This is a genomic window from Desulfovibrio sp., from assembly GCF_019422935.1.
Taxonomy (GTDB): Bacteria; Desulfobacterota; Desulfovibrionia; order Desulfovibrionales; family Desulfovibrionaceae; genus Desulfovibrio.
In genome coordinates, this window is sequence record NZ_JAHZCJ010000002.1 from 1 (window position 1) to 114,407 (window position 114,407).

At 58.6% G+C, this 114,407-nt stretch carries 103 protein-coding genes and 3 tRNA genes; 34 read left to right on the top strand and 72 right to left on the bottom strand.

Annotation, left to right across the window (positions count from 1 at the left end):
* Nucleotides 1-206: 206 nt before the first annotated feature.
* Nucleotides 207-344 carry a hypothetical protein gene (locus QZ383_RS03075; protein ID WP_291442936.1) on the bottom strand — a complete coding sequence of 46 codons (138 nt, stop codon included), beginning with the start codon at nucleotides 342-344 and terminating at the stop codon, nucleotides 207-209.
* Nucleotides 345-804: 460 nt separating this feature from the next.
* Between QZ383_RS03075 and QZ383_RS03080 the strand changes: the two genes are divergently transcribed.
* Complete coding sequence (locus QZ383_RS03080) at nucleotides 805-2,247, top strand: AAA family ATPase (RefSeq protein ID WP_291442938.1); 1,443 nt, start codon at nucleotides 805-807, stop codon at nucleotides 2,245-2,247.
* A gap of 134 nt (nucleotides 2,248-2,381) precedes the next feature.
* On the opposite strand, the gene QZ383_RS03085 is transcribed toward QZ383_RS03080, so the two are convergent.
* The 12 genes from QZ383_RS03085 to QZ383_RS03140 form a co-directional block, all read right to left on the bottom strand.
* Entirely contained in the window at nucleotides 2,382-2,603 is a 222-nt protein-coding gene (locus QZ383_RS03085) for an excisionase family DNA-binding protein (protein WP_291442940.1), read from the bottom strand.
* A gap of 2 nt (nucleotides 2,604-2,605) precedes the next feature.
* Nucleotides 2,606-4,627, bottom strand: a complete 2,022-nt coding sequence (locus QZ383_RS03090; RefSeq protein ID WP_291442942.1) for a terminase gpA endonuclease subunit — start codon at nucleotides 4,625-4,627, stop codon at nucleotides 2,606-2,608.
* 29 nt (nucleotides 4,628-4,656) lie between these two features.
* Nucleotides 4,657-5,400: a hypothetical protein gene (locus tag QZ383_RS03095; protein WP_291442944.1), complete on the bottom strand. Its 744-nt coding sequence runs from the start codon at nucleotides 5,398-5,400 to the stop codon at nucleotides 4,657-4,659.
* A gap of 163 nt (nucleotides 5,401-5,563) precedes the next feature.
* Nucleotides 5,564-5,926: a DUF488 family protein gene (locus QZ383_RS03100; RefSeq protein WP_291442946.1), complete on the bottom strand. Its 363-nt coding sequence runs from the start codon at nucleotides 5,924-5,926 to the stop codon at nucleotides 5,564-5,566.
* A gap of 9 nt (nucleotides 5,927-5,935) precedes the next feature.
* Nucleotides 5,936-6,322, bottom strand: a complete 387-nt coding sequence (locus tag QZ383_RS03105) for an iron receptor (RefSeq protein WP_291442948.1) — start codon at nucleotides 6,320-6,322, stop codon at nucleotides 5,936-5,938.
* 105 nt (nucleotides 6,323-6,427) lie between these two features.
* A complete protein-coding gene (locus tag QZ383_RS03110; protein ID WP_291442950.1) occupies nucleotides 6,428-6,682 on the bottom strand; it encodes an alanyl-tRNA synthetase in 255 nt (84 codons plus the stop codon).
* Between the two features lie 85 nt (nucleotides 6,683-6,767).
* Entirely contained in the window at nucleotides 6,768-8,123 is a 1,356-nt protein-coding gene (locus QZ383_RS03115) for a hypothetical protein (protein ID WP_291442952.1), read from the bottom strand.
* On the bottom strand, nucleotides 8,120-8,869 hold the full coding sequence (locus QZ383_RS03120) for a ParB N-terminal domain-containing protein (protein ID WP_291442954.1): 750 nt from the start codon (nucleotides 8,867-8,869) through the stop codon (nucleotides 8,120-8,122). The genes QZ383_RS03115 and QZ383_RS03120 overlap by 4 nt, the downstream gene beginning before the upstream one ends.
* Nucleotides 8,869-10,596, bottom strand: coding sequence for a hypothetical protein (locus tag QZ383_RS03125; protein ID WP_291442956.1), 1,728 nt, complete (start codon nucleotides 10,594-10,596; stop codon nucleotides 8,869-8,871). Before QZ383_RS03125 ends, QZ383_RS03120 begins: the two co-directional genes overlap by 1 nt.
* 227 nt (nucleotides 10,597-10,823) lie before the next feature.
* Entirely contained in the window at nucleotides 10,824-12,485 is a 1,662-nt protein-coding gene (locus QZ383_RS03130) for a phage/plasmid primase, P4 family (protein ID WP_291442958.1), read from the bottom strand.
* Between the two features lie 373 nt (nucleotides 12,486-12,858).
* A tRNA-Pro gene (locus tag QZ383_RS03135) sits at nucleotides 12,859-12,935 on the bottom strand.
* Nucleotides 12,936-12,971: 36 nt separating this feature from the next.
* Nucleotides 12,972-13,047, bottom strand: a tRNA-His gene (locus tag QZ383_RS03140).
* A gap of 226 nt (nucleotides 13,048-13,273) precedes the next feature.
* Here QZ383_RS03140 and murA point away from each other — a divergent pair.
* Complete coding sequence (gene murA, locus QZ383_RS03145; protein ID WP_291442959.1) at nucleotides 13,274-14,524, top strand: UDP-N-acetylglucosamine 1-carboxyvinyltransferase; 1,251 nt, start codon at nucleotides 13,274-13,276, stop codon at nucleotides 14,522-14,524.
* Nucleotides 14,525-14,630: 106 nt separating this feature from the next.
* Nucleotides 14,631-15,323: a BON domain-containing protein gene (locus tag QZ383_RS03150; RefSeq protein WP_291442961.1), complete on the top strand. Its 693-nt coding sequence runs from the start codon at nucleotides 14,631-14,633 to the stop codon at nucleotides 15,321-15,323.
* A 145-nt stretch (nucleotides 15,324-15,468) separates the two neighbouring features.
* Here the strand turns inward: QZ383_RS03150 and QZ383_RS03155 are convergent, their stop codons facing one another.
* Together QZ383_RS03155 and QZ383_RS03160 are read right to left on the bottom strand one after the other, a co-directional pair.
* The gene (locus QZ383_RS03155; protein WP_291442962.1) at nucleotides 15,469-16,707 is read right to left on the bottom strand and encodes an HD domain-containing phosphohydrolase; all 1,239 of its coding nucleotides are present in this window, start codon (nucleotides 16,705-16,707) and stop codon (nucleotides 15,469-15,471) included.
* Between the two features lie 263 nt (nucleotides 16,708-16,970).
* Complete coding sequence (locus QZ383_RS03160) at nucleotides 16,971-18,779, bottom strand: methyl-accepting chemotaxis protein (RefSeq protein ID WP_291442964.1); 1,809 nt, start codon at nucleotides 18,777-18,779, stop codon at nucleotides 16,971-16,973.
* Between the two features lie 440 nt (nucleotides 18,780-19,219).
* On the opposite strand from QZ383_RS03160, the gene QZ383_RS03165 reads away from it, so the two are divergent.
* Complete coding sequence (locus QZ383_RS03165; protein WP_291442965.1) at nucleotides 19,220-20,116, top strand: LysR family transcriptional regulator; 897 nt, start codon at nucleotides 19,220-19,222, stop codon at nucleotides 20,114-20,116.
* Between the two features lie 129 nt (nucleotides 20,117-20,245).
* Complete coding sequence (locus QZ383_RS03170) at nucleotides 20,246-20,674, top strand: GNAT family N-acetyltransferase (protein WP_291442967.1); 429 nt, start codon at nucleotides 20,246-20,248, stop codon at nucleotides 20,672-20,674.
* Here QZ383_RS03170 and QZ383_RS03175 read toward each other — a convergent pair.
* From QZ383_RS03175 to QZ383_RS03190, 4 genes are read right to left on the bottom strand one after another with little or no spacing between them, the layout of a single operon-like run.
* The gene (locus QZ383_RS03175; RefSeq protein ID WP_291442968.1) at nucleotides 20,671-21,201 is read right to left on the bottom strand and encodes a translation initiation factor 2; all 531 of its coding nucleotides are present in this window, start codon (nucleotides 21,199-21,201) and stop codon (nucleotides 20,671-20,673) included. The genes QZ383_RS03170 and QZ383_RS03175 overlap by 4 nt on opposite strands.
* A 58-nt stretch (nucleotides 21,202-21,259) precedes the next feature.
* Nucleotides 21,260-21,763, bottom strand: a complete 504-nt coding sequence (locus tag QZ383_RS03180; protein ID WP_291442970.1) for a cob(I)yrinic acid a,c-diamide adenosyltransferase — start codon at nucleotides 21,761-21,763, stop codon at nucleotides 21,260-21,262.
* A complete protein-coding gene (gene amrS / locus QZ383_RS03185; protein WP_291442972.1) occupies nucleotides 21,763-22,767 on the bottom strand; it encodes an AmmeMemoRadiSam system radical SAM enzyme in 1,005 nt (334 codons plus the stop codon). Before amrS ends, QZ383_RS03180 begins: the two co-directional genes overlap by 1 nt.
* A gap of 2 nt (nucleotides 22,768-22,769) precedes the next feature.
* Nucleotides 22,770-23,909: a hypothetical protein gene (locus QZ383_RS03190; protein WP_291442973.1), complete on the bottom strand. Its 1,140-nt coding sequence runs from the start codon at nucleotides 23,907-23,909 to the stop codon at nucleotides 22,770-22,772.
* A gap of 143 nt (nucleotides 23,910-24,052) precedes the next feature.
* Between QZ383_RS03190 and purM the strand changes: the two genes are divergently transcribed.
* Both purM and QZ383_RS03200 read left to right on the top strand, forming a co-directional pair.
* The gene (gene purM, locus QZ383_RS03195) at nucleotides 24,053-25,111 is read left to right on the top strand and encodes a phosphoribosylformylglycinamidine cyclo-ligase (RefSeq protein WP_291442975.1); all 1,059 of its coding nucleotides are present in this window, start codon (nucleotides 24,053-24,055) and stop codon (nucleotides 25,109-25,111) included.
* 162 nt (nucleotides 25,112-25,273) lie between these two features.
* Nucleotides 25,274-25,738 (top strand): YccF domain-containing protein, encoded by a 465-nt coding sequence (locus QZ383_RS03200; RefSeq protein WP_291442977.1) that lies wholly within the window; start codon nucleotides 25,274-25,276, stop codon nucleotides 25,736-25,738.
* Nucleotides 25,739-25,794: 56 nt separating this feature from the next.
* Here the strand turns inward: QZ383_RS03200 and QZ383_RS03205 are convergent, their stop codons facing one another.
* Complete coding sequence (locus QZ383_RS03205; protein ID WP_291442979.1) at nucleotides 25,795-26,394, bottom strand: TetR/AcrR family transcriptional regulator; 600 nt, start codon at nucleotides 26,392-26,394, stop codon at nucleotides 25,795-25,797.
* Between the two features lie 120 nt (nucleotides 26,395-26,514).
* Here QZ383_RS03205 and QZ383_RS03210 point away from each other — a divergent pair, with 120 nt between their 5' ends.
* Nucleotides 26,515-27,291, top strand: a complete 777-nt coding sequence (locus QZ383_RS03210) for a MipA/OmpV family protein (protein WP_291442981.1) — start codon at nucleotides 26,515-26,517, stop codon at nucleotides 27,289-27,291.
* A gap of 108 nt (nucleotides 27,292-27,399) precedes the next feature.
* Here the strand turns inward: QZ383_RS03210 and QZ383_RS03215 are convergent, their stop codons facing one another.
* From QZ383_RS03215 to QZ383_RS03250, 8 genes are all read right to left on the bottom strand, one after another.
* Nucleotides 27,400-28,116 (bottom strand): DUF134 domain-containing protein, encoded by a 717-nt coding sequence (locus tag QZ383_RS03215; RefSeq protein ID WP_291442983.1) that lies wholly within the window; start codon nucleotides 28,114-28,116, stop codon nucleotides 27,400-27,402.
* Between the two features lie 271 nt (nucleotides 28,117-28,387).
* Nucleotides 28,388-28,753: a response regulator receiver protein gene (locus QZ383_RS03220; RefSeq protein WP_291442985.1), complete on the bottom strand. Its 366-nt coding sequence runs from the start codon at nucleotides 28,751-28,753 to the stop codon at nucleotides 28,388-28,390.
* Nucleotides 28,754-28,759: 6 nt separating this feature from the next.
* Entirely contained in the window at nucleotides 28,760-29,137 is a 378-nt protein-coding gene (locus tag QZ383_RS03225; protein ID WP_192112333.1) for a NifB/NifX family molybdenum-iron cluster-binding protein, read from the bottom strand.
* A 12-nt stretch (nucleotides 29,138-29,149) separates the two neighbouring features.
* Nucleotides 29,150-30,073, bottom strand: a complete 924-nt coding sequence (locus QZ383_RS03230; protein WP_291442990.1) for an ATP-binding protein — start codon at nucleotides 30,071-30,073, stop codon at nucleotides 29,150-29,152.
* On the bottom strand, nucleotides 30,066-30,971 hold the full coding sequence (locus QZ383_RS03235; protein ID WP_291442992.1) for an ATP-binding protein: 906 nt from the start codon (nucleotides 30,969-30,971) through the stop codon (nucleotides 30,066-30,068). The genes QZ383_RS03230 and QZ383_RS03235 overlap by 8 nt, the downstream gene beginning before the upstream one ends.
* A gap of 6 nt (nucleotides 30,972-30,977) precedes the next feature.
* Nucleotides 30,978-31,328 (bottom strand): NifB/NifX family molybdenum-iron cluster-binding protein, encoded by a 351-nt coding sequence (locus tag QZ383_RS03240; RefSeq protein WP_215647979.1) that lies wholly within the window; start codon nucleotides 31,326-31,328, stop codon nucleotides 30,978-30,980.
* A gap of 144 nt (nucleotides 31,329-31,472) precedes the next feature.
* Complete coding sequence (locus QZ383_RS03245; RefSeq protein WP_291442996.1) at nucleotides 31,473-32,549, bottom strand: dihydrodipicolinate reductase; 1,077 nt, start codon at nucleotides 32,547-32,549, stop codon at nucleotides 31,473-31,475.
* A 100-nt stretch (nucleotides 32,550-32,649) separates the two neighbouring features.
* Nucleotides 32,650-33,603, bottom strand: coding sequence for a DMT family transporter (locus QZ383_RS03250; protein WP_291442998.1), 954 nt, complete (start codon nucleotides 33,601-33,603; stop codon nucleotides 32,650-32,652).
* 123 nt (nucleotides 33,604-33,726) lie between these two features.
* Between QZ383_RS03250 and QZ383_RS03255 the strand changes: the two genes are divergently transcribed.
* Complete coding sequence (locus QZ383_RS03255; protein WP_291443000.1) at nucleotides 33,727-34,632, top strand: LysR family transcriptional regulator; 906 nt, start codon at nucleotides 33,727-33,729, stop codon at nucleotides 34,630-34,632.
* Nucleotides 34,633-34,857: 225 nt separating this feature from the next.
* Here QZ383_RS03255 and QZ383_RS03260 read toward each other — a convergent pair whose 3' ends face one another.
* From QZ383_RS03260 to QZ383_RS03325, 14 genes are all read right to left on the bottom strand, one after another.
* Nucleotides 34,858-36,027: a phosphoglycerate kinase gene (locus QZ383_RS03260; RefSeq protein ID WP_291443002.1), complete on the bottom strand. Its 1,170-nt coding sequence runs from the start codon at nucleotides 36,025-36,027 to the stop codon at nucleotides 34,858-34,860.
* Nucleotides 36,028-36,071: 44 nt separating this feature from the next.
* Nucleotides 36,072-38,078, bottom strand: a complete 2,007-nt coding sequence (gene tkt, locus QZ383_RS03265) for a transketolase (RefSeq protein ID WP_291443004.1) — start codon at nucleotides 38,076-38,078, stop codon at nucleotides 36,072-36,074.
* Between the two features lie 11 nt (nucleotides 38,079-38,089).
* Nucleotides 38,090-38,809 (bottom strand): ribulose-phosphate 3-epimerase, encoded by a 720-nt coding sequence (rpe, locus tag QZ383_RS03270; RefSeq protein ID WP_291443006.1) that lies wholly within the window; start codon nucleotides 38,807-38,809, stop codon nucleotides 38,090-38,092.
* Between the two features lie 106 nt (nucleotides 38,810-38,915).
* Nucleotides 38,916-39,269 (bottom strand): MerR family transcriptional regulator, encoded by a 354-nt coding sequence (locus QZ383_RS03275; protein WP_291443008.1) that lies wholly within the window; start codon nucleotides 39,267-39,269, stop codon nucleotides 38,916-38,918.
* 77 nt (nucleotides 39,270-39,346) lie between these two features.
* Complete coding sequence (pheT, locus tag QZ383_RS03280; protein ID WP_291443010.1) at nucleotides 39,347-41,755, bottom strand: phenylalanine--tRNA ligase subunit beta; 2,409 nt, start codon at nucleotides 41,753-41,755, stop codon at nucleotides 39,347-39,349.
* 30 nt (nucleotides 41,756-41,785) lie between these two features.
* Nucleotides 41,786-42,220 carry a translation initiation factor IF-2 gene (locus tag QZ383_RS03285; RefSeq protein ID WP_291443012.1) on the bottom strand — a complete coding sequence of 145 codons (435 nt, stop codon included), beginning with the start codon at nucleotides 42,218-42,220 and terminating at the stop codon, nucleotides 41,786-41,788.
* A 6-nt stretch (nucleotides 42,221-42,226) separates the two neighbouring features.
* Nucleotides 42,227-43,264 carry a phenylalanine--tRNA ligase subunit alpha gene (gene pheS, locus QZ383_RS03290; RefSeq protein WP_192112320.1) on the bottom strand — a complete coding sequence of 346 codons (1,038 nt, stop codon included), beginning with the start codon at nucleotides 43,262-43,264 and terminating at the stop codon, nucleotides 42,227-42,229.
* Nucleotides 43,265-43,592: 328 nt separating this feature from the next.
* Entirely contained in the window at nucleotides 43,593-43,946 is a 354-nt protein-coding gene (gene rplT, locus QZ383_RS03295) for a 50S ribosomal protein L20 (protein WP_240823742.1), read from the bottom strand.
* Between the two features lie 318 nt (nucleotides 43,947-44,264).
* On the bottom strand, nucleotides 44,265-44,462 hold the full coding sequence (gene rpmI / locus QZ383_RS03300) for a 50S ribosomal protein L35 (RefSeq protein ID WP_022657789.1): 198 nt from the start codon (nucleotides 44,460-44,462) through the stop codon (nucleotides 44,265-44,267).
* A gap of 121 nt (nucleotides 44,463-44,583) precedes the next feature.
* On the bottom strand, nucleotides 44,584-45,120 hold the full coding sequence (infC, locus tag QZ383_RS03305) for a translation initiation factor IF-3 (protein WP_022657788.1): 537 nt from the start codon (nucleotides 45,118-45,120) through the stop codon (nucleotides 44,584-44,586).
* A gap of 1 nt (nucleotide 45,121) precedes the next feature.
* Nucleotides 45,122-47,053 (bottom strand): threonine--tRNA ligase, encoded by a 1,932-nt coding sequence (gene thrS / locus QZ383_RS03310; protein ID WP_291443015.1) that lies wholly within the window; start codon nucleotides 47,051-47,053, stop codon nucleotides 45,122-45,124.
* 162 nt (nucleotides 47,054-47,215) lie between these two features.
* Nucleotides 47,216-47,292, bottom strand: a tRNA-Val gene (locus QZ383_RS03315).
* Nucleotides 47,293-47,477: 185 nt separating this feature from the next.
* Nucleotides 47,478-48,845, bottom strand: a complete 1,368-nt coding sequence (trmFO, locus tag QZ383_RS03320) for a methylenetetrahydrofolate--tRNA-(uracil(54)-C(5))-methyltransferase (FADH(2)-oxidizing) TrmFO (protein WP_291443017.1) — start codon at nucleotides 48,843-48,845, stop codon at nucleotides 47,478-47,480.
* Nucleotides 48,846-49,018: 173 nt separating this feature from the next.
* Nucleotides 49,019-49,285 (bottom strand): CD3324 family protein, encoded by a 267-nt coding sequence (locus QZ383_RS03325; protein ID WP_240823739.1) that lies wholly within the window; start codon nucleotides 49,283-49,285, stop codon nucleotides 49,019-49,021.
* Between the two features lie 296 nt (nucleotides 49,286-49,581).
* Here QZ383_RS03325 and dut point away from each other — a divergent pair, with 296 nt between their 5' ends.
* The 3 genes from dut (at nucleotide 49,582) to QZ383_RS03340 (ending at nucleotide 51,678) form a co-directional block, all read left to right on the top strand.
* Nucleotides 49,582-50,052 (top strand): dUTP diphosphatase, encoded by a 471-nt coding sequence (gene dut, locus QZ383_RS03330; RefSeq protein WP_291443675.1) that lies wholly within the window; start codon nucleotides 49,582-49,584, stop codon nucleotides 50,050-50,052.
* 74 nt (nucleotides 50,053-50,126) lie between these two features.
* Nucleotides 50,127-51,326: an aspartate aminotransferase family protein gene (locus QZ383_RS03335; RefSeq protein ID WP_291443020.1), complete on the top strand. Its 1,200-nt coding sequence runs from the start codon at nucleotides 50,127-50,129 to the stop codon at nucleotides 51,324-51,326.
* Nucleotides 51,327-51,456: 130 nt separating this feature from the next.
* A complete protein-coding gene (locus tag QZ383_RS03340) occupies nucleotides 51,457-51,678 on the top strand; it encodes a TraR/DksA family transcriptional regulator (RefSeq protein WP_291334032.1) in 222 nt (73 codons plus the stop codon).
* A 408-nt stretch (nucleotides 51,679-52,086) separates the two neighbouring features.
* Here QZ383_RS03340 and QZ383_RS03345 read toward each other — a convergent pair whose 3' ends face one another.
* From QZ383_RS03345 to QZ383_RS03400, 12 genes are all read right to left on the bottom strand, one after another.
* Nucleotides 52,087-53,091 (bottom strand): inorganic phosphate transporter, encoded by a 1,005-nt coding sequence (locus QZ383_RS03345; RefSeq protein WP_291443022.1) that lies wholly within the window; start codon nucleotides 53,089-53,091, stop codon nucleotides 52,087-52,089.
* Nucleotides 53,084-53,713, bottom strand: coding sequence for a DUF47 family protein (locus QZ383_RS03350; protein WP_291443023.1), 630 nt, complete (start codon nucleotides 53,711-53,713; stop codon nucleotides 53,084-53,086). The genes QZ383_RS03345 and QZ383_RS03350 overlap by 8 nt, the downstream gene beginning before the upstream one ends.
* 368 nt (nucleotides 53,714-54,081) lie before the next feature.
* Nucleotides 54,082-55,188: a pseudouridine synthase gene (locus tag QZ383_RS03355; protein WP_291443025.1), complete on the bottom strand. Its 1,107-nt coding sequence runs from the start codon at nucleotides 55,186-55,188 to the stop codon at nucleotides 54,082-54,084.
* Nucleotides 55,185-56,384 (bottom strand): GAK system CofD-like protein, encoded by a 1,200-nt coding sequence (locus tag QZ383_RS03360; RefSeq protein ID WP_291443026.1) that lies wholly within the window; start codon nucleotides 56,382-56,384, stop codon nucleotides 55,185-55,187. Before QZ383_RS03360 ends, QZ383_RS03355 begins: the two co-directional genes overlap by 4 nt.
* Entirely contained in the window at nucleotides 56,381-57,040 is a 660-nt protein-coding gene (locus QZ383_RS03365) for a 3'-5' exonuclease (RefSeq protein WP_291443029.1), read from the bottom strand. Before QZ383_RS03365 ends, QZ383_RS03360 begins: the two co-directional genes overlap by 4 nt.
* A 3-nt stretch (nucleotides 57,041-57,043) precedes the next feature.
* Nucleotides 57,044-58,468, bottom strand: a complete 1,425-nt coding sequence (gene mnmE, locus QZ383_RS03370; protein WP_291443031.1) for a tRNA uridine-5-carboxymethylaminomethyl(34) synthesis GTPase MnmE — start codon at nucleotides 58,466-58,468, stop codon at nucleotides 57,044-57,046.
* A 158-nt stretch (nucleotides 58,469-58,626) separates the two neighbouring features.
* Complete coding sequence (locus QZ383_RS03375; protein WP_291443033.1) at nucleotides 58,627-60,093, bottom strand: protein jag; 1,467 nt, start codon at nucleotides 60,091-60,093, stop codon at nucleotides 58,627-58,629.
* Between the two features lie 40 nt (nucleotides 60,094-60,133).
* Nucleotides 60,134-61,771 (bottom strand): membrane protein insertase YidC, encoded by a 1,638-nt coding sequence (yidC, locus tag QZ383_RS03380; RefSeq protein WP_291443035.1) that lies wholly within the window; start codon nucleotides 61,769-61,771, stop codon nucleotides 60,134-60,136.
* Nucleotides 61,772-61,779: 8 nt separating this feature from the next.
* Nucleotides 61,780-62,043 (bottom strand): membrane protein insertion efficiency factor YidD, encoded by a 264-nt coding sequence (yidD, locus tag QZ383_RS03385; protein ID WP_136400527.1) that lies wholly within the window; start codon nucleotides 62,041-62,043, stop codon nucleotides 61,780-61,782.
* Entirely contained in the window at nucleotides 62,040-62,432 is a 393-nt protein-coding gene (gene rnpA, locus QZ383_RS03390) for a ribonuclease P protein component (protein WP_022657772.1), read from the bottom strand. Before rnpA ends, yidD begins: the two co-directional genes overlap by 4 nt.
* Before the next feature lie 35 nt (nucleotides 62,433-62,467).
* Complete coding sequence (gene rpmH, locus QZ383_RS03395) at nucleotides 62,468-62,602, bottom strand: 50S ribosomal protein L34 (protein WP_022657771.1); 135 nt, start codon at nucleotides 62,600-62,602, stop codon at nucleotides 62,468-62,470.
* A 387-nt stretch (nucleotides 62,603-62,989) separates the two neighbouring features.
* A complete protein-coding gene (locus QZ383_RS03400) occupies nucleotides 62,990-63,634 on the bottom strand; it encodes a hypothetical protein (RefSeq protein WP_291443039.1) in 645 nt (214 codons plus the stop codon).
* Between the two features lie 251 nt (nucleotides 63,635-63,885).
* On the opposite strand from QZ383_RS03400, the gene thrB reads away from it, so the two are divergent.
* The gene (thrB, locus tag QZ383_RS03405) at nucleotides 63,886-64,449 is read left to right on the top strand and encodes a homoserine kinase (RefSeq protein ID WP_022657769.1); all 564 of its coding nucleotides are present in this window, start codon (nucleotides 63,886-63,888) and stop codon (nucleotides 64,447-64,449) included.
* A 288-nt stretch (nucleotides 64,450-64,737) separates the two neighbouring features.
* Here thrB and QZ383_RS03410 read toward each other — a convergent pair whose 3' ends face one another.
* Entirely contained in the window at nucleotides 64,738-65,319 is a 582-nt protein-coding gene (locus QZ383_RS03410) for a translation initiation factor 2 (protein WP_291443041.1), read from the bottom strand.
* 83 nt (nucleotides 65,320-65,402) lie between these two features.
* On the bottom strand, nucleotides 65,403-66,398 hold the full coding sequence (locus QZ383_RS03415) for an OmpA family protein (RefSeq protein ID WP_291443043.1): 996 nt from the start codon (nucleotides 66,396-66,398) through the stop codon (nucleotides 65,403-65,405).
* Nucleotides 66,399-66,713: 315 nt separating this feature from the next.
* On the opposite strand from QZ383_RS03415, the gene QZ383_RS03420 reads away from it, so the two are divergent.
* The 5 genes from QZ383_RS03420 to QZ383_RS03440 all read left to right on the top strand — a co-directional run bounded on the left by QZ383_RS03420 (nucleotide 66,714) and on the right by QZ383_RS03440 (nucleotide 73,457).
* Nucleotides 66,714-67,652 carry a hypothetical protein gene (locus tag QZ383_RS03420; RefSeq protein ID WP_291443045.1) on the top strand — a complete coding sequence of 313 codons (939 nt, stop codon included), beginning with the start codon at nucleotides 66,714-66,716 and terminating at the stop codon, nucleotides 67,650-67,652.
* 3 nt (nucleotides 67,653-67,655) lie between these two features.
* On the top strand, nucleotides 67,656-68,960 hold the full coding sequence (gene cbiD / locus QZ383_RS03425; protein ID WP_291443047.1) for a cobalt-precorrin-5B (C(1))-methyltransferase CbiD: 1,305 nt from the start codon (nucleotides 67,656-67,658) through the stop codon (nucleotides 68,958-68,960).
* Nucleotides 68,957-70,843 carry a precorrin-6y C5,15-methyltransferase (decarboxylating) subunit CbiE gene (gene cbiE, locus QZ383_RS03430; RefSeq protein ID WP_291443049.1) on the top strand — a complete coding sequence of 629 codons (1,887 nt, stop codon included), beginning with the start codon at nucleotides 68,957-68,959 and terminating at the stop codon, nucleotides 70,841-70,843. Before cbiD ends, cbiE begins: the two co-directional genes overlap by 4 nt.
* Nucleotides 70,844-70,847: 4 nt before the next feature.
* Nucleotides 70,848-71,636, top strand: coding sequence for a precorrin-4 C(11)-methyltransferase (gene cobM / locus QZ383_RS03435; protein WP_291443051.1), 789 nt, complete (start codon nucleotides 70,848-70,850; stop codon nucleotides 71,634-71,636).
* A 339-nt stretch (nucleotides 71,637-71,975) separates the two neighbouring features.
* Entirely contained in the window at nucleotides 71,976-73,457 is a 1,482-nt protein-coding gene (locus QZ383_RS03440) for an aldehyde dehydrogenase family protein (RefSeq protein WP_291443053.1), read from the top strand.
* A 356-nt stretch (nucleotides 73,458-73,813) separates the two neighbouring features.
* Here the strand turns inward: QZ383_RS03440 and QZ383_RS03445 are convergent, their stop codons facing one another.
* Nucleotides 73,814-74,098, bottom strand: a complete 285-nt coding sequence (locus QZ383_RS03445; protein ID WP_192112300.1) for a hypothetical protein — start codon at nucleotides 74,096-74,098, stop codon at nucleotides 73,814-73,816.
* A 298-nt stretch (nucleotides 74,099-74,396) separates the two neighbouring features.
* On the opposite strand from QZ383_RS03445, the gene QZ383_RS03450 reads away from it, so the two are divergent.
* From QZ383_RS03450 to QZ383_RS03465, 4 genes are all read left to right on the top strand, one after another.
* Complete coding sequence (locus QZ383_RS03450; protein WP_022657761.1) at nucleotides 74,397-75,239, top strand: sulfide/dihydroorotate dehydrogenase-like FAD/NAD-binding protein; 843 nt, start codon at nucleotides 74,397-74,399, stop codon at nucleotides 75,237-75,239.
* Nucleotides 75,229-76,647 carry an NADPH-dependent glutamate synthase gene (gltA, locus tag QZ383_RS03455; protein ID WP_291443056.1) on the top strand — a complete coding sequence of 473 codons (1,419 nt, stop codon included), beginning with the start codon at nucleotides 75,229-75,231 and terminating at the stop codon, nucleotides 76,645-76,647. Before QZ383_RS03450 ends, gltA begins: the two co-directional genes overlap by 11 nt.
* A 283-nt stretch (nucleotides 76,648-76,930) precedes the next feature.
* Nucleotides 76,931-77,758 carry a histidinol-phosphatase gene (locus QZ383_RS03460; protein ID WP_291443058.1) on the top strand — a complete coding sequence of 276 codons (828 nt, stop codon included), beginning with the start codon at nucleotides 76,931-76,933 and terminating at the stop codon, nucleotides 77,756-77,758.
* A 33-nt stretch (nucleotides 77,759-77,791) separates the two neighbouring features.
* Nucleotides 77,792-79,273: an ATP-binding cassette domain-containing protein gene (locus QZ383_RS03465; RefSeq protein WP_291443060.1), complete on the top strand. Its 1,482-nt coding sequence runs from the start codon at nucleotides 77,792-77,794 to the stop codon at nucleotides 79,271-79,273.
* A gap of 3 nt (nucleotides 79,274-79,276) precedes the next feature.
* Here the strand turns inward: QZ383_RS03465 and QZ383_RS03470 are convergent, their stop codons facing one another.
* Nucleotides 79,277-79,921, bottom strand: a complete 645-nt coding sequence (locus QZ383_RS03470) for a DedA family protein (protein ID WP_291443062.1) — start codon at nucleotides 79,919-79,921, stop codon at nucleotides 79,277-79,279.
* Nucleotides 79,922-80,005: 84 nt separating this feature from the next.
* Here QZ383_RS03470 and QZ383_RS03475 point away from each other — a divergent pair, with 84 nt between their 5' ends.
* From QZ383_RS03475 to QZ383_RS03485, 3 genes are all read left to right on the top strand, one after another.
* Nucleotides 80,006-81,130 carry a dienelactone hydrolase family protein gene (locus QZ383_RS03475; RefSeq protein WP_291443064.1) on the top strand — a complete coding sequence of 375 codons (1,125 nt, stop codon included), beginning with the start codon at nucleotides 80,006-80,008 and terminating at the stop codon, nucleotides 81,128-81,130.
* Nucleotides 81,131-81,259: 129 nt separating this feature from the next.
* Entirely contained in the window at nucleotides 81,260-81,826 is a 567-nt protein-coding gene (locus QZ383_RS03480) for a hypothetical protein (RefSeq protein WP_291443066.1), read from the top strand.
* A 239-nt stretch (nucleotides 81,827-82,065) separates the two neighbouring features.
* The gene (locus tag QZ383_RS03485; protein WP_291443069.1) at nucleotides 82,066-82,470 is read left to right on the top strand and encodes a hypothetical protein; all 405 of its coding nucleotides are present in this window, start codon (nucleotides 82,066-82,068) and stop codon (nucleotides 82,468-82,470) included.
* A gap of 126 nt (nucleotides 82,471-82,596) precedes the next feature.
* Here the strand turns inward: QZ383_RS03485 and QZ383_RS03490 are convergent, their stop codons facing one another.
* The 14 genes from QZ383_RS03490 to QZ383_RS03555 all read right to left on the bottom strand — a co-directional run bounded on the left by QZ383_RS03490 (nucleotide 82,597) and on the right by QZ383_RS03555 (nucleotide 102,132).
* The gene (locus tag QZ383_RS03490) at nucleotides 82,597-84,285 is read right to left on the bottom strand and encodes an L-lactate permease (protein ID WP_291443071.1); all 1,689 of its coding nucleotides are present in this window, start codon (nucleotides 84,283-84,285) and stop codon (nucleotides 82,597-82,599) included.
* A 267-nt stretch (nucleotides 84,286-84,552) separates the two neighbouring features.
* Nucleotides 84,553-86,703, bottom strand: coding sequence for an L-lactate dehydrogenase (quinone) large subunit LdhH (gene ldhH, locus QZ383_RS03495; protein ID WP_291443073.1), 2,151 nt, complete (start codon nucleotides 86,701-86,703; stop codon nucleotides 84,553-84,555).
* 3 nt (nucleotides 86,704-86,706) lie between these two features.
* Entirely contained in the window at nucleotides 86,707-87,333 is a 627-nt protein-coding gene (locus tag QZ383_RS03500; RefSeq protein ID WP_240823712.1) for a lactate utilization protein, read from the bottom strand.
* A 246-nt stretch (nucleotides 87,334-87,579) separates the two neighbouring features.
* Nucleotides 87,580-88,875, bottom strand: coding sequence for a (Fe-S)-binding protein (locus tag QZ383_RS03505; protein WP_291443076.1), 1,296 nt, complete (start codon nucleotides 88,873-88,875; stop codon nucleotides 87,580-87,582).
* 120 nt (nucleotides 88,876-88,995) lie between these two features.
* Nucleotides 88,996-90,381 carry an FAD-linked oxidase C-terminal domain-containing protein gene (locus tag QZ383_RS03510; RefSeq protein WP_215647951.1) on the bottom strand — a complete coding sequence of 462 codons (1,386 nt, stop codon included), beginning with the start codon at nucleotides 90,379-90,381 and terminating at the stop codon, nucleotides 88,996-88,998.
* A 594-nt stretch (nucleotides 90,382-90,975) separates the two neighbouring features.
* Nucleotides 90,976-91,536 carry a cytochrome b/b6 domain-containing protein gene (locus tag QZ383_RS03515; RefSeq protein WP_291443079.1) on the bottom strand — a complete coding sequence of 187 codons (561 nt, stop codon included), beginning with the start codon at nucleotides 91,534-91,536 and terminating at the stop codon, nucleotides 90,976-90,978.
* Between the two features lie 109 nt (nucleotides 91,537-91,645).
* Complete coding sequence (locus QZ383_RS03520) at nucleotides 91,646-92,860, bottom strand: bifunctional 3,4-dihydroxy-2-butanone-4-phosphate synthase/GTP cyclohydrolase II (RefSeq protein WP_291443081.1); 1,215 nt, start codon at nucleotides 92,858-92,860, stop codon at nucleotides 91,646-91,648.
* Between the two features lie 164 nt (nucleotides 92,861-93,024).
* Nucleotides 93,025-93,816 carry a hypothetical protein gene (locus QZ383_RS03525; protein ID WP_291443083.1) on the bottom strand — a complete coding sequence of 264 codons (792 nt, stop codon included), beginning with the start codon at nucleotides 93,814-93,816 and terminating at the stop codon, nucleotides 93,025-93,027.
* 18 nt (nucleotides 93,817-93,834) lie between these two features.
* Entirely contained in the window at nucleotides 93,835-96,993 is a 3,159-nt protein-coding gene (locus tag QZ383_RS03530) for an efflux RND transporter permease subunit (protein WP_291443085.1), read from the bottom strand.
* Nucleotides 96,994-97,119: 126 nt separating this feature from the next.
* Nucleotides 97,120-97,872 carry a sulfite exporter TauE/SafE family protein gene (locus QZ383_RS03535; protein ID WP_291443086.1) on the bottom strand — a complete coding sequence of 251 codons (753 nt, stop codon included), beginning with the start codon at nucleotides 97,870-97,872 and terminating at the stop codon, nucleotides 97,120-97,122.
* Nucleotides 97,873-97,879: 7 nt separating this feature from the next.
* A complete protein-coding gene (locus QZ383_RS03540; RefSeq protein WP_291443088.1) occupies nucleotides 97,880-98,950 on the bottom strand; it encodes a CobD/CbiB family cobalamin biosynthesis protein in 1,071 nt (356 codons plus the stop codon).
* Nucleotides 98,947-99,420, bottom strand: a complete 474-nt coding sequence (locus tag QZ383_RS03545; protein ID WP_291443090.1) for a tRNA (cytidine(34)-2'-O)-methyltransferase — start codon at nucleotides 99,418-99,420, stop codon at nucleotides 98,947-98,949. The genes QZ383_RS03540 and QZ383_RS03545 overlap by 4 nt, the downstream gene beginning before the upstream one ends.
* A 74-nt stretch (nucleotides 99,421-99,494) precedes the next feature.
* Nucleotides 99,495-100,025 carry a GNAT family N-acetyltransferase gene (locus tag QZ383_RS03550; protein ID WP_291443092.1) on the bottom strand — a complete coding sequence of 177 codons (531 nt, stop codon included), beginning with the start codon at nucleotides 100,023-100,025 and terminating at the stop codon, nucleotides 99,495-99,497.
* Between the two features lie 277 nt (nucleotides 100,026-100,302).
* Nucleotides 100,303-102,132: a hydantoinase/oxoprolinase family protein gene (locus QZ383_RS03555; RefSeq protein WP_291443094.1), complete on the bottom strand. Its 1,830-nt coding sequence runs from the start codon at nucleotides 102,130-102,132 to the stop codon at nucleotides 100,303-100,305.
* 300 nt (nucleotides 102,133-102,432) lie between these two features.
* On the opposite strand from QZ383_RS03555, the gene QZ383_RS03560 reads away from it, so the two are divergent.
* The 9 genes from QZ383_RS03560 (at nucleotide 102,433) to gatA (ending at nucleotide 114,223) form a co-directional block, all read left to right on the top strand.
* Nucleotides 102,433-103,353, top strand: a complete 921-nt coding sequence (locus tag QZ383_RS03560) for a branched-chain amino acid transaminase (RefSeq protein ID WP_291443096.1) — start codon at nucleotides 102,433-102,435, stop codon at nucleotides 103,351-103,353.
* Nucleotides 103,354-103,579: 226 nt separating this feature from the next.
* On the top strand, nucleotides 103,580-105,577 hold the full coding sequence (dnaX, locus tag QZ383_RS03565; RefSeq protein ID WP_291443098.1) for a DNA polymerase III subunit gamma/tau: 1,998 nt from the start codon (nucleotides 103,580-103,582) through the stop codon (nucleotides 105,575-105,577).
* 87 nt (nucleotides 105,578-105,664) lie between these two features.
* Nucleotides 105,665-105,976 (top strand): YbaB/EbfC family nucleoid-associated protein, encoded by a 312-nt coding sequence (locus tag QZ383_RS03570; RefSeq protein ID WP_291443100.1) that lies wholly within the window; start codon nucleotides 105,665-105,667, stop codon nucleotides 105,974-105,976.
* A gap of 4 nt (nucleotides 105,977-105,980) precedes the next feature.
* Nucleotides 105,981-106,592: a recombination mediator RecR gene (recR, locus tag QZ383_RS03575; protein WP_291443102.1), complete on the top strand. Its 612-nt coding sequence runs from the start codon at nucleotides 105,981-105,983 to the stop codon at nucleotides 106,590-106,592.
* A 353-nt stretch (nucleotides 106,593-106,945) separates the two neighbouring features.
* Nucleotides 106,946-108,538: a methyl-accepting chemotaxis protein gene (locus QZ383_RS03580; protein WP_291443104.1), complete on the top strand. Its 1,593-nt coding sequence runs from the start codon at nucleotides 106,946-106,948 to the stop codon at nucleotides 108,536-108,538.
* 308 nt (nucleotides 108,539-108,846) lie between these two features.
* On the top strand, nucleotides 108,847-110,763 hold the full coding sequence (gene dnaK, locus QZ383_RS03585; protein ID WP_192112274.1) for a molecular chaperone DnaK: 1,917 nt from the start codon (nucleotides 108,847-108,849) through the stop codon (nucleotides 110,761-110,763).
* Between the two features lie 141 nt (nucleotides 110,764-110,904).
* Nucleotides 110,905-112,299, top strand: coding sequence for a hypothetical protein (locus QZ383_RS03590; protein WP_291443107.1), 1,395 nt, complete (start codon nucleotides 110,905-110,907; stop codon nucleotides 112,297-112,299).
* 35 nt (nucleotides 112,300-112,334) lie between these two features.
* Complete coding sequence (gene gatC / locus QZ383_RS03595; RefSeq protein WP_291443109.1) at nucleotides 112,335-112,631, top strand: Asp-tRNA(Asn)/Glu-tRNA(Gln) amidotransferase subunit GatC; 297 nt, start codon at nucleotides 112,335-112,337, stop codon at nucleotides 112,629-112,631.
* A gap of 131 nt (nucleotides 112,632-112,762) precedes the next feature.
* A complete protein-coding gene (gene gatA / locus QZ383_RS03600; RefSeq protein ID WP_291443112.1) occupies nucleotides 112,763-114,223 on the top strand; it encodes an Asp-tRNA(Asn)/Glu-tRNA(Gln) amidotransferase subunit GatA in 1,461 nt (486 codons plus the stop codon).
* Nucleotides 114,224-114,407: the final 184 nt, after the last annotated feature.

Here is a 114,407-nt window from a genome sequence, read left to right on the forward strand (position 1 = left end):
CGGTTTTTCGGTTTTTCGGTTTTTCGGTTTTTCGGTTTTTCGGTTTTTCGGTTTTCTAACGTTTCACTAGCAAGCACTCCTTTCCCTGTAAAAAAATAATAGACCACTCAAAAAGGTTTGTCAATGGTCTACCGTTCAAAATTTTATACATACTTATAACATGCTTGTAATATTAAATTATTAAAATTTCACTAGCTGCAAAAAACCTAATCTACGCGAACTCCACCAGCAATCACATACCACAGACCGTCATGCCCAAGCAGAACATCCTCGCTGGCAATGCGGCCCACTTCCCTGCCCAGGGGTTCGCCCTTTTCCGTGTATGGGCCACAAGGCAGTGACACGGCCTGCCCCCTGTGCACCACGGGTTTGGGCGGCAATGCCGATGGGGGGGGGGCGGCTTTGGGCTAACTTCCCAACTGGGGATTGTATTTTGCTCTAACCCGAAAAAGGGCAGGGTAAGGCCCAGAATTTGATTCAAAAAAGCCAAGTTCTCGGGTTAGAGTGTCCGTCGACATGGCGCATTGAGCACCGTGGAATCACTTAAGCTCTGCCAACGGTACATGCCAGCGGCATGGCTTACATTACCCCGAGCCTTATTTATTTTTAGGACTAGTTTTGCTTATAAAAAAAGTTTATTTTCCTAGCCTATCAGCCCAGTCTTGAAAGCTGTGGGTCTGCGAAGTAGGCACTCATTAAGAACCTGAAGAGTGACAAAGAATTTCTGCTAGTCTGGTTCATAGCTGCAATACTAATCATCATTTTTAATTACATATTATAATCATTGTTTTCTGGAGGGTCGTAATGCTCCATCAAGAGGTATCCTTAATAAATGCTAAGATCCTTAGCAATCCATGGCCAAAATTTGTTCAATCAGTCGAGATTCAAGGTCTTCGTGGTTGGTCTGGGCAACAAGTAAGATTTCCATTTCCTGTCTGTGCAATCGCAGGAGAAAATGGAAGTGGAAAATCAACGGTTTTAAAGGCCGTGGCTTCAATTTATGACCATCCATCAGGGGACAAAACAAGGCGTTTTTTCCCTAGCGATTTTTTCCCGCAGACGGCTTGGGACAATGTTTCCGACGTCTCTCTTGTTTTTCAAATCGCTGAGGGAACCACAACAAAAACATATAAGATCGCAAAGCCATCCAAGAGGTGGCGCTTTCAGACACCAAGATTAAAAAGACATGTTGTTTGGCAAGACATTTCACGAACACTCCCCATCTCTGCGGAAGTGGGCTATGCAAAGATTGCCAATTCTGTTGCTCGTGAAATTGCATCAGACTCTCTAACTGAACCATTACGGACTTATTATTCAAACATTATGGGTAAAAGATATACCCATGCGAGTTGGGCACAATCCAATGTTGATGAAGAAAAAAAGATTGGCGTTGTTGAAATAAACGGCTCAAGATATTCACAATTCCACCAAGGTGCAGGTGAGGACACAACATTAGATCTGCTGACTCTGTTACAGGACATTCCAAATACATCTTTGGTGATTATTGATGAAATTGAAGCTTCGCTTCATCCTCGATCTCAGAGACGTTTAATGCACTTTTTGTTATGGATCGCCAGGACAAAACAAATACAAGTAATTTTAAGCACACACAGTCAGTATATTTTGTCAGAATTGCCAGACGCAGGGAGAATTTTTATTGAGAGGGGGCAAGATGGCCCAGTGATAAGCTATGGGATCACTCCAGAATATGCACTCAACAGAATGGACGATTACATTAATCCTAAAAAATTTATATTCACTGAAGATCGTGAGGCGATAGTTGCTGCAAAAGCAATTCTTTTAAAGAAAAATATCAACGTTGAGGAACTAAAATTTATTCCAGTTGGGGCATCAAACGATGTTTCATCAGCAGCGCATGCGGCATCGTGTAAGGATTTTCCAATAAATGCCGTTGGATTGCTTGATGCTGACATGCAACCAAAACACAATTGTTGCCTATTGCCTGGAACCCAGGCACCCGAAATAGAAATTTTTTCTTCACTGCTCCCCCATATTGATATTATTGCAGACAAGCTTGATAAACCAGTGCAAACCATATCTGAGGCGTTAACGCTTACGATGACTGTTGGAGACCACCATCTGTGGCCCAATTATTTTGCGGAACGCATTGGAGAATCAGCTAATTATGTGTGGGAAACTTTTTGTCGAATTTGGGCAACACACGTTCTCACAGAAATACAACGGGATGAGTTTGCCGAGCGTCTCTTGAGGGAGATTCAACCGTAAAATCGCTTATTTTTCTTTACTATTAAATGATCATACACTGATTTTATCTCATATTTCATGGGCAAAGTACCATTCTTTGGTCTATCTCCCTATAGTCATAGATTAATGTGAAGTGCTTCCGAACGCTATTTTGTTCACAATCTAGCTTCATCTTTAGGGCGCACTGGTGTTATACACTGCACCAGTCCCCGACACTCATTTTCATACACCCACAAACCGCGTTTGCCACCTGCAACCCTGTATGCTGGCAGCATCCCTTTGTGAATCAGTGCATAAAACCTTGTCTTTCCACAACCCAAAAGTTCACAAGCCTGCTGCCAGTTAAGCCGCCGACCCTTGTTTTTTGTGTCTTCCATCGTCAACTCCTGTAGTTTCCAATCATTCCAGATATGCCCTGCGCTCCACCGCGCACAGCGTCTACAGTTTTGCGTTTCTTCTCTGCCACCGGGGGCCGCGTATTGCGGACGTTGAGTATGTAGGCCAGCGCCTTGCACATAACCTCGCAGTCCCAATAGTGGTTTGCCCGCTGATGCTGATTCACCCACGCATGTTTTTGATCGTCATAGGCCTCGGCGCACATTTCGCGGGCGTATTCTTCCAGCTCACGTTTCTCGTTGCTGTGCAGGTGAAAGGCGCCTGGGTCATTGGGGTTGATGCTGAGCTTGCCGGACAGATCATCCTTGAAAAACGTGGTGTCGCAGCGCCACAGATTGATGCCGCCCGGTATGCGGAGTTTTTCGCCCTTCTGCCCTGGGTAATATTCCTGCGGCGTGGGGGTGTAGGGCTGTGTCATGGACTGCACACCCTGCCACGGATACACGCGGCCACGATGCCGCACAGCATAACGGTAAATCTCTGCCGTGCGCCCGCCCATGGCGTCCATCATGCAGGCTCGCACCATGTATTCGCGACCGTCCACATCCAGATAGCGGGTCCCCCACATGATTTCGTCTATGGCCGACAGGGTTTCTGCCACACCAGACTGCACGAGCCAGCTTTCCTCCTGATCTCCAAAGCCGAAAGCGCGAATCACATAACGGAAGTGGCTCTGCTGCGTGTCCACGCTGGATAGCAGCATTGACACGCGCGGCTTGCCGTCCACAAAGCCGGGGACCTTGCCTCGCGGGCGGTCATCGCAAAGGGTCAGAATTGCATCCTCGCTGCGGGCGGCGTGCTCCACCACCCAAGGCAAGGCCTTGTACTGGTTTTGCAGCTTTTTCAGTTCGTCCGTGTTGCCTGTCTGCGTGTATTTGAGCGCCTGACGTGCCACATCGGAGAGACTGACGAAAAAAGAGATCCACGCGGGGATGTGGAACCCGACCTTTGTGGGGCGGGCCGAGGCAAGGTAGGACGGCAGGTCAAGACCACTATCACGCTCGCGCCATTCGCCGCCACGCACGGCCCTATCCCTGTCGTTGTCGTCCCACACCGTGCCGCAATGTTCGCAGGGGTAGGTGGCAAGGCGCTGCGCAAGCACGGCTTCGGCATCCGGTTCAGCGTCCGTATCCTTGCCGGGCCATGTGATGCGCTCAAACTGCATGAGTTGGTACATGCCACAGTGCGGGCAGCGCACCCAATAATCCAGCCGCCCCTGTGCCTCCTCGGTAAAGGCGCGCCAGATTGCGCCCTCTGGCGTGGTGGGCGTGCTGACCTTCATGACGTGAGAGCGCCCGCGCCTGCGCCAAGTCGTGACGCGCATTTCTGCCAGCGCCTCGGATGTGGCCTCGTTCTTGGGGTCTTTGTACTTGTCCAGCTCGTCAAGAATGAGCACCCGGATGGGCTTGTTGCCCAGGCGCGAAACCGAACCAGACCAGCCAAGGTAAATGGGCATGTGCATGAGGTTGATGCGCAGGCTGCTTGCATCGTCACCGTAGCCGGTCATGTACTCGCGCAGGCGTGGAGAAGCCTGAATCATGGGGATAATACGGTCTTTGGCGTTCTCGCGCGCGGTGAGTTCGTCAGGGTAGACGTACATGACCGGGCCGGGGCTTCGGTCTATGCAGTAGCCCACGAAGTTGTGGCCTGCCTCTGAGCCACCAGTTTGCGGGCTTTTGCACACAATGGCAGTTTCCACGCCGGGGTGAGCCATTGTGTCCATGATGCCCACAAGGTAGGGCGTAAACAGGTTGTGCCAGCGACCGGGGATGGCCGACATTTCAACCATGCGGTATTTTTCGGCCCACTGGCTCACGGGTATGGGCCTGCGCCGCCGCATGACCTGCTGCTCGCCACGCGAAAAAGCAAAATTGATCTTGCCACCATTCTGCGTGAGGCCGTTGACAGCCTCGCGCAAGAATGGAGGAAACCATGCTGGAATGGCCGTGCTGATGTGCTTGCGGCTTTCAACTGGCGGCAAAGGCAGCAGGGTTGCTTGGCTCATTGATCTAAACTCCAGATGCAAAAGATTGGTTAGTGCTCTTGCCCCAATTCATCAATTGAAGTTGCACTTTCGGCGTCCGGCAGCACTTCCACACTTATTTCCATTTCGCGGCTGTATTCGCTCATGGCTTCATCAAGCACGGCCTCAAGCCGCGCCACAAAAGCAAGGCTTTTCTTTGGATTGCCTTCAACAGTTGCAATAAGATCAAGGGCATGGGCCTCAAAGGCCGTCTTGATGCTGGCGGCAAGGGTCAGCGCGCGGCCTGCCAGCTCGGCATGCACAGCCTCGCGGGAAATGAAGAGGCCTTTCTTAATGCTCAGGTTGAACTCTTCCTTACCCGCCTGAGCTTCTGCCCGCCGAATATCGGCCTCTTCTTTGCGCCGCAGACGGTCTGCCGCCTGTTCGGCCACCGTGTCTGACGTGCCCATTGTGGGCAGGGACGCCATGTAACGGTCAACCTTGCGGCGGCTGAATGTGCCGTCTGCCTGCTTTTGCAGGCGGCCCACCTGAATATCTTCATAGAGCTTTGTTTTCTTGAGCTTGCGCCCGTTTTCTTCAACATACGCAAGCACTTCACGGGCGTTTTTGAAACTTTTTGCTGCATCCATACGAGCCTCCAGCAGTTTGGAGGCACGTTCCATCGCAGCGAGATTTGCCGAAGAAGGGTCTGATAGTGTTGCCCGCTTGGCGCTTTCCTTGGCGCTCAAAAGCACCTGTATGTCGGTTTGCGCACTGCGTTGCAGCAGCTCGTCAAGATTCTTTTCGTCAGGCATAAAATCCTCGTCACGTTGAAGGCGTGGGCATCACGCCGGCCACCGAATGGCCCCTCCGTTGATTTTTCACACTGGAGGGGATAGGCTTCGCTCGCCAAGAGGGGGGCCTATCCCCTTCCTGTCAGGGAGTGATCGGGCGGCTACCCGATCGCTCCCGCCTCAATCAGCCCAGCAAACTGCCCTGTTTCGGGCTTGTATCCACCCACTCCGGCACAATTTCGCCAAGCTGTTCCTGTATGTAAGCCGCCAACACTCGCCTGTGGCATTCTTCCGGATTACTCTCGAAGCAGCACAGGATGGCGTCTGGCGTTTCGGCCTCAATCTGCCGCAGGTAATCTGCCAAAACTGATGCCGCAGAAAACCTCTGCACCAAGTCCGCCCGAAAAGAGCCTTGCCAGTCTTCCGCCCATGGGTTGGACGGCACAAAGAGCTTGGCCACAGGCCCGTGCCAGAACGGCGCCCGCTTGGCTATGCAGACGCGGCGGGATTTTGGCGATTTTCCTGAAAAATAAGACGTTGTAATCATTGCACTCCCCTAAAACGGGACTTCATCAACACTCGCGGGCCGCAGGGCGGCGAGGCGTTCTTCAAGCAATTGGTCGCAAAGCTGGCTCACCTTTGGGCCTCGCGGCGTGTAGGCCAGCAGGTAATCAATCAGGTCTGACGTGGTTTCAAAGCCGTAGCGCTCTGCTACAAGGTCGATGGGGCAGGCGGTGCCGCTGCGTACCAACAGGTTGGGCATGATACGGATAAGTTCCGTCACCACTTCCCTGCCGTGCTCCTCTACCGCAGGGCTGAGCCGGATGCGGCCATACCAGATTTCGTCATAGACGGCGTACTGTTGCTGCACCACGTCCCGCGCCAGTGCGCGGCATTCCCGCTCAATTTTTCGCAATTCCTTTGCACTCAATCCGTTTTGCATATTGGCTCCGCTTGACTTTGCGCAGGCGCGGAGCCAACCTGTATTACTCGGTTGGTCGGTCAGCTCCGGCCCTGATTACTGGCGGCTGGTGACACAGCCGCCTTTTTATTTTTCTATGCCGGGCAGGCAGAGCTGCCCGCGCGTGACCTTTTGCAGCATTTCCACCCCCGGCAGCACAAACTGGTTGCCGATGCCAGACCGCCAGCGGGTATGCACCCGCTGTTCTTCCAGCCAGACCAGATGCAGGGCCACGGGAAAATACAGAAATGCCGTGCCGCCGAACCGCTCTGCGCCCTGCCGCGCCAGAGTCCATGCGCCAACCATGATGCGGGAGAGCCGCGTGCGAAATATTTGCCTCATGCTGCACTCTTTTTTGTAAGTGTTTGACATGACTAAATATTAGCATTATACCCCCTAAATTCAATAGTTTTTGCAAGTTTTTCAGCTACTTATGATATTTTCTCTGCCACAGGGCGAACCTTTCTGCAAGGCTGCCCTCAAATTTTGCGTAATAATTCAGCGAGTATTGCTGGCTTTTTTTGTCCTGCTTGCGGCTGTAAAGCTCAAAAACACCACGGTATTTCATACTCGCAGGGCCGCGAGAAAAGGCGGTTGTGATTACCCAGCCCAAACGGAAATTGAGCTTGGCGTTGAGCCACTGGCGCACGTCATTGCTGGACAGGAGCATGAGCACCAGCTTGGCAAGGCGATTCTCGCAATCTGAGGGCACGGCCAGATCGCACATGAGGTACAGGGTATCTGCGCCGTCCGGGTTTTCGGGCAGCTTCCACTGTGAGAGGCTGGACTTCATGAAATCGGCCTTGCCGATGATCTTGCCGTCCAGTGTCAGAGCCAGGCAGGCATCCACGCCGCCGTCGTACCAGTCGATACGGCGGGCGAGATACAGCTCATTCAGGCGCAGGGATTGCGCGCGCTTGATAGGGGCGAAACCGGGCAGCTCCGTGCCAATAATGCGGTCAGCAGGCGACCAGATGGGGCCGACAGGCATGGTTTTGACGTGCGACCGCACAACAACCTTGTGCGCATGACGGGCCACGATGTAGGTGGTGCGGCCACGCCCACGCGGCAGTACGGCGCTGGGCTTGCCAAGGATGGCGTAGACTTCGGGCAAATCCTTTTCCAACACAACGTAATAAGCATCAAACCGCGCAATCTGCTCATACAGCTCAAGGCTTTTATCCGTCATTTCGCGGTAGGCAGGCGGCTGCCAGCTCACAGTTGCGCGGAGCAGAGCTTCAAGTCGCTCGTAGCCCGCCTTGTAGGTGGGAGGGAATGCGAAAACGGTCTGATTGCCGTTGTGCTCCTCAAGCAGGTCGAAACCGTCCCGCGCCTGATACTCCACCTCGCCAATGTGGGCTTTATAGCGCTCAAGGTTAGAGCAGGTTTTATCCATCAGGGAATCCCACGCGCGGCGATGCTGCTCTATGTTGCGCAACTGGAAGGCATTCTTGCCCTGCCAGACCTCGCGCAGATCCATGAGCAGGCTGATAGACGCGGCTTTCTCTATGCCGCTGCCAGTGCGCAGCAGCCCGCGCAGTTGCTCCGGGCAATCAGGTTGCTCGTGCAGTTCCAGATCCCAGCCTGAAAGATAAGCTCCGAGGGCCGAGGTATAGATGGTTACATCGCAAGCCTTGATGGGGCCGGTATAGCCGCCACTGCGCAAGACGGAGGGCACGGTAAAGTTGCCAGCCCCCACGATAAGCGGCGACAGCGTGACCGATTGGGCATATTCGGCCAGCACCTTGCGGACAGATGCGCTGACAGCGCCGATAAAGCTCATGCCTGTTCCCCGGCTTCGCTCGCGAGCTGGACTTCGCACAGCTCGACCATTTTGAGCAGAGCCAAGCTGCTGTTACGGATGTCAAACTTGAGCTTCACGCCTTCAAGGGCGCTGTAAAAGCGGTCAAACCCTGCCAGCGGGGCCAGCAGTACCTCATCATGCGCGAGGCCGGAAAGCTGCTCGACTACCTCGTGAAAGTGCTCAAGCTCCTCATCGACAAAGGCCAGAGCTATGGTGCGGGTATAAACCTGCGGGGTCGCGAAACCCACGAGGTCGATTTTGTCCAGCTTGCGGGTCTGTTCTTCGGACAAGCCCGCATAAAGCTTGGCTTCGATGTCGTCGATTTCGGCCCATAGCTGGGAGAGGATGGTCTGATCATCATGCCCGGCGAGGGCGTTGTGGGAAAGCTGGATTGCAATGCGCTTGGCCTTGCTCAACTCGCACTCAATGACCATCACCAAAATGTGCTGCACGCCCGCCTCGACAGCCGCCTGCACCCGGTGATTACCAGAGAGGACTTCCAGACTCCCATCAGGTTGCCGCCAGCACAGGGGTACGCTGGACAAACGGCCATCTTGCCGCACATTGGAGGTAAGCTGCTGAAACGTGCCCTTGTCCAACACGCGGGCGTTTTTTGTGAGCAGCTTGAGTTCGCCCGGAGCAACGGCCAGCAGCCGGAAGTCATCGCCGTACAACTGTGTGCTAAGGGTAGTGAGATTGGCGTTCATCGCTTGCAAATCGTTCATCATGCGTCCCCGTCTATGAAGAGAAAGTTGCGTGAGGAAATGACCTCTTCCGGGTGGTCACGCAGCCACATGGGAAGAAATTTTGACGCCCGTTCCAAGCCTCGCAGTTCAAGAAGCGCAGCATGCAAGGGGGCTGTGAGCTGGCAGCCACGCCTGAGGCCGAAGCCTTGACGCTGATCGCCATTTGAGAACCTGACGTACACAATCTGCGGATATGGCTGCCACGCCAGTGCAGCGCGGCCAACATTCACGGGGATTAACCCCAACGGCAAATACCCTTTGAGCATTGCGGAGAGGCTCTGCTGCGCCTGCTCGTCCAGAGCTTCCGCAGTGCCGCCCTCGGCGTCCCACGGATGCGGCGTATCTGCTGCGGACTCCGCCTCTTTTGCGCTGGCCGGTTCAGAAGTGGCAACTTCCTTATTTTCGGGGGTACAGGCTGTTGGGCTTGCCCCGCCCCCCCCACAGTCCAAACCAGACGAAAATGAGTCCATATGTCCACATTCTGCGGGCGCTTGGAGGTCAGACGCATGTTGTGCTATGCTGCCCCCGTGCTGGTCTGTGCACTGGACTGGCAGAGTGACCGAGGGTGGCAAGGCTGCGGCTATCCACTGGCGCAAGTCGGCCCCCTGGGCAAAAGCATCGCCCGGGTCTTTGCCAATGGGGGTGGGCCAGCGGCGCGCCGTGCTGGGGAAGGTTTTGGTCCACCACTCTAAAGCCTCAGCACCCGCTGCGTCATAATCCAGCGCCAGCAACAGGCGGCTGGCTGACAGCAACAGCGGATAGGCCACAGAATCCGGCTTGATGCGGTTTGAGCGCAGGGCAATGGCCCCCACCACACCGCCGCTCAGGGCATGGATGAGCATGGCGTCAAGCTCGGCCTCAACCACGAAATATACAGCCAGCTCTGGCGGAAGGCTGGATTTGAGGAGATACGGCCCACGGCAGGAACCCTCTAGCGCCAGATATTTGGCCTTGGTTGTAACTGTGCCATCGGGCAGCGTGTGGGTGTAATCAGGCTTGGGCCTACGGATGCGGGCGGCAATGACCCGGCCCGCTGCGTCAAACGTGGGGATGATGATGCCGCGCGGTATGAGCATGCGGGTTTTCGTCTTGCCGCTGTCGTCAATCTTTGGTTCCAGCCCGAGCACAGAGCGGAGCCGGATGCGACCGGGGATGCGGTCATTTTCAGCGGTGAGCAGGCCGAGCTTGAAGGCTTCAATTTCTTTCAGCCCGATACCGCGCGCGGAAAGCCATTTGCTGCCGCCTAACCCCATGAGATAGCTGTGCGCTTCTGTAACCAGCTTGCTTGCGTATTCCGTCCATTTGTCGCACGGAAGCTCCCACATGGTGGGCTTAAAGGTGCTGCGCACGGGTTCTTTGGGCGCTGATCGGCGCCATGTACGCTCGCTGGCCTTGACCTCTATGCCCAGCTCGGCGCAGGCATCCTTGAAGCCCATACCCTCACACTTGGTCAGGTAGGAAATGGAATCCCCACCCTCGCCGCAACGGCGGCACCACCAGATGCCGGGAATGTCATGCTCTATGCAAATCGGGCCGCGCTTGTGGCTACCTGATTCGCGGCGGTCAGGCCAGATCATGAAACGGTCAGACTTGCCAGCCTCGCCGCCGCAAAGGGGGCATGGGCCATTAAACCCACCGCCGCCCTGCCTGCGCACATCACGCTGGCCAGAGAAACGAGTGCGATAAAATTCAAGTATTCCGCTCATTGTGTCCGACACTCTTACTTTTTCTTTTTTATAATTATTTAAATTTATTTATATTTTTAAATATGGACATAAGGACAGAACATATACGGTTCTTTATACGTGCAGCGCATGAGCGCACATTGCGCATGGAAGACATAAAGTGTTGTGTCCTTGTGTCCATATTCACCCCATGCCTTTAAATATCAGCATGTTGTAGATAAACTTTGCACGGGCAAGCATGGACAAAACTAGTAATCCTTGCCGCCTGCATCACGCAGGGCATCAATTGCCTCAACCTTGAGGGATACGCCTAAACGCCAGCTTCCATTGCTGCGCTTCACTGGGATTTCTTTTTTATTCAGCAGTATGCCAAAAGTGCGCGCCTGAATGGCTTTTGCCCCCCTGTACAACTGATACCAGAGGCAAAAAGCCTTATGCAGTTCGCTGGCTTCTATTTTCGTTTTGTAGCGCGAAGTGTCTTCCTGCTTGTCTTCGATGATGCACCACTCGTTAAGGAATACGCCCACATCATCCCAAGACTCACGTTGCTCGTTTGTCCATTGCTTTATTTTCTCTGGCACGAGAAGACGGCCATCCTTGAGCACTTGCAGCCCACCTTTGACCATGCGGGCAAGCACCCCCTTGGCCTCAGCTTGCAGCTTTTCATCAAGATTTTTGTCGGCCTCTCGCTCGTAGCTCTCTTTGGGTTCATCAACGAACGATAGCGGCCACTTGAGAATCTGTGTACGGCACCAGAAAGCTGCGTCGTCTGCCTTGGCTGACGGCAACTCGTTTGTGGTCATGATTGGCGTGTGGGTCTGCTCCCAGGTGGTCATGGCTTTGTCTTGCAGCCCGCGCGCGGTGATGAAGCCGCCACCCGTTAGCTTCTTGAGTTTGGACAAGGCGAACTTTTGCCCGCCCTCAGCCTCATTGATCCACGCAATGCACATGCCCCTGAGCATGAGCACGTCTGGCGATGGCGCTGACGAATTGCGCACCTGAGAAGTTTGCAGGAACATTTCCACCGGAACGTCCCCTGATAATTCGCCGCCCAAGACATGGGTGATAAGCTTGATGAGCGTATCCTTGCCGTTGCGGCCATGCTCACCGTGGAAGATCACAAAGACATGATCTCGCCGCTTGGTAATCAGCGCGGAGCCGAGCAGCCGCCAGATGTACTCCACAAGCTCCTGATCGCCGTCCATCGAGGCCAGCAAATAGGCGTCCACGGCTGGACACGGCGAGGACTCTTGCCGGATCAGCTCCGGGTCATACTCCGTGGCGATAGAGTGCAGCAGAAAGTCTTCAGGGTTGCCGGGAAGCAGGTCGCCAGTACGCAGGTCAATCACGCCATTGGGGCAGGCCTTGAGGTAATGCTTCTTGTCCAGCAGTTTCGGCAGCACGGTCAGTGGGTTCTCTACCCGGCGCAGCATAAGCAGTATGTTGTCTTGTCCATTTTTATCGCGGAGCAAGGCAACACGCCTTTTTGCCATGTCTGCTACGGCTTCAATTGCGGAGCGTTCATCTTTGTCAGTCGCTTCTGCTGCTTCCGCCCGCTTATTCTTCTCAAGTCGGAGATACAGGGCGCAAACGTCTTCGACTTTGCTGAATGCCCGGTCATAGTGGTCTTCTGCCCAGTGATGACCAACCCAAACAAGAAACCGCTCCCAGTATTTTACGTACACCACGGTTCCACGGTGTAGGCGGCAATACAGCTTCGCATCGCCGATACGGTTCTCGTTGAGGTAGCCCAGCAGCTCGGAATCTGAAATTTCCAGTTGGCGCACGGCTACAGGTTTGCGGTTTTCTGCTGCTTCTTTTTGTGCAGCTTCCTGACGCAATTTTTCCTCTTCCTGCCGCACTCGTTCTGCGACCTGAGCGGCCACATCCTTGGCATCATTAACGGCCATAATGTAACCACCTGAAATTATAGCAAATTATTTTTTTATAGGGCGCGAGAAAAGTTTCCTCAGGTTTCCGTTTTTCCGCGACTTTTTTTCCGTGAATCGCGACCGAAAGCTGAGGGTGCGCCACCGTTGGGGCCTGTGGCTTGGGGGAGTACCTTAACGCTCTAGCGGCAGACTGACGGCTCAGGGGCGCGCATTGGGCATTCTTGGCGGGCCGTATAGCTAGGGGGGACAGGGGGGCGCACCCCGCCAGAGGAGGCAGGAGCGAGGGCAATAATGGAGGGGGAACTTGCGCGTTGCGCGATATCTGCGTCGCACCAGCGTCGCACGAAAAAAAGGCACCACCGTCAGAAAGACGGCAATGCCTTGATATATTTGGTCGGAGCGAAAGGATTCGAACCTTCGACCCCCTGCTCCCAAAGCAGGTGCGCTACCAGGCTGCGCCACGCTCCGAAAAAAAACCCGCGCCGTTGCGGCGCGGGAAAATTGTGGGGCGAAAGATGGGACTTGAACCCACGGCCACCTGGGCCACAACCAGGTGCTCTACCTACTGAGCTACTTCCGCCACGGGAAAATTCTTATAAGCAGGTTATTTTAGTTTGGCAAGCATTTTTTCCACGCAGCTCCATCTGGATTTTATCTAGAAAAGTAACTACACTTGCTTCCGCGACTTGGCTTTGTGCAAAAATCCGCCAGCCAAGCCGTTTGCCCGCCTCGCAAGCCTAGCTATTGCGCCTGTAATTCAGGCTCTAAGGGCACATCAGGCGTCAAACATTTTTTCGGGGACACTCATGGACAAACTGGTTATTGAAGGCGGTGTTCCGCTTACTGGCGGCATTGAGGTCAGCGGCTCCAAAAATGCGGCCCTGCCCATTCTTTTTGCCTGCATTCTTCTGTCAGAGCCGGTCACAATCACCAATGTGCCCAATCTGCGCGATATACATACCACAATCAAGCTCCTGAACATGTTGGGCTGCACCTGCGAATACAACGATCATCGGGTACAGGTGCAGCCCGGCAATTTACTGCCGGAAGCTCCATATGACCTGGTGCGCACCATGCGCGCCTCTGTTCTGTGCCTTGGCCCGCTGCTGGCCCGCATAGGTCAGGCGCGTGTGGCCCTGCCCGGCGGCTGCGCCATTGGGGCGCGCCCCGTAGACCAGCACCTCAAGGGTCTGGAGCAGATGGGCGCCAGCTTTCAGCTTGAAGAAGGCTATATCATTGGTCGTTGCCGCCAGCTCAAGGGCGCGCACATATCTTTTGACATGCCCACAGTGGGCGGCACGGAAAACCTGCTCATGGCCGCGGCTCTTGCAGATGGCGAGACCGTGCTTGAAAACGCCGCCCGTGAGCCAGAAATTGTTGACCTCGCAAACTTTTTGCGGGCATGCGGCGCAAAAATCGAAGGGCACGGCACGTCCGTTATCCGCATTCAGGGCGTTACCTCCCTGCACGATGGGGAATACCCCGTCATGCCCGACCGCATTGAGGCGGGAACCTTCCTCGTGGCCGCGGGCATTACCGGCGGCGAGCTGATGCTGCGCAACTGTCCTTTCAAGGATCTTGAAGCCGTCATTCTCAAACTGCGCAGCATGGGCATGGAGATCACCCACACCCCTGAGGGCGTGCTGGCGCGGTGTGCTGGCCCCCTGCGCGGCACGGATGTGAAAACCCAGCCCTACCCCGGCTTTCCCACAGACATGCAGGCCCAGCTCATGGCGCTCATGTGCCTTGCCGAAGGGGCCAGCGTTGTGGAAGAAAGCATTTTTGAAAACCGATTCATGCACGTGCTTGAGCTCATGCGCATGGGCGCGCAGATCAAGGTCTCCGGCCACACGGCCATGGTGCGCGGCGTGCAGAAGCTCACTGGCGCGCCAGTGATGGCCTCCGATCTCCGCGCCAGCGCTTCGCTGGTTTTGGCAGGCCTGGCGGCCAAGGGCGTTACCGAAGTGCGACGCATCTACCACCTCGACCGCGGCTATGAGAGCATCGAGCACAAGCTGAACGCCGTTGGGGCGCGCATCCGCCGCGAAAAAGAATAAAAAACTCCGCTCCTTTTGCAGGCAGCCTCCATGGCGCGCCCGCAAAGGCGAGTTGATCGACTACGTTATGACGCTTCGCCCGCAACGCGGGTTTCAGGAGGATTCCATGAAACGACTGGCGCTTCTACTGCTGCTGCTTTGCGTCACCCTGCTCAATGGCTGCGCATACACCGGCTATTCCATCTATGACGACCAGCGCCTGATGGGCACCATGTCGGACGACAAGGAACTCTCTGCCAAAATCAAGACGGCGCTGCTTGACGAAAGCTTCTCTGGCGGCTGGTCTGTTGCGGTATACAGTTTTTACGGGCATGTCTTCCTTGTGGGTGAAATACCCGACACCATGCAGGGCAAGGCTGTGACCATAGCCAACCGCTACAAACCCCGCTCGGTCACGACCCACTGGTTCACCCCCGCCACCAGTGACTCCAGCAACTTTGTGCTGGCCACCAAGCTGCGCAAAGACCTTATTGCCACCAAGGGGCTCTCTTCCACCCGCATAGATACGGAAGTGAACTCCGGGCGTGTGGTGCTGCTTGGCGTGGTAAGGGATGATGCGGAAAAGCAGCTCGCCATCCAGGCCGCACGCGGGGTTGGTGGCGTGACAGGCGTAACAAGCTACCTCATGTTTCCCCAAAAGGCGGGCCAGCTTGATAATATGCAGCCAGAACACGCCACCGGCGTGAGCCCCATGGACGGCAGCATGGAACCCTCCGGCAGCCCGAGCAGTACCCCGGTTTCCAGCGGCGCAAACAGCTCTGGCGGTTCAGGCGATGTGGAGTCACGCGAGCTGCCGTAGACCGCTGCAAAAAACTGATAATTCCAACACTCGTGGCTGACAGCCACGGCGCATATAGTTAGGACTTTTCCCTTTAATAAATGCTTACCGACGAACAGCTTTCGCCGGTAAGCATTTTACGTTCAGATTGCTGCACAAACCTGTCCTAGGCGCTAGTCCAGGCGCATAATTTGCGCATGGCAAGAAATTTTGCAGCAGCATCGCGCTGCGCTCTGGACCGCACCTGATTGATCTGCAAAGCATTTTTTACAACCAAGGCGACAATATCCGCATCAAGCTGCCTGTTTGCCGCCATATCCGACATACAGGCAACCACACTGGCCAGTTCCATGCCGCCCCGGTATGGGCGGCTCTCTGTCAAAGCGGTAAACACATCAGCTACAGCCATAACGCGCATTGGCAAGGTGAGCTTTGCTGCTCCCAGACCATACGGATATCCTTTTCCATCCAGCCTCTCGTGGTGCATTCCCGCCCAATCACAAACACAGTGAAAACCGGCGATTGAATCAAGAAGCTGTATCCCAATCTCGGCATGCTGCTTTATTTCATGCCGCTCTTGATCAGAAAGCGACCCCGGTTTCTCAAGAATATCCACAGGAATCGCCAACTTGCCAATGTCGTGCAGGAGCCCCGCAATGTAGATCGTCAGGTAATCATCGCCCAATGCAAGGCCAGTCAGCTTGAGTATTTCTTGCGCAGTGTGGGCAACGCCGTGTGAATGCGTTGCAGTAAACGGACTTTTTGAGTCAATAATCTGAGAAAACAGATCGCACAAAATCAAGAGATTTTTGGTTGAAAGAATGTCTTTGCAAAACTCGTTGCTCAAATACGCATCCATCGCCTCGGATGATTGATACGCAGCAACAATGGTTCTGTTTTCTGCTATGTGAGCAAAGGCATTACGCCAGATGTAAGAAAAATTACCCGATTCCTTTTCCATAGCCGTTGCCAGCTTGGGGAAGGTCGCATCCGGGTGGGCGTGCATTTCAGCATCAATTGCATCGGCAAAATAAATACAGTTTGCAGAGATGGCGCTGTCTTCTTGAGGGGTCAGTTCTTTCCACGGAGTCTTCCGAAGCAGAACCATGTTGCAAACATCTTCAGGAAGTTTGGCTGTTCGGCAAAAAACCCAGCCAGCCACGCAATAATCTTCTTTTTCAAAAACAAAATTGGTCAGGCCATCCTTCAGCGGGATTGTCCCGATCTCATGCAGCATGCTTGCAATGAGCAGGTATTTCCTTTCCTGATGATCCAGACCGCAGTGTTCTGCCAACACCTGTGCCAGATAGGCCACACGCAGATTGTGTTCTGTCAGTTCTTGCCAAACAAGCCCAAGCGCCCGCGAAAAACCAGACAGTAAACTGTAAAGGTGAACTGACTCCATTGGCACCACTCAAGGTAGAAGACAAAATTTCAGCAAAGCCTGACAGGCCAGGGAGCTGCGCTGCCTGCTTTTTCGCAAGCGGACAGGCAACGTGGCATCTTTGAGGATGATGGCAAAACCGGCCTGAAAAAGGCAAAAAATGCGGGATTCACTAGCGGGGTAATTTTCTGCATTCAGAGGCGGGAGCGCTCCATTTAACGGAGCGCTCCGCAACAAACAATGTTCAGCACTCTGGCAAATTGATTTCAATAATCCTCACAGGCCTAACCGGTACGCATTTCAGAGATAAGGCTTGCAAGCTTGCCCGCCTGCACTGCCAGATCACTCACAGCCTTTGCAGCTTCGGCCATTCCCTCGGCTGTCTGGCGCGACATTTCATTGACTTCGATAATTGTCTGATTGATTTCTTCGCTGGCGGCAGACTGCTGCTCACTGGCCGTGGCAATGGCATTGGCCTGATCGGCTGTAACATCGGCGGTGACAACAATTTCGCTCAGGGCCTGCCCGGAAAGGCTGGCGCTCTCTGTAGCAGTATTGACCTGCTCGACGGCGTTATCCATTGAAACAAGACTTTTCGTGGTACTTTCCTGAATGGAGCGGATAACCCGCCCAACATCCGTCGTTGAAGCCATGGTTTTTTCTGCAAGCTTGCGCACTTCGTCCGCCACCACGGCAAATCCGCGCCCTGCCTCGCCTGCCCGCGCCGCTTCTATGGCAGCATTGAGGGCCAGCAGATTTGTCTGGTCGGCGATGTCGGAAATGACCGTCATGATCTGTGAAATATCCTGCGCATGCCCATTCAGTTGCGCCATGTCATCTTTCAACTCCATCGAGAGGCGGTGCACAAGCTGGATACTCTCCAGCGAGTTGCCCACAATCGTGGCCCCGTGCTCGGCCTTCGCCTTGGTTTCTGCCGATGCGGATGAAGCAGCGCCAGCATTTTTTGCAACTTCCTGCACGGTGGCATTCATCTCGTTCATGGCTGTGGCTGCTTCACCCAGCCGCTGGGCAGTTTGCACTGCGCCCCTGTCGGCCTGTTCTATCTGGGCAGAAAGCTGCGTTGAGGCAGAGCTGACCGCATGGGCCACTTCTTCCAGTTGCGCTGCAGCCGCCAGCATTGCGCTGGATTTTGACTGGGCAATCTTGCCGGATTCCTCGGCATTGCGCATGGCCTCTGTCGCTTTTGCGGCCTGATTCTGGGCGTTCATCGACTCATTATGAGCCTTTTCCATGTTGGCTTTAAGCGACTCAACCATTGATACAATTGAATCATAGACGCCAATTCTGGCACTGCCGTCAGCAATCTCGTAATCCCCATCAACAACGCGGCGGGCCAGTGCATTCAACTGCCCAGGGTCTTTGCCCAACTGCCGCATAACGCTACGCGTCAGCAGATAGGTAATTATTATGCTGATGGCGACTGCAAGCAGGCTGAGCACCATTCCTGTATTTTTTGCCATTGCGCCAAGTGCCATGGCATCAAGCATATTTTCCTTGCTGCTCCGGATCGTCAGACTGACAAGCTCCGCGTAGACAGGAGCAAGTTTACGAAATTGGGGGCCGTATTCTGCAGAAAACAAGGCAGTTGCCTCGTCAAATTTTCCTTCAGCAACCAGCTTCGTTGAATTTCTTCTTATAACTCCCATCCCTTCGGAGATGTCATCTATCTGCCGGATCAGCTTTTTTGCCTGGGCAGCTATGTCGCCATCAAACAATGCTGTGTATTCAATATATTTTTTTTGATCCTCTGCAATTTTTTGCAAAGACTCTTTGATTATTGCGTCATACCGGGCAGCGGCGGAAACTTCGCGTGCAAGAAGCATTGTTGTAAGGTTTGCTCTCACTGTCCAAAAATTTAAATGCATGTCACCAACGGTTATCACAGCAGGAATATACGCTTTATCAACATCATCAATACTTTCATCTAGTTTTGAAGTACTGATCATTGATGATGTTGAAATCGCCAAAATCACAACAATCATGCCAGCAAATGACAAGATAAGTTTTGTGGACAACCGCATATTTTGATCTCCGCATCCTGTGCACGTTATTTTTACTGCCCAAAGGGGCATGACCTCACGTCAAAATCTCCAGTCTGCCATTTTTATTGATGATAATGCTGCATATACATAGACAATAAATGTATTTCAGCGATACCGCACCCAAACAGTATATAATTTGCATGCAGATTCTGCTTACGTCACACCTCTTTATAATACGCCGCTTGTCACCTATTTCTACTTTAGTGCAATAGATGACCAATACTGATAAGTAAAATATTATTTTTGCATGCTGCATGCACACCGCAAATATTTAAGTTTAACATTGATTCACACCCCATACTGACATATACTGATATGCAAAAATAACTATACGCTATAAAATACAATGTGAACAAATTCCTAATACAAAAAATAAAGGAGAAAACACTCTACATTCTAATTTGATGCTTACTTATTGATAGCCAGGCTCTCAACTACCAAGAAAAACGATTGATGCACCAGGTACGACCATGGAAATCAGACATCTTAAAACATTAATGATGGTTGCATCTGCGCGGAGCATTTCAAAAGCATCACACATGCTACACCTGTCTCAGCCATCTGTAACAAGAATAGTGCAAGAAATAGAGACCATTGTTGGATCTCCACTCTTTTCAAGAACAAGAGATGGCATGATTCTTACAAATGATGGCAAAAAGTTTTACAAGCTGGCTACAAAAATAATTTCATCGATTCATGAAGCAATATCTGAACTAAAAAACTCGCATAAAAAATGCATAGTTAACATCGGATTTTGCCCAAGCATCATGATTTTTGATCTCATTGAACAGTTGCGTTATGCTAATTTTAAAATGGATTGCATCAGATTTCATGAATTCAATGCTAAAAGACAGCTTATAGCGCTAAAGAACAATCATATTGATATTTCAATCACGCGGGGCGCAGACACAGCCAGCAGCGAAGGCCTTGAGCAGATAATACTGCACAAGGCTGAGCTCTTTGCGGTCATTCCGGCCGCGCACCGGCTTTCGGGAAAAAAGATGCTCAACCTGGACGAGCTGAAAGACGATCAGTTTGTGGTTTTGTCTGAAAAATTTTTCCCATTTTACAACAAAACAGTGACTGCCATGTGCAAAAATGCCGGATTCACTCCCCGCTTGGGGTTCTGTGCCAATGGATACGTTGCCGCACTGGCAACCATTGCAGCAGGATCATGCGTGGGGATTTTCCCACGCGGCATCGTCAATTCAATCATACCAGGATACGTATATATCCCCATACGTTCTGAAGACAACTTCATTGATATATCCTGCTATCTGCGTAAAGGAGAAGATAGAAAAGAAATTATTGACATTATATCGATAATTCGCAATCAACTTTGCAACTTCGGACTCTCAGATATATAGTAAAATTACTATTTTTATATTTCTGAATCATCCATGCCAGAAGGGCTGAATGAAGGATGCCGCCAGGCTCGTTCTCCTTCACGCTCCCACATTTCTGGCAATCTCCCCAATTTCCACTCAGGAGCAATGATGATCATCCGGCCAGCAACCACTGCTGACATCAACGAAATCATTGCCCTCCGCACCAGCGTGCGAGAAAATCACCTGTCGCTGGAACAGCTCAGGCACATGGGCATTACAACAGAAAGTATTGGCAGCATTCTTAACGAGGATGAATGCGCGTGGGTAGCCGAAGCGGAAGGTGCACCCGTGGGCTTTGCCATGGCGGATGCGGAAGATGGCAGCGTTTTTGCGCTTTTTGTGCGCCCGGAGTGGGAGAATAAAGGCGTGGGCAAGCTATTGCTGGAGAAGCTGGGGGCGTTTCTGTTTTCCCGGCATGAAATGCTTTGGCTCGAAACAGACGGGAGCAACCGTGCCGCAGGCTTCTACGCCCGTCAGGGATGGACGCGCGCGGCAGAGCTGGAAAACGGCGATGCCCGTTTTGAAAAAAGACGTTAACTCTCGGCTGAATTATTATATTTCTTATCGGCCTGCTCCCGCAGCTTCTCGCCCATGCGGCGCAAAACCGGGTTCGGCTCGGCCTCAAAATCCTTCCAGCTGGCATCGCCGTAGGCCAACAAGGCGGCCACAACGTCCAGCGCTTCTTCCACGCTGTCAACCCAGCCGCTGACAGCTCCGTGCAGCATCAGCCCCGGCCCTTCCAGCGGGCCGCGAATACCAAGCACAGGAACTCCAGCCCCGGCGGCCAGCCCCACTTCCACCCCGGCATCCTGGCCTGACGCACCGTAATAGATGACCATGTCCGCCGTCAGGCAGGCATTGTGACAAAAGGCGTAGACCTCGCCGCCGTCACGGTCAGTATCCATCCAGATGCGCCGCTCGGCGGGGGTCAGCCCTGGCGGCGGCACGGCTTTGTCTGTCCAGTCCAGCATGCGGCAGCCCATGCCCCGCAGTTCGCGCCCCAGAAGGCGCACTCCGTGCTTGTGCTTGAAAGACCCGGCCACATAGATGGTCAATACAGACATATACCCGAATTCCTTTTGCAAATACTGGCGAACATATCCAGAAAGGCAACTACAGAGGCTAAAATTCTATGCCTGGGGAGGCTTTGACGCCCGTGCGCCAGGGATGTTTGATTTCGGTCATGGAGGTCACAAGGTCTGCTGCATCCACGAGCCACTCGGGCGCACTGCGGCCAGACAGCACGAGGTGACAATCCCCGGCGCGGGCCTGCGCTATCAGTTCTTCCAGCTCCTGCTGCTCAAGTATCCCGGCGCTCAGGGCATACAGGGTTTCGTCCAGCACCAGCATGTCTGCCTGCTCAAGCTGCTCGCGCGCCCAACCGAGCACCCGAAGGGCGGCCTCACGGTGCGCGGGGCGCTCTGCATCGGTACGCAAAAAGCCCAACCCACCGGCAAAAAAACGCTCTCCAAGCAGTTTGGCAAGCATGGCCTGCTCGCCCGCCTGCCCATCGCGCTTCATAAACTGCCCAAAGGCCACAACTAGATTCTGCCCCATGGCGCGCACGGCCTGCCCCACGCAGGCGCTGGTTTTTCCTTTACCGTCACCAGTATACACAAGAATCATTATTTCCAGACTCCCGGGATCTGTACGCCGCACTTGGGGCACTTGCCTTCTGCGCCCCGCACCCGCGTGTCGTATCCGTTCCGTTCAATAACCAGCGCATTGCACTCCGGGCAAAACGTATTACTGCCCAAGGGGCTGCGCGTGTTTCCTATATAAACATAATTCAAACCGGCCTCGCGCCCGATGCGCCAACAGGCCTCAAGTGTTGCCAGCGGCGTGTCCGGATGGTCGATCATCAGGTGCGCGCCGTGAAAACCCGTCACATGCCACGGCGTATCCGGCCCCAGCTCGTCACGGATAAATGCTGCAAGCTCTGCCATTTCTGCCTGCCCATCATTGAGACCCGGAATAACCAGGGTTGTGACCTCAAGCCACCAACCAAGTTTTTTGATGGCTTTCAGATTCTCCAGCACAGGCTGAAGATGCCCGCCGCAATATTTGCGGTAAAAGGCTTCGCTGAATGACTTCAAATCCACATTGGCGGCGCAGATACATCGGCTCAGGGCCGCCAGGCAGTCCTTGGACATATAGCCGTTGGTCACAAGCACACTGCGTATGCCCTTTTTGGCCGCCATGCCTGCTGTCTCGTAAAGCAATTCAAAAAAGACTGTGGGCTCGTTGTAGGTAAAGGCCATGGTCTGGGCGCGGTTGGCCTGAGCCAGGGCCAGCAGATCTTCTGGCGCAGCGCGCTTGCCGGGCACTATGCCGCTTTCCGGCACGTGGGCTATGTTGTTGTTCTGGCAGAAATGGCAGGAAAAATTGCATCCGGCGCTGCCGACAGAGAAAATCTTGCTGCCGGGCAAAAAATGGTAAAGAGGCTTTTTTTCAATGGGATCCATTGCAGCAGCGGTAACGACCTTGCTGACTAGAGAAACCATTTCTCCCCGCATGTTGACGCGCACCCCGCAAATGCCCTTGGCCCCTTTGCGGAGGCGGCAACGGTGAGCGCACAGACGGCACACAACAGTGCCGTCAGGCTGAGAATCCCAAAGCGCGGCAAGCATGCTCAACGCCTCTCCCTTCCATCACGGCCCCTGTCGGCGCCGCGCGGGTCATACTGTGAATCGCCCTGACTGCCGGGGCGCGGGTTATACCTGTCATCTCCCCGCTGGTCATGGTTGTTGTCGCGGGGCCTGCTGGGGCCATTGTAGCCACCATCGCGCGAATCATGCTGATCGCGGCGCGGGCCATCGTAACGGCCATCGTGCGGCCTGTTATCATACCGACGATTATCATACTGCCGATCATCATAAGGTCTGTCGTCATGCCGCCTGTCATCATGGCGATGCCTGTTATGATCTGGCTGCGGCGCGGGCTGCCAGATAACCGAAGGCATGTTCTGCTGCCCCGGCCACGAAGGCCCACCGGGTCTGGGCATGGGGCCATACGGATTAGGCCCCCAGTGGTTGCCATCGGGATAAATCTGCGGAGCTACAAAAAAAGTGCCGTAATTTTGCTGGTCCGGGGGAGCGGGCGGCACCACAGAGGTAACGATGTCGCCAGTCTGCGGATCTCTATATTGGGTCGCGATGCCCCTGTCGTTGAAATTTTCCCCCTGGAGCTGCCCTGTGCCTGAGACAACACTGTCGCCCTGTCCTTGCCAGCCAGGTGCTGGCGCAGGATAAGGCGCATAGCCAGGCCCGTAACCTGGGGCATACTCGGGGGCAAAGCCCGGGGCAGGCGCAGGTGGTGGCACGGTGGCAGGATTTGGCACAGGGGCCGCAGAGGGAGCAGGGGCAGGGGCAGGGGCAGGAGCCTCCGCTGGCCCCGGCAGGGAACCAAAAGAGGAATAGGGAGCCATGCCCCCGGCGCTGGGCCAAGGGGTCGGCTGCCCCGAGGCGGCAGACTGTAAAGCAGGTGACTGCCCAGCCGCCTGTTGGCCCGCTTGTTGATTTGGCTGTTGGCCCGCCGATTGCCCCGGCTGCTGACCCGGCTGCTGGCCTGCGGGTTGCAGCGCAGCAGGCTTTTCTACAGATGGTTGACCTGGCGCAGCAGGCTGTTCAGGCTGAGCCGCCTGCACTGGGCCAAGCTTCACGCCCGTGACAGGCGCGCGGTATTCCGCAGCGCCATCCGCAGCAAGGGACGCGCTGGAACAAACGAACGTCAGTACGGCGCAGAAAATATACAATCCGGCATATCTACGCATGGCACGCTCCTTACCCCTCCGACTTTATTCTAACAGTGGCGAGCAAGCCGGTCTATGAAAAAACGCGCGGGCAGGGCCTCAAAAAGTCGCTTGGGGTTTGAAAGAACCTGTGGTATGTAGCGCAGATTCAAAGGAGGCAACGGATGTCCAGCGACCGCGCAAAAGCCTACACTCAGGCAGGCGTTGATATTGAGGCGGGAAACGATCTCGTTTCACGCATCAAAGGCATGGTTCAGAGCACGCAGACCAGAGGCGTCATTTCCGATATTGGCGGCTTCGGCGGCCTGTTCCGGCCTGACCTCAACGGCATGACCGAACCTGTGCTTGTTTCTTCCACCGATGGCGTGGGAACCAAGCTCAAACTGGCTTTTGCCTGCAACAAGCACGATACTGTGGGCATCGACCTTGTGGCCATGAGTGTCAACGACATTCTGGTTCAGGGTGCCAACCCTCTGTTTTTTCTTGACTACTTTGCCACCGGCAAGCTTGACGTAGAAACCGCCCAGACCGTCATTGGCGGCGTGGCCGAGGGCTGCCGTCAGTCCGGGTGCGCCCTGCTTGGCGGAGAAACCGCTGAAATGCCCGACATGTACGCGCCAGGCGAGTATGACCTTGCCGGTTTTTGCGTGGGCATAGTGGATAATGCCAAGCTCATTGACGGCTCCGGCATTCAGGTGGGCGACAAGATCATCGGCATCGCCTCCTCGGGCCTGCACTCCAACGGCTTTTCCCTGGCCCGCAAGGTGCTTGACCAGAGCGGCCTTTCCCTCACCGATCCCTTCCCCGGCGGGGATGGAGCCAGCGTTGGCGATGTGCTGCTGACGCCCACCACCATCTATGTGGAAGCGGTGCGATCCCTGCTGCGCGACATGAACGTCAAGGGCATGGCCCACATCACCGGCGGCGGCTTTTACGACAATATTCCCCGCGTACTGCCCGCCCAGGTGGAAGCGCGCATCCATTTTGGCAGCTGGCAGATGGCCCCCGTCTTCAACTGGCTTAAGGAAGCGGGCAACCTCAGCTGGCCGGAAATTCTGCAAATATTCAATGGCGGTATCGGCTATGTGCTGGTGGTGCCCGCCGATCAGGCCGAGGAAGCGATCAACCGCATTCAGGCCTTCAAGCTGCGGGCATGGTCCATAGGCGAAATAGCCCGCCGCTCCAAGGATGACGAACAGGAACAGGTCATCATCAACTTCTAGGGCATGGTCATTATTTATCTGCTCTAGCCCAGATTATAAAGGGCCGCCCAGCATCACCGGGCGGCCCTTTCGTTTCAAACTGCTTTTCTTTTTGGCTTTGCGTTGACATAATCAGCGTTCAATAGCCGCATGAAACCCGCACGGCCACTTCAGGAGGACATCATGAACAGCGCCATCAGTTGCCTTGGAAACGCCATCTGGTTTTTGTGCGGCGGCATTGTCATGGGCCTTGTTTGGTGGCTATACGGGGTGCTCTGCTTTATTTCCATCGTAGGCATTCCCTGGGGCAGGGCATGCTTTGTCATGGGCAATTTTGCCTTCTTCCCCTTTGGCAAAATGCCCGTTGCGCGCGATGTGCTCACCGGCAAGCCGGATGTAGGCACCGGCCCATGGGGCACGGTGGGCAACATCATATGGCTCGTGCTGGCTGGCGTGTGGATTGCCCTTGGGCATCTGGTCTCCGCCGTCATGTGCGCGGTGACCATCATCGGCATTCCTTTTGCGTGGCAGCACGTCAAACTCGCCGCGCTGGCCCTCTGCCCCATCGGCAAGACCATTGTACCCGCGCCCCTGGCCGATGCTGCCGAACGCGCAGCAGCAGAACGAGGTTTCCGCGACGGGCGCTAGTAAAGTTCGCTTTGCCGCATCACCACGTGATCAAAAATCGCGGAGCTGACGCAGCTTCAGTCAGCGGGTTGGCAGGCGAACAGTTCCGCCAATTGCTTTGCATAAAATTTATTCATGTACTCAATGTCAATCCTGGGCGAATCCGCTCCGCGCAGCAGATTAACCACCATTGAAGCCCCCATGATCTGCGCCAGTATCAGCTCTGCCCGCGTGGCCGCCTGCTCGCCGGGCAGCACCTCCATGATGTGCTGGCGGATATTGTCGTAGGTTTTTGCCATCACGTCCGAGACATTGGGGTCCAGCGCAGAAAGAGCAGTGATGCGAAAATCTGTGGCCCATGCGCTCTGCGCTCCGCCAGAGAGAATGCTGCCCATGGCCATGCTGGTTTTTTCCATAGGCGGCACATCAGGCAGGGCCTCAATGCCTTCTGAATTCAGAATGGACGCCACTTCAAGAAAAAGATTTCTTTTTGAGCCAAAATAGCGGCTGATGAGTGCCGGGTTTACCCCGGCCGCCGCGCCGATTTCCCGTATCCCGACGTTGCCGTAGTTGGCTTTGGCAAAGAGCCTTCGCGCCGCCTGCAAAAGACGGTTTCTGGTTTCTGCGGCATTGCGTTTGCGCTGCGGGCCTGTGGCTGGTTTACGTTCAGGAGCCATTGCTATCCCCTATGGTTACTGCGACTTGACACAGTTGGTTTCATGAGGCTACTTTTGAGTAATCAATTGATTACAGATTTTCCATAAAAAGTGCAATGCCTTTGTTGCACGGGAGGATTCATGAAAATACGGGGATTGTCGTGCTTGGCGGCATTAGCCATTCTTCTTTTAACGGCTTTTTCAGTCCGTGCGGAAGAAGGCAAGACCGACAGCAACCGATGGGGATTCAACCTCGGCATTGGCGGCACTGTTTCCACCTCGGAATATAAGGGAGTGGAAAGGCTGGGCACGGCCCTGCCCTTGCTGGGATATGAAGGCGAATATCTGTATTTGCGGGGATTGAGCGGCGGCGTGCACCTGTTCAAGAACGAATACCATGAGGTCAACGTGCAGCTTTCGTATCTGCCGCAGCATTTTTATGCCTCATGGAGCGACAACTCGGGCATGAAAAAACTTGATGACCGCTATGCTTCTGCCATGGCTGGCATCAACTACCGACTGCGCACCGAGCTTGGCGTGCTGGCCGCCACCCTTTCCACCGATGCGCTGGGCGTGAACAAGGGCGTGATGGCTGATGCCTCCTATTCCTACCCCATCCGCTTTGCCAATATGTCGCTTACCCCCACGGCAGGCGTGCAGTGGACTGACGTGAACTACAACGACTATTATTACGGTGTGAGCAAGAGCGAGGCCCGAGCCAGCGGTCTGAGCAACTACTCGCCGGAATCAGCCCTCTCGCCTTATGCTGAACTGACCTTGCGCGTCGGCCTTACAGAAAGCTGGAGCGCGTTTGTGAGTGGGAAAAGTCAGTTTTTGGGACAGGAAATAACCGACAGCCCCATGGTTGAACGCAACAACAAGTATTCGTTGAGCGGGGGCTTTCTTTACGCATTCTAGAGCAGTAGGACATTACCATTTTTCCCGGCGGCTTGCCGCCGGGTCATCACCAAGGGCGCTTTCTGAACGGGCAGAAATGTGCGGGCCTTTGCTGCGACCTGCACTGCCCTACCGTTCAGAAGCGCAACCGCCCTGGCAAAGATGTCCGGGGCCGAAGGGAACAAGCCTGCCCGCAGCAAAGGCGTTAAGACAGTCGGCCACTGTAGGCAGATTGGCATTGTAATACACGGCTATACCCGCCTCCTGCAAAGCCCGCAGGGGCCTCATGCCCATGCCGCCCGCGAGCAGAGCGCCAACACCAAGACGCAGCAAGGCCTGTACCGGCCCGGCGCAATCCCCGCCCTGATGCATGGGATTGGGCTGAATGCTGACCGCCCCGATATTGCCGTCTTCCACCCTGGCAAGGGTATAGAACTGACATCGGCCAAAATGCGCGTTGGGCGCGGCATCCGGCCCGCCAGGGGCAATGCTTGGCACGGCCACCACCAGCCCGCCCGGCATGGCAACCTCGCTTTCCGCCCCCTCGGCAGTCGCATCCACAGCGCACACCCCGCCCTCAATGCGCAGGGCCTGCCCCTGCACCAGAGCCTGAGCCACGCTGCGCCGCGCGCGCTTCAAAAGCCTGCCAAAGGTGTGCCGCGAAACACCCATGCGGGCTGCGGCGGCATCCATGTTAAGGTCTTCAAAGTCGGCCAGACGCAGGGCTTCCAGGCCATCCAGCGACAGCACGACCTCTTCAAGTTCGTGCAGGGGAATACCGTTGGGCTTGAAACATCTGTTTTTTGGCAAGGCGCTCACGCGCCTGCAATGGCAAGGTCTTGGCATAATTTCCCAGTAATATGGTTTTATTTGAGAATAAGCCAATGCCACGCCTCGCGCAAGTGGCGCAAGCCGTGGTCATGCACACCTGCCGCTCTGCGCATGACCGGGCCAAAACAGGGAGGGGTAAACCCGGTTCAGGCCCGGCCATGCTTCCCGAGGGCCGGAGGCTGCTTGCGCGCAGGCAGCGCGCGCCCAAGGCACCAGGCAAACCAAGGGTACGGGCAATGGTTTGCGGGAACAGTAAAACCTGCCGCGCGTGGCGGCTATCATTTTATCAGGCCTGAAGCTCCGTCAGCAGGCGCATCACGCGACGCGCATCGTCCGCTGTGGGCGTGGTCGGCAGCGAGGCAAGAATGCCCAGGCCTTCCATGACGTCATGAAAAACATCCTCGGGCATTTCGCTGACAACCGCCGTATGCACCAGCGCATTCACACGCATGATGCCGATGACATCCTGCTTCGCCTGCTCCTGCGAGGTGGCATCCAGCATCACCAGCGCAGGGGCCTGCTTTTGCACGCAGCGTTTGCAGGCATCGGCATCAGCAACCGTGGTTACGGCGCAGCCCTGGCTTTCAAGCTCCGCCACAAAGGCGGCAAAAACTGCGGGCCGCCCTGTCTGCAACAGAATGGAGCGCTTCATAACGGCTTAATGCCCGCCGCCGCAGGTGTGCTCGGGAGTGAATTCCGTCAGTTTGCCCTGGCAAAATGCCTGCACGGCCATGCCCACGGTGGGCTGGTTGCCTGCAAAGTACACGCTGATACCCATCTGGTTGAAACCCATGAGGGGGCGCATACCCATGCCGCCAGCCAGAAGCGCATTGACGCCGTGGGAGGCCAGATACTGCACCGGGGCCATGCACCCGCCCTGCTGATGCGGGATGGATTCAAGGGTGGACTGGGCGGCAACCTGCCCGTTTTCCAGTTCCACGATGGTGTAAATATCGCAATGTCCAAAATGCATACCCATGCCGGAATCCATGCCGCCGGGCATTTGCGAAGGAATCGCCAGAATCGTCTTGCTCATGATGCTTTCCTTTTACAGGTGGTTTATGCCGCCTTGCCGCCCCGGTTGCGCAGCCAAAGCGCACACGCACTCCCAGGCTGCAGCCAGTGTTTCGGCAAGGGGTTGGGTAAGGATTGAAATTTCTTCGGTCAGAGCCTGCCGCCGCACCATGGCCTGCGTGACCAGCGGGCTGAAAGGCAGTTCGCCCACCACATGGTGCCCGCCTTCTGCGGCCACGGCGTGTATGCGGGCGGCTTCCTCCGCGTTCAGGTCGGCCTTGTTGATAAGCACCGCCACGGGAATGCGAAAATGCGCGCACAGCTCCGCCACGCGGGCAAAGTCATGCCGCCCCGAAGGCGTTGGCTCTACCACGGCCACGGCCAGTGCCGCACCGGAAAGGGAGCTGATCACAGGGCAGCCCACACCCGGCGAGCCATCGCACAGCACAAGGTCTGCGCCCATTTGGGTTGCCTTGTCCCGGGCCTGACGTTTGAGCAGGGCCACAAGCCTGCCGGAATTTTCCTGCCCGGGATCGAGCTGCGCATGCACAAAAGGTCCAAAGCGGGTGTCGCTGACATACCACACGCCACAGCGCCGTTCAGGGAATTCCACCGCATGCACCGGACAAAGCTTGTGGCACACACCACAACCTTCGCACCCCAGTTCGTCTATGGTGTACACGCCATCTTCAAGCCGCACGGCATCAAAACGGCACAGATCGGCACAGCGCCCGCAGGCGGTGCACAGATCAGGATTGATGTGGGCCGTATTACCGGAAATAAAAACTTCCTTCTGCTGCACCTGCGGGTCCAGCAGAATGTGCATGTCCGGCACGTCCACATCCAGGTCGCAGAGTACGGCCTTTTGCCCCAGCGCATGGGCCAGCGCGGCAAATGCGGCGCAGACGGTGGTCTTTCCCGTACCGCCCTTGCCGCTGATAACAACTATCTCACGCATGGCTGGCCCCCTTGGCAAACTCCCGCAGTTTGACGGCAAGTTCTGCAAAGCGCTGCCGCCATTCCTGACCCGTCGCGCCCTGCGCTTCCGTGGGCGGCAAGCCGTGGGCATAGGCGTGGGCGGCCTCGCGCTGGAAGGGCAGTTCTGCCAGTATGGACAGTTTTGCGCCCGCGCACCATGCGCGCAGTTCATTCTCACAATCGGCATTGCCTTCCATGCCCACGCGGTTCATCACAACGGCAACGGGCCGCCCCAACTGCGCAAAGGCCGCATGCGCCAGCTTGAAATCATAAAAGCCAAAGGGGGTTGGTTCCGCCACCAGCAGTACGGCATCCGCGCCGCGAGCCGCCGTCATGGCCGGGCAGCTCACGCCGGGGGGAGCGTCCATGAGTACGTCAGAGGGATGCCCCGCAAGCAATTCTGCCAGCTTGCGCTCCTGAGCACGCAGGAGGGGCGGAGTCATGGCCTCGCCCACGCGGGTACGGCCCATCAGAAAGGGGAGTGTTTTGCTGCCAGCGGGCACAGAACCCTGCAGCAGGGCGCCAAGCTCCCGCTGCGCCACGCGTAGCGCCTGTTCCGGGCACACCTCAAAACAGCCGCCGCAGCCGTGGCACATATCCTGAAAATACATGGGCTTTGCACCCATCATGGCAATGGCCCCGTAGGAACACATGGGGCGGCATGCGCCGCAGCCCGTGCATTTTTCCTCCACCAGTTCCGGCACTTCAAGATAAACCGATTCGGGCTCCGCGAGACTTGGGTGCAGCAAAAGGTGCAGATTGGGCGCTTCCACGTCCGCGTCCACAAGCAACAAGTCGCGCTCCCACTGTCCTGCAAGGCAGGCGGTTACGGTGGTCTTTCCCGCGCCGCCTTTGCCGCTGGCAATCACAATGCGCATACGAGCCTACTTGTTGGGAGCCGTGGCTGGGCTGACCGAGCCATCGGCAAGACAGCGCACGGCTTCGCCCACGCTGCGGTTGTCCATGTCCTGATACACGTCGAGGCCAGCCGCCTTGAGGGCCGTAAAAGCCTTGGGCCCCACATAGCCGCTCATGACGGCCTGCACACCCAGACCAGCCAGCCGCTCAGCAGTCTGAATGCCAGCACCCTGCGCCGCCGCCTGCGATGCGCCGTTGTCCACATAATCTGCCTGCATGGTGTCCATATCCACGATCACAAATCCGCCAGCCCTGCCGAACCGTGGATCAACCTGCGATTCCAGCCCCGGCCCTTCGCTTGAAACGGCTACTTTCATGGCTACTCCCTTGCTCGTCATTTTTGCTCAAATGAGCATAATCCTGTACGCAAAAATGTCAACACAATAAAGAATCCGCCGCACCAACTTTTGCTGATACGGCGGACATGCCGCCCACAAGGCGGCCCGGGGGGGATGTAGAAACTACTTGTGCACGTAATGATCCAGAGGCTTTACCCTGTAGCTGTTGACCGGCATAAGGTCAGTGGTCACGTAGCCCGGCGCGGCGTTAATAAGGTCGGGTATGCGATTGACGATGGTGGCGCAGGTCAGTTCAACCGTGGCGGGACGGGTAATGACCACCTGCGTATCCGGCTCGCCCATGAGCGTCCAGTCGTTGCGGTCAACCTCGCCGGGGGCGTAAACCTTGCCCACGCATTCGCTCTCGATAACGATGCCCTCCGCCGTTTCTGTGGTCACCACGGCAGACATGCCTGTGGCATGCCCGGCAGGGATGGTCATACCCAGCGTTTCAGAGCGCAACTCGGCGCTGTGGGTCTGGGGCACGCACTTCTGCACCTGGCTTTTGACCGTAAGGCCCAGACGCTCAGCCAGCCAGCCGTTGACGTTCCACATATAGGAGGGCAAAAACTCGCCGCGCTCAATCAACTGCTGACGCTCTGCGGGCGAAATGGCGTCTGCTGAAGCTATTTCCTTTTCAAAAGCGGGCAGGTCAAGCCCCGCGCCGTGAACCTTGGCGAGGGCGATGCCGTAGTCTTCCACATTGTAGCTGGAGCTGCCCTTGATCTTGTTGATGGTATGCATGGCCCCGGCCAGGGTGGCAATCAGGTTGCCCCAGAACACGTCCTGATAACCGGAACCGCAAACCGTGCAGCCCGTTTTTTTCGCCATGGCATCCACCTCGCGGGTGATGGCGGGCGAAGAATTCATGGGGAAGATGGCTTCCTCATTGGTGGTGATGGCGTTGACGCCATTTCTGGCGCAGACCATGAGGGCATCCACAATGTCGCGCATGAGGCTCATGGTGGTGATGATGCAGGCATCGGGTTTGAGCGCGGCCAACACCTTGTCGGCCTCATCAGCGTGATGCACCACAACGCCCCGCTCCGGCCCGCCAATGATTGCACTGATATCCCGGCCGATCACTGCGGGATTCACGTCAAAGGCAGCTACGATTTCCGCGCCTTTTTCGTACACGTATCGCATGGAATACTTGGACATCTTTCCGCAACCATACTGGGCAATCCGCAATTTGCTCATGAGTTTCCTCCTGGTTTGGAATGCGCGCTACCTGAAATACGCTTTCAGTTCTACCATACGCGCCGCTTGTGAAAAAACAAGCATATCACGGATTGAAAAATCAGCGCTTTGGCAGCCTCACGCCCAGAGCCACTGCAAGGCCTGCCACAATGGCGGCAGCCCCCGCCACATCGGTGGGCAGGATGGGCACGCCCAGCAACAAAGCTGAAAGGGCCAGTCCGCTCAGGGGATTGAGCATGTTATACGCAGCCGCAGTGGATGCCCCTTGCGTACGGATGAGCAACAGCCACAGGGCCATGCCCAGCAGGCTCACCACAGCAAGCCAGCCCAGCGCCAGCAGGGCCGGAATGGAAACCGCAAGAGGCGTCACGCTGCTCTGCATAGCAGCTGGGGCAAAACAAAGCATGGCGCAGACTGACATCCAGAAATTGACCGGCAGCAGCGGCATGTTGCTGTATCTGCCGCGAAAGAGCACCGCACCTACGGAAAATGCCACAGTTGCCCCGGCAGCCAGCAGCAGCCCCTGAACGGCCCCGGCCTCAAGCTTGCTCACGCCCACCATGAGCACAATGCCAGCCAGCGACAGGCCAAAGCCCAGCAGCTTTGCCGCACTAAACGATTCCAGCCTGCGCGCAACGCCAAGCATAAGGGTGGCAAAGGGCGAGCAGGACACAATGACCACAACCCAGGGAGGCGAGACCAGTTGCAGGGCGGAGAAACTCAGCCCCAGATAGGCCACGTTGTTCAGCAGGCCGAGCACAAATCCAGCCCGCAGCGCCCTGCCCGCCTGCGGCCCCCACAGGCTTTTGCCGCACAAGAGGCCAAGCACAAAAACGGTGCCCACAAAACGGTAAAACAGGCTTACGAATGGCCCCATTTCCGTCACCACAATCTTGCCCGCCACAAAGGCTGAACTCCAGATAACGCTAAAGCACACGCCCACAGCCACGTGCCGCCAGTTTAGACGCTTTTGAGCCGAGTTTGTCGCGTATCCGTTCCCCAATCCAGGCCCGTGCGCTTCCAGCGGCCTTTCCACACTTGCTGGTTTTTCCATTTTTCACCCCTACCCCTTGCAGCAATATAATTGCGTCCACAGTAGGCGGGGGCTTGATAATTTGTAAAATTTATTTTTATCATGAACAAATCAGTTCATCTTATTTTAAGGAGGTCAGCAGCTATGGAAATCCCGGCAGACACGCGCAGTATCACCCTTGAACATATGCGGGCTTTTATTGCCGTGGCCCACAGCCGCAGCTTTCAAAAAGCCGGGGAGCAGCTTTGCCGCAGCCAGTCGGCGGTGACGCAGTCTGTCAAAAGGCTGGAGGCGCACCTCAACTGCACGTTGGTGGAGAGAGGCAACGGGCATACCTTTGGCCTCACCACAGCGGGGCAGCGCATCTTGCCGGAACTGGAGGATATTCTGCTGCGCTTTGACGCGGTGCTGCGCGCAGCCCGGCAACCTGAATTGCGGGGGCGCATCACGGTAGGGATTCCGCCAAGTTTCAGCACGGTAGAATTGCAGGCTGCCGTGGCCCGCCTGCTGGCCCTGAACCCTGACCTTCAGATCGGCGTCATTTCGGCCATGTCTGCGGATATTGACCGCATGCTGGCGGACGGCAGCCTGGACGTGGCCCTGATCAACCAATACCGCTTTGACAGCAGCCACGCGCCCGAGGGCATATTCGAGGTATTGGCGCAGCAGCCTCTGCACTGGGCAAGCGGCGGGTACATGGAGCTTGCGCCGACCGTGCCCGTGCCGCTGGCTACCTACAGCGAGGGCAGCCCCTGGCGCTCCGCCACGCTGGAAGCCCTCAATACCGCAGGCAGAAGCTATGATTTTGCCTATGTGAGCGCCTCGTACGAAAGCCTGTGCAGCTCGGTGCTGGCGGGTTTTGGCATAACCGCCCTGCCCGATTGGGATATGGACGGACGCTTTGTCATCCTTGACGGCACGTGCGGCCTGCCGCCTCTGCCGCAGGTGCGAACAGTGCTTAAAACAGCCGCGACCAGCCCGGTGCTGCGGCAGTTTTGCGACTTCATCATGCAACTGCCATTTTTTAAAAACCTGCGCCCTCAAGCCTGAGCACCGCACGCAAAAAGCCCCCGAATCCTGAGATCCGAGGGCCTGAATCAGCTATGAACGCCGCCGAGCGGCATGGACTAGGGTTTGTTAACTCTATGAGCAATTTTGTTCTCTGCCAAGGAAGGAAGCCTTTTTATGAAGGGAGTGTACTCCCTTCGGTACTCGACCGAAATAAAAAGGCTTCCTGACGCAGACAGAGGGCAAAAGAGCCATAGTGCACAGGCCCTAGCCTCTGTCTTCCAGCGCCGCCACAGAAGGCAACACCTTGCCTTCCAGCAGTTCCAGCGATGCGCCGCCGCCAGTGGAGATATAGCCCATTTTTTCGGACAGGCCGTACTTTTCCACCGCAGCCACGGAATCACCGCCGCCCACCACCACAAAGGCCTTGGAATCAGCAAGATAGTGCGCCAGTTCCTTGGTGCCTTCGCCAAAGGGATCAGTTTCAAACGCGCCCACAGGGCCGTTCCACACCACAGTGGCAACCTTGGACAGCAACTTTTTGTACTGCGCAATCGTGTCTCGGCCTACGTCCAGAATCATCTGGTCGGCGGGCACGTCGCCCACGGCGCGGGTGGTAGCCGCCTGACCGGGGGCCAGTTCCTCGGCGGTCACAACATCCACGGGCAGGGGCAGTTCTCTGTTAAGATTTTTGGCCTGCTCCATGATGCGCTTGGCGTCCGTCACCAGATCTTCCTCGTACAGAGACTTGCCGACCATATACCCGGCAGCCGCAAGAAAGGTATTGGCAATGCCGCCGCCCACGATAAGCACGTCCACTTTTTCCAGCAGATTTTCCAGCAGGGCCAGCTTGGTGGACACCTTGGAACCGCCGATAATGGCAGCAAGCGGACGGGCGGGATTGTTCAGCACCTTGGCAAAGGCATCCAGCTCCGCCTGGAGCAGCGGCCCGGCGCAGGCAACCTTGGCAACGCGCACCGCACCCTCGGTGGAGGCATGCGCGCGGTGGGCCGCCCCAAAGGCGTCCATCACATATACATCACCCAGGGCGGCAAGCTGCGCGGCCAGAGCGGGGTCGTTCTTTTTCTCGCCCTTGAGAAAACGCACGTTCTCAAGCAGGGTCACGGTGCCGGGAGCAGCCTTGGCTTCTTCCAGCGTGGCGGCGAGGGCAACAGGTTTGCCCAGCAGCTCGGAAAGGCGGGCGGCCACGGGCTTGAGGGAGAACTGCTCTTCATACTGCCCTTCTGTGGGGCGGCCCAGATGCGAAAGCAGCACCACGCCCGCGCCTTTTTCAAGGGCCGTGGTAATGGTGGGCACCGAAGCGCGGATGCGCTTGTCGTTGGATACCTGTCCGTCCTTCATGGGCACGTTCAGGTCTTCGCGAATCACAACGGTTTTGCCGGTCAGGTCCAGATCCTGCATTTTTTTGATGGGCATATGCGTTCTCCCTGTAAGAGGATTTGCTTCGTTCTGTCGGTCAGTTACTTCCCAAGCTGCCGGAAAAGGCCTTCCGCCACTTCCAGCACATGCGCCACGGTAAAGCCCAGACGCTCAAAAACGATCTTGGCAGGGGCGGAAGCGCCAAAACGCTCCATACCGACCACCGCGCCGTCCAGGCCCACATACTTGCGCCAGTAATCCGCAGCGGCGGCTTCAATGGCAATGCGGGCGCGCACGCCACGGGGCAATACGCTTTCCTTGTAGGCCGCGTCCTGCGCGTCAAAAATCTCTGCGCAGGGCATGGAGACTACGCGGGCCTTGCGGCCATCGGCGGTCAGCTGATCAGCGGCTTCAAGGGCAAGCGACACTTCGGAACCAGTGGCTATAAGGATGATCTCGGGCGTGCCTTCGCAGTCGCGCAGCACATAGCCGCCGCGTGCGATGGCTTCCACCTGGGCGGCATCGCGCTGGCAGAAAGGCAGATTCTGGCGCGAGAGCGAAAGCCCGGTGGGCGTGTGGACGCTTTCAAGGGCGCTACGCCAGGCCACGGCGGTTTCCACCGTGTCGCAGGGACGCCACAGATTGAAATTGGGCATAAGGCGCAGCATGCCGAGCTGTTCCACAGGCTGGTGGGTGGGGCCGTCTTCGCCCACGCCGATGGAGTCGTGCGTCAGCACCCACACGGCGCGGATGCCCATGATGGCAGCCAGCCGCAGGGCGTTCTTGGCCTGATCGGCAAAGGACATGAACGTGCCCGCGTAGGGGATGAACCCGCCGTGCAGGGCAAAGCCGTTCATGATGGCGCTCATACCGAATTCGCGCACGCCGTAGGAAACATAGTTGCCCTTGTGGGTCTGCACGTCCATATGCTCGGAGGCGCTGGTCAACGTACCCACGGAGCCGGTGAGGTCGGCTGAGCCGCCCACAAGTTCGGGCAGGCGGGGCACGAGGCATTCAAGGGTTTTCTTGGAGGCCACGCGCGTTGCCGTTGTTTCGGCCTTGCTCACGGCTTCTTCAATCATGCCACGCGCAATGGCGGCCCAGTCTTCGGGCAGTTCGCCGCGCATACGGCGGGTAAATTCTGCGGCAAGCTCGGGATTGGCCTTGGCGTAGGCGGCATAGGTATGCTCCCAGGCGGCCTCGGCAGCCTTGCCCTTTTCACGCGCGTCCCATGCGGAATACAGTTCCTGCGGCACGGTAAAGGGCTCTTCGGTCCAGCCCAGAGCCGCGCGGGTGGCTGCAATGCCATCGTCGCCAAGGGGCGAGCCGTGGCAGGATGCGGAATCGGCCTTGGGCGAACCAAAACCAATGTGGGTGCGGCAGATGATCAGGCTGGGACGGCTGTGGTCGGCCTTGGCTTCGGCAATGGCGGCGTCCAGAGCGGCGGCGTCGTGCCCGTTGATGGGGCCGATGACCTGCCAGTGGTAGGCGCGGAAGCGAGCCGCCACGTCTTCGTTGAACCAGCCGTCAATCTTGCCGTCAATGGAAATACCGTTGGAGTCATAAAGGGCTATGAGCTTGCCCAGGCCCCAGGTGCCAGCCAGAGAGCAGGCCTCGTGCGAAACGCCTTCCATGAGGCAGCCGTCGCCCGTGAACACATAGGTGTGGTGATCCACAACCGTGTGCTCGGGCGTGTTGTAGCGGGCGGCCAGCATGCTTTCGGCCAGCGCCATGCCCACGGCGGAAGAAATGCCCTGCCCCAACGGGCCGGTGGTCATTTCAATGCCCAGATCAGGCTCGTATTCAGGGTGCCCTGCGGTTTTGGCCCCCCACTGGCGGAAGTTGCGCAGTTCCTCCATGGGCAGATCATAGCCCGTGAGGTGCAGCAAGGCATAGAGCAGCATGGAGGCATGACCGTTGGAAAGCACAAAGCGGTCGCGGTCAAACCAGCGGGGATTGCTCGGATTGTGCTTGAAACCGTGACGCCACAGGGCTTCGGCCATGTCGGCCATGCCCAGAGGTGCGCCGGGGTGACCGGAGCGGGCTTTTTCAATGGCGTCCATGGCAAGGGCGCGGATGGCATTGGCGCACTGTCTGCGGGTGGGCATGACTCTTTCCTCTACTTTTGCGTGATATGGTTGGCGGCGCGGCGTCTCAGGGCATCCTCCGCATGGCGGGGCGTTTTGCCCGCAAGCGGAGCCTTAAAGGCGGCAAGCCGTTTTTCGTAAGGTTTGTGGCCAAAAAAGGCCGAGCCGGACACAAGCACTTCCGCCCCGGCGTCCACAAGCTCGGCCGTGTTTTCGGGGCATACGCCGCCGTCGATCTGGATGAGCGCCTCGGCCCCGCCGTTGGCGTCAAGCATCTGCCGGGCCGCGCGGATTTTGTCGAACGTGGAGGGGATGAATGCCTGACCCGAAAAACCGGGGTTCACACTCATGAGCAGCAGCATGTCCATATCCGCCGCCAGCCAGCGGGCCGCGCTCACATCCGTGCCGGGGTTGAGGGCAAGCCCCGCCTTGCAGCCCATGGCCCGGATGGCCGTGAGGGTACGTTGCGGGTGCTTGTCGGCCTCGGCATGGATGACCAGCATGTCTGCCCCTGCCTTGTGGAAGTCGGCAATGTAGCGGGCCGGATCATTCACCATGAGGTGCACGTCAAAAAAAAGCCCGCTGACAGACCGTAGAGCCTTTATCAGCGGGGGACCAAAGGTGATGTTGGGCACAAAAGCCCCGTCCATCACGTCCAGATGCAGCCAAGTGACTCCGGCGGCCTCAAGGGCGCCAAGCTCTTCGGCCAGACGGGCAAAATCGGCAGACAGCAATGAAGGCGATAAGATCATGATTATATCGGGGTGAGCCTGTTTGCGGGGGAGGGCCACCAACAGAAAGGGTCGCCTCCCCCGCGTCCCTTCCCTGAAATATTTAGTTGCGCCAGCAGGCCGCAGCCTATTTTTCGCTGAGCAGACGGCGCAGCGAGGTCAGCTCCCGCTGGAGCATGCGCATAAAATCCGGGTCCGGCACCGCCGCCACACGTTCGGGCAGGCTTTCATCCACCACGGCGCTGCCTGCAAGTACGCGGCGCGCGCCTTCAATGGTCATGCCCTGCTCATGCAGCAACTGCCGGATACGACGCAAGAGGGCCACGTTTTCTTCCGTGTACAGGCGCTGCCCCTTACCGGTGCGCAGCGGCGCCAACTGGGGAAACTCTGTTTCCCAGAAGCGCAACACATGGGTTTTGAGGTCGAGCAGTTCCGCGACCTCACCTATGCGGTAGGTATTGTCGGGCGTGTGGTCCGACATGTCATACCCCTCCTGACACTCTCTGAAAATGTGCCGGAATTGCGCAGGCCCGAAAAAACGGGCCTGCGCGCACTGTGTTAAATTTTCACGCCCAGAGCGCTTACAAGCGACTGTGCCACCTTCTCCCGCTCCTTGTCCACTTCCGTATCCTTGAGGGTACGCTCCGCATGGCGGAACGTGAGCCGGAAGGTCAGGTTGCGCACGGGTTCCCCGCCCTGTTCCGTCTTGGGTTCAAAGCAGTCCACCAGGGCCACTTCGTCCAGCAGGGGCAGCTTGAGCCCCTGCACGTGGGCAGTAATGTCGGCCACCTTGAGGCCCGGCCCGGCGGTCACGGTAATGTCGCGTCGCACGGGAGGATACACTGGCAGGGGCGCAAAGCGCACCGTGGCGGCATCGTGCAGTTCACGCAGGATGTCGAGGTTCATTTCAGCCAGCCACACGTCCTTGCGGGCGTGGTATTCGTCGGCCATGGCGGGTTTGACCCGTCCCATGAAGCCCACCGCGCGGCCATTCACAAAGACGTTCACGCAGGGCAGCAAAAAGGCGTGTTCCGGAGCCAGTTCATAGCTGGGCGCGCCAAGGTGCAGATAGTGCAGCAGGTTTTCCACCACGCCCTTGAGGTCGGCATAATCCATGTCGCCCTCAGCCTGGGGCCAGGCCGTGTCGTAGCGCGCGCCATACAGCAGCACGCCCAGCATGCCCGTTTCGCGGGCGGTGGTTTCAGAAGCGGCGTCAGCTTCAAAGATGTTGGCAAGTTCAAACAGCCGCAGACCCTGCGCGCCCTGGGCGAGGTTGTTGCGCAGATCGTACATGAGGCCCGGTGCCAGCGCGGTGCGCAGGGCGTCCTGCTCCGCCGAGAGCGGATTCATGATGGAAATGCGGCCCTCGCGCGGCATGGCAAGATGATCCATGTCCTTGTGGCCCACAAAGCTGTAGTTCACGGCTTCGTTGAGACCGAGGCCAGCGCCCCAGTGCTTGAGGCGCGACCAGAATCCATAGCGCGATTCAGGCTCGCCAGCGCGGTCGAGGTTGCGGGCAATGGCGGGCAGCACGGGGGCAATGGTATCCAGCCCGTGCACGCGGCCCACTTCTTCAATCAAATCAGCCTCGCGGGTGAGGTCGGGCCGCCAGGAGGGCTGGCTCACGCGCCACACGGGGCTGCTTTCGCCCTTGTCCACATTGCAGCCCATGCCGGTGAGCACCTTTTCGTCAAAGTCCGCGCCAAGCTGCACACCCAGCAGGGAATCGGCCCGCGCGGGGCGGAATTCAATGCTTGCCGCCTTGAAGGGGCGGGGTTCGTTGATGGAAAGGCCGCGCTGCACGCGCCCGCCGCTGACGGCGGCCATCATGGCGCAGGCGCGGTCAAGCGCCCACACGGTGCGCTGCTGGTCTATGCCGCGCTCAAAGCGATAGGATGCCTCGGACGAGAGGCCCAGACGGCGCGATGTTTTGCGGATGGTGGCGGGCTTGAAGACCGCGCTTTCCAGAAACACATTGGTGCTGGCATCGGAAATTTCGCTGTTCAGGCCGCCCATAACGCCAGCAAGGGCGACCGCACGCGCGCCGTCGCGGATGCAGAGGTCGGCAGAGGTGAGCGCGCGCTCCTGCCCGTCAAGCGTTGTGAAGATGTCGCCTTCCTGCGCGCGACGCACCACGATGCGGCCACCTTCCAGCTTGTCCATGTCAAAGGAGTGCAGGGGCTGACCATATTCAAACAGAATGTAGTTGGTCACGTCCACGATATTGGAAATGGGGCGCACACCCACGGCATGCAGGCGGTGGCGCAGGCGCATGGGCGAAGGCCCGATCTTGACGCCCGTGATGACGCGGCCGGAATACAGCCAGCAGTGCTCGGGGTCGTCAATATCAATGGGAACCAACACTTCCGCGCCAGAGTCCAGCTCCAACGGCAGCTCGGGTATGGAGAGAGGCAGGTTGCAGGCCAGGGCAGTTTCACGCGCAAGGCCAAGAACCGAAAGGCAGTCGGCGCGGTTGGGCGTGATGGAAATATCCAGCACTTCGCGGTCAAGCTCAAGCTGCTCCACAAGGGGTTTGCCCACCACAAAGCTTTCGGGCAGCACCATGATGCCGGTGTGGTCTTCGGTCAGGCCCAGTTCGCGCTCGGAGCAGATCATGCCAAAAGAGGGCGCGCCGCGCAGTTTGGCCTTTTTGATCATCATGCCGTCGGGCATCTTGGTGCCCACAAGGGCCACAGGCACTTTCTGGCCCGCAGCCACGTTGGGCGCGCCGCAAACGATATCAAGCAACTCGCCCTGTCCGGCGTCCACCTTGCAGACGTGCAGGTGGTCGGATTCCGGATGATTGTCGCACGAAACCACATGCCCCACCACAATGGAGCTTATGGCATCGTAGGGCCGACTGATATCTTCCAGCTCAAGGCCGAGCATGGTCAGGCGGTCGCCCAGCGCCTCAGCCGTTCCTTCATACGGAGTAAATTCACGCAGCCATGAAAGTGAGAGCAGCATAGTTCGTCCTGTTTCCGCGCCTTGGCGTGGTTATTTGAAACTCCAGGCAGGAGTCTGATTTTGCGGATCGGGCAGTGGGCGCTCGTAGCGCTCGCTCTGGCCCGCGCCCACACCGTAGGCCCCGGGTCTGGGACGCTTGGGAGCGGGTTTTTCTTCCGGCTGGCGGTCGTCAATGGTGTTGCCGTAAGCGTCCGTATACCCCATGCCGCCCTCTGCCGTGCGCCCTGCGTTCTTGCTGGGCAAGGATTCGATGCGTTTGGGTTCGCCCGGGGCGTCCATGCCCGAATGGCGCGGGGTGTAGGCTGAGGCGGCCTGAGCTTCATCCGCCGCCAGCCAGCACGGGCTGCCGGGCAACAGGGATGCCGCCAGCAGACACAGCAGCGCAAGGCATACGGGCAGCCCCGTGAGGCGACCTGCGCGCATGCGGGCATTGCTGCAATCTATGGGGCTCATAACGCTGGGCATAGTGTCCTACCGGGCAAACTGGCCAAGGAAGCGCACATCGTTTTCAAAAAACATCCGCAGATCGCCGATGCCGTACTTGAGCATGGTCACGCGTTCCACACCCATGCCAAAGGCAAAGCCGCTGACATCCGCAGGATAGCCCACGGCTTCAAACACGGCAGGGTCAACCATGCCACAACCAAGAATTTCAACCCAGCCCGTTGTTTTGCACACGCGGCAGGGCGCGTCGCCAATGTGCCCCTTGCCGCCGCACATGCAGCAGGAGATGTCCACTTCTGCCGAAGGTTCGGTAAAGGGGAAGAAGCTGGGGCGGAAGCGCACCTGGGTTTCCGCGCCAAAAACCGCGCGCACAAAGGCCGTGAGCGTGCCGCGCAGATGGGCCATGCTGATGCCCTCGCCCACCATGAGGCCTTCGATCTGATGGAACATGGGGGTGTGGGTGAGGTCGCTGTCGCGCCGGTACACCTTGCCGGGGGCAATGACGGCCAGTGGAGGCTTGCGCGCCAGCATGGTGCGGGCCTGCACGGGCGAGGTGTGCGTACGCATGAGCACCTTTTCGGTGACATACAGGGTATCCTGCATGTCGCGGGCGGGATGCTCGGGCGGCATGTTCAGGGCTTCAAAATTGTAGTAGTCGATTTCCACTTCCGGGCCGGAAGCCACGTCAAAGCCCAAACCCTGAAAAATCTGGCAGATTTCTTCCGTCACCAGGGTGGTGGGATGCAGGCTGCCGCGCCAGGGTGCGCGACCGGGAACGGAAGGATCGAAACGGCGCAGGGCTTCGGCCTCGCGCCCGGCCTCAAGAGCGGCCTTGCGGGCTTCGAACAGGGCGTTGCAGCGTTCTTTGACGCTGTTGGCGGTCTGGCCCACGGCGGGGCGCTCTGCCGGGGCCAGCGAGGGCAACTGGGCCATGATCTGGGCTATGCGGCCCTTGCGGCCCAGAACATCCACGCGCAAAGCCTCAAGGGCATCCAACGAAGAAGCCTGGCCCAGACCTTTTTCAAGTTCGGGAACCAGGCTTTCCAGTGCAGAAATCAGATCCATAGCGGATATCCCAATGCCGCGCGGCGCGGCTTTTTGTTAAGGGAGACGCAGAAAAACGGAAATGACGGCACCCGCTCGCGGCTTGGCCTGACGGCCCTGCCCTGCGGAACATCCTGCCATTTCTGCGATCTGCGCATCCTCACGGCATGAATTCGCCCTGCCCGCCGGGCAATCCCCGGCGATACAAAAAAATCAAGGCGCGGACGGCGCTTGTGCACCGCCCGCGCCTTATACCATGCAAGGCCCCGCTCCCGCAAGCCGCGCTGCGCTTTAAAAGCCGCAGGCGTCGCTGCCAGGAGGTCTCCCTCCGGCGCGGGGAGCACCGCTCTTAATTCAGAGCGGCCTTGGCCAGATCGACGATCTTGGCGAAGTCGTCCTTGTGATACACGGCAAGGTCAGCCAGAACCTTGCGGTTCAGCTCAATGCCAGCCTGCTTGAGACCGTGCATGAAGCGGCTGTAGGAAAGACCGCTCAGACGCGCGCCGGCGTTGATGCGGAGAATCCACAGAGTGCGGAAATCGCGTTTCCTCTGCTTGCGGCCCACATAGGAGTACTGCATCGAGCGTTCCACAGCCTCGCGCGCGGTGCGGTACAGACGGCTGCGACCACCACGAAAACCCTTGGCTGCGCTCAAATATTTTTTATGACGACGATGACTTGCAAGACCTCTCTTCACACGCATATGCGTTGCCTCCTTCTCCCAACTAGGCGGAGGAATGCCCGTTGGGGAGCGTAAAAAACTTCAGGCTCTCAAATGAGAGACGCGGATTGAACGTCAGTCGCGGCTCCGCATGCGCCGCCGATGCCGTAGCATCGCGCTGAATTACCTTTTCCCGTCAGAATCTGCTTTACACGCTCACAGCATCTACTGTGATTTGCGCAGGATTTTTACTTGCGGACAAGAAAGCCAAGCGGCGCGCCGAAGCGGAGCATAGCAGCCTATGTGACCGAGGCGCGCCCGCGTAGGCTGCCGCAGTCAGCAAGTAAAAAGACAAGCAAATTAGCCGTTGGGCAGCATCCGGCGCACAGCCTTCTCATTGGTCTGATCCACCAGGGTGGACTGACCCAGGCGCATTTTGCGGCTGGCGGCCTTCTTCGTCAGAATGTGGCGCAGGTTCTGGCGGCGACGCTTGAACTTGCCGCTGCCGGTCTGCGAAAAACGCTTGGCGGCGGAACGCCGGGTTTTGATCTTGGGCATGGCGTACTCCTTAAAAACGTATACACTCGGACGCCGTTTTACGGGCGCACCGAGGGAAGGGCATAATGCCCCAAAGCACCGAACCACGCAAGGGGAAATTCACATCCCCCGCACAGACGGTCTACGACTGCTTTTTGGGCACCAGCATCATCTGCAAGGTGCGGCCTTCGGCGCGGGCTTCCTGATCCACCTTGGCGATATCGGCAAGGTCTTGCACAACCCGTTCAAGAATGGCCATACCGCGATCTTTATGCACAATTTCGCGGCCCCTGAAAAACACCGTAATCTTACAGCGGTCACCCTCTTCAAGAAAACGGCGGATGTGGCGGACCTTGGTTTCGTAATCATGGTCGTCGGTTTTGGGACGAACCTTGATTTCCTTAATCTGCACCACGGCCTGCCGCTTTTTGGCTTCCTGCTTCTTTTTCTGCTGTTCGTACTTGAACTTGCCGTAGTCCATTATGCGACAAACGGGCGGTTCAGAAGTGGAAGCCACTTCCACAAGATCCATGCCGGCTTCTTTGGCCCGGTCAATAGCATCGTTGCGTTGCAGAATTCCAAGCTGCTCGCCATCGGCGGCGATCACGCGCACTTCACGGGCGCGGATCATCTCGTTGCGACGCACGCCGTCCTGCGGCATGTCGCGACGGAATCTCATATTAGGCGAAGCTATAGCGCATCCCTCCTTGTTTGAAAGGCTCTTCGGCGTCCGTCCGGATCAGCGCGGCGATTTCCGCTACGGATTTGAGCCCCATATTGTCCCCATTGCGCAGGCGCACATTGGCGCCGCCCGCCTGCACTTCTTTTTCCCCCACCACCAGAATATACGGAACCTTGGCCAGTTGCGCCTCGCGCACCTTGAAGCCCAGTTTCTCGTTGCGGGTATCGGCGGTGGCGCGAATGCCCATCGCCTTGAGTTCTTCACACATTTTGAGAGTGGCTTCGTCGCCCGCTTCCGTCACGGTAAGCAGGCGGGCCTGCTCGGGCGCAAGCCATGTGGGCAGCGCACCGGCAAAGTTCTCAACGAGAATGCCGATGAACCGCTCAAGCGACCCCATGATGGCCCGGTGCACCATGACCGGGCGGTGCTTTTCGCCGTCCTGCCCCACATAGGTGAGGTCAAAACGTTCCGGCAGGGTAAAATCAACCTGTATCGTTGAGCATTGCCATTCACGGCCAATGCAGTCAAGCAGTCTCACGTCAATTTTGGGGCCGTAAAACGCGCCATCGCCCTCATTGATCTCGTAGGGCAGTCCGGCCTTTTCCACAGCCTTGGTGAGCGCGTTGGTGGCAAGCTCCCACGCTTCGTCCGTGCCGATGCTGCTCTCGGGCCGGGTGGAAACGGCAACCTTGTACTGGAAGCCGAAGAGATTCATGAGGTCGCGGATAAGGTGGATGACCTCAAGAATTTCGCCCTCAAGCTGCTCGGGCGCGCACAGAATATGCGCATCGTCCTGCGTGAACTGGCGCACGCGCAACAGCCCGTGCAGCACGCCGCTCTTTTCGTGGCGGTGCACCACGCCCAGTTCAAAATAGCGCTGGGGCAGATCGCGGTAGCTGTGCAGCTCGTTGCCGTAAATGAGCATATGCGAGATGCAGTTCATGGGCTTGACGCCGTAGGTGTCTTCCTCGATCTGCGTAAAATACATATTTTCGCGGTAGTGGTCGTAGTGGCCGGATTTCTGCCACGTTTCCACGCGCAGCAACTGCGGCCCCTGCACGATTTCGTACCCGCGCTTGAGATGTTCGCGCCGCCAGAAGTCTTCAAGAATGGTACGCACCATCATGCCTCTGGGCAACCAGAAGACCATGCCAGGGGCCACATCTTCCTTGAAGGTGAAGAGTTTCAGATCGCGCCCAAGCTTGCGGTGGTCGCGGCGTTTGGCTTCTTCAAGCTGCTTCAGGTAGGCGTCCAGAGCTTTCTGGTCGGCAAAGGCAGTGCCGTAAATACGCGAAAGCATGCGGTTCTTTTCATCACCGCGCCAATAGGCCCCGGCCACGCTCATGAGTTTTGCCGCTTTGGCAAAACCCGTGTGCGGCACGTGAGGGCCACGGCACAGATCCGTAAAATCTCCGCAGGTATAGAGCGACACCGTGTCGGCATCGATGCTTTCGATCAGCTCAACCTTGTAGGCTTCGCCCATATTGTGGAATACTTCAATGGCTTCCGCCTTGGGCAGCACCTTGCAGGTGAAGGGTTCGCGCGCATCGGCGATACGCTGCATCTCCGCTTCAATAGCGGGGAAATCTTCACTGGAAAAGGGCTTTTCCACGTCAAAGTCGTAGTAAAAGCCAGTATCAATGGAAGGGCCAATAGTGACCTTGGCAGTGGGGAAGAGACGCTTGACCGCCGCCGCCATGACGTGGGCGGTAGAATGGCGGATCATCTGCAGCCCCTCGGGCGAGTCGGCGTACACGGGCGCAAGCTCGGCGCAGCCAGCAGGCAGGGGTGCGGAAAGATCCAGCAGAGCGCCGTTATCGGCGCGCGCGGCCACAGCCGCCTTGAACTTTTTGCCGCTCAAGGCTTTTTGCAGGACAGAAGCTACGGAGTCACCGGCTTCCACCATCTGCCCTTCCACACGGACTTCCATGAAAAGCTCCTTACAAAAATACCCGGAGGCACATAAAACAAAGTGGGGAGGTAAACCTCCCCACTGCGCCGAATCCGGTCTTCGGGTCGCATCAAGCGACCTGTGCTATGGGCGGGGCCAAGGCCTTCCGCCGTTTAGGGGAACTATCCCCGAAGAGTCATTTGGTAGGAACGAACAGACTTGAACTGTTGACCCCTTCCGTGTCAAGGAAGTGCTCTAGCCACCTGAGCTACGCTCCTACATGAGGCAAGCGGTTATATAGCTACTCCCCATGCCGCCGTCAACACTTTTTTGACACATTGCCGCAATTTATCTCTGAAACCCTGATAGATGCGCCATGTGCCTGCGTGTGGGCAGCCGGAGAAACCATTGCAACCACGTGCATCAAATACCATTACAAAAAACGCGGGCCTCTGCAAGCATCTTAAATAATGCCAGCCTCACGTTGCGCCACGAGCCATTCGCTGAATGTTTCCTGCGCGCGGGCGGAATACAGGGCTTTGCGGTCTTTTTTACGCGCCCTTTCGCCCAGTTCCGGCACAAGGCCGAAGTGCGCGTTGGAGGGCTGAAAATGCTTTACCGGAGTGCGCAGATGATTGAGCAGCCCGCCGAGGGCGCTCTCAACCGGCGGATGCGGCAATTCAAGGCCACGTGCGCGGGCATTGAGCAGCAGGGCGAGCCACAGGCCGCTGGCGGCTGATTCCACATATCCCTCCACCCCTGTGATCTGCCCCGCCAGATACACGCCGGGGCGCGCCCGCAACGACAAATCCGGGGCCAGCACGTCTGGCGCGTTCACATAGGTATTGCGGTGCATGCTGCCAAAGCGCGCAAACTCCGCATTCTCCATGCCCGGCACCAGCCGGAACACGCGCGCCTGCTCGCCCTGGGTCAGCTTGGTCTGGCAGCCCACAAGGTTGCAGGTTTCGCTGTTGGCCTTTTCTGCCCGCAGTTGCAGAATGGCCCAGGGCCTGCGGCCTGTGCGCGGGTCCACAAACCCCACGGGTTTGAGGGGGCCAAAGGTCAGGGTGCGCGGGCCGCGCTCGGCCAGTGCCTCTATGGGCATGCAGCCTTCAAAATGTTTTTCCTGCTCAAACTCGTGGGCGGAGACTTTTTGCGCTTCCAGCAGGGCCGCATAAAAAACATCGTATTCATCGCGGCTCATGGGGCAGTTGAGATAGTCCCCCTCGCCGTCGGCCTCGCCGTTTTCCTGCCCATAGCGGGAGGCGCGGAACACCACGTCCATATTAAGGGAGTGCGTCCACACAATGGGGGCGATGGCGTCATAAAAATAGCAGTGTTTTGCGCCCACGGCGTCTGCGAGCGAGGCGGAAAGCCCCTCCGAGGCCATGGGCCCGGCAGCCAGAACCACTGCCCTGCCCTCGCCCGTAAAGGGCGCGAGCACCGGGTCGTCCAGCGATCCCACCTGATGTTCCACAAGCGTGATATTGGCCTGCGCCGCCACGCGCTCTGTCATGGCGCGGGCAAAAGCCTCGCGGTCAACGGCCAGAGCCTTGCCAGCGGGCACGCGGTGGGCATCGGCCAGTTCCATAAAATCGCTGCCAAGGGCGCGCATTTCAGCCTTGAGCAGGCCCACACCGGATGTGAGTTCATCTGACCGCAGGGAGTTGGAGCATACAAGTTCAGCCAGATGCTCGCTGATATGGGCAGCCGACCTGTGGCCCGGCTTTTGTTCAAACAGGGTTACGGAGTGACCGGCGCGGGCCAGATGCAGGGCGCATTCGCACCCGGCAAGGCCGCCGCCCACCACGGCTATGGACATAATCTGCATATAGTCTCCTTGCCGCGCAGCTTGAAAGAAATCCCGCCTGATGGCAAGCCCGCCCGTTTGTTCATAACAAAAAGCGCCCCGACACGTCAGGGCGCTGAAGACAAACAATACCATTCCTGCGAGATGACCATAGCAGCCGGCACAATCCCGGCCAGCCGCAGGCTCTGTTAGCCTCAGTTCAAGGCCGCAAGAATTTTGTAAACCGCTTTTTCGGAAAGAAAATACCGTTCCGCCAGTTGCGCAACAGACCAGCCCGCCTTGCGCCGGGCAGCCATCTCGTTATTTCGGGCAACACGCAAGGCACGGTTGGGGGCGGTTTCTCCCCAGTGTTTTCTGTTTTCTTCCTTGCGGGGAATGTACAGATATTCCCCGTCAACATATTCCTGTATGGCCCGCAACAAGTGTTGCGGCAGAACTTTAGTCGCTTTTTTATAGCCCATGATGCTTCCTCCCGATGAAATGTCAGGACGGAGCAAGGGCTATTGCCTAAACAATCAAGCTGTTATGCAATAGCCCCTGCTATGCATAACGGGCAGAATCCTGATAAGTATACATCCAATAATCCTGTTGAGTGTTGATAATGCTTTTTCTGTATACACAGCAAAATGCCAAGTCAACAGGGTTGCGCCCCAATCCGGCTCTTGCCCCCAACGAAAAGCTGCGCTAGTAACAACCAATGCACAACGACCAAGCACAGCAGCACGCCGCCGAAAAGGCAAACGACCTCCACGAGGGCATGGCCCCCGTGGACATTGCGTTTGTGCGCCCCGGCGCGCGTGAGCTCTACGCTCAGGGGCAGGATGATTTTCTTGCTCCTGCCACCAGCCAGTCGGCAGGTATGGATCTGCGCGCCTGCCTTGATACGCCCGAAGCGCTTATTCCCGCCGGGGGCAGGCTCAAGGTTTGCACGGGCATCAGCGTACAGCCCCGCGCGGCTGGCATTGCCGGTTTTGTTTACTCGCGCAGCGGCCTTGGCGCGCGCGACGGCATCACCGTCGCCCAGGGCGTCGGCATCATCGACCCGGACTATACCGGGGAAATTCTGGTGTTCCTTCTGAACACCTCCGGTCAGGAGCGCCGCATCCAGAACGGCGAGCGCGTGGCCCAGCTCATCTTTCAGCCCTTTGTGCGACCGCGATGGCGTGAAGTAACGGAACTGTCTGCCACAGAGCGCGGTTCCGGCGGTTTCGGTCACACCGGGCGCTGATACTCTGCGCTGGCAACCGCCAGCGACTTTCATCCATTCCACCATTCATACGTTCACCGAGAAGGAGTTTGTCCATGTCACAAGCCTTTGCCGCCGTGAAAGCCGGGGAAGAGAGCCTGCTCTGCCGTTCCTACAGCCGTTACCCGCTGGCTATCGTGCGAGGCAAGGGCGCGCGACTCTGGGACGTGGACGGCAAGGAATATGTCGATCTGCTGGCGGGCATTGCCGTAACAGCCCTTGGTCACTGCAATGATGAAATCTGCGCCGCCCTTGAGGCCCAGTCGCACAAGCTCTGGCACGTGAGCAACCTGTTTTATCAGGAAGAACAGCTTGAACTGGCTCGGCTGCTGCTCTCTACAAGCCACCACAGCAAGGCCTTTTTCTGCAATTCCGGCGCGGAAGCCAACGAGGCCTGCATAAAACTGGCTCGCCGCTACATGCGCAGCGTGAAAAAGCGTGATGCCTACGAAATCATCACCCTTGAGGGCTGCTTTCATGGCCGCACGCTGGGATCACTGGCAGCCACGGGGCGCGAGAGCCTGAGCAATGGCTTTACGCCCCTGCCCGAAGGCTTCAAGCAGGTTCCGGCCAACGACCTTGCAGCAATGGAAGCCGCCATCACCCCCGCCACCGCCGCAGTGCTGGTTGAAGTTGTGCAGGGCGAGGGCGGCATTGTGCCCCTGCCCGCAGACTATCTGCACGGTGTTGAGGCGCTGTGCCGCAAGCACGACATCCTCTTTATGTGCGATGAAGTGCAGGCGGGCCTGTGCCGTACCGGCAAGTTCTGGGCCTTCCAGACCTGCGGCCTCACGCCCGACATCATCAGCATGGCCAAATCGCTCGCCAACGGCCTGCCCATGGGCGCCATGCTGGCTACGGACGAAGTTGCGCAGGGCTTTGAGGCGGGCAGCCACGCCACCACCTTTGGCGGCGGCGCGCTTGTTTCCGCTGTGGCGACCAAGACGATTGAAATCATGCTGCGCGACAAGCTGGCAGACCGCGCCAGCACGTTGGGCGAGCACATGAAGGCTCAGCTGGCAGCGCTGCAACAGCGCGTTCCCGGCAAAATCCGCGAAGTGCGCGGCATTGGCCTCATGCTGGGCATTGAGCTGACCGTTCCCGGCAAGGATGTGTGGGAAGAACTGCTGCGCCGGGGCTTCATATGCAACCTGAGCCACGGCGTCACCCTGCGCCTCCTGCCGCCCCTGAACATTGAGCAGGCGGATCTGGACAGCTTTGTGACCACGCTTGAAGACATTTTGAAGACTTTTTAAAAAAATCGACCTGTCCGGGTCTTTACAGAAGCACGATTGTACACTACATAGGGCTTCCTGAAAATATTCTGCAAAAATTACGGCAACCCCGCTCTGCGGGGTTGCCGCTTGCTTTACACAAGGAGTAATCATGGACGTTTTTGACCAGGCTACCGAGCTGGAGCGCCTTGACCGCGAATCAGCCCTCATGCGGGCCCGTGCCGCGGTGGATCGCGGCGGCCCGGAATGGATCAATGGCGTTGCCTGCTGCCGTGAATGCGGCGACCCCATCCCCGCCAAGCGCCTTGAAGCGCTGCCCGGCGTTGGTCTGTGTCGCGCCTGCCAGGAAGAACGCGAAGGCAGCCGCGACTAATCTGCCCAAGCTGCCCTTGCGGCCCAGCCGCTGGCGTGTGCAGTCAGGCCTTGCGGCTTCCACACCCACCCGGCGATACATGCATCTGCAGCGCGCCCGCAACCAGGCGAGCGCGTATTGTTTGCGCTCGGCTTCTGCCCCTGCCAGCGTGACTGCACCATTTGCGCGCAATTTTCTCCCCCTCTGCAAGCCCCTCCATCTCCGCATCATTGCGACATGCCCCGTCACTCCTGTTCTGATCAGGACTTGATGCTCACTGGCTGTATCTTGCAAACAAATGGATACCCACGGCACTACGCATCCCCCCTGAAACAAAAAAACCTGTCCCGGCAAATCGCGGGGACAGGTTTTTTGAATGGTCTCTCTTGCAAGGTGGGCCGCCAGGCCCGCGCACTGCGCGAATGTCTGTCAATTCCAGATAAAATGCAGCAGCCAGTAGGAAACAAACCCTACGCCCGCCGCAGCGGGCAAGGTGAGCACCCATGCGGTCACCAGATTTGCGGCCACATTCCAGCGCACTGCTGAAAGCCTTTTGGAAGACCCCACACCAAAAATGCAGGCAGATATGGTGTGCGTGGTGCTGACCGGGGCACCCATGAGGGATGCGCCGGTGATGACCAGAGCGGCGGAGCTTTCCGCAGCAAAGCCGTGCACCGGCTCCAGCTTGAAAATACGGTGTCCCATTGTCTTAACAATTTTCCAGCCGCCAACGGCGGTGCCAAGAGCCATGGCCCCGGCGCAGGAAAACTTGACCCACAGCGGCACTTCCACTGTGTCGATCTTGCCAAAAATCATCAGGGCCAGGGTGACTATGCCCATGGTCTTCTGGGCATCGTTGAGGCCGTGACTGGTGGCCATAAGCGCGGCTGACAGCAGTTGCAGACGCCGGAACGAGGCATTGACCTTACGGCGGTGTATATTTCCACAGATCCAGTAAATGATCCACATGCAGCAAAAACCCATTGCGTAGCCAGCCAGGGGCGAGGCCACAAGGGGCACCAGCACCTTGTCCCAGATGCCCTTGGCGTTCAGTGCGCTGAAGCCCGCATCTGCCACGGCGGCGCCGATAAGCCCGCCAATCAGGGCGTGAGACGACGATGAAGGGATGCCGAAATACCAGGTTATGCAGTTCCAGGTGATGGCTCCCACCAGGGCGGCAAGCACGAGCACATGGCTGCCCTCCACCACCTGCGGCAAAACAATGCCGCTTCCCAGTGTTTTTGCCACTTCAGTACCAAGCAATGCCCCGCCCAGATTGAGCAGGGCCGCTGCGCCCACCGCAAAACGCGGCGTCACCACCTTGGTGGAAACCACGGTGGCAATGGCGTTGGCGCAGTCGTGCGCACCATTGGTGAAGTCGAACACCAGGGCCACCAGCACAATGAGCGCCAGCAGCACGGGGATATCAAACATTTTTCAGCACCGCTTCTTCAATGGTTTCCGCCAGCGCATTTACCTGTTCAAGCAGGATGTTCATGCGCTCATAGGCCTGACTCCACTTGAGCACCCGCATGAGGGCCTTGCTGGTCAGTTCCTGATGTTCGTCCATCAGTTCCGCCAGGCCCACGGCCAGCACCATGTCGCATTCGCTACGCAGGCCGCGGAAAACACGGGTTTTGTGACAGTCGCGCCGATTGGCGAGGCCAGCGAGCATCTCATAGGTCAGATCAAGCATGGCGCTGATGGTGCGCGCCATCTGCAAGGCGGGAAAACGGATTGAGGCAAATTCAAAAATATGTAGCCGCGTGCTCAGGCTGTGCAGGCAGTCCATGCACTCTTCCTGTTCCTGGTTGATGCGCAGGATGTCCTCGCGGTCAATGGGCGTGATGAACGTCTGGGAAAGCGCCCGGATGATCTTGCTGTGCAGCAGGTCGGCCTCTTCTTCCAGAAAGGCGATTTCCTTGTGCACGTGATCCATGTTGGAAACATCTTCCAGCATGTTTACCAACAGGGCGGACATGCGGCGCAGCAGATCATTCTGCTCGTTGAGCATGGCAAAAAACGGAGCGGATTTGGGCAGTAGAGCAGGAAACATCCTTTCTCCTTGAACTGGTTGCAAGCGCGGAGCGCCACGAATGGTAGCTGTTTGCGCAGGCACTGCCTGCAGCTTCCGGGGGCGAGCTGTTACCACTTCGCCAACCCGTTTGACCCCTTCCGTTTATACCGGGCAGAACTTTGTGCCAAGAGAAAACAGGGCGTCAAATTAAACTTTTCAATGAACAAAAAAGAACTCAAATCATCGCGGTATGTTATGAGGCAACTTTTTTGCGCATTCCCGCAGCTGACGCGGCTTTTTGCGGGAAAATCACGCACTGGATTGAGTGCACAATCTATAATCCAGAAGGACTCTTCGCGCAACGATTTGCTGCATGGAAAGGAGGCAAACTTAACCTGCGGGAGACGTTAATTGGCAGATGTCAGCCACTCCAAAACCTGCCGGGCGACAGCGTGTGGCAAAAAAGACCAGGGCGGGGGCATGACGCAGCTTACCCCCGGCAGCAGCAGGCAGCCGTGGTGCAGATAGAACGTGCCGTGGGATGTTTGAGTTTCGGCTTCGGAATCTTTGTCTGCGTAGAGGGGATCGTTCCACAGGGGGTGCCCCACAGCGGCGGCATGCGCACGGATTTGGTGGCGCGCGCCACGCCGGATGCGGCACCCGGCCAGTGTCAGCCCAACGCGGTGAAATTGGGAATCCCTTGTGAGGTTCAGCTGCGGCAGGTCATCCCCTTCAAAATAATGCAGGGGGGTAAATTTCGTCCAGCGCGTGCAGCCTGCTTCGCGTTCAAGCACGCGGCTTTTGCAGCGTTTGTCAGTGCGCAGGGCAAAGGTCGCGGTAAAATCATCTTCCAGCCGCCCGGCCAAGAGGGCAATATACCGCTTTTCACAGTGGCCAGCAGCCTCGGCCAGGCGAAATGCCTTGGCCGCCTGCGGGGAAAGCGCCGCACACACAATGCCAGAAGTGCCGCAATCAAGGCGTTGCATCAACTGAGGGGCCACAACCGTCGCACTCATATCCCCGCCATCTTGGGGATCAGCCTCCGTGCAGCCCTGCCCTGCCAGCAATTGTGGCAGCATGCTCTCCAGGCTGTGCCCTCTGCCGCCTGTCAAAGCGGCAGTGTGCAGGCCCACGGGCTTGTAAAAAAAGCAGAACTCGCCCTGCCGCTCCAAAAGACGCGGCAAAGTGTCAATATTCGCACCTGTGGGGTATGCGCCAGTTGTGGGCGCTTCAACAAGGGCACTCTGGGCTTGCTGCGCCGCGTCCGGCACCTCAGCCAAAGAAACCACATCCCCTCTGCGCAAACGTTGGGCCGCCGTGCAGGAACGCCCATTGACGAGCACCTGACCACTTTCAATGCTGCGTTTGCGCCCTCGCAGGCCCATCTGCGGCAGCAGCAAGGTCAGGGCATAGTCCAGCCTCTGGCCGACCATGTCTGCATTGGACGCTTCGAACTGTTTTTCAGTCGCTTGTTGCGCCTCGGCGCAGGATACGGGGGGAGTTTCATTGCTCACAGGGTCACCGAACTGCCGGGAACAATCTCCAGCAGGGCTTTGGCGGTTAATTCCGGCACATGGCGCTGCGGATCATTTTCATACACCATATGTTTTTCTACCAGCCGCACACCCAGTTGGGCGAGGGCGTCACGTTCGCCAGCATCCAGCCCTCCCTCATAGCGGCCATTACGTGCATCAACAAGCACGGCCTGCAACAGGGCCTCGGTGGGGGCATCGGGGGCGTCTTCGCGCAGATGCCGCAAAATCATGGCTGTCTGCCCTGCCACGGTCAGGCCGTGTAGCTCGGCGTCTGTTCCGGTATTGGGAATAAAAATTTTCGGGCACTGAACGGCAGCCACGGCACGCCCCACATTCTGTGGCAACAAATTGGCAAGCACGCTGGTGTAAAAGCTGCCCATGGGATAGCAAATGGCCGCAGCCGACCGCAAATAGGCCACCGAGGCCGGGGCCAGAGGCGGACGGCAAGGCGTTTGCAATTTTTCTGCCTGCTCGGCTCCCCGGTCAGGCTCGTGCACCGTGAGGAACAGCCGCCGCACAGCGCCGCTAAGATTTTTAAAGCGATGCTGGCCCACCACAAGGGAGCCGTCTTCCAGCTCTGCCGCCAGATGCAGGCTTTCGCTCACAATGGGCAGTACCACGCCGCGCGTTTGCAGCAAGCGACTGAGAAAAGCCAAGACCGGCCCAAACACCCGCTTGTGGTGCAGGTAGCCCCCGGCCAGAATCAGATTCCCCAGACAGGCGCGGAAGGGATCAAAATCTTCGGGCATGCGTTGCAGAAAAAAATTGAGATGCAGGCGCAGGGCATCTGCAAACAGCGACGGCATTGCCGCCCATGCGGGATGCGCCCCGTTGCCCATGGCGCGCAATTGTTGGCGAAGTTCGTGCGGATCGTTGCATTCGGCCGACTGCTCCGGCAGCCTGCTGGCGCAGAAATCCATGACCGAGGCGGGCACAACCGCGCTGTCGGCCAGTGCCAGCAGACGGTTGCGAATGTCGCCCACGGCTGGCATGGCAAAGCTGCGGCGCAGGGCCGCAGAGCTGCCGCCGGAATCAAAGGGCGTGACGAGATGAACGGAATTGTGGGTGTAGTGGATCAGTTCACGGCTCAGATCGCGCAGAGCCGTGCCGCCCGTAAAAAAAACCAGTCTGGGACCAAGCGGAGGAAAGCAGAACAGCGAAGCACTTTCGCTCACACGGCGCTCCCCGCTGTTAGGGCATCGCTGCACGGCGCAACATCACAGGTGCTGCGACAGGAGGGAATGAGCCCCATTTCGCACATACGCAAAAAAATCAGCCGTCCGATCCAGGCATCTGTGGCGGCGTAGGCAATTTGACGCGGGGTCAGTTCCATGAGGCTCCAGTTTGAACACTGCGAGCCCTTTGAAATACGCCAGCCAAAAAAATTGGCCGCAAGAGTTCGCAAGCCCTGACTGGGCATTTTGTGCGCGCGTGCCACACCGCCAAGATCCACCAGCCCCGCTGGCTCAAAGTCATGCAGGCGCCCAAGATCGCGCATATCGTCGCGGATGCCCACGCCAGCCTTGACCTGATCGGGATTTGCCAGAACTTCGACCACATGTGGCCCGAACGGCAAAAAGGCCAACTGCACCAGATACACGGCATTGGCCGTGGCAAGCTGGATCAAAGCCGGGAAATTGCGGCGTCCCTTGCGAAAGGAAGGCCGTGTTTCCGTATCAAATCCCAGCAGGTCTGTGGATCGCAGATCCGGCAGCGCGTTTTTCCAATCCTCAAGGGTGCGAATAACCTGCACAGGCCCCTCGTAATGAAAAAGGGGCATGGCGTTGATTTCTTCGCAACTCAGCCTGCGGCGCAAAACGTCCATATCCATAGGTTACTTACCAATGCAGAATTGGGCAAATATGCTGTTAAGCACTTCAGCCGGGCTGGAAAGCCCGGTCACTTCCCCCAGATGAGCAGCGGCCATGTCGAGTCTGACCGCGCAACAATCGTAAGGCTGCCCTGCAACAACATCAGCACGCAGCCCTTCAAGTTCTTTCAAAGCCTTTTCCAGCGCCATGGATTGCCTTGCGTTGGGCGCAAGGCCGTCTTCCGGCGCGGTATCCGAGCCGCCCCCAAGCAGCACAGACCGCAACATGGTTGCAAGCTCTTCGACATATGTATCGGAAAGTGCGCTCACTGCGCAACAGGTTCGCGCACCAATCCAGCGGGGAGGGAACACTTTTGGCATGCAAATGTCACATTTGTTCCACACCACGATCAGGGACGTGTCGCCCACAGAATCAAGAACCTCGCTGGCCGCAGGGTCCGGGCAGGCATCTGCCGCCGCACCTTCCTCGCCCAGGAGGCCGCCATCAAGCACAAGAACAACAAGATCAGCCTGAGAAACTTTTTCGCGGCTGCGCGTTACGCCAAGCTGCTCGACGGTTTCTTCAGCCTGTCGCAGGCCTGCAGTATCTGTCAGGCGTACGGGCAGACCGTCAAAATTGCATGTTTCTTCCAGAAAATCACGCGTTGTGCCGGGGATATCGGTCACAAGCGCGCGCTCGCGCCCTAGCAGCGCATTGAGAAGGCTGGACTTGCCGGCATTCACCGCGCCAGCCAGCACAACTACAGCGCCCTGTTGCACGATTTGGGCCCGTCTGCTCCCGGCCAGCAACCGCCGCACAGCCAGCATGACCCTGTCGAGAACTTCACAGAGCGCGGCTGGCTCCATCCCTTCAACTTCTTCGTCAGGAAAATCCACGGCAAGGCACATCTGGGCGCGCAGCATTTCCAGTTCTTCGCGCAATTCGGCAGTGCGCCGACCAAGAACGCCTTCCAGACGGTTGAGACCATAGCGCAGAGCTTCGCGAGAGGGGGCCGCAATGAGTTCGGCCACAGCTTCTGCCTGGCTCAGATCCATACGTCCGTTGACAAAGGCGCGGCGCGAAAATTCGCCGCGTTCAGCCTGCCGCGCCCCGTGGCACAGCGCGCTTTCAAGCACTGCCTGCACCAGAAAAGGGCCACCGTGGCTGTGAATCTCGGCTACGTCTTCACCAGTAAAGGTACGCGGCCCAGGCATAAAAACAGCCAGGGCATCATCCAGCGCCTCGCCGTTCCAGTCCAGCACGCGGCCCCGGTGTAAAAGCCAGGGATGGAAATTTTCCACCTGTGCTGAAAGGGGCAGAAACATACGGGCAAGAACTTCCTTGGCCCGAGGGCCAGAAAGGCGCACGATGCCAATCCCTCCGGCACCGGGAGGGGTTGCAATGGCGGCGATGGTGTCGTCGCGATCTGTCTGCACTGCTGTTTCCATATTCTGCCTATGTTTGGGCGGCTTCGCCAACGCGTGTTGCCGGAGATCTGCGCCCATTCGGGCTGTTTCTCCGGCAACGTAACAAGCACCTTCAAGACCCTGCTGGCCCCGCTTGCGGTATGAGCGCGCCAAGCGCGCATCTGCCAGAGAGGCTTAAGCTAGGCGCGTTCTCCCTTTCTGCGCATGATGACCACGCGCTTCATCGGGCCATCGCCCGTACTACGGGTCTGCACGTCCACGGCCTCTTGCAGGCACACGTGCACAATACGCCGATGGTACGAAGAAAGCGGCCTTGTGGAGTAAGAGCGCCCGCTCTGGCGCACCTTGTCTGCAAGAGCCAGAGCCATCTCGCGCAGCTTTTCATCCTGACGGCGGCGATATTCCCCGGCGTCAAGCTGCACCCGCACGGCTGCATTCATGCCGCGCGAAACAATGCGCGATATCATGTATTGCAGGGCGGCCAGGGTCTGCCCCTCACGACCAATCAGAAGGCCGGAGTCTTCATCGCAATCAATGCCCACATAAACCCTGCCGCCGCCGATCTTGACGGTGATGCCCACGCCGTCCCCTGCAATGGGCCGGATGAGCTTGCGCACGGTTTCATCCACAAGGGCTTCGAGCTTTGCGGCGTCAAGCTGCTCCAGAGGAGTAACCGGCAAACCCTCGCCTGCGGCTTCAAAATCATCTTCCAGCCCCTCAACTGGCGCGTCAGGTCGCGGCGCGCGCTCTGGGCGGTAATTCTCGCGTTGGGCAGAACGGGCCTCTGCCCTGCCGTTGCCCCTGTTGTCGGAGCGGTTGTCTGAACGATTGTCAGGCCGGGAATCATTGCGCCGCCCTCTGGCTTCACGCGCAGAAGTCTCGGAGGGATTACCCGCCTCCACGCCCTCGCCGCCTTCGGCATTTCTGCCTGTACGGTCGCGGCCCCGGTCGTTTCTGGGATTTCTGCCGGAGGGTTTGCCGCCATTTCTCTCAGGCTTGCCGTTACGCTCGCCCCGGCGGTCAAAGGGGCGGTCTGCGGGCCGGTCTGCGGGTTTATCCAGCACATTGCCATTAATGGCTGCGTCCAGCTCTTCTTCACTCTCAAAAGCGTCCAGAGGCTGCGGCTTGCGGTTGCGGCCCCGGTTGCGCCTGTCATCCTGCTGGTTGCGTCTATCGTCTTGTTGGTTGCGCTGAGGACGGGCCTCCTGCTGGCGATCGCGCCCATCTCCCCGCCCCTTTTCGGCCGGGACTTCCGGAGCGCTGGGAGCCACAGGAGCCTTGGGCGCTGCCTGGGCAGAAGACTCAGGTGAAACCGTAGGTGTTTGCTCCTGCCGGTTGCCGCCGTTTTTGCGTTGCTCCACAGCCCCGGAGCTCTCACTCGCGGCTGCGGTCTGCCCGGCAGACGGCGCAGGGGCCGGAGCCCCCTCGCCATTCTTTCTGCCCAGAATGCTTTCCATTGTTTCGCGCAGCTGCACGCGCCTTGCCCGAACCTTGGCCTTGCGTGCCCCCACGATGCCGAATATGCCGGACTTGGCGTCCTGCACTATTTCAATCTCGAGCTTTTCGCGCGCTGTATTGAAGTAGCCGCAGGCTTCTTCTATGGCGCTGTCGAGATCCTTTCCCTGGAATTCCTTAAACCCTTCCATACGAACCCCTTGCTGTGTCACGCGAACCCGCCGGGGCGGCCTACTTCGCTACGGATGTAGAGAACTTCTTCGCCATCATCCTCTGCTGCGCAATGGACAGGATGTTATTGACCAGCCAGTACACCACAAGGCCCGAGGGGAAGCTCAGGAACATGGCGGTGAAGATTAGCGGCAGGAACATCATGATCTTCTGCTGGGTGGGGTCAGTGGCCGGGGGGCTCATTTTCTGCTGGATAAACATGGTCAGGCCCATGACGATGGGCGTGATGTAGAACGGGTCTTTGGCCGAAAGGTCAGCCAGCCAAATGATGTCGGTGCCGGGCAGATAGGTGATAAAGGGCGCGTGGCGCAACTCGATGGACGTGAGCAGGGCCTGATACAGGCCAAAGAACACGGGCATCTGGATAAGAATGGGCACACAGCCGCTGGCCGGATTGACCCCGTAGGTCTTGTAGAGCGCCATGACTTCCTTGTTCATGAGCTCCTTGTTGTCCTTGTGCTTCTCGCGGATAGCAACCATGTGCGGCTGAAGCTTCTTCATCTTTTCCATGGAGGCGTAGCTCTTGGCCGTAAGGGGCCAGAACAGGGCCTTGATGAGAACCGTCAGCAAAATGATGGCCACGCCCCAGTTGTTCACGTACTTCTGGAAAAATTCAAGCAGCCACAGCAAGCCCTTGGCGATCACATGGAACATACCGAGGTCAATACTCTTGGCAAGCTGGTCAGAAACCGCGGCGAGCTTGGCGCGTTCCTTGGGCCCAACCCAGTAAGAAACCGTAAGCTCGCGCTCCTGACCGGGGCCGAGCATCACTTCAGGTTCTTCAATGGCGGCGCGAAACACGTTCTGCTGCATGCGGCCCTTGACGGTCACGTTGCTCGTGTCGCCGGGCAGCACCGCAGCAAGAAAGTAGGTGCTCATGGTGCCAGCCCAGTAAATCTTGCCAGCAACCTGCGCGCCAGTGGTTTCAAGCGTCTTGGGCGAAGATTCTTCGCCAAGGCTTCCATCGTTGTCCCAGGCAAGACGCATGGCATCGTAACGGCCGCCAGCGGCATTGCTGGCATCGGCGGCCACAGTGTAGCTGACGCGAACGCTGCGGGCCTGATCCGTGGTGTTCACCACGCGGATTTTTTCGCGGATAAGATAGGTATCGGAGCTGAAGGTCATTTCGCGGATAACGCGCAGGCTGTCCACTTCGCCGTCAAAGCGCAGCACGCCTTGCTGTCCGGCACCAATGTTCAGACCATTTTCATTGCCTTCCACGGACCACTGACCAGTGCTCCACGAAGGCTGGCTGTTCACCACAAGGCCCAGAGGGGCAACCGCGGCGGTCGTGGGGTCAACGAGGTTGACCAGCGGAGAATCTACCGCAAGACCAGTCTGATACTGCTTGAGCTTGAAGGAGCGCAGCGCGCCGCCGCCAGTGTGAAAAACGGCTTCATAGAGGGGGGAGTTGACCGTGAGGTCGCGGCCCGGGGCGGGCGTGAATACGGGCATGGCCTGTTGCGCGGTTGCGACGGCCTGCTGTGCCTGCTGCTGCTGTGCAGCCTGCTGTTGCTGGGCAACAATGGCCGGATCAGGCTTGCGGACCCAGCCCATATACTCGGACACGTAACTCCAGCCCACAATAACGACGAGGCACAAAAGGATGGCGATGATCAGATTTTTTCCGTCTTGCATGAGGGCGTTCACTCCTGGGACAGTGGCGGGACGTCACGGGGACGTCTTGGTGGTGGAACAGGATCATAGCCTGAACCGCCCCAGGGATGGCAGCGGGCAAGACGCTTGAGCGCAAGCCAGCCGCCCCGGAATATGCCGTGGGTCATGATGGCCTCTGCGGCATAGGCGGAACAGGTGGGATAAAACCGACAGGCGGGGGGAAGCACTGGCGAGATGCAAAGCTGGTAAACGCGTATGGGTAATATGCACAGATTACGCAGCAAATGACTCATGGCAGCCCATCCAATGCCGGACGGCCCGGCTCTCGCCGAACCACGCGCCGCATCAGCGGCAAAAGCTCGGCGGCTACGCTGGCCAAATCCAGCGCAGCCTCTCCGGCATGCTTTTTAGCAACGGTAACGATGTCAGCTTCCTTGGGCAAATCGCTGCGGTGCAGGCGATAAAATTCCCTCAGCAGCCTTTTGACGCGATTGCGCACAACAGCATTGCCTACCTTGCGGGAAACAGCCATGCCAGTGCGCGCAGCTAGACCGGGACTATTGCCCGACAGCACAAAAACAAGGAAATGCTCGGTATGCAGACGCCTGCCCCGCTCATAGCACGCTACGAATTCCGCCCTTCGGCGTATCCGCAGGTGCTGCGGCAGACCATTCTGATTCATGGGAATACCCATGTAGAACGGGGCAAGCCCGCCCGCTAGGCGCTCAGAACCTTACGGCCCTTGGCGCGGCGACGGCGGATGATGGCGCGCCCGCTGGGGGTGGCCATGCGGGTGCGGAACCCGTGAGTGCGGGCCCTTCTGATTTTGCTCGGCTGATATGTTCTTTTCATGGCAGACTCCTTAAAAAATTTCCGGCAGGGCCTTGGGCCGACCACCGGGGCGATGCGGCACGCCGGGCCTGAGCGGTTTTGGGGCTACCCCCCGGCTTTTAAGCGCAGAAGGGCAGCGTTGCCCTGGCGTTAAAATATATGGAACAAGCTACATACACGCCAGCAAGGTCTCCGTCAAGCGCCAGATTCCCTATACGACGCGCGACTATAATGCCCCTGTTGCAATTATGCCGCAAGAGTAAACGCGCCGCGCTCAAAAAAAATCTGACCGCAGCGCGCGCACATTTTTTTTAAGCGGATACTTCAAACCGGCACTGGCGGCTTGTGTGGAAAACATGGATCACACGCGCAGGCAGCGCGAGCCAGGCTACCTTCTGTCTTATGGGGTTAAGGCCTGGCATTGGCCCTCGGCAGCACATCATCCGCTGAAAATGCAGGAGGGGCAGGCACATCTGGCATAGCCCCGCTGCCAGCACCGCCAATGCTGCCCACAGACGATGCTGCCGCCGATGAATATGGCATGGGCGCGGAGCTTGACGCAGGCGCAGAATTGGCCGCTTTGGCCGCACTTGCGGCAGGCGAGCCAGACTTGCCCTGTGCTTGGGCAGGGTTGTTCATGGGCGGGATGGCACTGCTGCTGACAGGCGCCTGAAGGGATGTTTTGCCCACCCCCTTGGGCACCGGGGATGTGGCGGATTGCGGGGCGGGCTTTGAGACCTTGACCTTGCGCCTTGCCTGGCGCACCGGCGTTTTTTTGTCCGCCTGAGGAGTCATGGACAACTCCGGCACAGCCGCAGGATCCACAAACCGCGCCCCTTCCAGAGCAATCTGACGGGGCGTTACCAGAGTGTTCCAATACAGCCGCCCGCCTCCGCTGTGCAGCCACACATCGGTAAGATTGGTGGCCCCGGAGGCCGTGTGAGCAGGAACCTGAGGCGGCAGGGGAACGGCCTCAACGGCAGCCGCAACGGGAACGCGGCAAAGGGAACACGCCCAAAAAGCAAGCAATAGCATTCCAACTGACTTGCGCATAAAACTTACCTCTACTCCGCTTATCGGCCTTGGAGCAAAAAAACTTTAGCCTTCGGGAAAAGGAGACCTCTGTACGGGAGAGAATGCAGAACGCCTGCGCACCATCAGCCACCGCCGGCAATGCCCGGCGTTGACAGGCAGCGCGGGCTTGGGCACATTCCCACTAACCGATTTACTTTCAGAAATTCCGTATGCCCGCGCATGACAGCATTGAGGCCATGCGTTTTCATTCAAGCCATTCAGGAGTCCGCATGTCCAGCAAGCCGGATTTAACAGCAGCCCCAGCGATGCCAGCCCCCTGTATAACCCTTATAGGCATGGCAGGTGCGGGTAAATCCACCGTGGGTTCAGCCCTGGCACAGGAGCTGGGATGGGCTTTTGTTGATAGCGACCACCTGATTGAAGCAGCCTACGGCGCACGTCTGCAAGACATTACCGACACCTTGGGCAAGGCAGCTTTTCTGGATACCGAAGGCAAGGTAATCTGCGCCATCAAGGCCAACCGAACTGTCATAGCCACAGGCGGCAGCGTCATCTACCGCGATGCGGCCATGCGGCATCTGGCTGCGCTTGGGCCTGTCGTCTATATTGATGTGCCCTTTCATCTGATTGAAGAACGCATCGCCCGCAATCCTGAACGCGGCATCGCCATGAATCCCGGCGAGAAGCTCGAGGATATCTTTAACGAACGCAAGGCCCTGTACACATATTATGCAACCTTGCGCTGCCCCGCCGAGGGTAAAAATCCGGCCCAGTGCGCGCGCTGGATTCGCGATCATCTGCCGGAGGGCTTTTTGAAAGGCGATGCCGCCTGATCTGGCTTTTCCCCCCCACCCCAGACAAGGGCAACGCAGCCCTCATGCTCCAATTGCATTGCCAAGGGCTAACCGGTTCATCTGCAATATAAGGCCGGACACGGGTGCTACTCTGTCTGCGCCATGGGCACCGCCGTTCACTTGCTTGCCCACGCCAGAAAAAGCAAAAGCGGGGCCGAAACCCCGCTGAAATCTCTTCACGAACGGTAACTCACCGAGCGTGGAACATCCGCTCCGGCAGAACGCGGCACCAGGCAGCGAACAACCAGAGCGGCGTTACTACTTTTACTAATACTGCCAGGTCGAACCGTCAAAACGGATCAGTTCGTTGATGTTGCGTGCCTTGACCTGTTCGCAAGAAGCAGTAGACATAGCTTCCTGACGGGTCTTGCCACGGCAATCCATCACCCTTTCCTGATACCGGATAAAGCCGACGTACTGGCCGGTGGGGCTGGGGCGCAATTCAGTGGTCACGTTGGAAGAGTCCACATCAATGTAGGTCCCCACGTAATCCTTCCCATCCTGGCGCACTTCCCTGGACGACTTGGAAGGCATCACCGTGCGGGCAGCCTGGGCAGCCAGCCTGTTGCCCACCATGGTGAGCTCGGCGGCGACCTGAGCTTCGGTCTTCGCGCCTTTTTTGGTGGCAACGGGTTTAACTTCAGCCGTTTTTTCGGCCTTGGTTTTACCCTTCTTGCCCTTGGCGTCCTTGGCAGGAGCCACAGGGGCCGGGGCCGGTTCAGGGGCTGCAGTCTGTTCCTGCGGCTGAGCGGGCTTTATTTCTTCATCAGTGGAAGAAGAGCCGCCAAACCAGGCGCAACCGCCAGTGGTCAACCCCAACGTGAGAATGAGTGCCAGAATCTTACGCATGTGCCATGCACCTCATAAAAAGCCGGGCGGCATACACCACCCGGCTTTTGCTTTAATTCGACTGACGCGAAGACGCTCCGAGATTACTCGAAGGACACTTCGGTGCGCCGGTTCATGGCGCGACCTTCGTCGGTCTTGTTGTCATACTTGAAGGACTTGCCGCGGCCAATGGCGGTCATGCGGCTGGAGGGGATGCCCTGCTTCACGAGGTAGTTCTTCACGGAGCTGGCGCGTTCCTGCGAAAGCTTCATGTTGTAAGCATCGGAACCCACAAAGTCGGTCCAGCCGGAGAGAACAACGCGCTTGTTGGGGTTGTTCTTGATCAGGGTGGCGGCTTCGTTCAGGATGCCCATGGCCTTGCCGTCAAGAGCATAGGAATTGAAAGCGAAGTGCACGCCGCGCAGCACGATGACGTCTTCGTCCTTGCAGAACACGGAAAGCACAAAGCGTTCAACAGCGGCATCGCTGGTGGCCAGTTCTTCACCACGCACCACAACGGCGTTGGAGTTCAGGGCACCAATCTTTTTGATGGTGGCTTCACCGTTGGGGGTGTCGGCCAGGGAGATCACATGCACAACCAGGTTACGCTGGCTGGCGTACATCTGGCTCACAACCTGCACGAGGTCGGTACCGCGGTTGTTGTCGCCGTCGGTCACGAGGATCAGGGCGGCGTCGCGCTTCATGCTGGAGATGAAGGGTTCATACGCCTGCAGGCCGTTGCCCATGCTGGTCATGCGGCCAAAAATATCGAAGTTGCTGCTCAGCTTCTTGAGGCCAGCGGCCATGGCGGCGCGATCCCAAGGACCCTGGGCAATGATGGCGCCGTTGGGCGAAAGGGTATGCAAGCCACCATTGTAGCTCAGAGCGGGGATAGCGGCGTTAATGCGCGTGAGCACATTTTTGGCCACAAGAATCTTGTCCTGCTTCAGCTTGTCGTTCTTCATCATCATGGAACCAGAATAGTCCACTACGAAGTCGAAGCTCTCAATTTTCTTGTTACAAGCCGGAGCGGCCGCAGCGGCCACGGCGTAGCTCAGAACAAGAGCGGCCGCAAGAGCAAGAAGACGAAACGATTTCATACTGCCTCCCAAACGTTGTTAGTGTCGTCGATTACCGTCAACAACAGTAAATCGCGGTGTGCCCGCCACGTTACCGGCTCACTCACAGCCATAGGCCTTGGAGACGGCAACTGCCTTTCACATACCCGCGTTTAGGAAAAACCGCAAGTTGTAAATAGGAAACACTCTTTCGCTTTTTCATCACAGTCCAGCTGCAACGTACATCCGATTATTTCCCTTTGTCAGCAAAAATCCGGCGGCTGACCCCGCTCTGCCGCCAGCGCTGGACAGCCCGCCGGGGCTGAGGCATACTTTGCCAAGAACCAAGGATTTCCCATGCCTGCACTGACTTTTTCCAAATGGAGCCCCGGGGGCAACACCACCCTGCTTTTTCCCGACACTGGCCAGCGCCCGGCAGAACAGGCGCGTCTGGCGTCTTTGGCGCTGGATTCTTCCATGCTTGGGGGCGAACAGGCGGGTTTTGTAAACCTGCCCCAGCATAAGCTGCGTATGGCGGGCGGTGAATTTTGCGTCAATGCCAGCCGTGCAGTAGGAGCCTTGCTGGCATACACTGCCCAATATTCAGGCCCGGAACAGGGCATGCTGGACGGAATCGCCCCTCGCAGTGAACAAAAGAACGAAACTGCAACCTCTGCAGAACATCCTGCCCGCCTTGATGAAATACAGGTTTCCAGCTGGCAGACTCCTGTACGCCTGCGCACCCGAGGCTCCGCCCCTCTCTGGCAGGTGGAGGCACTGCTGCGCCTTCCTGAATATTCCATTACTACTATAGAAAAAGGCGCGTATCTGGTTCGCCTGCCGGGCATCTGCCATCTGCTGCTTGGCGGGGCAACGCACCCCCTGCCCGATGACTGCCATGCCGTGGCCGCACAGCTACGCCAGCAGCACGGCCTTGAGGCCGAACCTGCCGCAGGTGTCATCTGGTGGCGCGAATGTCAGGGCCTGCTGGATATGCTGCCCCTTGTACATGTGCGCGATGCCGGAACAACATTCCTCGAAAATGCATGCGGTTCCGGAGCCTTGGCCTTGGCCCTGTGCCTTGCGCGAGCTGGCACGCGCCGCTCTTTTTCCATCATGCAGCCCGGCGGCTCGGCCCTGGACGTGCGGCTCTTTGCTGAAGGCGGCCTTGATATGGCTGGCATAGACGGCCCGGTGTCGCTTGTGGCCCGTGGCAAGGTCTGGCTGCCCGATCCAGACGCCCACACCGGCTTGTCCCAAACGTTGGCATCCAGTTTGTCGCCCAATCTGAGCTGACGCATGACCGAAAAGCTTCGGGAAGGGTTCACTACCGGCAGCGCCGCCACAGGGGCAGCGCTGGCCGCACTGCAACTGTTGCGCACAGGCACGGCACCAGTTGCAATCCCGGTACCCCTGCCCCCTTTTGACGCTGGTCAAGACAAGAACGGCGATGCTCTGCCTGAGCCTCGGGGCTGGCTGCACCTGAACATTGAAAACTGCGCCACAGGCCCCGCGCCAGAGTTGGATGCGGCATGGGGCGCTGCCGAAACTGACGCCGCAAGCGGGCTGGCCGATCCGCCTCCACCGGATATCATCGCCATTGCCCACGCCAGCATAATCAAGGACGGAGGCGATGACCCTGACGCCACCTCTGGCGCGCGCGTAACGGCCACAGTGGTGGAGAGCATGCTGCCCCCCATGCATCTCCCTACAAATCAGGGCGAGGATGCCGCACGGCAGGCACCCGCCCATGACGCAGAGGGTGTATCCCCCGCCACGGCAGTTGCATACCCCGACCACATCATTATAAAGGGAGGGCCGGGGGTGGGGCGCGTCACTTTGCCCGGTTTGCCTGTACCTATTGGTCAGGCTGCTATCAACCCGGTGCCGCGCCACCAAATAACCCACGCTCTGCAAGCGCAGGAGCAGGAATACGCCGCTGCCCGCCAGAGCCGCACACAACTGACGGTATTTATCAGCGTGCCAGATGGCGCACGGCTGGCGCACAAGACCTTCAACCCCCGATTGGGCATTGAAGGCGGCATTTCCATATTGGGAACCCAGGGCACGGTGCGTCCTTTCAGCCACGATGCGTGGAAGGCCACCATCGAGCAAGGGCTTGCCGTGGCCCGCGCCACAGGCTGCCATTGCGCATGCCTGACCACGGGAAGGCGCTCTGAACGGCTGCTTATGGAGCGCTATCCCGACCTGCCGGAGCGATGCTTTGTACAGGTGGCGGATTTTGCGCAGTTCTCCCTGCAAGCTGTGGGGGGCATGCAGTTTGAACGGATTATCTGGGGCTGTTTTTTTGGTAAACTGGTCAAGCTGGCCCAAGGGCATGCGTACACTCATGCCAAGGATTCCACGCTGGACATGCAGGCCCTTGCGCAGCTTGCCAGCGAAGCTGGCGCTGCCTGCACGGATGCCATTATCCGGTGCGTCACAGCGGCTCACGCACTGGAACTGCTGCTGGCAGACAATGCGGGCGCAGAGACCATCAAGCGGGTGGCGCAGCAGGCGGCACGCACAGCGCAACTTTTTGCAGGCCGCCCCGTGAGCTTGCACCTTTTTCACACTGACGGCAGGGAATTATTGGCGTTATGAAACAACAGGTCTCATTGCCCGGCTTTGCCGTGCCAACCCATACGCCCGATACCCAGACTCGGGACGATGACACAACCAACGCCGTTCTGGCCGAGGCCCTTGCCGCTGGCCCGCTGGAGACTCCCGGCGAGCATCCAGATGAACATGCTGCCGAATTGCCGGAATTTCCCGCTGATGACGACACGGCGGCGGCCCCAAATATCTGCGCCTTTGCAGAACTCGCCGCTCCCACATCCATTGATGCCGCCCCTGCAACGCCCACGGAGTTGCCAGCCGATTCCACTGCAACAGCAGCTGCAAACACACTTGCCGCCAATACCATACAGGCCGCACCAGAGGCCGAGAGCGCGCCTGCCCTTACCGCCCCCCCCGCCGCTACGCCCGCCAACCCCGCCATCGCGGGCACATCCGAGCAGGACGACTGGCCGCCCATGTCGGAAATGTTGCAGTCATTTTTTGTTTTTGAGCCAACGACTGTCGCGCCGGAACCCATCACGGTCATGGGCCTCGACTGCGCACGCCCGCGAGGTCTGGCAGGTCTGGCCGAAGCCCAGCGTCAACTGGCGGAACAAGCCGACGTGATCTGCGCCGGACGCATGCTGCTGGAGGAATTTTCCAGCAGCAGTCTGGAATCCAGCAGCACCTTAATCGGGGCAACAACGTGTGCCGCAGGCGGACATTCCACAGAAAGCCAGCCCGCGCATGACCAGACAGCAGGCGATCAGAACGTTGCTCCAGCAGCAGCCTCTACCCTCAAGGCGCGGCTGCTGCCCCTGACCACGCCGCTGGAACCGCTGCTCACCAGGCTCAGCCAGCTGCGGGCCGCAGGGGAGCGCGTGCTTGTGCTGGCAGACGGCGACCCACTGCTCTTTGGCATCGGCGCGACCCTTGTGCGCCGCATGGGGCCGGATGCCGTGCGCCTGCTGCCCGCTGTTAGTTCTCTGCAGCAGGCTTGTGCGCGCCTGTCCCTGCCATGGCATAAGGTTATCTGCCTCTCTCTGCACGGACGCGACGATTTGCGCCCTCTCAACGTGGCCTGCGGCAAAAACGCGCCACTCTGCATCCTGACTGATGCGCGCATGTCGCCCGATGTGCTCGCCCGCCATCTGCTCGACCGTGGGGTGGACTGGTTTGATGCCCATATTTTTGAGCGCATGGGCGCTGCCGATGAATGCGTCAGCCACCTGAGCATGGCCGATGCCGCCGGGCGCGAATTTGGCCCGGCCTGCACAATGGTGCTGATACCCATGGCTCCGGCCCGCCGTCCGCACCTTGGGCTTGACGCCGACCAGCTTGCGGTTGACCGGGGCCTCATAAGCAAAAAACCTGTACGCGCCGCCGCTCTGGCGCTACTGCGCATTGAAGCAGGGCACGTGGTGTGGGATCTCGGTTCCGGCTCGGGCGCTGTGGCTCTTGAAGCTTCCGTCCTGGCGCACGAGGGCCGCGTGATCGCGGTGGAACGCTCCGCCGGGCGCGCCATGGGCATTCAGGAAAACCGCCGCCGCTTTGGCGCGGCCAATGTGGAAGTACGCCTCGGGCAAGCCCCAGAATGTCTGCCCGGCCTGCCGGATCCCCAACGCGTGTTTATCGGCGGCGGTCTTTCCGGCGATGACGGCGATGACATTTTGGGGCACGTATGCCTGCGCCTGCCCGTGGGGGGCCGCGTAGTGGTCAGTTGTGTGCTTCTGGACAGTTTCAGTCTGTGCCGCCGCTTTTTTGAAGACATGGGCTGGCCTGTGGAAATTCTGCAAATCAGCGCATCTGAGGGCAAAAGCCTTGGCGGCGATGTTCATTTGGCGGCCATGAACCCCGTGTTTCTGCTTGCCGCCCAAAAACCTGCGCCTGCTCCCATTCAGTCCGGCGCACAGCCCGAAGGCAGGTAGCAGCATGGACAGCTCACAGCACACCGGGGCCACGCCCGGCATCGTTACATTTGTGGGCGCAGGGCCAGGCGACCCGGACCTCATGACCATCAAGGGGCGCAAAGCCATTGAACAGGCCGCCCTCGTGCTCTATGCAGGTTCGCTGGTGCCGCGCGAGGTGGTGGCCTGTGCCGCGCCCAACGCCATGGTTGTGGATTCCGCCCCGCTGAATCTTGAGCAGTGCCATACGCTGGTGCGGGCAACCGCACTGGCGGGCCGCTCCGTGGCCCGTGTGCATACGGGCGACCCATCCCTGTACGGTGCGTTGCGCGAGCAGGCCGCCCTGCTGGATGCGGATGGCATCCCCTGGCGTGTGGTGCCGGGCGTTACCGCCGCCTGTGCGGCTGCGGCTGCGGCGGGCATTACCTTTACCGTGCCGGAAGTAACCCAGAGCCTCATTATCAGCCGCCTTGAAGGCCGCACTCCGGTACCGGCGCGTGAGCATCTGCACCTGCTGGCGCAGCATGGGGCCTCCATGGCCGTGTACCTCTCCGCAGCATCGGCTCAGGCTCTTCAGGACGAGCTCTTGCGCAGCCTGCCACCCGAAACACACATCTTTTGCGCCCACATGGTCAGTTGGCCCGAGGAACAACTGCACTGGACCACGCTGGGCGAACTGGCCCAGTGCATAACCAGCCACAACCTCACCCGTCAGACCGTTTTTCTTGTGCTGCCCGCAGAAAGCTGCGAGGGCGCGCCCTCACGCCTGTACGCCGCCGACTTTTCGCACGGTTATCGCGCAGCAAAAAGCTGATTTCATTCCGACATACCACCTTTAATATGGGATTCAGGCAGGGTGTTTTCACACATCCTGCCTGAATCCCATATCTTTTTTGAACAAGCCATCCTGATACGCAATATTAGCGTGACACGTTTGCAAAATAAGCCAGCATTGCTTTATTTACTACGCAACAAGCAGATTTTATAGTGTTGAAAGATCATATAAATACAATTTTAAATTGTATTTTTTTTCACAATATGCATCAAGCCATGTCAGCACAAACAAAAATCTACCACTAAATATGGATTTGCAATCCATACAACTCCCCTATTGTCTTTTAGACAATCATGGTTTCAAAAAAAGGAGTGATTCATGAACAAACCGGACATTCAGGATTCGTACTCCCTATTCATCGACGGCCAGTGGAAGCAGGCCTCTGACGGCGGCACGTTTGAAACGTTCTGCCCCGCCAATGGCGAACGCCTGGCAACCTGCGCCGAAGCCACCAAGGAAGATGTGGACGCCGCAGTGGCGGCTGCCAACAAGGCATGGGACAGCTGGAAAAAGATCGACCCCATTGAACGGGCCAATATGCTGCTGAAAATTGCAGACATTATTGATGCCAACAAAGAACACCTTGCCATGGTGGAAACCCTGGACAACGGCAAGCCTATCCGGGAAACCATGAATGTGGACGTTCCCTTTGCCGCCGACCACTTCCGCTACTTTGCCGGGGTGGTGCGCGCCGATGAAGGCACCGCGGTCATGCTGGACGAAAACACCATGTCGCTGGTGTTCCGCGAACCCATCGGCGTTGTGGGCCAGATTGTGCCGTGGAATTTTCCCTTCCTCATGGCAGCCTGGAAGCTGGCCCCCGTGCTTGCCGCCGGGTGCTGCACCGTGTTCAAGCCTTCCAACCACACATCGCTCTCCGTTCTGGAACTGGCGCGGCTCATTGCAGATGTGCTGCCCAAGGGGGTGTTCAACGTCATCACCGGGCGCGGCTCCCGCTCCGGCCAGTTCATGCTCGAGCACCCAGGCTTCCGCAAGCTTGCCTTCACCGGGTCAACAGAAGTTGGCCGTCAGGTGGGCCTTGCAGCGGCAAAGCGCCTCATCCCCTCCACCCTTGAGTTGGGCGGCAAATCGGCCAACATCTACTTTCCCGATTGTCAGTGGGATCTGGCCATGGACGGCCTGCAAATGGGCATTCTGTTCAATCAGGGGCAGGTGTGCTGCGCCGGGTCGCGCGTCTTTGTGCATGAGGATATTTACGACCAGTTTGTGGCAGAAGCAGTGGAACGCTTCAACCGCGTCAAAGTTGGCCTTCCGTGGGATCCTGCAACCCAGATGGGTTCGCAGATTTACGAATCGCATCTCAAGGCCATTCAGCTCTGCATTGAGCAGGCCAAAGCAGAAGGCGCCACCGTGCTTTGCGGCGGCGAGCGCATCACGGATGGCGAGCTTGCCAAGGGCTGCTTCATGCGCCCGACCTTGCTCGGCAACGTCACCAACAACATGCGTGTGGCTCAGGACGAAATCTTCGGCCCCGTTGCCGTCATCATCAAGTTCAGGACGGAAGAGGAGGTTGTGGCCATGGGCAACGACAGCCCCTACGGCCTGGGCGGCGCGGTCTGGACACGCGACATCAACAGGGCCATGCGCATAAGCCGCGCCATTGAAACAGGCCGCATGTGGGTGAACACCTACAACAGCATTCCGGCGGGTGCGCCTTTTGGCGGGCACAAGGAATCGGGCATCGGGCGTGAAACGCACAAGGTCATTCTTGAGCACTACACCCAGCAGAAAAACATCCTCATCAACCTCTCGGAAAAGCCTACAGGATTCTATCCCTAGCATCCGCGCACATGCGGCGAACGCTCTGGGCGGTTGCCGACGTATCAGAACGGCCCCGGAAGGGGCCGTTTTCACTACGTAGTGAGGAGGGGCTGCCGCTGCACGGCAGCACGAGAGGCGGGACATCGCTGACTAAAGATATTTGCAGCGCACAAACCGCGAGAGGCAGAGGCCCCACGCCCCCGCCTCTCTATGAGTGGAGAATTCGTCATGGATTGCGGACTGCCATGCCCCCTATCATGTCACGGAAAAGTGATGCTAGTGGTTTGTGTTCTGCAATGCAGCGTTAATGTTGCATTGAAAACGCATGGTCGTTCTGCATCCGGGCCGGAGTTCAACGTAGAAGTCCGTCCGGTTTATTGTTCGGGCGCGTCAGGGACGCGCCGCACAAGAGCCAGGGCCAGCAAGGCCGGAGACATCCTGGGCATCTGGGCTGGTCTGCGCAACTGCCGCCGCACAAAACCCGCCATGTCCAAAGCCATATCCGCGTCAGTCAAAGCCGAGCGGCATGCCTTTTTGTTTTCTTCCAGAACTGCAAGATACCGCTCAACCAGCCTCAGATCACGATTGTGTGATGGATCATCGGCCAATTCAGGCGGCGAGGCTCCCAACTGGAAAACGTCACCGATGTGTTGCGACATGACCATTCCTCCATGAATGGATCACTTGCTTCCTTGCAAAGGGGTTGGCCCTGTCCGCCTCCTTGTTTGGTTTTGTACCGTCTCCCCTTCCCCACTCGTCAAGATTTTTATCGGAACATTAGGCCAGATCTTTAGGGTAGGTCTAAAAAAAAGGCCCATTGCATGCCCATAAACGCAAAGTAAAAACGGAGAACAAATTATATCAGTCATGTAAAAGAGATACGATAAAACTGTTACTTGCAAGTAATTTCGATCGCAGCTACCATGCAGCAACTCAGATGCCTGACGAGGAGAACCTATGCCAACACCTATATTGCACAAGGAAAGCCTGATCCCGGGCAAAACCAGCAAACTGGTGCTCCACGCGCCGCAAATCGCGCAAAAAGCGCGCCCCGGCCACTTCGTCATGCTGCGCATGAGCGAACAGGGCGAGCGCATTCCGCTGACCATTGCAGATACTGACCGGGAAAACGGCACCATTACCATAGTGTATCTGGTTATGGGCAAGAGTACCGCCATGCTTGAAGCACTCGGCGTTGGAGATGCCATTCTTGACGTCTGCGGCCCCTTGGGCCACCCCACCCATATTGAAAAACGCGGCACGGTTGTATGCGTGGGCGGCGGCACCGGTATTGCCGCCATGCACCACATCGCCAAGGGCCATGCACGCATCGGCAACAAGGTCGTGGGCGTTATCGGCGCTCGCAGCAAAGACCTGCTGCTCTTTGAAAACGAGCTCAAATCCTTTGTGGATGAACTGCTTGTCTCCACGGACGATGGCAGCTACGGCCACAAGGGCCTTGTTACCGAACTTCTGCGCGACCGGCTTGAAAAAGACAAGGACGTGTTTGAAGTCGTGGCCGTCGGCCCCGTGCCCATGATGGCCGCCGTGGCTGAAACCACGCGCCCCTTTGGCGTCAAGACCACGGTCAGCCTCAACCCCATCATGGTTGACGGCATCGGCATGTGCGGCGCCTGCCGCGTCACCGTTGGCGGCAAAACCAAGTTCGCCTGTGTGGACGGCCCCGAATTTGACGGTCACGAAGTGGATTTTCCCGAACTGCGCCGCCGCCTGGCCGCCTACCGGGAGCAGGAAACCATTTCCATTGAAGAATACCGGAGAGTCAGCCATGGAGAATAGCAAGCCCAAAAAGACCGTGGCTCCCCGTGTGGACATGCCCTGCCAGCCCGCAAAAGTGCGCCGCTCCAACTTTGAAGAAGTCGCCCTGGGCTACACCAAGGAAATGGCTCAGACCGAGGCCAGCCGATGCCTTCAGTGCAAAAAGCCCCTGTGCGTCTCGGGCTGCCCTGTTGAAGTGCCCATCCGCGACTTTATCCATCAGGTTGCCGAGGGCAACATGGATGCCGCCTACCGCATCATCAAGACCACCAACAGCCTCCCTGCCGTGTGCGGCCGCGTGTGCCCTCAGGAACACCAGTGCGAAGGCAAGTGCGTGCTCAAGGCCAAGGGTCAGCCCGTGGCCATTGGCCGTCTTGAACGCTTTGTGGCTGATACCTACATCGCCACCACCGCCTGTGAGCAGGTGACCGGCACCAACGCCTGCGCCCTGCCCCTGGGTGCAAAAAAAGTGGCCTGCATCGGCTCCGGCCCTTCATCCCTGACCTGTGCTGGCGTGTGCGCCACCGCAGGCATCAAGGTTGATGTGTTTGAAGCCCTGCACGAACCCGGCGGCGTGCTCATTTACGGTATCCCCGCCTTCCGCCTGCCCAAGACCGTGGTAGCCACGGAAATCAACGGCCTGCGTCAGGCCGGTGTGGACTTCCACCTCAATTCCGTGGGTGGCCGCACCATTGATATTGACGACCTGCGCAAGGAATACGACGCCATTTTCATCGGCGTTGGCGCTGGCCTGCCCGTCTTTCTGGGCGTTCCCGGCGAAAATCTGGTGGGTGTGTTCTCCGCCAACGAATACCTCACCCGCGTCAACCTTGGCCGCGCCTACAACTTCCCCTCGCAGGACACTCCGGCCTACCCCGGCAAGCATGTTACCGTGTTCGGAGCGGGCAACGTGGCCATGGACGCGGCGCGCACAGCCCTGCGCATGGGTGCGGAAAGCGTGCATGTGGTCTACCGCCGCACAAGGGCTGAAATGCCCGCCCGTCTGGAAGAGCTGGAACACGCGGAAGAAGAAGGCGTGCAGTTTGCCATGCTTTCCGCCCCGTTGCGTTTCAACGGCGATGCGGAAATGCGCCTTCAGTCCGTAACCCTGCAGCGTATGGAACTGGGCGAGCCCGATGCTTCTGGCCGCCGCAGGCCTGTGCCTGTGGAAGGCTCGGAATACGATCTGCCCACCGACCTTGCCATTGTGGCTCTGGGCACCCGTTCCAACCCCATCCTCCTCGAGGCTACCCCTGAGCTCAAACTGAACAAATGGGGCTACATCGAGGCCGATGAGGCCACTGGCGAAACCTCCATTCCCAACGTCTTTGCGGGCGGCGACATCGTCACCGGCGCGGCCACGGTCATTCTGGCCATGGGCGCAGGGCGCAAGGCCGGACAGGAAATAGTCAAAAGAATCGCAGGCTGATTGCAGCCCGGCATCTGATAAAAGGGGGGCCTCCGCTGGAGGCTCCCTTTTTTCATAGCCCATCCATAAAAAAGGCAGCAATTCAGCCAGTCCTTTGGCCTTGGCTTGCCAGACCTGCGGTTCGCGGTCATACTCAAGCCAGAGTTCACACCAGCGTCAGACCTGCCGCCCCCTGCGCCGCCATGGCAGGCCTTTTTATATTGGCAACATTCCCTTTCAGGGGCCGGAATGTCATTCTCCGGCGGGCCAAGGGCGCGGCCCGGGCATATTCAGGAAGACCAGCATGATTCTCGCAGACCTGCACACGCACACCAAGTATTCGCACGGCGGCAACACTCCGGCAGAAATGTATGCTGCCGCCCAGGCCAACGGGCTTGAATACATGGGCTTTACCGAGCATTCGCCCCGGCCCGTGGGCTTTGATTACACACACGAATACCGCGAGCAACTGACCCGCCACCTGCCGGACTACGTGCGCGAGGTTTGCGCCCTCAAGGCCGCCAACCCCAATGGCCCCTGCCGCGTACTGTTCGGCATGGAAATGGACTGGCTTGAAGGGCAGGAGGACTACACCCGCACCTCCTGCGCAGCCTTTGATTTTGATTACCTGCTGGGGAGCGTGCATTTCATCGGCCACTGGGGCTTTGACGACGGCGCCGAGCCGTGGAAAGCCTTTTCGCAGGAAGAATGCGACAAGCAGTATCAGGCCTATTTTGAAGCCTGGGAGCGCATGATCCTTTCCGGCCTCTTCAACATTGCCGCGCACCCTGACCTCATCAAGATTTTCTCTGTGGAGCAGTTCCACATCTGGCTGGCAAAGCCGGAAAGCATGGCGCTGGTGCAGCGCGGCCTTGCGGCCCTGCAACGCATGGGCATGAGCATGGAGATATCTTCCGCGGGTCTGCGCAAGGCCTGTCGCGAAATTTATCCCGCACCGCCCATCATGCTCATGGCCGCGCATATGGGCCTGCCCGTGAGTTTCGCCTCTGATGCGCACGGGACGGATGACGTGGGCTACGGCTTTGCGCGGCTGGCCTCATACGCGCGCGCCTTTGGCTTTGCCGAGTATACCATTTTTAATCGGGGCCAGCGGATTGTGCTGCCCCTGTAAAACGGCGCATGCCTTTGACACCACGGATCACGTATGTCCGAAATTATTGTATCCATAGATGACGTAAGTCTTTTTTTGCCCGGTGACGTCAGCCAGAACCATGTGCTGCACAACATCAACTGGCAGGTGCGGCGCGGCGCGCACTGCGCGCTCATAGGCCCCAACGGCTCGGGAAAATCCACCCTGCTGCGGCTCATGCGCGGCGAGCTGTGGCCAGCCCATGGGCGCATCCAGTGGCACGGGCCTGACGGGCCGGAGGACTCCCCGCTGACGGGCCGGGCCATGACAAGCCTTGTTTCGCCTGCGCAGCAGGAAAACTATCAGCGCCAGGCCTGGGATCTCACGGGCCGCGACCTGCTGCTCACCGGCTTTGAGGATACCCCCCTGGTCTATGCCGACAGCACGTCCTACAGGCGGCAGGCTGTGGAAGCCATGGCCGCTCGGCTTGACGCCGAGGGCCTGCTTGAGCGCACTGTGCCCACATTTTCGCAGGGGCAGCTGCGTTTGCTGCTGCTTGGCCGCGCCCTTCTGCGCGCGCCTACCCTGCTGCTGCTTGACGAGTGCGATGAAGGCCTTGATGAGCGCTATCGCCAGATTTTCTTTGAGACTTTGGGGGAATACGCCAGCCGCTGCACGGTTGTGATGACAGCGCACCGCGCCGCCAATATTCCCGACTGGTGCGCAGGACGCCGTTATGTACGTAATGGCCGCCTGCTCACAGCGCCGCCTGGGTCTGAGGCCAGCGAAGAAACGCCGAAAGCGCAGCAGCACGACAATGCCTCCGGCGTTGCAGAACAGGTGCTTAACGGCGGGCACGCCATGCTTGATCTGGATAACGTCACCGTATTCATTGATCGGCAGGAAGTGCTGCACGACATCAGCTGGTGCATGCATCAGGGCGAAAACTGGCGCATCACCGGGGCCAACGGCTCGGGCAAATCCACCTTGCTGCGTTTGCTGGCAGGTGATGAATTTGTTGCAGCCGGCGGCAGATTCGACCGCTGGCTGCCTGGGCAGGGCGGGCAGGTAGACACCCTTGAAGCCCTGCGCAAGGGTGTGCGCCTTGTGTCAGATCTTTCGCAGGCTCTATACGGCTATTCCCTCAATGCGCTTGATATGGTCTGCACAGGCTTTGACAACAGCATTGGCGTATACCGCCGCTTTTCTGATGCCGAACGTGCCGAGGCCGCAAACCGCATGGCCCAGATGTTCCCCGATGAAAGCCCCGAGAGCCTCAAACAGCTTGGACGGCAATCCATCCGCCATCTGTCCACGGGTCAGTTGCGCCGCCTGTTCCTGGCGCGCGCCCTGGTGGGCGGGCCGGATATCCTGCTGCTGGACGAACCCTGCTCCGGCCTGGATGCGCCAAGCCGCGCCCAGTACCTGCATCTGCTGGATCAGCTCGCCCTGCAGGGCGTCCAGATGGTTTTTGTGTCTCACCATGATGAAGACGCCCCCCTGTGCATCAACAGGGAGGCGCATATGGAAGGCGGACGCCTGCGTGTGATGCTGTAGGGCCTAATCCTTGCTCTTCCCGAACTTGGAGCGCGCCACTTCAATAACAACGGGCAGCACGGAAACAATGATGATGCCGTAAACAATCAGGCTGAAGTTCTGCCGCGCCCATTCCAGGTTGCCCAGGAAGTACCCGGCGGAAACCAGCCCGCCCACCCAGAGCACGCAGCCCGTGATGTTGAACAGAAAAAACGTGGGCGGATGCATCAGGGCAATGCCCGCCACAAAGGGCGCAAAGGTGCGAACAATGGGCACAAAGCGAGCCAGCACAATGGCTTTGCCGCCGTGCCTCTCGTAAAAATCGTGCGCCTTGAGCAGGTGAGATTTTTTGATAAGGCGGTTCTCGCGCGAAAAAATGGCTGGCCCCACATGCCGCCCTATCAAATAATTCACCGCATCACCCAGTATGCCCGCCGCCAGCAGTACGCCCATCATTTCGCCATAGCCCAAAAGCCCGGCCCCAGCCACCACGCCGGAGGCAAACAGCAGGGAATCACCTGGCAGGAAAGGGGTTACTACAAGGCCTGTTTCGCAAAAAACAATGACAAACAGTATGGCGTAAAGCCATAGCCCGTATTGATCGGCAAGCTCAAACAAATGCACGTCTATGTGCAGAATAAAACTGACAAAGCTGCTCAGTAGTTCCATAAAGGCTGATCTCCCTCATCAGGCGCGTTGGCGCGCCTTCGGTCTGCTCTTGTACCCCAAGGCAGCTTGTGGCACAACACAGCCATGCGCGTACTCACCACCATAGCCGTCCTTGCCCTGCTTCTGTTCGCTCCTGCCGTCTATGCTGCCGACACCTATATGGTCGGCTTCAGAACGATTGGCCAGTGGTCGCCGGAAACAGGCCTGCGCCTGGATGTGAATGTGTGGTATCCATCATCCCGACCGCCGCGCGATCTTAACTATGCCCCGTGGGAGATTTCCGCCTCCCGCGCTGGCAAGGCGGTGGACGGGCGTTTTCCTCTGCTTCTGCTCTCGCATGACACTGCGGGAACGCGTTTTTCCTACCATGACACCGCCGCATGGCTGGCGTCGCTGGGTTTTGTGGTGGCTGCCCCCAATCACCCGGGCGACAACATGGACAACATGGACAACCTGCTGACCTGGCAACAGCTTGAGAACCGAGCGCATGAACTTTCCGGCAGCATTGACGTGCTCCTGCATGACCCGGAAGTGGAGCCCAGCATTGACGCCTCGCGCATAGGAGCGATCGGCTTTGGCGTTGGCGGCGCGGCGGCTCTATTGCTGGGCGGTGCGCTGCCCGACTGCGAGGGCTGGGCCAACTATTGCTCGCGCACAGCTCCAAACGATATGTATTGCAATACCTGGGCCCGCGAGCGCATGGAGTCGCTGTGCAAAAACCTGCCGCTCACGCGCAGCCTTGCCGACACGCGCATTCGCGCCATAGCGGCAGTGGCGCCCGGTTTTGGCATGCTGTTTTCGCGCCAGTCGTTCCACTGGTTCTACCCGCCCCTGCTGATTATGGCCGCGCCCAATGACAGCCTGAACAACCCCGCCCTGCATGCGCGACGCATATTTGAACTTATGGATAAAAAACCCCGCTGGCTGAGCCTGCCGCAGGCCGACACGGGCGCGCTCATGGCGCCCTGCCCGGAATCCCTGGCCATGGAACTGCCAGAACTGTGCCGCTCGGTCACGGAAGAAACACGCGGGGCAATCCACAGACGTATGACGGAATCCCTGGGCGATTTTTTTCTGCACTACCTTGGCAATGCCCAGAATCTGCCCCAGATTCCGCCGCCGCCAGACCTGACGCCACAGCCGCAAAAGGCAGCACCAGAGCCAACCACGCAGCCTGCGCCAAAATCCAAAAAACGCCGTCCCGGCTAGGCTTGTAAAGGCATAGGACACGCCCCTTTTCAGCAGCCTTGACAATTGCCGCGCGGCTCACTAAAGGGTGTGGCATGGCGGTAGAATCTTACCGTAACATGCAAATTTCCCTATCCGGAACAGGATAATATGCGGAACACACTTTATTTGTTCTGTTTTTTACTGACTGCCCTTGTCCCCGCAATCGCCTGGAGCACCGACAGCCAGGGATTGCCAGAACAGCAAGGTTGGGTGGTCATGCCAGCTGGCGCGCGCCCTGCCTATTTTGGCATACACGGCGGCACCATGCCCGTCAGCCTGCTTGTCTATGGCGACGGATCTTCGCTTGTGACCTTTGTTGGCCGCACCGGCAACGACTTTATTGATGTGCTGCGCAGGGCCGAAGTCTCCATGCCAAGCCTGCTCAACGCCACCTCACAGCGCTCGGCGGCTGGAAAAAACGTCTCGCCTTCGGCCAACGCCACCGCTGTGCTCATGGCAGGTTCTTCTTCCAGCAGCCTTCCGGTGTTCAATGTCAGCGGCGAAAGGCTTTCACACATGGATGTTCCGCCTGGACAGCTTCAACCGTTCGGGCTTTCCGACAAGGCGCTGTCTATCGAAGGCGAAGTAACAGCCCCTCAGCGACTGTCTACTGTGAAGCAGTATCGCCTGCTTTTTCAGCCGCAGTATCTGCAACCTCGACGCAACCAGCGTTAGCGTAATTGCAAAAAGCAATTTTTACTTTTAACAAAAAATCAAAAAAACTTTTTTGCTGTTCAACCAGCGCATTGAGCAGACAGGTTAAATAGTTTTAATCTCTCAAGCTCCCTCATATAATTGTTTTTTGCCACAGCCTGCCCTGAACAAGAGCGGGCTTTTTTTTCGCCCGCTTGATTTGAATGTTTATAGAAGATAAACTATCTTTAAGCAGAACATTTTGTCTCAGGAGCCAAGCTATGCCGCTTTCAGATCATTTGGAACTTATGCAGCGCCTCTGTGCCAAAGCAGGACAGGATAATGAGTGTCCCTTTGAAAAACACTTTCGCTCAGGCATTATGTCGCTCAAGGAATTCAGTGCGGATTATGATGCCATAGTTGACGAGCATAACCCCTTTTACCAAGAATTTACCAAGTACCTGAACCAGGATGCCCTGGAGTCTGACGATCTTTTTTCGCTCTTTGAATGCCTGGTGATCTTTATCCGCATGCGTCAGATGGCACGCTCAGGGCTTGAGCTCAGCCACAGGGAACAAAGCGTGCTGGACTATTTTGAATCGTGCGGGGAATGGGCGTCACGCGACAATACGCTCGTGAGCAACTGGTACTGGAAGCAACTTCCAGGCAAACAACGCAGCCATTAGCTACCATCCCTACACAAATGGTTCCAGGCATATCCACCAAACCGCCCCCCGATCTATGCACAAAGGCCGCCCAGCACTGCTGGACGGCCTTTTCAACATAGGTGCTACGGCTATGCCGCCAGCACTCTAAAACACGCCAGGATTAAGCATCACCAGCACGGTGCAGATGATGCCTACGATGGTGCCATAGAGCATGAAGGGCCAGAAGGTGCGGCGCAGAACCTCTCCTTCCCGGCCAGACAGGCCCACAACAGCGCAGGCGGCCACGATATTGTGTACGCAGACCATGTTGCCCATGGCACCGCCAACGGCCTGAGCCGCCACGATGATCTGACGGGGCAGGTGCAGTGCCTGAGCCATGTTCCACTGGAATTCAGCAAACATAAGGTCAGAAACCGTGTTGGAGCCGGTGATAAAGGCACCAAGACCACCCACAAAGGCAGCCAGAACAGGCCACACAGAACCAGCCACCGCAGCCACTGCCTGGGCAAGGGCCAAAGGCATGGAGGGCACATCAATGGGGTTTGTGGCCGAACCACGGAAAATGGACACCAGAGCCACGGCAAAGATCAGGGCAATGGTGGGGGACTTCATCTTGCGCAGGCTTTCGCCCCAGGCTCGAGAAACTGCGGCCTTGGGCATCTTGTGCAAGATGATGGTCATAAGCGACACTACGATAAAGAACGTGCCGGGCAGATACAGATAATCAATAGACGCGTTTACGCCCTTGAATCCCAGGATATCAACAAAGTTCAGCTTGAAACTCAGCAGCCAGGCCTTGAGGCCCAGCCCAGGAATGCGCGAAAGCACCAGCAGGATGCAGATCAGCACATAGGGCAACCATGCCTGGAGCTGAGTCATGTGCGCACGAAATTCTGTCTTGGTGCTGGGGGGCACGGAGCCTGTCCAGCTTTTGTCCCATTCGGTATGCGGGGCAAATTCCCACACAGTTTTGGGGACGCAAAATCCCTTCTTGGTTCCCCACACCACAACGCCGAGGCCAAGCAGACCAGCAAGCAGGGCAGGGAATTCAGGGCCAAGCAGCCACGCGCAGGCAAGGTACGGCACAAGGAAGCAAACACCTGCAAAAACGCAGTACTTCCAGGCGGCAAAGCCAACAGACCATGACTTTTCCTTACCAAAAAAGCGGGTCATGAAGCCCAGCATGAAAATGGTCAGGATAATTGCCATGGGGGCATGCATAAAGGTTGCCCACTGGCCTACAGCCGCACCAAAACCGTCATAATTCTGGAAGGGCAGATTTGGGTTGGCGGCAACGGATTCCGCCACAAGATTTTTAAGAAAGCTGAAACCAACGATAACAGGTGTGCCCACTGCGCCAAAGGTAACTGGCACGGAGTTGAACACCAGGCAGACCACAGCTGCGGCCATTGCCGGAAAGCCCAGAGCAAGCAGCAGGGGCGCGGCAAGAGCGGCGGGAGTACCAAAACCAGCAGCGCCTTCAATAAAGGCTCCAAACATGAAGCCAATAATGATTGCTTGCAGACGGCGGTCACGGCTGACGCCCTGCATGCCGCACTGGATGGTTTCCATGCCGCCGCTTTCTTCAAGAGTATAAAGAATAAGAATTGCGCCAAAAACGATAATCAGAACGCCAATGGCAACGACAACGCCCTGGAGCGACAGAGCAAGCAGATAGGTGGGAGAAAGCTTCCAGCCCACAAGCCCGCAGATAACGCAGACCAGCCAGGCCAGAGGCATGGCTCGGGTAGCTGGCCACCGCAGGCCAACCATAAAAATGAGAGCAACAAGGATGGGGATAATAGCTAAAAGGGCCAACATTCCAATAGACATAATGCCTCCGCATTTGAGAAGCAGTGAGATGCTCTCATTCTCAGCACACACTGCCCAGTTTTACACCTCGCCGCCTGGCAGGATGATGTTAATGCAATGCTGCCGCATTGCTCCACGGGGTTTCAGCCAGAGGATTTCCGTCCGCAAAAGGCAAGACGGCCAGACCAGGTATCGGCCCTCCCCACAGTGGAGAACCGATACCTCCCCTCAACTTTCCTGCGGATGAAGAGCCTTAGCTCCCCACCCGCAGGAAGATGTTTCGTTGGATTATTTCTTCAGATTTTCAGCCAGAAGTTCGGCAATATGATCAACCTTGATCTTGAGGCCCTGCTTCTCAGCACCGCCACGGATCTGCATGACGCAGCCGGGGCAGTCCACCACCAGGCGGTCAGCGCCGGTGGCCTTCATGTTGGCGATCTTCTTGTCCAGCAGCTGGGCCGAGATCTCGGGGAACTTCACAGAGTAGCTGCCGCCAAAACCGCAGCACACTTCTTCTTCCTCGCAAGGCACGTATTCAGCCGCATCGCCAATAAGATCGCGGGGGGCTTTTTTGACGCCCAGGCCGCGGCACAGGTGGCACGAGGCATGGTAGGTGACTTTCTGCGCGGACTTGTTGAAGTCCTCGGCCTTGAGGCCCAGCACATCATGCACAAAGGAGCTGAAGTCGATGATCTTTTCCGCAAAGGCCTGAGCTTCCACCGTGGAGAAATCCTGATCCAGAATTTCAGGGTAGTGGTGCTTGAGATGACCGGCGCAGCTGGCGCACAGCGTGATAATGTAGTCGTAGTTGCCGCCACGGAATGCGGCAATGTTCTGCTTGGCCACATCCATGGAGGTTTTGCGTTGGCCCATCATTTCGAGGGGCAGGCCGCAGCAAGACTGTTCCATGGGGAAGTCCACGGCCACGTTCTTGGCGGCCAGAATCTTCACGCAGGCTTCCAGTTCTTCGGGGTAGATGAAGTCCTGGGCGCAACCGCTGAAGATCGCCACGCGGAAGGTGGGGTTCTGCACCTTGGGGGCCAGTTCGGGCCAACGGTCGCGGAAGGACTTGTTGGCAATGGCGGGCAGAGCCTTGAAGTTGTGCTTGCCAAGGAAGACGGCAGGCAGATGGCGCTGGAACTGCGCGCCGCGCGTGAAGGGCTTCTGGGCGAAGCTGGCGAACTTGAGCAGCTTGTGGAACAGCTTGCGGTTCTTCATCACAGCGGAAAGCAGGTTGGCTTCGATGGGCGCGCCCTGCTCCACGTTGAGGCGCGAGCGCACTTCGCGGATAAGACGCGGCAGGTCGATGCCGCCAGCGCACACATTGGCGCACGATTCGCAGCCCATGCAGTTCTGGCTGAGAATACGGGCGCGATCCTTGCCGTGGAAGAAGTAGGTAAGGATCAGGCCAATGGCGCCAATGTAGATGTAGCCCATCTTGTGGCCGCCCACGAGGCGGTACACGGGGCAGACGTTGGCGCAAGCGCCGCAGCGCACGCAGCGGAACACCTGCGAAAACAGGGGATCCTTGGCGATTTCGGTACGGCCGTTATCAAGGAAGATAACGTGCAGAATTTTTTTGTCGTCGGCATTGGCCGCGCAGGGGCCTGCGCCGCACATCCAGGTGACATAGGAGGTAAGGCGCTGGGCGGTGGCGTTGCGGGGCAGCACCTGAAGGGCCACCAGGGCATCGTCCAGCTTGGCAACGAGCTTGTCCAGACCGGCAATGGCAACGTGCACGCGCGGCAGGGTCGTAACCATGCGGGCGTTGCCTTCGTTGGTCACGGTGGAGATCGCGCCGTTTTCGGCCACGGCAAAGTTACAGCCGCTCACGCCCATATCGGCGGCGATGAACTTGCGGCGCAACTGCACGCGGGCCACCTTGACCAGACGCTGCACGTCTGAATCCTGCTTGACGCCGGTGGCCTTGGTGAAGTCGTCGGCCACCTGATAGCGAGAAAGGTGGATGGCGGGCATAACCATGTGCGAAGGACCTTCGTGGCGCAGCTGGATGATCCATTCGCCAAGGTCGGTTTCGTCCACGATCAGGCCATTGCCTTCCAGCGCGGTGTTCAGGCCGATTTCTTCGGCGGTCATGGACTTGGACTTGACCACCTTCTTCACTTTGTTTTCTTTGGCGATGCGAACGATCATGTCGTTGGCTTCGGCTGCAGTGGCGGCACGGTGCACGTGCACGCCGCGCTTTTCAGCTTCGGCCTTGAACTGAGCGTACAGTTCGTCCATGTGCTGACAGGCGTAGTCCTTGGCGTCGGCGATCTGCTTGATCAGCGCTTTCTCGTCCACTTCCTTGAACACGGCTTCGCGGTTGGCGCGGTAAGCCACGGCAAAGGTATCAAGGGTACGACGCAGAAATTCGTCGTTCAGGGCTTCGTCCAGTTCCTTATGATATCCCGATGAGCTCTTGAGGGCGTCATGCATGGGTTAGTCCTCCAGCAGAATGATATGCAGTTCCAGCGGCCCATGCACGCCCACGGCAGCCACGCGCTCAATGTCGGCGGTACGGCTGGGGCCAGTCACCAGGGTGGTGTACGTGGCGGTACCTTCGTTCATGCGCTCGCGCAGCAACTGGGCTATGGAGGGCAGATCGGGGTAGATGGTGGACTTGCGCAGCATCAGCACGGAAACTTCCGAAATCATGCCCGTAAGGCGCACATCTTCGCTGTCGGTATTGAGCAGGCAGGTGCCGCTGGCGGCAACGCCAAGCTCGGCGGTGGAAACGCCCACGTCAATACCGGCAAGATAGTTGCGCAGCCCTTCTCGGATGCACAGAAAACCTTTTTCTTCACAGGCAGCTGCCAGCGCGGCAAAGTCGGCGTCGCCAAGCTGGGGCGCTGCCACCACACGCTGCACGCGCGTGGGAACCTTATTGGGGCCAAGAGGGCCTTGTTCCGTGCCGGGTTCGTCAGCCAAAAGCTCGGCGGGAGCCTTGTTGGCGCAAACGTCCACAACATACTGCAAGGCGGCTGCCATGTTGGGCACTTCCTGCACTACGGCGGTAACAGCCGCAGCCTTGGCGGAAAAGGCTTCTACCAATTCCTGATGTGTCATAAACAACTCCTTTTTCAAAACACGCCGGGTTCTTGAACCATGCAGCTTCGCCGCGAAAAGTAGTGTGCAGAGGGCCGGATTCACCCGCTGCCATTGTTTGCGCTCATATTCCTGCGAACGGCGTAACACGCCCATAGCTTCAGAAACAAACCCCCACGGCTCTTCTTCAGATGGGCATTCTGGCAGAATAACCGCCGGGTTGATAAACGCGGCGGAGGAACCACAGTCCCCCGCCGCGCTCACATGTTACTTCAGGCTTTCAGCGTACAACTCCACAGTGTGCTTGACGCGCACGGAGTCATGGTTGTGCGAAAGCACGTCCTCAAGCTGCATCATGCAGGCAGGGCAACCGGCGGCCACAATCTTGGCTCCGGAAGCTACCACATTGTTGCGCTTGCGCTGGCCGATCTTGCGCGAATAGTCGTAGTGGAAGAGGTTGAACGATCCGCCGCAGCCGCAGCAGCGGTCAGCTTCGGCCATTTCCGTAATCTTGTAGGCCGGGTTGGCCGCAACAACGGAACGGGGCTGGCTGACAACGCCAAGCGACTTCTTGAGGTGGCAAGAATCGTGGTAGGTCACGCTGACGGCATTTTCCTGAGCCTGCTCGGCGGGCTGCACCTTGAGCACATCCACCAGGAAAGCATTGATGTCCATGGCCTTGGCGGCCAGTTCTTCAACCTTGTGCTTTTCTGCAGAACCCAGGCGGTGCGCGTAGCGGGGCCACAGTTCCTTGACCGTGGAGGTGCAGGAACCGCAGGGGCTGAGAATATAGTCGAAGTCGCCGTTTTTGAGGGCTTCCACGTTCACGCGCATCTGCTCCACCATGCCCTTGGCATCGCCGGACGAAAGCGCCGGGATACCACAGCAGGTGAGGTTTTTGGGCATAAACACGGCCACGTTGTGATAACGCAGCACCTTCAGACAGGCTTCTGCCATATCGGTGTACATCTTGTCGCCCACGCAGCCGGGGAAGAACGCCACCTTGAGCCCGCCAGCGCGGCGGGGTTCGTCAAGCGCGCCGTAGCGGGCGTGCAGAGGCGTTTTTGCCAGGGGGTGGATGTGGCGGTCGCCCAGCATGAAGTTGAGCAGAGGCGCGCACACGGTACCCTGCGCGTCGTTGCTCGAGCCAAAGATAAGGCCCTGCATGGGCGCGCCAACGCGCATGGCGAAGTTGAAGAGGCCAGGCTTGGTCAGAAGCGACCGGAAGATCATCTTCTTGACCGGGTGCAGGCCGATGAACTCGTTTACGATTTCACGGGCTTCCATGAAGACGTCCATAATCTGGACGCCGGGCGGGCAGGACGCCTGGCAGGAACCGCACAAAAGGCAGCGGCCCAGTTTTTCGGCCACAGCCGCAGGGTCCTGAATCATCTCATGGGCCAGGTTGTCAATAAGGGCCAGCTTGCCGCGAGCCACGTCAGCTTCCATACCGGTGGCGCCGAACATGGGGCACACGGCCTGGCACATGCCGCATTTCATGCAGGCAGTGATCCTGTCGTCCAGGGCCATAAGGCGCTGGGCCAGTTCGTGCATAGTACTCATGAAACGCTCCTGGAGCGGTTGAATTTTTGCTCTTGCCCGGTAGCGCCCGCACAGGGCGGGCAGCCCCCGGAAAAGACGGGGGCCAAAAGACCCCGCCTCTGCAATGCCGGAGCGAACGGCCTAGATGCCCACCAGCTTGGTGGAGTTAAGCAGTCCCTTGGGGTCAAGAGCCCGGCGCAGCCGCTGCGAGAACAGAATGGTGCCGCGTGAGGTTTCCTTTTCCATCCACTTGGACTTGGCGGTGCCGATGCCGTGTTCGCCGGAGAGCGTACCCTTCAGCTTGATAGCCGTATCGAACATTTCGTCGATGGCTTCTTCCACGCGCTTGAATTCGTCAGCGTCGCGCTTGTCGCACAAGAAGGTGGGGTGCAGGTTGCCGTCGCCAGCGTGGCCAAAGGTGCCCACTTCAAGGCGGTACTTGGCCGCGATATCGTTGACGGCCTTGACCATGGCGGGGATCTGCGAACGCGGCACGGTGGCGTCTTCAAGCACGGTGGTCGGCCGGGCGCGGGCCAGCACGGGCAGGGCCATGCGGCGGGCTTCCCACAGCTTGAACTTTTCGGCGGCGTCCTTGGGCACGTGCACGGCAGTGGCGTGATTGGCCTTCAGCACCTTTTCAACGGCTTCGGCATCGTCAGCAACCTGAGCGGGGTGGCCGTCCACTTCGATGAGCAGGATGGCGCCAGCTTCGCGCGGCAGACCAGCCTTGGTGAAGTCGTCAACGCGCACGATGGTGTTGTTGTCGAGGAATTCGAGGGTACAGGGCACAACGTGGGCGGCGATGATGCCCGCCACAGCGTCGGCGGCGTCCTGCACGTCAGAGAACACGGCCATCAGGGCCTTGGAGGCCTTGGGCGGCGGCACGAGCTTGAGGATGGCTTCAGAAATAACGCCCAGCGTGCCTTCAGATTGCACCATCATGCCGGCGAGGTTGTAACCGGTAACGCACTTGACCGTGCGCGAACCGGATTTGACCACTTCGCCCGTGGCGTCGAAAAATTCGATGCCCATGAGGTAATCCTTGGTAACGCCGTACTTGAGGCCGCGCAGGCCGCCAGCGTTTTCAGCAATGTTGCCCGCGAGGGTGGACACTGCCTGGGAACCCGGATCGGGGGGGTAGAAAAGATTTTTCTTGGCAACCGTAGCCGCAAATTCAGCAGTAATGACGCCCGGTTCCACCACAGCGTAGAGGTCGTCAGAATTAATTTCAATAATGCGGTTGAGGCCGGTGGTCAGAATGACCACAGTCTCGGACTTGTCCGGAATGGTGCCGCCGGAAAGGTTGGTTCCCGCGCCGCGCACGGTCATGGGGATACCGTTGTCATACAGTTTTTTCACACACTGGCCGAGCTGTTCCTTGGTAGTGGGACGCACCACCAAAGAAGGCATGACCGGCGGTAGCACCGCAGAATCATACGAATAGCTCATGCGGTCGGCTTCGGAACTGAACACGTTTTCCTTGCCGATCATGTCTTCAAAATCCTTAATCAACGCCTGGCTTGCCATAAGGCCTCCTTAAAAGTCCGTCATGAACGTCTTTATGGTAAGGCACAGACCTCGCGCCCCTTGCGCGGGCCTGACAGATTTGGATTCCCATACGGTTGTTTGAACAGCCGGTCAACTTTTTTACGAGAATGAAGACGTATAGCGTTGTTTGACAAGTTTGCAAAGGGCACAAGCCAAAAAACTTTGGTATCACAGTCTAACATTATCGCCAAAAGTTTCCCCACTGTCGTTACGTCCATACCGGGGCAATGCGATCTGCATCATTGCAATTCAAATCGTTTTAAACAGTTAAGCATGGTGTGCGGTATTGTGAAGACGCAGTTCCCACAATGTTTCCAGCCCTCAGGCTGGAAGGGACACATAAAAAAAATCTGTGACTGCCATGAAAAAAATATTCCATGTTCAGCAAAGGCATCACAAAATTCTACCGGAGGGGAGGCGTGGAAAGGACGGCCCATTGCCAGGCAGACATGCCGGAATCGGGCGCTTGTGAGGATGTGGCGGCGCAACGCGCGCCGCCACTAAAAAATACCGCTGCCAATAGCTGCCGTCAACGGCAGATACCAGAGGATATACCCGGTCGGGCGGATCCTGTTAACCTTTCTGAGGCTTCTTCGCAGCGGCCTGCTTCCAGAAGAAAAAATGCCCCAGGGCCATGCCGCCATGCCCAACGGCATAGGCCAGCAAAAGCCATACAAAGAGGCTGTGCAGGCTTGCCGCTGTGTGCGACGCATCGCCCATCTGCCACGAACGGAACCACCACAGGCCAGTGAGCAGGGTCATGCTCAAGGCTCCCATGCCGAGGCCCTGCACAACACAGGCAAGCCCCTTGGGGCGCGGCGCTATAATCAGCTTGCCGCTGCGTATGGCCGCAACGTCACTGGCAAGTTGCGCCATGTCGCCCCACAGATAGGGAAAGTAGTGGCGCGGCCCACGCATGCCAAGCCCGCATGCCACAAGGCCAAATCCCAGCACGCACAGCACAAGGCCCAGAATCATGTGGACTGTGCCAAGGCCAAACAGTTGCGTCAGCACCTGCGCCATTATCAGGCAGACCACCAGCGCGTGCAAAAATCGCAACACCGGAGGCTGAAAAAATCCGAGAAACTTCCACAGCAAACCCAACTGGGTTTTCAGCATTTCCCCCAAGCCCATAGCGTCGCTCCTTGTTTTGCAACTTTTCAAGAACGGCGGCGCAACGGCGCGCCTGTGGCTTCAATTCCTGTAAAAAGCAAGCGCCGCCCCAAGGGGCGGCGCAACAGGTCTAATGGTGGCAAGAGCATGAAAGCATGTGCGCCATTTTTTCTTTTTTGGTGCGCAGATAGTTTTCATTCTCCGGGCAGGCTTCCATTTCAATGGGCACCCGCTCCACAATCTCGATGCCGTAACCGGAAAGCCCCACAATTTTTTTGGGGTTATTGGTCAGCAGACGGATCTTGTGGATGCCCAGATCAACCAGCATCTGCGCTCCGGTGCCGTAGTCGCGCAAATCCGGGGGGAAGCCCAGTTTGCGGTTGGCTTCGACGGTGTCGTAGCCTTCATCCTGCAAGGCGTATGCCTTGATCTTGTTGGCAAGGCCGATGCCGCGTCCTTCCTGGCGCATGTAGAGCAGCGCGCCGCGTCCTTCTTTTTCAATCTGGCGCAGTGCAGCGCCCAGCTGGCCGCCGCAGTCGCAGCGCAGCGAACCCAGGGCGTCGCCCGTGAGGCATTCGCTGTGAATGCGGGTCAGCACAGGTTCCTGCGTGGAAAGGTCGCCCTTCACAAGTGCCAGATGCGTGCCGGGTTCATTTTCGCTTTCATAGGCAATGACCGAGAATTCGCCAAAACGCGTGGGGAGGTGGGCTTGTGCCACACGGCGCACCGAAACCTGCCCCCGGTCAAGGCGGTAACGGATGAGATCCTTGACCGCGGCAATCTTGAGGCCATGTTCTTCGGCAAAAATTTCGAGGTCAGGCATACGCGCCATGGTGCCGTCGTCGCGCATGATCTCGCAGATGACAGACGCAGGTTTGAGCCCGGCCAGACGGGAAAGGTCAACGCCGCCTTCGGTCTGCCCGGCGCGTGAGAGCACACCGCCAACCTTGGCCCGCAGGGGGAAGATATGGCCGGGGGTGACTATGTCGTCAGGCCGCACATTGTCTGCCACGGCAGCCAGAATGGTTGTGGCTCGGTCGGCTGCGGAAATGCCCGTGGTCACGCCCTCGCGGGCTTCAATGGAGATGGTGAAGTTGGTACCAAAGCGCGAGCCGTTGCGCTGGGTCATCAGGGGCAATTGCAAGCGGTCAATGATTTCGGGAGCCATAGGCAGGCAGATGAGCCCCCTGCCGAACTTGGCCATGAAATTGATGGCTTCCGGAGTCACATGCTCGGCGGCCATGGTGAGGTCGCCTTCGTTTTCGCGGCCTTCGTCATCTACCAGAATAATCATTTTGCCCTGCCGGATGTCGGCAATGGCCTCTTCAATGCTGCACAATGGCATGTTGCTTCCTTCATTGCCCGCCGGGGGGCGTGATTTTTTTACTTTCATCCAAGGTTAGGTACGGAGGCCTGTTCTGTCAACCGCAGGCGGGTTAAACGCCCAGCGCCTTTCTGCCCGCAAATGGTTCAGGGCCGCCACGCAGAGGCAATCGCCCGCGCTGTGGGCTAACTGCCCGAAACAGGCTTGAGGCCAACCTCTGCCAGCAGATCCTTGACCGACCTGCCGAACAAAAAGGGCAGCATGGCGCGGGGAACGCCAGCGCGCTCCACGCAAAGCTCGCGAAAGGCCGCGTCCATGCGGGCGGCTTCGCCCAGCTCCGCCACGGCGGCTTCGCGCTCGCTGCCCTCCAGCGGGCCTTGCTCCGCATAACGCTCCACCGTCAGGCCTTGCCCCTGCTGCGGAAAAAATCCCAGTCTGTCGGCCAGTTCAAGCACCGCCCGCACAGAAACCTGCTCTTCATGCGCGCTCACAAGGTCAGGCAGCAAGGCCCTGCTGGCAGCACTCAGAGTTGAAAATCCGGGAATCCCGTCGGCCAGCGCGTTCAGAGCTGCATACCGCCCAAGGTGCGAACCCTTGGCAAGCAGGGCCTCCAGCGGCCCGGTGTCCATGCAGAACAGGGCCGTGCATTGGGCCGGGCGCTGGTCATAGATGCCGCAGCCCGCTCCTTCGCGGTAATAGCGGCAGCGCCAGGGGTGCACCCTGCCGCCGGGCCCGGCAATCTTGAGGCGTTCCCCCTCCAGAGGGCGCAATGCCTTGCGCGAGTCATCCCGCGCCCACTCCCCGGCGCGCAGACACACCAGAGCTTCGAGTGTCAATGTGCCGGAAACCAGCAATGCGGCGTCGCTCAGCATCAGGGTCGGCCCGCCCAGCAGGCAGCAGGTGCCGCAGCGCCTGCATACAGGTGCACCGCCGGAATCGGCGGGCATGGATGAAAAGGGGGAATTCTGCATACTCATAGGTTCTCCAGGGCCGGATCAGTGCGAAGGCGGAAAGGCTTGCCCATTCTCCGCATGTTCCTGCCGGTTCTGCTTGAAACGCCCGCCCCAGAGGCGTCCCAGCCTGCGGGAGAGTTTTTCCATATAATAGTAGTACACTGGCGTGATGTAGAGCGTGACCAGCTGCGAAAAGCACAGCCCGCCCACCACGGCCAGACCCAGCGCGCGGCGGGCATCTGCCCCCGCGCCAATGCCCACGGCTATGGGCAGCGCGCCCATGAGCGCGGCCACGGTGGTCATCATGATAGGCCGAAAGCGCACATGACAGCCCTGGGTAATGGCCGCCAGCGGGTCAAGGGACGGATCCTTCTTCTGCGCTTCCAGTGCGAAATCGAGCATCATGATGGCGTTTTTCTTCACGATGCCGAGCAGCATGATGATACCCACAAAGCCGTACAGATCAAGCTCCATGCCGAACAGCCACAGGGTCGCCAGCGCGCCAAAGCCAGCCGACGGCAAGCCGGAAAGAATGGTGAACGGGTGGATGAAGCTCTCGTACAAAATGCCCAGCACAAGATAAATGACCACAATGGCCAGCACAAGCAGCCAGCCCATGCCCTTGAGCGAACTCTGGAAGGCCTGTGCAGTGCCCTGCGATTCGGCGGTCACCGTATCGGGCAGCAGCGGGCGCGCCGCCGCCTCCACCGCGCCTACGCCCTGGCTGAGCGAAATACCGGGGCGCAGATTGTACGAGATGGTCACGGACGGGAACTGCCCATTGTGGTTGACCGCGATGGGGCCAACCCCGGTGGAAAGCTTGGCAAGAGTATCCAGCGGCACAAGGTCGCCGCTCTTGGAGCGTACATAAAGCCGCGAAAGGGCCGAACGGTCTTTCTGGAAAGGCTTTTGCAATTCCACAAAGACCGAATAGTCATCCGTGGGCGCGTAAATTGTCGAAACCTCGCGCGAACCGTAGGCCGACTGCAGGGCCAGCTCTATCTGCTGCGGGGTCACGCCCAGAGCTGCGGCGCGGTTGCGGTCAATGGTCACGCGCAGTTCAGGATTCTTGAGTTGCAGGTCGCTGTTGACGTCCTGCAATTCCGGCAACTTGCGCAGGGCATCCTCGATGCGTTGGGCGCTTTCAAAAAGCGAACCCATATCCGGCCCAAACAGCGTGTACTGATACAGGGCCTTGGAGGCGCGGCCGCCAATACTGATGGTTGGCGGCACACGCACAAATACGCGCATGGAAGGCGAGGTGTTGAGATCCTTGCGCAGCTTCTGGGCCACGGCCTCAATGCCGGGGCGTTTGTCGTGCTCCGCCAGCCGCATGAGCAGGATGCCGTTGTTCATGCTCTGGCTGCCGCCCACAATGCCCACAATGGAGTTGTAGGCCGCCACATGGGTGGATGATTCCAGCATTGGGTCAAGGCTGTGCTGCGCCCGCACCATGCCCTCAAAGGACACGCCCTGCTCCGCCTCGGTGCTGGCCTGCAACAGGCCCATGTCTTCCGTGGGCAAAAAACCCTTGGGAATGACCATGCCCAGCCATACTGTCAGGGCCAGCAGGCCAAACGAGGCCAACAGGGTAATACGCCGATGGCGCAACGCCACATCCAGCGAGCGGGCGTACAGGTCGGCCAGCCTGTCAAAACATCGTTCAAGCGCGCCGTACAGCCCGCTCACGGCAGGTTTGTGCCCGGCCATGTTCCGCCCTTGCGCCTTCAAAAAATAGGCGCAGAGCATGGGCGTGAGCGTGAGCGAAACCACGCCGGAGCTCAAGATTGCGGCAATGATGACCACCGCGAATTCGCGGAACAGCCGCCCCACAATCCCGCCCATGAACAGCACGGGGATGAACACTGCCGCCAGCGAGAGCGTCATGGAAACAATGGTGAAGCCGATCTCCGCCGAGCCGTCAAAGGCCGCGGTTTGCGGATCCTTGCCCATTTCCTGATGCCGCACGATATTTTCAAGCATGACGATGGCATCGTCCACCACAAAACCCACGGCAAGGGTCAGGGCCATGAGCGAGAGGTTGTCCAGGCTGTAGCCCAGCACAGACATGACGGCAAAAGTCGAAATAACCGACATGGGCAGGGCAAGGCTGGGAATGATTGTGGCGGGCAGATTGCGCAAAAAGATAAAGATGACCAGCACCACCAGAAACACCGTGAGCACCAGTGTGAACTTTACGTCCGCCACTGATTCGCGGATGGACTCCGAGCGGTCGTAAAAAACCTCCACTTTTGCGGAGGGCGGCAACTGTTTTTCCAGCGCGGGCAGCAGGGCGCGGATGGAATCCACCACCTGCACTGTATTGGTGCCGGGCTGGCGCTCCACGGCCAGCATGATGCTGGGCGCGCCGCCGTTGCTCCAGGTGAGTTGTTTGTCCTGCTTAAAGCTGTCCACCACTTCGCCCAGATCGCGCAGGCGCACAGGTGCGCCGTTGCGGTAGGCCACCACCGCGTCGCTGAAGGCGCGGGCGTTCATGAGCTGGCCCGAGGATTTGATGGAATCGGCGCGATGCGACCCTTCCAGCGAGCCTGTGGGCAGCATGCTGTTGGCGGAGGCCACAGCATCGGCCACTTCATCAATGCCTATGCCCCGCGTGGCCAGCTCGTCCGGGTTCAGCTGCACGCGCACGGCGTACTGCTTCTGCCCGTAAATGACCACCTGGGCCACGCCGTCCACCATGGAAAGGCGCTGGCCGATGAGCGTGTCCGCGTATTCATTGAGCACATAGAGCGGCAAGGTGGCAGACGATACACGCAGTTGCAGGATGGGCAGATCTGCGGGGTTCACCTTGCGGAAGCTCGGCGGCACAGTCATGTTGGAGGGCAAACGGCGCTGGGCCAAACCGATGGCCGACTGCACGTCCAGAGCTGCCGCATCGATATTGCGATCAAGGGCAAACTGGATGGTGATGCGTGTGCGGCCCGTGGAATTGACTGATGAAATGGAATCAATGCCCGCAATGGTGAAGAATTCTTTTTCCAGCGGCGTAGCCACGGAGGAAGCCATGGTTTCCGGGTCGGCCCCGGCAAGCTCGGCCTGCACCTGAATGGTGGGGAAATCCACCGTGGGCAACTGGTTTACGGGCAGATTGCGATACCCCGACACGCCAAAAAACAGCATGCCCAGCATTATCAGTACAGTGGCCACAGGGCGGCGGATAAAAAGCGCGGCGATATTCATGCGGCCCCCTCGGGGAATGCAATGGACGGCATACTTGCCTTGCGGCAAAAGGGCAGCCCGGATCAGGCTCAGCCCGACAATGTATATAATGCCTGAAACAGTAGCCTTGCGGCGGACGAAACCCGGTTAAAACATCTTGAGGATGACAGACTCCAGCTCTCGCACAAGCAGAAACAGCCCAAGCAAACAGCACACGCCGCCTATGAGGTTGCGCAGCATGCCCGTGGGCGTGCGTTTTGCCAGAACAACGCCGCCAGCAAAACCAGCGATTTCAAGAATGCAGACTATCGGCAACAGGGCAAAATCCACATGCCCGTCAGCTATATTACCCACGGTGCCGAACACGGCCGTAACCACCTGGTACGGCATGGCAAGGCCCACAGCCGTCATGGGGGCAACCCCGGCGGCTATCATCCACGGAATGGTGAGCACAGGGCCGCCCGCGCCGGTCATGCCCGCCAGAAAACCCGTACTCGCCCCGATGAAAAAAAATCCCGCCCTGCCCTGCCAAAAAACGCTGCCGCCAGCCTTGGGGGGCCGCAATACGCAAAAGCCCGCAAACAGGATGATGCCCGCCAGCAAAATTACCAGCGGCTTTGCGTTGATGCTGGCGTTGAGCACGGCCCCCGGCAGTGCCGCGAGGCCGCCGATCATAAAGGGCGTGGCCCGCGACCAGTCCACATGGCCCAGACGGCGGTACATGACGGTTCCCACCAGCGCGATGGGTAAAAATGACGCCAATGCCGTCCCCATGGCCTCATGCGGCTCAAGCCCGCTCAGCAGAATCAGCCCGGGAGGAACAAGAATACCGCCCACGCCCGTAAGCCCGACCAGAATACCCACCAGCAGGCATACAGCACCCAGAACTATTAACAGCATATCTTCCTCAAAAATTAGGCAGACTGACCACCATGAAGCACAGCCAGAGCGTCAGTCCCCCACACAAGGCGCTATAGCGCAAGAGTTCGCAAAGCGCCAGCAAGCGCTTGCGATCCCAGGGCGCTGCCTCGTCCTGTTCCGGCCCAAGCCAGGGTTTTGGCGTCAGCGTGCCAAAGTACACGGACGGCCCGCCCATGCGCGCGCCGCACAGCCATGCGCAGACTGTCATGGACCAGCCGGAATTGGGGCTTGGCATGCCCACGGCCTGTCGGGCCACGACCCGAAAACCGGGCCAGCGGCCTTGCCACAGGCGCACAGGCCGCAGCCGCCCAGGCAAAAAACGCAGATGATGCTCACAGATGCTCGCGCATCTGTCCGCTAGGCAGGCCGCGCAGGCCGACAAACGGGCAGGAATGTAGGCCAGCGCATCATCGCCGCGCGCCCCGGCCCATCCCAGCCAGCGCCACTTTTCCGTCACGTAGCCCCACATGGAATCGGTTGTGCTCACGGCCTTGTAGCACCACATGGCCACAGGCCCGCCCACGAGCAGCCAGAAAAAAGGAGCCATAAAGGCATCCGTAAGGTTTTCAGAAAGCGTATCAGCAAGGGTTTTGCGCATGAGGGAGCGATCCATGCTGGACGTGTCCCTGCTGACCAGCCACGAAAGCGCTTCGCGCGCTTGCGGCTCGTCATAGTGTTCCACCCGGCGCAGCACCTCCTGCCCTGTGCGCAGCAGGCTGCCCAGAGCAAGCCCGGCCCAGGCCAGATACAGGGCCAGCAGCGTCCCAAACACAGGCAAGGAAACCAGCCCCCACGCAACCGCGCCCGTCAGGCCCACAAGCACTGCCAGGGCAACTGCCCCGGCAAAGCGCCCGCGCTGGCGTTCGGTATCCGGCCCGTTCTTGCGCATAAACCGCCGCGCCGGGGCTTCCAGCCAGTCCAGCAGCTTGCCTACAGCGCAGACAGGGTGCCTCCACGGCAGGTCAGGATCGCCCAGCCAGAGATCAAAAATCAGGGCCAGAGGGGCAAGCCACCAGCATTCCCACACGGAATAGGGGAATAGCTGCGCCAGACTCACGCCCAATCCTCCATGAGTCCGGTGCGGGCCAGGGCCATGTACAGCACAATGCCCGCCGAGGTGGAGAGGTTGAGGCTGCGCACGCGGCCCTCCAGCATGGGAATGCGGATGCGGTGGGGCGAAAGCGCCAGAATTTCCTGCGGCAGACCGCGCGTTTCCGGGCCGAATACAAGGCAATCCTCCGGCTCAAAGGCAAACTGATGGGCCGGGGCGCTGACCTGCCCTTTCTTGGCCGAGGTCAACACAAGGCGCGCACCCTGCTGCCCTTGCGTCGCAAAGGCGGCCCAGTCGGGCCAGACGCGCAGCCGCACATTGGGCCAGTAATCCAGCCCTGCCCGCTTGAGGTAGCGGTCTTCAAGCTTGAAGCCCAAGGGTTCAATAAGGTTCAGGACTGTATCCGTAGCGGCGCACAGCCGGGCGATATTGCCTGTATTGGGGGGAATTTCCGGCTCAAAAAGAACTATCTGCATGGTGTAGCTGACTGGTGGTAATAATGTAATGGCTCAGACTGGGAGTGCCAGCCATGTTGCCGGGGTAAACAGACCTATGCCGCCCCCGCGAGGGGCAGGCGCATACCAATGCGGTCGGTCAGGCCGCAGAACTTTTCTTCTTCAAGAATATCCTTAAGAAACTGGGGTAAGCCCGCATCATCCAGCGCCGTAAAGCCCAAGCGGGCATAAAATGGCGCGTTCCAGGGCACGTGAGTAAACGTTGTCAGATAGATGGCGGGCACTTGGCGTTGCCGCATGCGCCCTGCAACCCGGCCAATGAGTGCCGCGCCTATGCCTTTGCGCATGTGGTCGGGGTGCACGTCAATCTGGGCCAGCAGGGCGGCATGGTCAATCAGCCGCACATAGGCATAGCCCACAGGATTACCCGCTTGGTCAAGGGCCACCCAGAGAAGGCCGCTTTGAACAGCTTCATGCAGTTTGTCTACAGGTGAGAACTCGGAACGGATGTGATCTGGTATGGAGCCTGGAGGAAAAATCCCCGCAGCGGCAACTTCGATAGCCGCCAGCAGAGGCACATGAGCTGCCGTTGCCAGATCTATGGTGTATCCCTGAAGACTTTTCATATCAATCCGCCGCGCTACTCGTGTCACTTCCGGTAACCAGAGCTTCAATTCTTTGAAACTCACCCCAACAAGGTATGTCTGCAACTGAGCGCCTTTTGCTCTCCGCCGAAATTCTGAAACCCTTGTCTCTTCGTGATCGGGTGCGCCGTGCGATGGATTTTGTTCTCCGGCAAGGAAAAATATTGTCCATGGACGGAGTGTACATAGCGGTACTCGACCGACACCGGGCAATATTTTGACGCAGCCGGAGGGCAAAAGCCACGCACGCCACACCCGATCACATAATTTTCATGGCAGCGGAGAGACCAGGAACAACCTGACAAACAACACGAATATCCTTGCTGCCAAAGCCCGCATCGTCCAGCGTGGCAAAGATGTCTGCCTCGGTCACTTCCACCCGCGCGCCGCTGACGCCAGCAGCCTCCAGCCTTTCGCGCAGCAGGGCGCTGGCCCGTTGACGGGCTTCACCCAGGCTGTAGCCCTTGCCAATGCGCTCGGTCAATTCAACGGCCGGGATTGTCAGCACGCAGCGCCCGGTATCGGCATAGAGTTCCAGCGCGTCTGTGGGCAAGGTCAGGGCCGCGCCCACGGCATTGGCAACATCCGCATACGGCGGCGTTTCCACGGGCATGTCCAGAACTTTGGACATGCGCCGGGCAACGCAGGCCGCAGGGCCGCCCACCAGCCACACATGCTGCGGGCGCGCCTCGCGCACGGCCTTGAGGGCCGCCAAAGTATAAATGGGGCGGGCGTTGATGTCATCGGTCAGGGCACGGGCAGCGGCAGCCACCTGCGCAAGGGCATCGTCTGCGGCCATTTGAGCCAGAGATTCCGGGGACAGGCCGTGTTCTGCGGCCAGCGCCGCAATGCCCGCTGCGGATGCGCCCACATCGCCGGCCAGGGCATCCCCGCCATTGATGCCCTGCACGTCAGCCGGGTCAACAGCAAAATTCAATACGTTCAGGGCATCCAGCAAAGTGGGCCGGGAACCGCCAAAGGCCATGGCCGGGCCTTCACGCAAGGGGCCGACCTGAACAGGGCGCACAGCGCCGGGCGCGGCATCCACCGTAAGCAGCGAATCGCCGCCCACGCCGATGGAAACCGAAGCCAGAGCGCGCACAAGGGTGCGCCGCCCCTTGAGCAACATGCCGTCCCTGTCCACCACCGGGGAGCCGTCCACAAAGAGCGCCATGTCTGTTGTTGTACCGCCCATATCGAGCAGCAGGGAGCAGCCCTGACGCATGGCCTTGCTGCCGCCGCACAGGGCGAGCACGCCCATGACGCTGGCCGCAGGGCCGGAAAGTATGGACTGCACAGGCTCCCGACGCGAAAGCGTCAGCGGCACCGCGCCGCCGTCCGCCTTGAGCAGACGCACGGAGGCCGTGATGCCAGCTTCGGCAAGGGCCGCCTCCACGGCATCCAGAAATTCATTGTGCAGGCGCTGCACGGCGGCGTTAAAATAGGCGGTTGCCATGCGCCGGGGAAAGTTGAGCCGCCCCGAAAGCCTGTGCCCTACAGTTACGGACATTTGCGGCGCAGCCGACCGCACGGCCTCGCTCATGGCCAGCTCGTGCGCGGCATTGCGCGGCGAAAATTTGCCCACGCAGGCCACGGCGGCAACACCCGCCGCCTCCCATTCCCTGACAGCGGTGGGCAAGGAAGCTGTGCGCAGGGGGCTGACCTCCACGCCCCGGTGATCCAGCCCGCCGGGGACAACGCAGACATGCGCGCCCATTGCAAAATGGTGCGGGTCAAGCCCCGGCCCGGCGGAAAGGGCCAGTCCCACAGGGTCTGCGCGATCCTGCACCAGAGCGTTGACAGCCAGGGTCGCCCCAAGGGTCACGCGTGAAACAGCGCCAAAATCGCAGTCAGGAGCAGCCTTTGCCAGGGCGGCAAGCACCTCGCGCACAGATGCGGGCAGATTGTCATGACGGGTACGCGCCTTGGCGCTGGCCACCAGCCGGGCGGAGGGCAAAGCTTCGGTGCCAAATCCATCTGCGCCCGTCCCGTCCGGAGCCATTTCTTCTGCGGCGGCATCGCAGGCAAGCAGTACGGCATCGGTATGCGTACCCCCGGCGTCAATGCCCAGCACATATGTTTCGCTCATAATTCCGGCCTCATAAATACTTGTTTGCTGGCCCTGAACATACGGCATCGCCATCCGCAGGGCCAGCCCTTATTATTGGACAGTTTTCAGGCATCCTTACCCGCCCTGCCTGCCGCGCATCCCCCTTGCCTGTTCCATGCGCCCGCTCCATGCGCCCGCAATTGTGGATATTCTTTCTCCCACTGGCGCAATTGCTTGCCATATGCGGTCATTTTCAGTAGATTTTTGCTCTTGCGGCAACCGCCGGGACTGCCCCGGCGAGCCCGCGTCTTATACAGCAGGCTACTGCGGAGGAAAGCCATGCAGAACGCAAAGTTTATCTGGTTTGACGGAAAAATGCTCCCTTCTGAACAAGCACAGGTTCATGTGCTGACCCACGCCCTGCATTACGGCAGCGCCGTATTTGAAGGCATTCGCGCATACGCCTGCGCCGACGGCACTTCTGCCGTATTCCGTCTGGAAGACCACTGCAAGCGCCTAATTAACTCCGCTAAGATTATGCGCCTGGAAGTACCCTTCACGGCTGAACAGCTCGTAGCCGCCTGTATTGAGACCCTCAAGGCCAACAAACTGCCCGAAGGTTACGTGCGCCCCCTTTCTTTTGTGGGCCATGGCGAAATGGGCGTCTACCCCGGCAACAACCCGGTGCAGACCATCATCGCCGCCTGGGCCTGGGGCGCGTACCTTGGCGCAGAAGCTCTTGATAAGGGCATCCGCGTCAAGACCAGCAGCTTTGCCCGCAGCCATGTGAATACCAGCATGTCCAAGGCCAAGGCCGCCGGCAACTACATCAACTCCATCCTTGCCAAGGTGGAAGCCAAGGAAGACGGCTATGACGAAGCCGTGATGCTCGACACCAACGGCTATGTTTCCGAAGCCACGGGCGAGAACATCTTTATCGTGCGCGACGGCGTGATCAAAACCACGCCCTGGACGTCCATTCTGGGCGGCCTCACGCGCGATTCCGTCATGAAGCTTGCCAGAGACCTCGGCTACACCGTGGAAGAACAGCAGTTCACCCGCGATGAGTTCTACATCGCTGATGAAGCGTTCTTTACCGGCACCGCGGCTGAAATCACCCCCATCCGCGAGCTTGACCACCGCCAGATTGGCGTTGGGCACGCTGGCCCGGTGACCAAGCACCTGCAGAAAGAATACTTTGCCATCGTCAAGGGCGAAAATCCCAAGTACGAAGGCTGGCTGCACCGCTTTACCATTTAGTGGAGACAAACGGCGGGCTGCAATGCCGCCGCCTATAGAGATATGCGTCCGGCAGCTCCGCTCTTGCGGGGCTGCCGGGTACCAAAGAGTAAACCAAGTCCGCCCTGCGTCGTAATCCGGCGCAACACGGACACAACAGGTAACAGCCTTTCCTGCGGGTTCGCGCGCAGCGCAATCCGGGACTGCCCGACAGCCCGTTGGTCATCTTTCAAAGGCAACGAGCGCCATGAAACATCTTTCCCTCGCCGCACGATACAGGCCGCAAAACTTCGCCCAGGTAGCAGGACAGGACATGGTCAAGGCCGTCCTTTCCCGCGCTGCGGCAGAAGACAGGCCCGCAGCCGCCTACCTTTTGAGCGGCACTCGCGGCGTGGGCAAAACCACCATTGCCCGTATTTTTGCCAAGGCGCTCAACTGCCAGCACGCTCCGGGGCCGGAACCCTGCAACCAGTGCGAGCAATGCCGCAAGATCACCCAGGGCGTGCACGTTGACGTGACCGAAATCGACGGCGCTTCCAACAACAGCGTTGAAGACGCCCGCTCCTTGCGCGAAACCATCGGCTACGCGCCCATGGAAGGCCGCTACAAGATTTTCATCATTGACGAAGCCCATATGCTCACCCGCAACGCCTTCAACGCGTTGCTGAAAACGCTGGAAGAACCGCCGGAACGTGTGGTCTTTATTTTTGCCACCACCGAGGCGCACAAGTTCCCCATCACCATTGTGAGCCGCTGCCAGCATTTTGTGTTTCGCCACCTGAGTGAAGACGCGCTCTTTGCCCACCTCACCGCTGTGCTGCGCAAAGAAAACGCCGCCTTTGAAGAAGGGGCCGTGCGACTTATTGCGCGCAGGGCTGCGGGCAGTGTGCGCGACAGCATGTCGCTGCTTGATCAGACCCTCGCCCTTGGCGGCGAGGAACTCACCATTGCAGCCACCCGGCAGGTACTTGGCCTTGCTGGGCAGGAACTGTTTGCGGAGCTGTTTGCCGCCCTGCAAGGGCAGGATTGCGCCGCCGTGGCAAACCTGTGCGGGCAGATATTGCAGCAAGGTGTGGATATTGGCTTTTTCATGCGCGAGCTTGCGGGCAATCTGCGCAACCTCTTTTTGCTGCGCCAGAGCGGTCAGGCCATTGTGCCGAGCCTGCGCCTCCCCGCAGACGAAGCCGCCCTCTGGCAGGGCATTGCTCCGCAATTTTCTGCCGCGCATCTGCACGCGGCATGGCAGATGGCCCTTGACGCGCAGCGCGGCATAGTGCAAAGCCCGGAACCAGCAGCAGCGCTCGAACTGCTTTTGCTCAACCTTGCCCTGCTGCCGCAATTACTACCCGTAGGGCAGGCCACGCCCGGCCCCGTTGGGCCAGCTGGCGGAGCCGGACAGGGAACTCAGCACCAGGCTCAGGCCGTGCCCCCCTCCGCGCAGCGTATGGAAAACAGCGCGGAAATGCCCGCCGGAAGCGCGCAGATGGCGCAATCCCGCCCCAGGGATGCCGCCACGGGCCAGCACGCCGCCAATGATGCGGACGATGCGGAATCAGACGAGCCTGACGCGGCCCAGAGTTTTGCTGCCCCCACGCACCGGCCCTGGCGGCCCGGTGCGCAAACAGGAGCAGCGCAACTTGATCAGGGCAGCACAAATACGGCTATCTCAGATATGGGTAGTCCAAATCAGGGTAGCCCCGGCCAGGAGACCCCCCGTCGGGAAGATTCTGGCCACCGAAATTTCAGGCAAGAGGATTCTGGACAAAATGGAGCTGGCCCCAGAGATTCTGACCAGCCGGACACCAGCGCAAGTGTCGCTGACGGGCAAGGCCTCAACAAGGGCGGCGCAGGCACACCAGACCAGGGCAAGCGGGAAGGTCAGGCAGCCTGCAATTGGGCGGCATTTTGTGATTTTTGCTCTTCATGGCAAGGCGCCGGGCGCGACATGCCGCGCCAGCATTTGCTGCGCAGCGTGAGCGCCACATGGACGGACGGGATTTTACGCCTCGCCCCCAAGGCTGAAACCCAGTTGTTCCAGCTTGAGCGCGGACGCGAGGAGCTGACAGCGGCTTTGGCCGCCTACGGCGCAGGGCAGACACAGCTCGAGCTCGTGGCGCCCCGGCCCTATCGCCCGGAGGCCGAACTGATTGAAGAGTTCAGCCAGAGGCCCGAGTTGCAGCCCTGCCTTGAAGTGCTGAACGCACGGGTCAAAGGGTGCCGCCCGGTGGATCAAGACAACCGCTGAGCCCGCTGGCAACTGAAAAAACTTTCCGCGTCCGCCCGGCCCACGCCGCCGGAACCGGAAGCATGCAACAGACGCAAGGAGAAACACATGCGGAACATGAACGACATTCTGCGCCAGGCGCAGGTTATGCAGAACAAAATCGCCAAACTCCAGCAGGATATGGGCGAACACAGCTACGAAGCCAGCAGCGGCGGCGGCATGGTCAAGGCCGAAGTCTCCGGCAAGCAGGAGCTGCGCAAGCTGATCATTGACCCCAAGGCCCTTGAAGGCAACGATGTTGAAATGCTCCAGGATCTTATTCTGGCCGCTGTTAACGAAGCCGGTCGCATCGCTCGCGAAACCATGGAGCGCGAAATGAGCTCCATCTCTGGCGGCATCAAGCTGCCCGGCCTTTTCTAGAGCCATGCACGATCGGATTCCCGAACCGCTCAAGGCCCTGGTAGAGCAGCTTTCGCGTCTGCCGGGCCTTGGCCCCAAATCCGCCATGCGGGCCGCCATGGCCCTGCTCAAATGGCCGGAAGCCGAAACTCGGCGTCTTGGGCGCGGCATCCACGACCTGCGCGACAACCTGCACCTCTGTTCGCGCTGCGGGGGGCTTTCTTCCACTGACCCCTGCGCCGTCTGTTCCGATACGGAGCGCACCCGCGATACGCTTTGCCTTGTCACCGAATGGGACAGCATGCTCACGCTGGACGAAGGCGGCTTTTACCACGGCCAGTATTTGATTCTGGGCGGCCTGCTTGCACCCCTTGAGCGCATGGATTCCGACAGCCTCGACATGGACAGACTGGTGAAGCGCCTGGGCGAAGGCGAGGTGCATGAGCTCATTCTGGCACTGGGCGCAACGCTTGAGGCGGAGAATACGGCTTCCTTCATCCGGCAGATGGTGCGCAGGCAGTTCCCCACAGTCCGCGTTTCGCGTCTTGCGCAGGGGATTCCCCTTGGGGCCGAAGTAAAATTTATGGACAAGGAAACCCTGCGACAATCCCTGCAATTTCGGCAGGATCTCTCCTGACATCCCGCATATCCAACTCGGCGACTCGTCTTTTTTTTCACGCTGCTATAAATTTTTCGATGATTCTGCCGTAAGAAGGGCAACACGGAGATTGTATGCGTTGCCCTGCAATACGCATGTGATTTGTGCACATTTGCACAATCCCCTTGTTTTTCCACCTCTCAGCATATACTATTGAATACATAATATATGCTACGTGTTTTGCCAAAGGCATATGCATCGTAAAAACTTTCAGGAATCTCAGTGGGATGGTTTCTGTTTGCGCGTTGCATTCTTTGCACAGGCCAACTGACAGCGCCCGGGCCGAATGGCGTTTGCCAGCAAATCAAAGGCGCAGGATGAGGTTCTATTCCATGAACATGACTTTGGCTTATCGCATCATCTTTGTTTTTGTCGCGGGTCTCGTACTGGCCTGTATGGCCATGCTCATCGGGTTTACCATGGTTCTGGGCGATGCTTTATCTGGCGCAGCCGCCCTGAAAGCCCTGCTGATCGGCGGTGGCTTTACACTCCTGCTAGCCGTTGCTGGCTCTTTTTTTATATGCAACAGACTCTGCCCCATCCGTAAAATTGTGCTCTACGCCAAGGCCATTGCCGCTGGCGATGAAAAAGCAAAGCTGGAAATAGACCGTTCTGACTGTCTGGGCCACATGGCAACGGCCCTTCAAGAAATGGTCGCGAAGCTTGAAGGCCAGGCCCACTGGTACGAGAGCATACTCAACACCCTGCCCCTCTCCATATCTGTTACGGATAACGACATGGTCTGGACCTTCTGCAACAAGGTCGCACTCGAGAGTATGAATAAAGCCTGTCAGGGCGATGTGGTGGGCAAGCACTGCTCGGAAAAGCAGGGCAACATCTGCAACACGCCGCAGTGCGGCATTGAGCAGTTGCGCCTGGGCAACAAGCAGGTCATCAATGAGATGCCCAATGGCAAAACCATGCAGATCATGCTCGACTTTTTGCAGGACCGGCGCGGCAACGTGGTGGGCCATGTGGAAATTGGCGAGGACATCACCGCACGCATTGCCCTTGAGAAGAAGGCCGAACAAGCCGCGCACAAGGCCCGCATGGAAACCGTGAACCAGCTTGAAGGCGTTGTGGAAACATTGCAACATGCCGCCAATACCCTCGACAAATCACTCAACGATGTGCGCGACAAGTCCGGCACGGTGGCCGACCGCATGGCTGAAACAGCCACTGCCATGGACGAAATGAATTCCACCGTCCTTGAAGTGGCCCACAATGCAGACGGCGCTGCCGATGCGGCCAATTCCGTGCAGGGACACGCCCAGGAAGGCGCGGACATTGTGCTGCGCACCATCAAGAATATGCAGGAAGTGCAGGGCAAGGCCTCTGGCCTCAAGGGCGAAATGAGCACGCTGGACAAACAGGCAAGGGACATTGGCGCAGTGCTGACGCTTATCCGCGACATTGCCGACCAGACGAACCTGCTTGCCCTCAATGCCGCCATTGAAGCCGCCCGCGCTGGCGATGCCGGCCGTGGTTTTGCCGTGGTGGCGGACGAAGTGCGCAAACTGGCCGAAAAAACCATGAGCGCCACAAGCGAAGTGGAAAAAGCCATTGCCGCCATTCAGGAAGGCACCAGCAAAAGCGCCACAACGGTGGATACCACCGTCAATTCCATTGAAGAAGTGAGCCATATGGCGCAGGAGTCAGGGCACTCGCTTGACCTTATCTCAAATCTCGCGGGCGATTCCAGCAGCCGGGTTTCCGCCATTGCCACGGCAGCCACGCAGCAGTCGGCAGCTTCGGAAGAAATCAACCGCAATATTGCCGAGGTCAACACGCTGAGCGCCCGCATTGCCGAGGCAACCAACGCCGCCGCAGGTCAGGTGCGCGACCTTGCCGCTCAGGTCAATATTGTAACTGGCATCCTTGACGACATCCGCAAGGACGACAAAAAACACGCTGCCGAGGCATAATCCGCGATATAACCGGGCATCAGTCCCTGACATAAATCAGCCGCCGGAATACGCTTCCGGCGGCTTTTTTTTGAGCTGCTCGCGAGGAAAAATGCCAGGGTTACGTTCGCAAACCACCACTTGCACAAGTTTTTTGATTTTTTTTGCCCAACCGCTCTGGACGATAACGGAGAAGGACTTACATATTGTTCGCGCCCAACCAATGGCGCTGATTTTCCCGCGCTCGCCGCCGTTTGCGCACTCCCTGAGGCCCCTCGGAGGTGGTAGCGCGAAGCGCACAGAGAAGTTTTCCTGAGGAGGATTCAGATATGTCCAAGATCATAGGCATCGACCTGGGTACCACGAACTCCTGCGTCTACGTCATGGAGGGCAAGGACCCCAAGTGCATCACCAATCCCGAAGGTGGCCGTACCACTCCTTCCGTGGTCGCCTTTACAGATAAGGAACGCCTGGTGGGCGATATAGCCAAGCGCCAGGCCGTCACCAACCCCAAGCGCACGGTTTTCGCCATCAAGCGCCTCATGGGCCGTAAATTTGAAAGCCCCGAAGTTGGCCGCTGGAAAGAGCACTCGCCCTACGCCATCGTCAAGGCAGCCAATGACGACGCCGGCGTGGAAGTGGATGGTCGCACCTACAGCGCGCCTGAAGTTTCGGCCATGATTCTGGCCAAGCTGAAGGCCGATGCGGAAGCATACCTCGGCGAAACCGTTACAGAAGCGGTCATCACCGTGCCCGCCTACTTTAACGACGCCCAGCGCCAGGCCACCAAGGACGCAGGCCGTATCGCCGGTCTTGACGTCAAGCGTATCATCAACGAGCCCACTGCGGCCTCGCTGGCATACGGAGCTGACAAAAAGGCCAACGAAAAGATCGCCGTGTTCGACCTCGGCGGCGGCACCTTTGATATTTCTATCCTTGAAGTTGGCGACAATGTCGTGGAAGTGCGCGCCACCAATGGCGACACCTTCCTCGGCGGCGAAGACTTTGACCAGCGAGTCATCAACTTCCTGGTGGAAGAGTTCAAGCGTGAAAACGGCATTGACCTTGCCAAGGACAGCATGGCCCTCCAGCGTCTGAAAGAAGCCGCTGAAAAGGCCAAGAAAGACCTTTCCACCTCCATGGAGGCCGAGGTCAACCTGCCCTTTATCACTGCCGACCAGAACGGCCCCAAGCACATGCTCATCAAGATTGGCCGCGCCAAGCTTGAATCGCTGGTCAGCGACCTTGTTGACCGCACCATTGAGCCCTGCAAAAAGGCCCTGGCCGACGCTGGCATGAGCGCCTCGCAGATTGACGAAGTCATTCTTGTGGGCGGCATGACCCGTATGCCTCTGGTGCAGAGCGTGGTGGGCAAGTTCTTTGGCAAGGAGCCCAACCGCTCCGTGAACCCGGACGAAGTTGTGGCCATGGGCGCTGCCATTCAGGGCGGCATCCTTACAGGCGACGTCAAGGACGTGCTGCTGCTCGACGTGACCCCGCTTTCCCTTGGTATCGAAACCATGGGCGGCGTGTTCACCAAGCTGATCGACCGCAACACCACCATCCCGACGCGTAAAAGCCAGGTGTTCACCACGGCGTCCGACAACCAGCCCTCGGTGTCCATCCACGTGCTTCAGGGCGAGCGCCCCATGGCGCCCGACAACATGACCCTGGCCCGTTTTGACCTGGCTGGCATTCCCCCGGCGCCCCGTGGCGTGCCGCAGATCGAGGTGTCTTTTGACATCGACGCCAACGGCATAGTGAACGTATCCGCCAAGGACATGGGCACCGGCAAGGAACAGTCCATCAAGATCACGGCTTCTTCCGGCCTGTCGGAAGACGACATCCAGCGTCTGGTGCGCGAGGCTGAAACCCACGCCACGGATGACAAGAAGAAGCAGGAACTGATTGAAGCGCGTAACCACGCCGACAGCCTGATCTATGGCACGGAGAAATCCCTGACCGATCTGGGCGACAAGGCTGACGCCGCGCTCAAGAGCGACATTGACGGCAAAATCGCCGCTCTGCGCAAGCTCATGGAAGGCGAAGACGCCGCAGCCATCAAGGCTGCCACCGATGACCTCGCCAAAACTTCGCACAAGCTTGCCGAGCAGCTCTATCAGCAGCAGGCCCAGCAGACTGGCGGCCAGCCCGGCGCAGAGGCCGGAGCCGCAGGCGCAGGCCAGCAGCATGGCAATGCGGGCGATGATGTTGTGGACGCAGACTACACTGAAGTGAAGAAATAAGGGCAAGGGCAGCTCGGCGGCACACGCCCCGAACTTGCAACCACGCCTACCCTGTACTAAAAAGGTCTGGTTCCCTGAACCAGACCTTTTTTTGCGGCCCGCGCACGGCGGGCCTGCCGGTACTACAACCAGGATACCGTCATGAATTTTTGCCGCTCTTTCGCCGCGCTGGCTCGCAACGTTTCGCTGCTGGCGCTTCTTGGCTGTCTTGCCGCGTGTCAGATGCCCTTTGGCCTTGGTCAAAGAGCGCCCCAGCCCAAACCCCAACCGGTTACCCCTGCGGCCGTTACCGGCCCCTGCGTGGTGCTGGCCCTGCCGTCTTCCGGCACGTATGCGCCCATTGCGAGCAAGGTGCGCCACGGTGCGCAGATGGCCCAGAACGAGCTTGCCGCCAGCGGCGTCAAGATGCGCATTGAAACGGTCAATACCGAAGCTGCCGACTGGTTGCAGCGTCTGGACGCTCTGCCCCCGGCCTGCGCTGTTGTGGGCGGCCCCCTGCAGGCGCGCAACTACGCCCAGGCCCGCGAGCACGGTCAGCTCGAAAAAAGAGCCTTCTTCACCTTTGTGCCCTCGCTTGAACAGGGCGACGAAGGTGCGCGCGCCTGGCGCTTCTTCCCCAGCCCGCAAGACCAGATCGACACGCTCATCAACTTTGCCAGCACTGGCCTGAACATCCGCACCTACGGGGCCTTCTATCCCACCGATGCCTACGGCGTGCGTATGACCGGCCTCATGGAGCAGAGCCTTGCCAGCCACAACATGCTGCTGCAAAAGGCCTCGTATAACCCCGCCGACTCCACCTCGTGGAGCAATGCCGTGGCCCCGCTCATCAACGCCCAGACGCCGCAGGGCAGCAAAACCCCTGTGCCGCAGACCTCCTTTGAAGCCCTGTTCCTGCCTGATTCGTGGAAGAGCATGGAAATGCTGACCACAAGTCTGCTCTATAACGGCGAGGATCGTCTGGTGCTCCTGGGCACCACGCTTTGGGAGCAGAGCCTCTCCGGCAAAACGGTTGCCAATGCCGACAAGTTCGCTCTGGCGGTCTTTCCCGGCGCATGGAACCAGCCGCAGGCCCCCCGCGCCCTTCAGGTGCCCGGCACGGACTTCTGGAACGCCCTGGGCTACGACTTTGTGCGCTTTGCCGTGTCCATGGGGCTTGATTCGCGCCTGACAACGCCGCAGGTTACGGCCCGCGCGCAGCGCGCCTCCAAGATGATCTGGGGCATGGCCCCCATTTCGTGGGACAACGCGGGCGTTGCCCACCAGAAACTCTTCTTGTTCGGCGTTTCGCCCACTGGCATGACGCCCGTGGATGTGGAAACCTTCCAGCAAACCCGCGCTCGCGTATTGCAGCAAGCTGCTCTGCGCATGCAGGGTCTGCCCCCCGTGGACGCCACCGGTGCGCCCCTTGCGGCCCCTGCCGCAGGAGCGGAAGCCGCCCCGGCAGTGCAGACTGGTCAGACGCCGCCGTCTACGCCTATCATGAGCAACACGCCGCGCCCCTCGTATAAACTCAGCCTGCCCGCTGCGCGCTGATCGCGCCCGCAGGCATTGCCTTTAAAGGACTACACATGGCAGACAACAAAACCATCAGTCTGGAAGAAGTGGCCCACATGGCTACACTTTCCCGGTTGAGCGTCAGCGAAGAAGAACAGACCCTGTTTGCCCGCCAGATGGGCGATATTTTGGCCTATATGGACGTGCTTGCGCGCGTGGACACCAACGATGTGGAACCGCTGTACAGCCCGGCCCAGCATCCCGGCCCCCTGCGGGACGATGTGTCGGCCCGGCGGCGTGAGCGCAACGAAGTGCTCGCCAACGCGCCCGAGGCCGATGGGGAATATTTTATTGTGCCCCGCATCGTCTAGCGCAGTTTCAGAGCAAAAGCGCTCTGGCCCGGCCCAGTGCAGCAGCCCGGCGAATCACCAGCACCGGGGCATGCCGCATAAAAACGCACAGCATTGCGCGAAACGCAGTGCAGAACATATTTGAGAACGCCATGACCGAAATTTGTTCCCTCTCGCTCACACAAGCGGCTCAGGCCCTGCAAAAAAAGGAACTGACCGCTGTTGACGCCGTTACGGCCTGCCTTGCGCGCATGGACGCCACAGAACCACACATCGCGGCCATGCTGACCGTGGACAGGGAAGGGGCGCTTGCCGCTGCCGCCGCCCTGGACAAGGAAGGCCCCAATCCAGCCAAGCCCCTGTGGGGTGTGCCGGTAACGGTCAAGGATGCCCTCTCCACCAAGGGGCTGCGCACAACTGCAGGATCGCGCATTCTCGAAAATTACACACCCTTTTATGACGCCTTTGCCGTGCAGCAGCTGCGCGAGGCCGGGGCCGTCATTCTGGGCAAGAACAACATGGACGAGTTCGCCATGGGTTCCACCACGGAAAACTCCTCCTACCAGACCACACGCAACCCGCGCGATGTCAACCGCGTTCCCGGCGGCTCCAGCGGCGGCTCTGCCGCTTCCGTCACTGCCGGGCAATGCTTTGCTTCGCTGGGCACGGACACCGGCGGCTCCATCCGTCAGCCCGCCTCCCTGTGCGGTTGCGTGGGCCTCAAGCCTACCTACGGCCGCGTGTCGCGCTACGGCGTTATTGCCTATGGCTCGTCACTGGATCAGGTTGGCCCGTTGACCCGCAGCGTGGAAGACTGCGCCCGCGTGCTCGGCGTTATTGCCGGGCATGACCAGCGTGACGGCACCTGCGCCCCGCGCCCGGTGGACGACTATGTGAGCGCACTGAACAGCAAGCCCCTCAAGGGCGCGCGGCTGGGCATACCCAAGGAATTTTTTGGTGAAGGCCTGGCCCCTGAAGTCCGCGCTGTATGCCAGAACGCCATGAGCATTGCTCAGGCCCAGGGTGCGGAATTGGTAGAAGTGAGCCTGCCGCACACAGATGCGGCCATCGCCACCTACTATATCATCGCCATGGCCGAGGCCAGCTCCAACCTCGCCCGCTTTGACGGTGTTCGTTACGGCCGCCGCGCTACGGATATCAAAAATCTTGAAGAGTTGTACGTGCATTCGCGCACCGAGGGATTCGGGCAGGAAGTCAAGCGCCGTATCATGCTGGGAGCCTATGTGCTTTCCTCCGGCTATTACGATGCGTATTACCGCAAGGCCGCGCAGGTGCGCCGCCTCATACGCGATGAATACCTCGCAGCCCTCGATACATGCGACGCCCTGTGGGCTCCGGTTTCGCCCGTTCCTGCGTGGAATGTGGGGAGCCTGACCGCCGACCCCCTCCAGATGTACCTCATGGACGCCTACACGCTTTCGCTGAACCTTGCCGGTCTGCCCGGGCTTTCCATGCCCGTGGGAGTTGGCGCTGAAAGCGGATTGCCCGTGGGCATGCAGCTTTTCGGCAAGGCCTTTGCCGAGGGCGAGTTGCTTTCTCTTGGGTATGCCTTGGAGCAGGTTTTGCCGGGTGTTGGAGCGGCGAAGTTATAAATTGTTTTTGACGTATGGAATACGATGGGAGCAGGCCTGAAGGTTTGCTCCCTTTTTGTTGGTTTTGAGAGCGCCGCGCGCGGTGCGATTTGGCCTGCACGACGAAAGTGATTGGTCTCTTCTGCCCTGCGGGACGGCGTTTCGCCCTCCGGCGGCGTTTGGGACGCCTCCCCGGCGTGGGGCA

Coding starts and splice junctions, on each gene's coding strand:
- QZ383_RS03080 (WP_291442938.1), top strand. CDS start 805: ATGCTCCATCAAGAGGTATCCTTAATAAATGCTAAGATCCTTAGCAAT.
- QZ383_RS03085 (WP_291442940.1), bottom strand. CDS start 2,603: ATGGAAGACACAAAAAACAAGGGTCGGCGGCTTAACTGGCAGCAGGCT.
- QZ383_RS03090 (WP_291442942.1), bottom strand. CDS start 4,627: ATGAGCCAAGCAACCCTGCTGCCTTTGCCGCCAGTTGAAAGCCGCAAG.
- QZ383_RS03095 (WP_291442944.1), bottom strand. CDS start 5,400: ATGCCTGACGAAAAGAATCTTGACGAGCTGCTGCAACGCAGTGCGCAA.
- QZ383_RS03100 (WP_291442946.1), bottom strand. CDS start 5,926: ATGATTACAACGTCTTATTTTTCAGGAAAATCGCCAAAATCCCGCCGC.
- QZ383_RS03105 (WP_291442948.1), bottom strand. CDS start 6,322: ATGCAAAACGGATTGAGTGCAAAGGAATTGCGAAAAATTGAGCGGGAA.
- QZ383_RS03110 (WP_291442950.1), bottom strand. CDS start 6,682: ATGAGGCAAATATTTCGCACGCGGCTCTCCCGCATCATGGTTGGCGCA.
- QZ383_RS03115 (WP_291442952.1), bottom strand. CDS start 8,123: ATGAGCTTTATCGGCGCTGTCAGCGCATCTGTCCGCAAGGTGCTGGCC.
- QZ383_RS03120 (WP_291442954.1), bottom strand. CDS start 8,869: ATGAACGATTTGCAAGCGATGAACGCCAATCTCACTACCCTTAGCACA.
- QZ383_RS03125 (WP_291442956.1), bottom strand. CDS start 10,596: ATGAGCGGAATACTTGAATTTTATCGCACTCGTTTCTCTGGCCAGCGT.
- QZ383_RS03130 (WP_291442958.1), bottom strand. CDS start 12,485: ATGGCCGTTAATGATGCCAAGGATGTGGCCGCTCAGGTCGCAGAACGA.
- murA (WP_291442959.1), top strand. CDS start 13,274: ATGGACAAACTGGTTATTGAAGGCGGTGTTCCGCTTACTGGCGGCATT.
- QZ383_RS03150 (WP_291442961.1), top strand. CDS start 14,631: ATGAAACGACTGGCGCTTCTACTGCTGCTGCTTTGCGTCACCCTGCTC.
- QZ383_RS03155 (WP_291442962.1), bottom strand. CDS start 16,707: ATGGAGTCAGTTCACCTTTACAGTTTACTGTCTGGTTTTTCGCGGGCG.
- QZ383_RS03160 (WP_291442964.1), bottom strand. CDS start 18,779: ATGCCCCTTTGGGCAGTAAAAATAACGTGCACAGGATGCGGAGATCAA.
- QZ383_RS03165 (WP_291442965.1), top strand. CDS start 19,220: ATGGAAATCAGACATCTTAAAACATTAATGATGGTTGCATCTGCGCGG.
- QZ383_RS03170 (WP_291442967.1), top strand. CDS start 20,246: ATGATCATCCGGCCAGCAACCACTGCTGACATCAACGAAATCATTGCC.
- QZ383_RS03175 (WP_291442968.1), bottom strand. CDS start 21,201: ATGTCTGTATTGACCATCTATGTGGCCGGGTCTTTCAAGCACAAGCAC.
- QZ383_RS03180 (WP_291442970.1), bottom strand. CDS start 21,763: ATGATTCTTGTGTATACTGGTGACGGTAAAGGAAAAACCAGCGCCTGC.
- amrS (WP_291442972.1), bottom strand. CDS start 22,767: ATGCTTGCCGCGCTTTGGGATTCTCAGCCTGACGGCACTGTTGTGTGC.
- QZ383_RS03190 (WP_291442973.1), bottom strand. CDS start 23,909: ATGCGTAGATATGCCGGATTGTATATTTTCTGCGCCGTACTGACGTTC.
- purM (WP_291442975.1), top strand. CDS start 24,053: ATGTCCAGCGACCGCGCAAAAGCCTACACTCAGGCAGGCGTTGATATT.
- QZ383_RS03200 (WP_291442977.1), top strand. CDS start 25,274: ATGAACAGCGCCATCAGTTGCCTTGGAAACGCCATCTGGTTTTTGTGC.
- QZ383_RS03205 (WP_291442979.1), bottom strand. CDS start 26,394: ATGGCTCCTGAACGTAAACCAGCCACAGGCCCGCAGCGCAAACGCAAT.
- QZ383_RS03210 (WP_291442981.1), top strand. CDS start 26,515: ATGAAAATACGGGGATTGTCGTGCTTGGCGGCATTAGCCATTCTTCTT.
- QZ383_RS03215 (WP_291442983.1), bottom strand. CDS start 28,116: ATGCCAAGACCTTGCCATTGCAGGCGCGTGAGCGCCTTGCCAAAAAAC.
- QZ383_RS03220 (WP_291442985.1), bottom strand. CDS start 28,753: ATGAAGCGCTCCATTCTGTTGCAGACAGGGCGGCCCGCAGTTTTTGCC.
- QZ383_RS03225 (WP_192112333.1), bottom strand. CDS start 29,137: ATGAGCAAGACGATTCTGGCGATTCCTTCGCAAATGCCCGGCGGCATG.
- QZ383_RS03230 (WP_291442990.1), bottom strand. CDS start 30,073: ATGCGTGAGATAGTTGTTATCAGCGGCAAGGGCGGTACGGGAAAGACC.
- QZ383_RS03235 (WP_291442992.1), bottom strand. CDS start 30,971: ATGCGCATTGTGATTGCCAGCGGCAAAGGCGGCGCGGGAAAGACCACC.
- QZ383_RS03240 (WP_215647979.1), bottom strand. CDS start 31,328: ATGAAAGTAGCCGTTTCAAGCGAAGGGCCGGGGCTGGAATCGCAGGTT.
- QZ383_RS03245 (WP_291442996.1), bottom strand. CDS start 32,549: ATGAGCAAATTGCGGATTGCCCAGTATGGTTGCGGAAAGATGTCCAAG.
- QZ383_RS03250 (WP_291442998.1), bottom strand. CDS start 33,603: ATGGAAAAACCAGCAAGTGTGGAAAGGCCGCTGGAAGCGCACGGGCCT.
- QZ383_RS03255 (WP_291443000.1), top strand. CDS start 33,727: ATGGAAATCCCGGCAGACACGCGCAGTATCACCCTTGAACATATGCGG.
- QZ383_RS03260 (WP_291443002.1), bottom strand. CDS start 36,027: ATGCCCATCAAAAAAATGCAGGATCTGGACCTGACCGGCAAAACCGTT.
- tkt (WP_291443004.1), bottom strand. CDS start 38,078: ATGCCCACCCGCAGACAGTGCGCCAATGCCATCCGCGCCCTTGCCATG.
- rpe (WP_291443006.1), bottom strand. CDS start 38,809: ATGATCTTATCGCCTTCATTGCTGTCTGCCGATTTTGCCCGTCTGGCC.
- QZ383_RS03275 (WP_291443008.1), bottom strand. CDS start 39,269: ATGTCGGACCACACGCCCGACAATACCTACCGCATAGGTGAGGTCGCG.
- pheT (WP_291443010.1), bottom strand. CDS start 41,755: ATGCTGCTCTCACTTTCATGGCTGCGTGAATTTACTCCGTATGAAGGA.
- QZ383_RS03285 (WP_291443012.1), bottom strand. CDS start 42,220: ATGCCCAGCGTTATGAGCCCCATAGATTGCAGCAATGCCCGCATGCGC.
- pheS (WP_192112320.1), bottom strand. CDS start 43,264: ATGGATCTGATTTCTGCACTGGAAAGCCTGGTTCCCGAACTTGAAAAA.
- rplT (WP_240823742.1), bottom strand. CDS start 43,946: ATGCGTGTGAAGAGAGGTCTTGCAAGTCATCGTCGTCATAAAAAATAT.
- rpmI (WP_022657789.1), bottom strand. CDS start 44,462: ATGCCCAAGATCAAAACCCGGCGTTCCGCCGCCAAGCGTTTTTCGCAG.
- infC (WP_022657788.1), bottom strand. CDS start 45,120: ATGAGATTCCGTCGCGACATGCCGCAGGACGGCGTGCGTCGCAACGAG.
- thrS (WP_291443015.1), bottom strand. CDS start 47,053: ATGGAAGTCCGTGTGGAAGGGCAGATGGTGGAAGCCGGTGACTCCGTA.
- trmFO (WP_291443017.1), bottom strand. CDS start 48,845: ATGCAGATTATGTCCATAGCCGTGGTGGGCGGCGGCCTTGCCGGGTGC.
- QZ383_RS03325 (WP_240823739.1), bottom strand. CDS start 49,285: ATGGGCTATAAAAAAGCGACTAAAGTTCTGCCGCAACACTTGTTGCGG.
- dut (WP_291443675.1), top strand. CDS start 49,582: ATGGCCCCCGTGGACATTGCGTTTGTGCGCCCCGGCGCGCGTGAGCTC.
- QZ383_RS03335 (WP_291443020.1), top strand. CDS start 50,127: ATGTCACAAGCCTTTGCCGCCGTGAAAGCCGGGGAAGAGAGCCTGCTC.
- QZ383_RS03340 (WP_291334032.1), top strand. CDS start 51,457: ATGGACGTTTTTGACCAGGCTACCGAGCTGGAGCGCCTTGACCGCGAA.
- QZ383_RS03345 (WP_291443022.1), bottom strand. CDS start 53,091: ATGTTTGATATCCCCGTGCTGCTGGCGCTCATTGTGCTGGTGGCCCTG.
- QZ383_RS03350 (WP_291443023.1), bottom strand. CDS start 53,713: ATGTTTCCTGCTCTACTGCCCAAATCCGCTCCGTTTTTTGCCATGCTC.
- QZ383_RS03365 (WP_291443029.1), bottom strand. CDS start 57,040: ATGGATATGGACGTTTTGCGCCGCAGGCTGAGTTGCGAAGAAATCAAC.
- mnmE (WP_291443031.1), bottom strand. CDS start 58,468: ATGGAAACAGCAGTGCAGACAGATCGCGACGACACCATCGCCGCCATT.
- QZ383_RS03375 (WP_291443033.1), bottom strand. CDS start 60,093: ATGGAAGGGTTTAAGGAATTCCAGGGAAAGGATCTCGACAGCGCCATA.
- yidC (WP_291443035.1), bottom strand. CDS start 61,771: ATGCAAGACGGAAAAAATCTGATCATCGCCATCCTTTTGTGCCTCGTC.
- yidD (WP_136400527.1), bottom strand. CDS start 62,043: ATGAGTCATTTGCTGCGTAATCTGTGCATATTACCCATACGCGTTTAC.
- rnpA (WP_022657772.1), bottom strand. CDS start 62,432: ATGAATCAGAATGGTCTGCCGCAGCACCTGCGGATACGCCGAAGGGCG.
- rpmH (WP_022657771.1), bottom strand. CDS start 62,602: ATGAAAAGAACATATCAGCCGAGCAAAATCAGAAGGGCCCGCACTCAC.
- QZ383_RS03400 (WP_291443039.1), bottom strand. CDS start 63,634: ATGCGCAAGTCAGTTGGAATGCTATTGCTTGCTTTTTGGGCGTGTTCC.
- thrB (WP_022657769.1), top strand. CDS start 63,886: ATGTCCAGCAAGCCGGATTTAACAGCAGCCCCAGCGATGCCAGCCCCC.
- QZ383_RS03410 (WP_291443041.1), bottom strand. CDS start 65,319: ATGCGTAAGATTCTGGCACTCATTCTCACGTTGGGGTTGACCACTGGC.
- QZ383_RS03415 (WP_291443043.1), bottom strand. CDS start 66,398: ATGAAATCGTTTCGTCTTCTTGCTCTTGCGGCCGCTCTTGTTCTGAGC.
- QZ383_RS03420 (WP_291443045.1), top strand. CDS start 66,714: ATGCCTGCACTGACTTTTTCCAAATGGAGCCCCGGGGGCAACACCACC.
- cbiD (WP_291443047.1), top strand. CDS start 67,656: ATGACCGAAAAGCTTCGGGAAGGGTTCACTACCGGCAGCGCCGCCACA.
- cbiE (WP_291443049.1), top strand. CDS start 68,957: ATGAAACAACAGGTCTCATTGCCCGGCTTTGCCGTGCCAACCCATACG.
- cobM (WP_291443051.1), top strand. CDS start 70,848: ATGGACAGCTCACAGCACACCGGGGCCACGCCCGGCATCGTTACATTT.
- QZ383_RS03440 (WP_291443053.1), top strand. CDS start 71,976: ATGAACAAACCGGACATTCAGGATTCGTACTCCCTATTCATCGACGGC.
- QZ383_RS03445 (WP_192112300.1), bottom strand. CDS start 74,098: ATGTCGCAACACATCGGTGACGTTTTCCAGTTGGGAGCCTCGCCGCCT.
- QZ383_RS03450 (WP_022657761.1), top strand. CDS start 74,397: ATGCCAACACCTATATTGCACAAGGAAAGCCTGATCCCGGGCAAAACC.
- gltA (WP_291443056.1), top strand. CDS start 75,229: ATGGAGAATAGCAAGCCCAAAAAGACCGTGGCTCCCCGTGTGGACATG.
- QZ383_RS03460 (WP_291443058.1), top strand. CDS start 76,931: ATGATTCTCGCAGACCTGCACACGCACACCAAGTATTCGCACGGCGGC.
- QZ383_RS03465 (WP_291443060.1), top strand. CDS start 77,792: ATGTCCGAAATTATTGTATCCATAGATGACGTAAGTCTTTTTTTGCCC.
- QZ383_RS03470 (WP_291443062.1), bottom strand. CDS start 79,921: ATGGAACTACTGAGCAGCTTTGTCAGTTTTATTCTGCACATAGACGTG.
- QZ383_RS03475 (WP_291443064.1), top strand. CDS start 80,006: ATGCGCGTACTCACCACCATAGCCGTCCTTGCCCTGCTTCTGTTCGCT.
- QZ383_RS03480 (WP_291443066.1), top strand. CDS start 81,260: ATGCGGAACACACTTTATTTGTTCTGTTTTTTACTGACTGCCCTTGTC.
- QZ383_RS03485 (WP_291443069.1), top strand. CDS start 82,066: ATGCCGCTTTCAGATCATTTGGAACTTATGCAGCGCCTCTGTGCCAAA.
- QZ383_RS03490 (WP_291443071.1), bottom strand. CDS start 84,285: ATGTCTATTGGAATGTTGGCCCTTTTAGCTATTATCCCCATCCTTGTT.
- ldhH (WP_291443073.1), bottom strand. CDS start 86,703: ATGCATGACGCCCTCAAGAGCTCATCGGGATATCATAAGGAACTGGAC.
- QZ383_RS03500 (WP_240823712.1), bottom strand. CDS start 87,333: ATGACACATCAGGAATTGGTAGAAGCCTTTTCCGCCAAGGCTGCGGCT.
- QZ383_RS03505 (WP_291443076.1), bottom strand. CDS start 88,875: ATGAGTACTATGCACGAACTGGCCCAGCGCCTTATGGCCCTGGACGAC.
- QZ383_RS03510 (WP_215647951.1), bottom strand. CDS start 90,381: ATGGCAAGCCAGGCGTTGATTAAGGATTTTGAAGACATGATCGGCAAG.
- QZ383_RS03515 (WP_291443079.1), bottom strand. CDS start 91,536: ATGGGCTTGGGGGAAATGCTGAAAACCCAGTTGGGTTTGCTGTGGAAG.
- QZ383_RS03520 (WP_291443081.1), bottom strand. CDS start 92,860: ATGCCATTGTGCAGCATTGAAGAGGCCATTGCCGACATCCGGCAGGGC.
- QZ383_RS03525 (WP_291443083.1), bottom strand. CDS start 93,816: ATGAGTATGCAGAATTCCCCCTTTTCATCCATGCCCGCCGATTCCGGC.
- QZ383_RS03530 (WP_291443085.1), bottom strand. CDS start 96,993: ATGAATATCGCCGCGCTTTTTATCCGCCGCCCTGTGGCCACTGTACTG.
- QZ383_RS03535 (WP_291443086.1), bottom strand. CDS start 97,872: ATGCTGTTAATAGTTCTGGGTGCTGTATGCCTGCTGGTGGGTATTCTG.
- QZ383_RS03545 (WP_291443090.1), bottom strand. CDS start 99,420: ATGCAGATAGTTCTTTTTGAGCCGGAAATTCCCCCCAATACAGGCAAT.
- QZ383_RS03550 (WP_291443092.1), bottom strand. CDS start 100,025: ATGAAAAGTCTTCAGGGATACACCATAGATCTGGCAACGGCAGCTCAT.
- QZ383_RS03555 (WP_291443094.1), bottom strand. CDS start 102,132: ATGAGCGAAACATATGTGCTGGGCATTGACGCCGGGGGTACGCATACC.
- QZ383_RS03560 (WP_291443096.1), top strand. CDS start 102,433: ATGCAGAACGCAAAGTTTATCTGGTTTGACGGAAAAATGCTCCCTTCT.
- dnaX (WP_291443098.1), top strand. CDS start 103,580: ATGAAACATCTTTCCCTCGCCGCACGATACAGGCCGCAAAACTTCGCC.
- QZ383_RS03570 (WP_291443100.1), top strand. CDS start 105,665: ATGCGGAACATGAACGACATTCTGCGCCAGGCGCAGGTTATGCAGAAC.
- recR (WP_291443102.1), top strand. CDS start 105,981: ATGCACGATCGGATTCCCGAACCGCTCAAGGCCCTGGTAGAGCAGCTT.
- QZ383_RS03580 (WP_291443104.1), top strand. CDS start 106,946: ATGAACATGACTTTGGCTTATCGCATCATCTTTGTTTTTGTCGCGGGT.
- dnaK (WP_192112274.1), top strand. CDS start 108,847: ATGTCCAAGATCATAGGCATCGACCTGGGTACCACGAACTCCTGCGTC.
- QZ383_RS03590 (WP_291443107.1), top strand. CDS start 110,905: ATGAATTTTTGCCGCTCTTTCGCCGCGCTGGCTCGCAACGTTTCGCTG.
- gatC (WP_291443109.1), top strand. CDS start 112,335: ATGGCAGACAACAAAACCATCAGTCTGGAAGAAGTGGCCCACATGGCT.
- gatA (WP_291443112.1), top strand. CDS start 112,763: ATGACCGAAATTTGTTCCCTCTCGCTCACACAAGCGGCTCAGGCCCTG.